Annotated in this window: 105 protein-coding genes, 1 tRNA gene and 2 pseudogenes (2 of these 108 running past the window's edge); 56 read left to right on the forward strand and 52 right to left on the reverse strand. The window is 63.4% G+C overall.

The window, feature by feature from the left end:
* From K410_RS0119095 to K410_RS0119105, 3 genes are all read right to left on the reverse strand, one after another.
* Positions 1 to 146 carry the 5' portion of a hypothetical protein gene (locus tag K410_RS0119095; protein ID WP_028136367.1) on the reverse strand. It extends 211 nt beyond the left edge of the window, so only the first 146 of its 357 coding nucleotides appear in the window; it begins with the start codon at positions 144 to 146; the stop codon falls past the left edge of the window.
* Positions 147 to 323: 177 nt separating this feature from the next.
* A complete protein-coding gene (locus K410_RS0119100; protein ID WP_028136368.1) occupies positions 324 to 1,187 on the reverse strand; it encodes a DUF2147 domain-containing protein in 864 nt (287 codons plus the stop codon).
* A gap of 206 nt (positions 1,188 to 1,393) precedes the next feature.
* A complete protein-coding gene (locus tag K410_RS0119105) occupies positions 1,394 to 2,173 on the reverse strand; it encodes a transporter substrate-binding domain-containing protein (protein ID WP_028136369.1) in 780 nt (259 codons plus the stop codon).
* 127 nt (positions 2,174 to 2,300) lie between these two features.
* Here K410_RS0119105 and K410_RS0119110 point away from each other — a divergent pair, with 127 nt between their 5' ends.
* Complete coding sequence (locus K410_RS0119110; RefSeq protein WP_049820103.1) at positions 2,301 to 2,798, forward strand: DUF1993 domain-containing protein; 498 nt, start codon at positions 2,301 to 2,303, stop codon at positions 2,796 to 2,798.
* 66 nt (positions 2,799 to 2,864) lie between these two features.
* Here the strand turns inward: K410_RS0119110 and K410_RS40410 are convergent, their stop codons facing one another.
* From K410_RS40410 to K410_RS0119140, 6 genes are all read right to left on the reverse strand, one after another.
* The gene (locus K410_RS40410; RefSeq protein ID WP_028136371.1) at positions 2,865 to 3,374 is read right to left on the reverse strand and encodes a hypothetical protein; all 510 of its coding nucleotides are present in this window, start codon (positions 3,372 to 3,374) and stop codon (positions 2,865 to 2,867) included.
* Positions 3,375 to 3,554: 180 nt separating this feature from the next.
* A complete protein-coding gene (locus tag K410_RS0119120; protein WP_028136372.1) occupies positions 3,555 to 4,544 on the reverse strand; it encodes a hydroxyacid dehydrogenase in 990 nt (329 codons plus the stop codon).
* A gap of 34 nt (positions 4,545 to 4,578) precedes the next feature.
* A complete protein-coding gene (locus K410_RS0119125) occupies positions 4,579 to 5,679 on the reverse strand; it encodes an ABC transporter ATP-binding protein (RefSeq protein WP_028136373.1) in 1,101 nt (366 codons plus the stop codon).
* A gap of 6 nt (positions 5,680 to 5,685) precedes the next feature.
* Positions 5,686 to 6,597 (reverse strand): carbohydrate ABC transporter permease, encoded by a 912-nt coding sequence (locus K410_RS0119130; protein WP_025036339.1) that lies wholly within the window; start codon positions 6,595 to 6,597, stop codon positions 5,686 to 5,688.
* Positions 6,597 to 7,535, reverse strand: coding sequence for a carbohydrate ABC transporter permease (locus K410_RS0119135; protein WP_028136374.1), 939 nt, complete (start codon positions 7,533 to 7,535; stop codon positions 6,597 to 6,599). The genes K410_RS0119130 and K410_RS0119135 overlap by 1 nt, the downstream gene beginning before the upstream one ends.
* Positions 7,536 to 7,676: 141 nt before the next feature.
* Positions 7,677 to 9,017 carry an ABC transporter substrate-binding protein gene (locus tag K410_RS0119140; RefSeq protein ID WP_028136375.1) on the reverse strand — a complete coding sequence of 447 codons (1,341 nt, stop codon included), beginning with the start codon at positions 9,015 to 9,017 and terminating at the stop codon, positions 7,677 to 7,679.
* A gap of 469 nt (positions 9,018 to 9,486) precedes the next feature.
* On the opposite strand from K410_RS0119140, the gene K410_RS0119145 reads away from it, so the two are divergent.
* Positions 9,487 to 10,269 (forward strand): Spy/CpxP family protein refolding chaperone, encoded by a 783-nt coding sequence (locus tag K410_RS0119145; RefSeq protein ID WP_028136376.1) that lies wholly within the window; start codon positions 9,487 to 9,489, stop codon positions 10,267 to 10,269.
* Between the two features lie 111 nt (positions 10,270 to 10,380).
* The gene (locus K410_RS0119150) at positions 10,381 to 10,758 is read left to right on the forward strand and encodes a response regulator (RefSeq protein WP_028136377.1); all 378 of its coding nucleotides are present in this window, start codon (positions 10,381 to 10,383) and stop codon (positions 10,756 to 10,758) included.
* Positions 10,759 to 10,800: 42 nt separating this feature from the next.
* Here the strand turns inward: K410_RS0119150 and K410_RS0119155 are convergent, their stop codons facing one another.
* On the reverse strand, positions 10,801 to 11,004 hold the full coding sequence (locus tag K410_RS0119155) for a hypothetical protein (RefSeq protein ID WP_028136378.1): 204 nt from the start codon (positions 11,002 to 11,004) through the stop codon (positions 10,801 to 10,803).
* 145 nt (positions 11,005 to 11,149) lie between these two features.
* A complete protein-coding gene (glk, locus tag K410_RS0119160; RefSeq protein WP_028136379.1) occupies positions 11,150 to 12,136 on the reverse strand; it encodes a glucokinase in 987 nt (328 codons plus the stop codon).
* 257 nt (positions 12,137 to 12,393) lie between these two features.
* Between glk and pncA the strand changes: the two genes are divergently transcribed.
* The 14 genes from pncA (at position 12,394) to K410_RS0119235 (ending at position 27,900) form a co-directional block, all read left to right on the forward strand.
* Positions 12,394 to 13,032, forward strand: coding sequence for a bifunctional nicotinamidase/pyrazinamidase (gene pncA, locus K410_RS0119165; RefSeq protein WP_028136380.1), 639 nt, complete (start codon positions 12,394 to 12,396; stop codon positions 13,030 to 13,032).
* A gap of 10 nt (positions 13,033 to 13,042) precedes the next feature.
* Positions 13,043 to 14,158, forward strand: coding sequence for an alpha/beta fold hydrolase (locus K410_RS0119170; protein ID WP_028136381.1), 1,116 nt, complete (start codon positions 13,043 to 13,045; stop codon positions 14,156 to 14,158).
* Between the two features lie 139 nt (positions 14,159 to 14,297).
* On the forward strand, positions 14,298 to 16,331 hold the full coding sequence (locus K410_RS0119175; RefSeq protein ID WP_028136382.1) for an NAD(+) synthase: 2,034 nt from the start codon (positions 14,298 to 14,300) through the stop codon (positions 16,329 to 16,331).
* 30 nt (positions 16,332 to 16,361) lie between these two features.
* Positions 16,362 to 16,739, forward strand: coding sequence for a GrlR family regulatory protein (locus K410_RS0119180; RefSeq protein ID WP_028136383.1), 378 nt, complete (start codon positions 16,362 to 16,364; stop codon positions 16,737 to 16,739).
* Between the two features lie 94 nt (positions 16,740 to 16,833).
* Positions 16,834 to 18,069, forward strand: coding sequence for a DUF1236 domain-containing protein (locus K410_RS0119185; protein ID WP_028136384.1), 1,236 nt, complete (start codon positions 16,834 to 16,836; stop codon positions 18,067 to 18,069).
* Between the two features lie 468 nt (positions 18,070 to 18,537).
* Positions 18,538 to 19,353 carry a sugar phosphate isomerase/epimerase family protein gene (locus tag K410_RS0119195; protein WP_028136385.1) on the forward strand — a complete coding sequence of 272 codons (816 nt, stop codon included), beginning with the start codon at positions 18,538 to 18,540 and terminating at the stop codon, positions 19,351 to 19,353.
* Positions 19,354 to 19,382: 29 nt separating this feature from the next.
* Positions 19,383 to 21,020: an ABC transporter substrate-binding protein gene (locus tag K410_RS0119200; protein WP_028136386.1), complete on the forward strand. Its 1,638-nt coding sequence runs from the start codon at positions 19,383 to 19,385 to the stop codon at positions 21,018 to 21,020.
* Positions 21,021 to 21,022: 2 nt separating this feature from the next.
* On the forward strand, positions 21,023 to 22,006 hold the full coding sequence (locus K410_RS0119205) for an ABC transporter ATP-binding protein (protein WP_028136387.1): 984 nt from the start codon (positions 21,023 to 21,025) through the stop codon (positions 22,004 to 22,006).
* Positions 22,003 to 22,989: an ABC transporter ATP-binding protein gene (locus tag K410_RS0119210; RefSeq protein WP_028136388.1), complete on the forward strand. Its 987-nt coding sequence runs from the start codon at positions 22,003 to 22,005 to the stop codon at positions 22,987 to 22,989. The genes K410_RS0119205 and K410_RS0119210 overlap by 4 nt, the downstream gene beginning before the upstream one ends.
* Positions 22,989 to 23,918 carry an ABC transporter permease gene (locus tag K410_RS0119215; RefSeq protein ID WP_028136389.1) on the forward strand — a complete coding sequence of 310 codons (930 nt, stop codon included), beginning with the start codon at positions 22,989 to 22,991 and terminating at the stop codon, positions 23,916 to 23,918. The genes K410_RS0119210 and K410_RS0119215 overlap by 1 nt, the downstream gene beginning before the upstream one ends.
* Positions 23,915 to 24,778, forward strand: a complete 864-nt coding sequence (locus K410_RS0119220; RefSeq protein WP_028136390.1) for an ABC transporter permease — start codon at positions 23,915 to 23,917, stop codon at positions 24,776 to 24,778. The genes K410_RS0119215 and K410_RS0119220 overlap by 4 nt, the downstream gene beginning before the upstream one ends.
* Before the next feature lie 274 nt (positions 24,779 to 25,052).
* Positions 25,053 to 26,903 carry a dihydroxy-acid dehydratase gene (gene ilvD, locus K410_RS0119225; protein ID WP_028136391.1) on the forward strand — a complete coding sequence of 617 codons (1,851 nt, stop codon included), beginning with the start codon at positions 25,053 to 25,055 and terminating at the stop codon, positions 26,901 to 26,903.
* 211 nt (positions 26,904 to 27,114) lie between these two features.
* Positions 27,115 to 27,438, forward strand: coding sequence for a hypothetical protein (locus tag K410_RS0119230; protein WP_049820276.1), 324 nt, complete (start codon positions 27,115 to 27,117; stop codon positions 27,436 to 27,438).
* A 117-nt stretch (positions 27,439 to 27,555) separates the two neighbouring features.
* Entirely contained in the window at positions 27,556 to 27,900 is a 345-nt protein-coding gene (locus K410_RS0119235) for a hypothetical protein (RefSeq protein ID WP_028136393.1), read from the forward strand.
* Between the two features lie 199 nt (positions 27,901 to 28,099).
* Here the strand turns inward: K410_RS0119235 and K410_RS0119240 are convergent, their stop codons facing one another.
* A complete protein-coding gene (locus K410_RS0119240; protein WP_028136394.1) occupies positions 28,100 to 28,516 on the reverse strand; it encodes a hypothetical protein in 417 nt (138 codons plus the stop codon).
* 237 nt (positions 28,517 to 28,753) lie between these two features.
* On the opposite strand from K410_RS0119240, the gene K410_RS0119245 reads away from it, so the two are divergent.
* Together K410_RS0119245 and K410_RS0119250 are read left to right on the forward strand one after the other, a co-directional pair.
* A tRNA-Ser gene (locus K410_RS0119245) sits at positions 28,754 to 28,843 on the forward strand.
* A 311-nt stretch (positions 28,844 to 29,154) separates the two neighbouring features.
* Positions 29,155 to 29,901, forward strand: coding sequence for a DUF4145 domain-containing protein (locus tag K410_RS0119250; protein ID WP_155253502.1), 747 nt, complete (start codon positions 29,155 to 29,157; stop codon positions 29,899 to 29,901).
* 116 nt (positions 29,902 to 30,017) lie between these two features.
* Here K410_RS0119250 and K410_RS39660 read toward each other — a convergent pair whose 3' ends face one another.
* Positions 30,018 to 31,055, reverse strand: coding sequence for a hypothetical protein (locus K410_RS39660; protein ID WP_155253503.1), 1,038 nt, complete (start codon positions 31,053 to 31,055; stop codon positions 30,018 to 30,020).
* A 158-nt stretch (positions 31,056 to 31,213) separates the two neighbouring features.
* Between K410_RS39660 and K410_RS0119260 the strand changes: the two genes are divergently transcribed.
* The gene (locus K410_RS0119260) at positions 31,214 to 31,957 is read left to right on the forward strand and encodes a DUF7168 domain-containing protein (RefSeq protein WP_028136397.1); all 744 of its coding nucleotides are present in this window, start codon (positions 31,214 to 31,216) and stop codon (positions 31,955 to 31,957) included.
* A gap of 59 nt (positions 31,958 to 32,016) precedes the next feature.
* Here the strand turns inward: K410_RS0119260 and K410_RS0119265 are convergent, their stop codons facing one another.
* Entirely contained in the window at positions 32,017 to 32,625 is a 609-nt protein-coding gene (locus K410_RS0119265) for a sll1863 family stress response protein (protein ID WP_028136398.1), read from the reverse strand.
* Between the two features lie 245 nt (positions 32,626 to 32,870).
* Here K410_RS0119265 and K410_RS0119275 point away from each other — a divergent pair, with 245 nt between their 5' ends.
* From K410_RS0119275 to K410_RS0119310, 6 genes are all read left to right on the forward strand, one after another.
* Positions 32,871 to 33,167: a hypothetical protein gene (locus tag K410_RS0119275; protein WP_028136399.1), complete on the forward strand. Its 297-nt coding sequence runs from the start codon at positions 32,871 to 32,873 to the stop codon at positions 33,165 to 33,167.
* Between the two features lie 183 nt (positions 33,168 to 33,350).
* Positions 33,351 to 35,384, forward strand: a complete 2,034-nt coding sequence (locus tag K410_RS0119280; protein ID WP_028136400.1) for a VTT domain-containing protein — start codon at positions 33,351 to 33,353, stop codon at positions 35,382 to 35,384.
* Positions 35,384 to 36,049: an endonuclease/exonuclease/phosphatase family protein gene (locus K410_RS0119285; RefSeq protein WP_049820104.1), complete on the forward strand. Its 666-nt coding sequence runs from the start codon at positions 35,384 to 35,386 to the stop codon at positions 36,047 to 36,049. The genes K410_RS0119280 and K410_RS0119285 overlap by 1 nt, the downstream gene beginning before the upstream one ends.
* A 178-nt stretch (positions 36,050 to 36,227) precedes the next feature.
* Positions 36,228 to 36,419 (forward strand): hypothetical protein, encoded by a 192-nt coding sequence (locus K410_RS41005; RefSeq protein ID WP_028136402.1) that lies wholly within the window; start codon positions 36,228 to 36,230, stop codon positions 36,417 to 36,419.
* A 294-nt stretch (positions 36,420 to 36,713) separates the two neighbouring features.
* A complete protein-coding gene (locus K410_RS0119295) occupies positions 36,714 to 37,004 on the forward strand; it encodes a hypothetical protein (protein ID WP_028136403.1) in 291 nt (96 codons plus the stop codon).
* Between the two features lie 669 nt (positions 37,005 to 37,673).
* On the forward strand, positions 37,674 to 38,591 hold the full coding sequence (locus K410_RS0119310; RefSeq protein ID WP_049820105.1) for a septal ring lytic transglycosylase RlpA family protein: 918 nt from the start codon (positions 37,674 to 37,676) through the stop codon (positions 38,589 to 38,591).
* Here the strand turns inward: K410_RS0119310 and K410_RS0119315 are convergent.
* Entirely contained in the window at positions 38,588 to 39,541 is a 954-nt protein-coding gene (locus K410_RS0119315; protein ID WP_028136405.1) for an alpha/beta fold hydrolase, read from the reverse strand. The genes K410_RS0119310 and K410_RS0119315 overlap by 4 nt on opposite strands.
* A gap of 152 nt (positions 39,542 to 39,693) precedes the next feature.
* Here K410_RS0119315 and K410_RS0119320 point away from each other — a divergent pair, with 152 nt between their 5' ends.
* The 10 genes from K410_RS0119320 (at position 39,694) to K410_RS0119365 (ending at position 51,902) form a co-directional block, all read left to right on the forward strand.
* Positions 39,694 to 40,956, forward strand: coding sequence for a D-alanyl-D-alanine carboxypeptidase family protein (locus K410_RS0119320; RefSeq protein ID WP_028136406.1), 1,263 nt, complete (start codon positions 39,694 to 39,696; stop codon positions 40,954 to 40,956).
* Between the two features lie 2 nt (positions 40,957 to 40,958).
* On the forward strand, positions 40,959 to 41,645 hold the full coding sequence (gene tmk, locus K410_RS0119325; RefSeq protein WP_028136407.1) for a dTMP kinase: 687 nt from the start codon (positions 40,959 to 40,961) through the stop codon (positions 41,643 to 41,645).
* Positions 41,642 to 42,688 carry a DNA polymerase III subunit delta' gene (locus tag K410_RS0119330; RefSeq protein ID WP_028136408.1) on the forward strand — a complete coding sequence of 349 codons (1,047 nt, stop codon included), beginning with the start codon at positions 41,642 to 41,644 and terminating at the stop codon, positions 42,686 to 42,688. Before tmk ends, K410_RS0119330 begins: the two co-directional genes overlap by 4 nt.
* Before the next feature lie 47 nt (positions 42,689 to 42,735).
* Positions 42,736 to 44,748 carry a methionine--tRNA ligase gene (metG, locus tag K410_RS0119335; protein ID WP_080672176.1) on the forward strand — a complete coding sequence of 671 codons (2,013 nt, stop codon included), beginning with the start codon at positions 42,736 to 42,738 and terminating at the stop codon, positions 44,746 to 44,748.
* A gap of 368 nt (positions 44,749 to 45,116) precedes the next feature.
* Positions 45,117 to 47,042 (forward strand): hybrid sensor histidine kinase/response regulator, encoded by a 1,926-nt coding sequence (locus tag K410_RS37015; protein WP_049820106.1) that lies wholly within the window; start codon positions 45,117 to 45,119, stop codon positions 47,040 to 47,042.
* 179 nt (positions 47,043 to 47,221) lie between these two features.
* Positions 47,222 to 47,998, forward strand: coding sequence for a TatD family hydrolase (locus K410_RS0119345; RefSeq protein WP_028136410.1), 777 nt, complete (start codon positions 47,222 to 47,224; stop codon positions 47,996 to 47,998).
* 13 nt (positions 47,999 to 48,011) lie between these two features.
* Complete coding sequence (locus K410_RS0119350; protein WP_028136411.1) at positions 48,012 to 48,809, forward strand: MBL fold metallo-hydrolase; 798 nt, start codon at positions 48,012 to 48,014, stop codon at positions 48,807 to 48,809.
* A 177-nt stretch (positions 48,810 to 48,986) separates the two neighbouring features.
* A complete protein-coding gene (locus tag K410_RS0119355; RefSeq protein ID WP_028136412.1) occupies positions 48,987 to 49,568 on the forward strand; it encodes a TRAP transporter small permease in 582 nt (193 codons plus the stop codon).
* A 2-nt stretch (positions 49,569 to 49,570) separates the two neighbouring features.
* Positions 49,571 to 50,884, forward strand: coding sequence for a TRAP transporter large permease (locus K410_RS0119360; RefSeq protein ID WP_028136413.1), 1,314 nt, complete (start codon positions 49,571 to 49,573; stop codon positions 50,882 to 50,884).
* Between the two features lie 40 nt (positions 50,885 to 50,924).
* The gene (locus K410_RS0119365; protein ID WP_028136414.1) at positions 50,925 to 51,902 is read left to right on the forward strand and encodes a TRAP transporter substrate-binding protein; all 978 of its coding nucleotides are present in this window, start codon (positions 50,925 to 50,927) and stop codon (positions 51,900 to 51,902) included.
* 60 nt (positions 51,903 to 51,962) lie between these two features.
* Here the strand turns inward: K410_RS0119365 and K410_RS0119370 are convergent, their stop codons facing one another.
* The 6 genes from K410_RS0119370 to K410_RS37020 form a co-directional block, all read right to left on the reverse strand.
* Positions 51,963 to 53,624, reverse strand: coding sequence for an acyl-CoA synthetase (locus K410_RS0119370; protein WP_028136415.1), 1,662 nt, complete (start codon positions 53,622 to 53,624; stop codon positions 51,963 to 51,965).
* Between the two features lie 23 nt (positions 53,625 to 53,647).
* Entirely contained in the window at positions 53,648 to 55,531 is a 1,884-nt protein-coding gene (locus K410_RS0119375) for a TRAP transporter large permease (protein WP_028136416.1), read from the reverse strand.
* Between the two features lie 15 nt (positions 55,532 to 55,546).
* A complete protein-coding gene (locus K410_RS0119380) occupies positions 55,547 to 56,566 on the reverse strand; it encodes a TRAP transporter substrate-binding protein (RefSeq protein WP_028136417.1) in 1,020 nt (339 codons plus the stop codon).
* Positions 56,567 to 56,627: 61 nt separating this feature from the next.
* Complete coding sequence (locus K410_RS0119385; RefSeq protein ID WP_028136418.1) at positions 56,628 to 56,864, reverse strand: hypothetical protein; 237 nt, start codon at positions 56,862 to 56,864, stop codon at positions 56,628 to 56,630.
* A gap of 392 nt (positions 56,865 to 57,256) precedes the next feature.
* Entirely contained in the window at positions 57,257 to 57,688 is a 432-nt protein-coding gene (locus K410_RS0119390; RefSeq protein ID WP_028136419.1) for a hypothetical protein, read from the reverse strand.
* Positions 57,689 to 57,943: 255 nt separating this feature from the next.
* Positions 57,944 to 58,447, reverse strand: a complete 504-nt coding sequence (locus tag K410_RS37020) for a DUF29 domain-containing protein (RefSeq protein WP_049820108.1) — start codon at positions 58,445 to 58,447, stop codon at positions 57,944 to 57,946.
* Between the two features lie 292 nt (positions 58,448 to 58,739).
* Between K410_RS37020 and K410_RS0119400 the strand changes: the two genes are divergently transcribed.
* The 4 genes from K410_RS0119400 to K410_RS37030 all read left to right on the forward strand — a co-directional run bounded on the left by K410_RS0119400 (position 58,740) and on the right by K410_RS37030 (position 63,110).
* Positions 58,740 to 59,042, forward strand: a complete 303-nt coding sequence (locus K410_RS0119400) for a helix-turn-helix domain-containing protein (protein WP_028136420.1) — start codon at positions 58,740 to 58,742, stop codon at positions 59,040 to 59,042.
* Positions 59,039 to 60,322, forward strand: a complete 1,284-nt coding sequence (locus K410_RS0119405) for a type II toxin-antitoxin system HipA family toxin (protein WP_049820109.1) — start codon at positions 59,039 to 59,041, stop codon at positions 60,320 to 60,322. Before K410_RS0119400 ends, K410_RS0119405 begins: the two co-directional genes overlap by 4 nt.
* A gap of 52 nt (positions 60,323 to 60,374) precedes the next feature.
* Complete coding sequence (locus K410_RS37025) at positions 60,375 to 61,466, forward strand: ComEC/Rec2 family competence protein (RefSeq protein ID WP_151650240.1); 1,092 nt, start codon at positions 60,375 to 60,377, stop codon at positions 61,464 to 61,466.
* A 264-nt stretch (positions 61,467 to 61,730) separates the two neighbouring features.
* Complete coding sequence (locus tag K410_RS37030; RefSeq protein ID WP_151650241.1) at positions 61,731 to 63,110, forward strand: transposase; 1,380 nt, start codon at positions 61,731 to 61,733, stop codon at positions 63,108 to 63,110.
* 65 nt (positions 63,111 to 63,175) lie between these two features.
* Here the strand turns inward: K410_RS37030 and K410_RS38520 are convergent, their stop codons facing one another.
* The 4 genes from K410_RS38520 to mblB all read right to left on the reverse strand — a co-directional run bounded on the left by K410_RS38520 (position 63,176) and on the right by mblB (position 69,311).
* Positions 63,176 to 64,810: a hypothetical protein gene (locus tag K410_RS38520; RefSeq protein ID WP_151650242.1), complete on the reverse strand. Its 1,635-nt coding sequence runs from the start codon at positions 64,808 to 64,810 to the stop codon at positions 63,176 to 63,178.
* Between the two features lie 75 nt (positions 64,811 to 64,885).
* Positions 64,886 to 65,779, reverse strand: a complete 894-nt coding sequence (locus K410_RS0119425) for a hypothetical protein (RefSeq protein ID WP_028136423.1) — start codon at positions 65,777 to 65,779, stop codon at positions 64,886 to 64,888.
* Positions 65,780 to 65,840: 61 nt separating this feature from the next.
* A complete protein-coding gene (gene cap2-3, locus K410_RS0119430) occupies positions 65,841 to 68,153 on the reverse strand; it encodes an anti-phage 6A-MBL system cap2_3 protein (protein WP_049820115.1) in 2,313 nt (770 codons plus the stop codon).
* A gap of 6 nt (positions 68,154 to 68,159) precedes the next feature.
* A complete protein-coding gene (gene mblB, locus K410_RS0119435; protein WP_028136425.1) occupies positions 68,160 to 69,311 on the reverse strand; it encodes an anti-phage 6A-MBL system MBL-fold protein in 1,152 nt (383 codons plus the stop codon).
* A gap of 284 nt (positions 69,312 to 69,595) precedes the next feature.
* Here mblB and K410_RS0119440 point away from each other — a divergent pair, with 284 nt between their 5' ends.
* Entirely contained in the window at positions 69,596 to 71,170 is a 1,575-nt protein-coding gene (locus K410_RS0119440; RefSeq protein WP_028136426.1) for a phospholipase effector Tle1 domain-containing protein, read from the forward strand.
* 18 nt (positions 71,171 to 71,188) lie between these two features.
* The gene (locus tag K410_RS0119445) at positions 71,189 to 71,734 is read left to right on the forward strand and encodes a hypothetical protein (RefSeq protein ID WP_028136427.1); all 546 of its coding nucleotides are present in this window, start codon (positions 71,189 to 71,191) and stop codon (positions 71,732 to 71,734) included.
* 622 nt (positions 71,735 to 72,356) lie between these two features.
* On the opposite strand, the gene K410_RS37040 is transcribed toward K410_RS0119445, so the two are convergent.
* Positions 72,357 to 72,983: a DUF6036 family nucleotidyltransferase gene (locus K410_RS37040; RefSeq protein WP_049820117.1), complete on the reverse strand. Its 627-nt coding sequence runs from the start codon at positions 72,981 to 72,983 to the stop codon at positions 72,357 to 72,359.
* On the reverse strand, positions 72,983 to 73,369 hold the full coding sequence (locus K410_RS0119460; protein ID WP_028136429.1) for a hypothetical protein: 387 nt from the start codon (positions 73,367 to 73,369) through the stop codon (positions 72,983 to 72,985). Before K410_RS0119460 ends, K410_RS37040 begins: the two co-directional genes overlap by 1 nt.
* 395 nt (positions 73,370 to 73,764) lie before the next feature.
* Here K410_RS0119460 and K410_RS0119465 point away from each other — a divergent pair, with 395 nt between their 5' ends.
* The 5 genes from K410_RS0119465 to K410_RS0119485 all read left to right on the forward strand — a co-directional run bounded on the left by K410_RS0119465 (position 73,765) and on the right by K410_RS0119485 (position 81,465).
* Positions 73,765 to 75,645 (forward strand): KAP family P-loop NTPase fold protein, encoded by a 1,881-nt coding sequence (locus K410_RS0119465; protein ID WP_028136430.1) that lies wholly within the window; start codon positions 73,765 to 73,767, stop codon positions 75,643 to 75,645.
* A gap of 217 nt (positions 75,646 to 75,862) precedes the next feature.
* Positions 75,863 to 76,495: a Qat anti-phage system associated protein QatB gene (gene qatB / locus K410_RS0119470; RefSeq protein ID WP_244626175.1), complete on the forward strand. Its 633-nt coding sequence runs from the start codon at positions 75,863 to 75,865 to the stop codon at positions 76,493 to 76,495.
* Positions 76,492 to 77,766, forward strand: coding sequence for a Qat anti-phage system QueC-like protein QatC (gene qatC, locus K410_RS0119475; RefSeq protein WP_028136432.1), 1,275 nt, complete (start codon positions 76,492 to 76,494; stop codon positions 77,764 to 77,766). The genes qatB and qatC overlap by 4 nt, the downstream gene beginning before the upstream one ends.
* Entirely contained in the window at positions 77,763 to 78,551 is a 789-nt protein-coding gene (qatD, locus tag K410_RS37045; protein WP_049820119.1) for a Qat anti-phage system TatD family nuclease QatD, read from the forward strand. The genes qatC and qatD overlap by 4 nt, the downstream gene beginning before the upstream one ends.
* Before the next feature lie 772 nt (positions 78,552 to 79,323).
* Positions 79,324 to 81,465 carry a carbohydrate porin gene (locus K410_RS0119485; RefSeq protein WP_349509801.1) on the forward strand — a complete coding sequence of 714 codons (2,142 nt, stop codon included), beginning with the start codon at positions 79,324 to 79,326 and terminating at the stop codon, positions 81,463 to 81,465.
* A gap of 319 nt (positions 81,466 to 81,784) precedes the next feature.
* Here the strand turns inward: K410_RS0119485 and K410_RS0119490 are convergent, their stop codons facing one another.
* A complete protein-coding gene (locus K410_RS0119490; protein WP_028136434.1) occupies positions 81,785 to 82,015 on the reverse strand; it encodes a hypothetical protein in 231 nt (76 codons plus the stop codon).
* Positions 82,016 to 82,197: 182 nt separating this feature from the next.
* On the opposite strand from K410_RS0119490, the pseudogene K410_RS41540 reads away from it, so the two are divergent.
* Positions 82,198 to 82,435 (forward strand): annotated as a pseudogene (locus K410_RS41540) (DUF2171 domain-containing protein).
* Positions 82,436 to 82,594: 159 nt separating this feature from the next.
* Here K410_RS41540 and flgB read toward each other — a convergent pair.
* Positions 82,595 to 82,995: pseudogene (gene flgB, locus K410_RS37050) on the reverse strand (flagellar basal body rod protein FlgB).
* Between the two features lie 416 nt (positions 82,996 to 83,411).
* On the opposite strand from flgB, the gene flgK reads away from it, so the two are divergent.
* Entirely contained in the window at positions 83,412 to 85,292 is a 1,881-nt protein-coding gene (flgK, locus tag K410_RS0119505; protein ID WP_028136435.1) for a flagellar hook-associated protein FlgK, read from the forward strand.
* A gap of 259 nt (positions 85,293 to 85,551) precedes the next feature.
* Entirely contained in the window at positions 85,552 to 85,794 is a 243-nt protein-coding gene (locus tag K410_RS0119515) for a DUF2171 domain-containing protein (RefSeq protein WP_028136437.1), read from the forward strand.
* 100 nt (positions 85,795 to 85,894) lie between these two features.
* Here K410_RS0119515 and K410_RS0119520 read toward each other — a convergent pair whose 3' ends face one another.
* The 23 genes from K410_RS0119520 to K410_RS41020 form a co-directional block, all read right to left on the reverse strand.
* On the reverse strand, positions 85,895 to 86,119 hold the full coding sequence (locus tag K410_RS0119520; RefSeq protein ID WP_155253506.1) for a hypothetical protein: 225 nt from the start codon (positions 86,117 to 86,119) through the stop codon (positions 85,895 to 85,897).
* Positions 86,120 to 86,177: 58 nt separating this feature from the next.
* Positions 86,178 to 87,416: a tetratricopeptide repeat protein gene (locus tag K410_RS0119525; RefSeq protein WP_162006317.1), complete on the reverse strand. Its 1,239-nt coding sequence runs from the start codon at positions 87,414 to 87,416 to the stop codon at positions 86,178 to 86,180.
* A gap of 312 nt (positions 87,417 to 87,728) precedes the next feature.
* The gene (locus tag K410_RS0119530; protein WP_028136440.1) at positions 87,729 to 88,742 is read right to left on the reverse strand and encodes a cation diffusion facilitator family transporter; all 1,014 of its coding nucleotides are present in this window, start codon (positions 88,740 to 88,742) and stop codon (positions 87,729 to 87,731) included.
* Positions 88,735 to 89,634: a cation diffusion facilitator family transporter gene (locus K410_RS0119535; protein WP_028136441.1), complete on the reverse strand. Its 900-nt coding sequence runs from the start codon at positions 89,632 to 89,634 to the stop codon at positions 88,735 to 88,737. The genes K410_RS0119530 and K410_RS0119535 overlap by 8 nt, the downstream gene beginning before the upstream one ends.
* A 3-nt stretch (positions 89,635 to 89,637) precedes the next feature.
* The gene (locus tag K410_RS0119540; protein ID WP_245269406.1) at positions 89,638 to 90,417 is read right to left on the reverse strand and encodes a hypothetical protein; all 780 of its coding nucleotides are present in this window, start codon (positions 90,415 to 90,417) and stop codon (positions 89,638 to 89,640) included.
* A gap of 77 nt (positions 90,418 to 90,494) precedes the next feature.
* The gene (locus tag K410_RS0119545) at positions 90,495 to 90,989 is read right to left on the reverse strand and encodes a hypothetical protein (RefSeq protein ID WP_028136443.1); all 495 of its coding nucleotides are present in this window, start codon (positions 90,987 to 90,989) and stop codon (positions 90,495 to 90,497) included.
* 25 nt (positions 90,990 to 91,014) lie between these two features.
* Complete coding sequence (locus K410_RS0119550) at positions 91,015 to 91,254, reverse strand: PilZ domain-containing protein (RefSeq protein WP_028136444.1); 240 nt, start codon at positions 91,252 to 91,254, stop codon at positions 91,015 to 91,017.
* Between the two features lie 25 nt (positions 91,255 to 91,279).
* A complete protein-coding gene (locus tag K410_RS0119555; protein ID WP_028136445.1) occupies positions 91,280 to 91,594 on the reverse strand; it encodes a ferritin family protein in 315 nt (104 codons plus the stop codon).
* 1 nt (position 91,595) lies between these two features.
* Positions 91,596 to 92,771, reverse strand: coding sequence for an OpgC domain-containing protein (locus K410_RS37055; RefSeq protein ID WP_049820120.1), 1,176 nt, complete (start codon positions 92,769 to 92,771; stop codon positions 91,596 to 91,598).
* A complete protein-coding gene (locus K410_RS0119565; protein ID WP_028136446.1) occupies positions 92,768 to 94,978 on the reverse strand; it encodes a heavy metal translocating P-type ATPase in 2,211 nt (736 codons plus the stop codon). Before K410_RS0119565 ends, K410_RS37055 begins: the two co-directional genes overlap by 4 nt.
* Positions 94,975 to 98,196: an efflux RND transporter permease subunit gene (locus K410_RS37060; RefSeq protein WP_049820121.1), complete on the reverse strand. Its 3,222-nt coding sequence runs from the start codon at positions 98,194 to 98,196 to the stop codon at positions 94,975 to 94,977. The genes K410_RS0119565 and K410_RS37060 overlap by 4 nt, the downstream gene beginning before the upstream one ends.
* Complete coding sequence (ihpB, locus tag K410_RS0119575) at positions 98,189 to 99,178, reverse strand: divalent metal ion exporter adaptor subunit IhpB (protein ID WP_028136447.1); 990 nt, start codon at positions 99,176 to 99,178, stop codon at positions 98,189 to 98,191. Before ihpB (K410_RS0119575) ends, K410_RS37060 begins: the two co-directional genes overlap by 8 nt.
* Positions 99,175 to 100,446, reverse strand: a complete 1,272-nt coding sequence (gene ihpA / locus K410_RS0119580; protein WP_028136448.1) for a divalent metal ion exporter subunit IhpA — start codon at positions 100,444 to 100,446, stop codon at positions 99,175 to 99,177. Before ihpA ends, ihpB (K410_RS0119575) begins: the two co-directional genes overlap by 4 nt.
* Before the next feature lie 54 nt (positions 100,447 to 100,500).
* On the reverse strand, positions 100,501 to 100,809 hold the full coding sequence (locus tag K410_RS0119585; RefSeq protein WP_151650244.1) for a hypothetical protein: 309 nt from the start codon (positions 100,807 to 100,809) through the stop codon (positions 100,501 to 100,503).
* A gap of 261 nt (positions 100,810 to 101,070) precedes the next feature.
* The gene (locus K410_RS0119590) at positions 101,071 to 101,718 is read right to left on the reverse strand and encodes a class I SAM-dependent methyltransferase (protein WP_028136450.1); all 648 of its coding nucleotides are present in this window, start codon (positions 101,716 to 101,718) and stop codon (positions 101,071 to 101,073) included.
* Entirely contained in the window at positions 101,715 to 102,245 is a 531-nt protein-coding gene (locus K410_RS37065; protein ID WP_151650245.1) for a MarR family winged helix-turn-helix transcriptional regulator, read from the reverse strand. The genes K410_RS0119590 and K410_RS37065 overlap by 4 nt, the downstream gene beginning before the upstream one ends.
* Before the next feature lie 771 nt (positions 102,246 to 103,016).
* Entirely contained in the window at positions 103,017 to 103,751 is a 735-nt protein-coding gene (gene flgF, locus K410_RS0119600; RefSeq protein WP_028136451.1) for a flagellar basal-body rod protein FlgF, read from the reverse strand.
* Between the two features lie 191 nt (positions 103,752 to 103,942).
* A complete protein-coding gene (locus K410_RS0119605) occupies positions 103,943 to 104,317 on the reverse strand; it encodes a hypothetical protein (RefSeq protein WP_028136452.1) in 375 nt (124 codons plus the stop codon).
* Positions 104,314 to 107,562 carry an efflux RND transporter permease subunit gene (locus tag K410_RS0119610; RefSeq protein WP_049820124.1) on the reverse strand — a complete coding sequence of 1,083 codons (3,249 nt, stop codon included), beginning with the start codon at positions 107,560 to 107,562 and terminating at the stop codon, positions 104,314 to 104,316. Before K410_RS0119610 ends, K410_RS0119605 begins: the two co-directional genes overlap by 4 nt.
* Positions 107,552 to 108,505: a divalent metal ion exporter adaptor subunit IhpB gene (gene ihpB, locus K410_RS0119615; protein WP_028136454.1), complete on the reverse strand. Its 954-nt coding sequence runs from the start codon at positions 108,503 to 108,505 to the stop codon at positions 107,552 to 107,554. The genes K410_RS0119610 and ihpB (K410_RS0119615) overlap by 11 nt, the downstream gene beginning before the upstream one ends.
* A gap of 235 nt (positions 108,506 to 108,740) precedes the next feature.
* Complete coding sequence (locus K410_RS0119620; RefSeq protein WP_028136455.1) at positions 108,741 to 109,091, reverse strand: hypothetical protein; 351 nt, start codon at positions 109,089 to 109,091, stop codon at positions 108,741 to 108,743.
* 194 nt (positions 109,092 to 109,285) lie between these two features.
* The gene (locus K410_RS0119625; protein WP_028136456.1) at positions 109,286 to 109,669 is read right to left on the reverse strand and encodes a hypothetical protein; all 384 of its coding nucleotides are present in this window, start codon (positions 109,667 to 109,669) and stop codon (positions 109,286 to 109,288) included.
* A gap of 213 nt (positions 109,670 to 109,882) precedes the next feature.
* Positions 109,883 to 110,212 carry a hypothetical protein gene (locus K410_RS41020; RefSeq protein WP_245269408.1) on the reverse strand — a complete coding sequence of 110 codons (330 nt, stop codon included), beginning with the start codon at positions 110,210 to 110,212 and terminating at the stop codon, positions 109,883 to 109,885.
* Between the two features lie 208 nt (positions 110,213 to 110,420).
* Between K410_RS41020 and K410_RS0119635 the strand changes: the two genes are divergently transcribed.
* The 6 genes from K410_RS0119635 to K410_RS0119660 all read left to right on the forward strand — a co-directional run.
* Positions 110,421 to 111,026 carry a hypothetical protein gene (locus tag K410_RS0119635; RefSeq protein ID WP_028136457.1) on the forward strand — a complete coding sequence of 202 codons (606 nt, stop codon included), beginning with the start codon at positions 110,421 to 110,423 and terminating at the stop codon, positions 111,024 to 111,026.
* 49 nt (positions 111,027 to 111,075) lie between these two features.
* Positions 111,076 to 111,570, forward strand: a complete 495-nt coding sequence (locus K410_RS0119640) for a hypothetical protein (RefSeq protein WP_151650246.1) — start codon at positions 111,076 to 111,078, stop codon at positions 111,568 to 111,570.
* 4 nt (positions 111,571 to 111,574) lie between these two features.
* Entirely contained in the window at positions 111,575 to 112,378 is an 804-nt protein-coding gene (locus tag K410_RS0119645) for a metallophosphoesterase (protein ID WP_028136459.1), read from the forward strand.
* Between the two features lie 83 nt (positions 112,379 to 112,461).
* On the forward strand, positions 112,462 to 113,049 hold the full coding sequence (locus K410_RS0119650; RefSeq protein WP_028136460.1) for a hypothetical protein: 588 nt from the start codon (positions 112,462 to 112,464) through the stop codon (positions 113,047 to 113,049).
* Positions 113,046 to 115,121, forward strand: coding sequence for an AAA family ATPase (locus K410_RS0119655; RefSeq protein ID WP_162006318.1), 2,076 nt, complete (start codon positions 113,046 to 113,048; stop codon positions 115,119 to 115,121). Before K410_RS0119650 ends, K410_RS0119655 begins: the two co-directional genes overlap by 4 nt.
* Positions 115,118 to 115,343 carry the 5' portion of a hypothetical protein gene (locus tag K410_RS0119660; protein WP_028136462.1) on the forward strand. It continues 41 nt past the right edge of the window, so the window shows 226 of its 267 coding nt (coding positions 1-226); its start codon is at positions 115,118 to 115,120; the stop codon falls past the right edge of the window. Before K410_RS0119655 ends, K410_RS0119660 begins: the two co-directional genes overlap by 4 nt.

A 115,343-nucleotide genomic window follows, 5' to 3' on the forward strand; every position in this document is an offset into this window, starting at 1 on the left:
GTGGCGCCGTTGCCGCAGGTCTCGCTGGACGACGAGATGCGGACATTCCATATGCCGTCGAAAGTGCTTGTCGCAGCATCGGCCTGCCCGAGCGGGAAGGCGATGGCGAGGAGGATGGCGAAGAAACCTTTGCGAAAGCCGTTCATGACACGCCCCTGTGGGTGACGATGCGGGGAACGTGGCACGGGCGCGGAACCGGCGATGTGAGGGGGCTCACGCGCAGCGGGCTCTGTGAGGCAGCGCACCTCGCAGCTAAGGGCCCGGCAAAAGCGCAGGGGCCCGGATCGCGGGCCCCTTTTTCAGTCGAAAGTCGATGTCGAAACTCAGTTCACCCGCGTCCAGGTCTGGCCGCCGCAGAACATGCCGCCGAAGGCGCAGCCCTGCACGCGCAGGCGATCGGTGCCCTTCATCGCGATGGTCGAATCGTAGGTCGAGCCGGAATTCGGATCGAGAATGCGGCCGGACCATTTCTGGTCCTTGCCGGGCTTCATGTTGATCAGAACCTGCTCGCCGTTCTGGTTCGATTTGCTGTCGACTGAATAGCCGCAGAGATTGCTGCCGCATTGCTCGATGCGGACCTTGCCTTCCTTCTCCTCGGTGAGCCAGACGCCGAGAGGTGAACTGAGATCGCGGGTGGGCCCCGTCGCCGGGGCGGGCGGAGCGACCGCGGCGGCCTGAACCGGCGCCGGTGCAGGGGGCGGAGCGGGAGGCGGCGGAGCCGCAGCCACGGCTGGGGCGGGCGCGGCGGGAGCGGCCTGCTGCGTGGCCGGCGCGGCAGCCGGAGGGGCTGCAGGCGGCGCGGGCGGCGGCAGCACCGCGGTCTCGGCCGGCGCATTGCTGGGGGGTGCCGCCGGAGGCTGAGCTGGCGGAGGCGCCACGGCCGCAGCGGCCGGCGCAGCCGCTTGGGCAGCCGCAGGCGGCGGGGCGACGGGGGCAGGCGCGGGAACCGGTGCTGCCGGCGTTTGCGGCTCGACAATGGCTTGCTGGGGCGGCTGCTGGCCCGGCGCCGTCTCGTTCTTCTTGGCCTTCTTGGCCTTCTGGCCGGTGTTGTCGTACACGCCGGGGATCTGCACCGTGCCGCGGTCGGGGTCGATGCGGATGGTGCGTCCGCCATATTCGAACGTGTACTGCGCCTGGGCAGCGGTGCTCGCCAAAAGGAATGCGGCCGTGGCCAACAGCTTCCTCATTTCCATCTCCTGAACAGGTGGTCCCCGCACCGACGCTTACGCATCGGTTCGATTGCAGAAAGTGATCTAGATCACTGTCTCGGTATGAGTCGCCGTCCTGCTGTTCAGGGTTCAATAGGCGAGGGACCGGCCCAAAGTTGGGCCGAGGCAAGCGACAGGAGGACGCGGCCTGAGGCGCCATTCCCATGCAGGCTCCCCGAGAATGCCTAATCGAACCAGGCGGCGTAGATCTTCCTGTAGCTGCCGTCTTCCATGGAAATGTGCAGCCATTGGTCGACGAAGGCCTTCAGGGCTACGTCGCGCTGGAGCCAGTAGGCCTTCTCGGAGAAATCGAACGGCTTTTCCGGGTGCACGGCGCAGAGCACGCCGGCGTGCTGCTTCTGCTGGTAGCGCGTCTCCGAGGCATCCGTCATCATCAGATCGGCATTGCCCTTGGCGATCTCGTCGAAGATCACGGTGTTGTCGGGGAAGACCGTGATCTCGGCGTCCTTGATGTTGGCGCGTGCAAAGCGCTCGTTGGTGCCGCCAGGATTGACGATCACGCGGGTGCCCTTCTTGTCGATGTCGGCGATGCTCTGGTACTTGCCGACGTCGGCGCAGCGGACGATCGGCGTCTTGCCCTCGCGCATGATCGGCGTCGAGAAGAAGCCCTTCTTCTGCCGGTCCAGCGTGACCGAGACGCCGCCCATCGCGATGTCGAACTGGTCGGCCTCGAAATCCTTCATCAGCTTCGGCCAGGCCGTCAGGACGAACTCGACCTGGACCCCGAGCGCCTTGCCGAGCGCTTCGGCCATGTCGACATCGAAGCCGCTGAACTTCTGCGTCGCCTTGTCCAGATAGGTGAAGGGCTTGTAGTCGCCGGTCATGCCGACGCGCAAGGTGCCGCGCTTGACGATCTCGTCGAGGCGCGAGGGCGCCTGTTGCGCTTGCGCCGAAAGGTTTGCCAGCAAGGCCACGACCAAAGCTGCCAGGATTCGAACGGCCATTCGAACGATCATCTCTTCTCCACCCTTGCGCGAGCTGTCATTGTGCAGCTCTTTACGGCGCGGATGTAGACCAGATGCGAGCTTCCAGCGAGGCGGAATTGAAGGGAATCTCAACGTGACGATCTCAATGCACGAGGCCTCGGTCGGCCTCTTCGTGCCGTATTTGCGTAACCTGTCGGTCCTGCTCGACAAGGGCGTCGCCTATGCGGAGGCCCGCAAGTTCAACCCGGCGGTGATGCTCAGCATGCGGTTTGCGCCGAACATGTACGACCTCGCCCAGCAGGTCGGCGAAGCCTGCCGCCATGCCGTGGTCGCGCCGGCCTTGCTGGCAGAGTGCGAGCCGTTGGCGCTGCCGGCGCTGGAGCACGACATGGCCGGGCTGCAGGCACGAATTGCAACCTCGATCGAGTTCATCGAAAGCCTGCCGCGCGCGGAGATCGAGGCGGCAGCCGACCGCAACGTCTTCTTCAAGTTGAAGAACGGGACCGAGCTGCCCTTCACGGGGCGGACGCTGCTACTGACGTTCAGCGTCCCCCAGTTCTTCTTCCACGTCACGACCGCCTACGACCTGCTGCGGCACGCCGGCGTCGAGCTCGTGAAAAAGGATTTTCTCGGAAGGAAGTAGTTGCGGAGGCTCGGTCTACACCTCTCCCCGAGAGAAAGAGGTGTAGAAAGGTCTCCAGGTGCAGCGCTAGGCTTCGCCCTTGCGCTCGTAGTCGGCCAGCGAGCTGCGGCCGGCGATCTCGCTGCGCAGCAGCTCGAAGCGCCGATTCGCCTCGTCCTGCTGGGTATCGACGAAATGCACCGCGGCCTCGCTCGTCATGGGGCCGCTGACCACGGGCGCGGATTGTTCGCCGATGGTTTCATGGACGTAATACTGGCCGTCGTCACCGCGATGGACCGTCCATTTGAGACGGATCGCGACCATGGGTCCGGGCCCGACCTTGCTGTAGCCGTCGGCATCGGTGTGCTCCGGCACCAGCGGCGGCTCCTCGACGACAGGATGCTCTTCCAGCGGCGGATGCTCTTCGACCGCCGGATATTCGTCGACGACCCGATGCTCGTCGGAGTCCACATGCTCGCGCTCTCCGGACACCACGATCTCGGTCTCGGTCTTGCGAATGACCAGAACGGGCTCGGGGTTCTCCAGAATGCTGGCGATGGTCGCCAGCGCGTGGTCGGTCGGGTCGATCTCTGACAAGGCTCCATCCTCCAGCTCGACGCGGTCGGCTCGTCTGTCCCACTGCCGCCGCGGCCGGGAACATTAGGCGCGCTTGATTAAGGCTGAGTTGGGGCCCGATCTGCGCCAAAATGGGACGCTTCCGGGCGTTCCGAAGGCAGGCGCTTCCGTCGCCCGCCAGGAGCTCCAGCTCAGCTCAGATTAGCCGAGCACGTCCTGATTGATTACGTTCTGCCGGATCGGATCGCCGTCGAGCACACTCAGGATGTTGCGCGCAGTCTGCTCGCTCATGCGCTGGACCGCCTCGACCGTGACGCCGGCGACGTGCGGGGCGATGATGACGTTGGGCAGGGCGAACAGCGCGTTGCTGACCGGCGGCGGCTCCACCTCGAACACGTCGATGCCGGCGCCGGCGAGCTTGCCCGAGACCAGCGCGTCGTGGAGCGCGGCTTCCTTGACGATGCCGCCGCGTGCGGTGTTGATGAGATAGGATGTCGGCTTCATCCGGCCGATCCTGTCAGCATCGAACAGGCCGATCGTCTCCGGCGTCTTCGGGCAGTGGATGGTGACGAAATCGGCATTGGGCAGCGCGGCGTCGAGGTCGACAACGGGCTCGCAGCCGGCAGCCTTGATCTCGGCGGCAGGCTTGTAAGGATCGTAGACCTGGACGTTCATTTCGAATGCCAGGCAGCGCTTGGCGGTGCGGCTGCCGATGCGGCCGAAGCCGATCACCAGCACGGTCTTGCCGTAGAGATCGAACGGCAGCATGCCGAGCCGATCGGCCCATTTGCCGTCCTTGACGCAGGAATGCAATTCCTGGGCGCGCTTGGCCAGCGTCAGCATCATGAACAGCGCGGCTTCCGCAACCGAAGGCGAGTTGGCGCTGCCGGCGACCATCAGCGGCACCTTGCGGCGGGAGAGGGCGGGCACGTCGACGGCGTCGTAGCCGACGCCGATGCGGGTCACCACCTTCATGTCCTTTGCGGCCTCGAGCTCGGTCTCGCCGAAGGCGGTGGCGCCGAGCGCGACGCCGTGGACCGGCGCATGGCTCTTCAGCAAAGCCTCGAAGTCCCCCGCCGAAATCAGGTTCGGAAACTCGACGAGCTCGATATCGTCCCGCTGGGTGAGGAGGGCGCGTGCCCCTTGTGACAAAGTTTGCGTAACGAAAATCTTCTTCTTGTTGGTCGCCATCGTCCCCTGCCTGCGCGAGTTTCTTGAACCGGCGTCACAACACGGCGCCGGTCGCCTCGTTTAGCAGGTGCATATTGTTGAGGTCCATCGCCAAACGCATGGGTGCCCCGTCCTTGGCGCCGGCATTGGGATTGACGCGGCCGCAGACCGGTGTGCCATCGAGCCCGAAATAGACCAGGGTCTCCATTCCCATCGGCTCGGTGACGTCGAGCACGGTGTCGAAGGTCTCGACGCCGGGCTCAAGATGCGCATGAGATTCGGTGAGATGCTCGGGCCGGAGGCCGAGCAGCAGCTTGTCGGTGCGCGGCAGCGAATTGTAGCGCGCGGCCCGGGCCGGCGGCAGCGGGAAGGCGATGCGGTCGGTGAGGCGGATCTGCAGCGTGCCGCCGACGTCCTCGAGCCGGCACGGGATGAAGTTCATCGCGGGCGAGCCGATGAAGCCGGCGACGAAGCGCGTAGCGGGCTTGTGATAGAGCTCGTTCGGCGTGCCGATCTGCTCGATCCGTCCCTTGTTCATCACCACGACGCGGTCGGCCAGCGTCATCGCCTCGACCTGGTCGTGGGTGACGTAGACGGTGGTGGTGCGCACCTTCTGGTGCACCTTCTTGATCTCGATCCGCATCTGCACGCGCAGCTTCGCGTCGAGATTGGACAGCGGCTCGTCGAACAGGAAGACCTTCGGATTGCGCACGATGGCCCGGCCCATCGCGACGCGCTGGCGCTGGCCGCCGGAGAGCTGCTTCGGCTTGCGGTCGATCAGGTCGGTGATGTCGAGCAGGCGCGCGGCTTCCGTCACCCGCGCCTTGATCTCGGCCTTGGGATAGTGCTTCAGGCGCAGCCCGAACGACATGTTCTCCGCGACCGTCATGTGCGGGTAGAGCGCGTAGTTCTGGAACACCATGGCGATGTCGCGGTCCTTCGGCGGCACGTCGTTGACGATGTCGCCGCCGATCATGATGTCGCCGTCGCTGATGTCCTCGAGGCCTGCGATCATGCGCAGCGTGGTCGACTTGCCGCAGCCGGAGGGGCCGACCAGCACGATGAACTCGTGGTCGGCAATGTCGAGGTCGATGCCGCGCACGGCTTCGACGTCGTCGTAACGCTTGACTACCTTCCGCAAAGCAACGTCAGCCATGAGTTCTCAACCCTTTGTCGCACCGGCGGTCAGGCCGGCAATGTAATAGTCCATCAGGAAGGCGTAGATGATCAGCGGCGGCGCCGCGCCGAGCAGTGCGCCGGTCATGATCTGTCCCCAGTTGAACACGTCGCCCTTGATCAGCGTCGTGATGATGCCGACCGGCAGCACGAGCTGGTCCGTGGACGTGGTGAACACGAGCGGATAGAGGAACTGCGCCCAGGACACCGTGAAGGCGAAGATGGTCGCGGCGATCAGCCCCGGCAGCGCTACCGGAATGAAAATCCGGGTGAGCGTCTGGAACCAGGAGGCGCCATCGATGATCGCGGCCTCGTCGAGCTCCTTCGGGATCGAGGCGAAATAGCCGATCATGATCCAGGTGCAGAACGGCACCGTCAGCGTCGGATAGATGAAGAGCAGCACGTACCAGCGGTTGATGAGCTGGATGCCGGTCCAGTCGCCGAACAGGGCGAACACCTTGAACAGCGGAATGAACAACAGGCTGTCCGGAATGAGGTAAGTCAGGAACACGCCGGTCGCCAGCGTGGCCGAGCCCCAGAACCGCATCCGCGCCAGGGCGAATGCCGCAGGCACGCTGATCAGCATCGTGATGGTGACCACGAAAATCGAGACCAGCGCCGAATTCCAGAAGAAGCGCAGGAACTGGTTCGAGGTCAGGAGGCCGACATAGTTCTCGAGAGTGGGATGGAAGACCCACCATGGATTGGTCGCAGCCGAGATTTCGGCGCTGCTCTTGAGCGAGGTGATCAGCATGTAGATCGGCGGCAGCAGCGAGAAGATCGCAAACAGCGTCAGAAAGAAGTACGACCACCGCAGCGCCCATTTGCGGTCGCGGCTCATGCTTCCATACTTGACCGTACGCGTCGGCGCGGCCTTGTCTATCGTGACTGAGCTCATCAGGCTTCATTCCCGCGCTTGTTGACGTCCCGCAGGATGAATATCGCTGCGACCGCCAGGATTGGCACCATGAACAGGGAGACGCTGGCGCCCAGCGGAATATCGCTTCCTTCGATGCCGATCCTGAAGGCCCAGGTGGCGAAGATGTGGGTGTGGTCGAGCGGGCCGCCGGCGGTCAGGATTCGCACGATGTCGAAATTGGCGAAGGTCACGATCAGCGAGAACAGCGTCGTGATCGCGATGATGTTGCGCATCATCGGCAGCGTGACGTACCAGATCCGCTGCCACCAATTGGCGCCGTCGATGGCCGCGGCTTCATAGAGTTGGTCGGGCACCGATTTCAGGGCCGCCAGATACATGATCATGAAGAACGGCGCGCCGTACCAGACGTTGACCAGGATGACGGAGAAGCGCGCCCAGGCGGCGTCGCCGGTCCATGGGATCGGGCCGATTCCAAAGAACGACAGCGTATAGTTGAACGCGGAATAGGAGGGGTCGAACAGCCACAGCCATGCCAGCGTGCTCATGGCGGGCGGGATGACCCAGGGCACCAGCAGCATGCCGCGCCATTTGCGCTGGCCCTTGGCCGGAATATTGTGGACGAAGTGCGCGACGATGAATCCGATCAGCGCTTTGAACAGAACGGCGGTGATGGCGAAGATGCAGGATTGCTTGACGACCAGCCAGAACGTGTCGCGCTTGAACAGGAACTCGAAATTGCCGAGACCGACAAATCTCTGCATCGACTTGTTGAGCGTCGCCAGGTGAAGCGAATAGAACGCGGGATAAAGCACCAGAAGCGTGATGAGAATGATCAGCGGTAGCGTCATCAGAAACGCCGCAGTCGATTTGCGTTTGAGCGCCTTTTGCAGACTGGAGCGTTTTCGCGCCGGTTGCGCTGCGCCAGCCCTGTCTGGCTGCAATGCGACATCCGCCATGATGCATTTCCTCGCGCGGTTTGGTCGGTAGACCCGACTTTTGGAAGGTTCGAGAGCCGAAGCCGTCGGCTCTCGTCAGGTGAGTGAGACGGAAGACTCGCCGCGAGCGGGCCTGAGACCGTCGCGGCGAGCCGTTCCGGTTCAGCTCCGCATGAAGCCTTCGCATTCGCCTTCGGCCCAGGCGAGCGTCTTCTCCATCGATTCGCCCTGGTGATACCGCAGGCACATCTTGGTGAGCGTCGCCTGCGCATAGATCTGCTGTGCGATCTTCGGAGGCGCAGGCGAAGCTGCAATCGACAGCGTCTGATGCTTGTAGGGATTTGGATAGTGGTAGAGTGTGCCTTTCGGCGGGCCCTCTTCCTGCCAGACCTTCAGCGTCGTCAGCTTCTCATAAGCCGGCAAGTCGTAGCCGCCGCTGGCCGTGACCATCTTTTCGATGGCTGCCGGCTTCGACAACGCCACCAGCAGGCTCTTCGCTGCTTCCTTGTTCTTGGAGAAGTTCCAGATGCTCCAGAAATACGGCAGGTAGGGTGCAAAGCGGCCCTTCGGCCCTGCCGGGAATCCGTGGGTCCAGCATTGCTCCGCAACCTGCGGCGCGTCGCGTTTGGCGACGGCCCAGGCGCTCGGCGGGTTCATGATCATCGCACCCCTGCCGGAGACCAGCCATTTGTTGTTGGATGCGTCGTCCCAGGCTGCGACGTCGGGCGGCAGGAAGCCGATCAGCTTCTTGTAGAAATCGAGCGCCTGACGAACCGCGTCGGTCTTGACGGTGAGATTGCCCTTGGCGTCGACGAGCTGGGCCCCGAACGACAGGAAGATCGCGCCCGCCGTGTCGACGTTGTCGGTGGTCTCGCCGAGGCCGATGCCGAACGGGACGCCCGCCTTGTGACAGGCTTCGGCAGCTTTCAGGAATGTTTCCAGGGTCCAGTTGTCGGCCTTCGGTTGAGAGCCGGCCGGATACATCTCCTGTACGTCGATCCCCGCGTGCTTCTTCATCAGGTCGATGCGAGAGCAGGGGCCCTTGATTTGACTGCCGACGCAGGCGGGAACGCCGAGCCATTTGGTCCCGACCGTGCCGAGATATTTGGCCGTGCCGTTCACCTCGCCGTTCTCGGCGATGATCGGCCCCATGATGTCGGCAACGTTCTCCAACTGGTCGGCATTGGAATGCGCCCACCACGTTGGCATCGCGAAGATATCATGGCCGGATTTCGCCTGCGCTTCGGCGGCGATGGTCAGCAGGTTCTTGTTACCCTGGCTGGGGATGTAGTCGATGGTGACTTCGACCTTCTCCTTCGCGGCCCATTCGTTGACCAGATCCGTCGAGGCCTTGTTGGCGCCCGGAACCCAATGGTCCCAGAAGCCGATCGAGAGCTTGCCGGCGGCGTATGCGCCCCGGACGTAGGGCGCCGAGATCAGCGCCGCGGAGGACATTGCAGTGGCAGCCACAAATTGACGTCGCGTCAGTCTCTTGCGTGACATCTCGTTTCCTCGCTTGGGTGTTGTTGTTGGAGTTTCCTCTAAGACGTCTTTTCCGAGTTTCTTGTTGTTCGATTTTCTTATTGATGCCGTCGGCCCGATGGCAATTCACCGATGCCCTCAGCAAATTGGTAGCGCGATCAGATCATGATTGATCGCGTCTGTCGAGAAACCCGAACGGCTCGTGCATAGAACTAACGTTGTGTCCTGAACGGCGGGACGCGCTGCGGCGGTCGTGAGCGCGACTGCCTGTTTTTGCGACGCACACTTCGCGTGAACCGGCCCGGAACGATCCGTGCGCAATTACGCCGCAGTTTCGAACAAGCCTGCATAACCGCTTCGCTCAAAAGACTTTTCGGGCGTGGACAGCACTTGGCCGCGGCTGGACCGAGAAGCGGTGGAAACGATAGAGTTGCGGCGGGCGGCTTGGCTGCCGCCCAACAGGCGAGCGAGATCGACGATGGAGACGAGAATGATCAACCTGGCGCCGTCAGCGCGGCTTCACATGCGGCGATGCATCGCGCTCGGCGCCGTATGCGCTCTGCTGCTCGGTGCCGCCGCGGCCAATGCGCAAGGTCTGGTCAAAGGCGTTCAGGACGGCGCGGCGGCCGGAAACAAGGCGGCAGGTCCGGTCGGCGGCGTGCTCGGCGGCGCCATCGGCGGCGTCGTCGGCGTTTTCACCGGCGTGCTTGGCGTCGGCAACAACAATGCCGGCAATCCGCCGCCGGCCGCCAAGGAATCCAGCAAGGACGCCAAGCAGCAGGGCGCAGCCAAGGACAAGGACGCCAAGAGTGCCAAAGCGGGCAAGGGCGGCAAGGCGAGCAAGGAGGCGAAGAACGCACCGCAGGGCAAGGACAACAAGGACGTCACCGTCCTCACCCAGCCCGGCGCGCCGCAGCAGACCGCCGAGCAGATCGTGGCCAACAGCGATTCCTACATCGAGCGGATCAAGACCGAGCTGAACCTGACGCCCGAACAGGAGAAGCACTGGTACGGTTTCTCGAGCGCGATGCACTACCTGGGACATAATGGTGCAGAGCGGCTCAACTTGCGGGTTGCGCGCGCCAAGCGGGATCCGCCCGACGACATCATCGAGCAGATGCGCAACGAGGCGCAGTTCCTGATCGACCGTGCCGCCGACCAGCGCAATGTCGCCGACGCCGCCGAGCCGCTCTATTCGAGCCTCGATGACAAGCAGAAGCAGGTCTTCATCCAGGAGATGGTGCGCCTGAGCCACGAGCGCGGATTGGATTGATCAAGTTGAATCGGATCGGGCGCCTCTGAATTAACGGCGCCCGCCACGAATTCGTGTATCCCCTCCGCAATTGATGTATGGTTAGCTTCGCAAGCTGACTGCGGAGTTGAAATGGCGGACGGACTCTCCGTTTTCCTGGTCGAAGACGAGGCGTTGATCCGGATGATGATCGCCGACATGGTGACGGAACTCGGCCACCACGTCGTCGCGGAAGCGGACAATGTGCGGGACGCGAGCGCGTTTGCCATGACCGCTCAATACGATCTGGCCATCCTCGACATCAACCTGATGGGCGTCTACGTCGATCCCGTCGCCGACTTGATCGAACGTCGCGGCAAGCCGTTCCTGTTCGCCACCGGTTACGGGCCCGAACTGCTGCCGTCCTTGCTCCGGCGCCGGCCGATCCTGCGCAAGCCAATCGCGATGGATCAGCTCAAGGCGATGATCGATTCGATGTTTCCCGAAGTCCCGGCCAAGGCGCCGAACTGAGCGACGGCACATATGCCGCGTTGTTGACGACGACGCCGCACCTCAGTTGCGGCCGTTCTTCAGCACCCTGGCAATGGTATGGGCCGTCATGGCCGCCCGGTCCGAGGCGCGCTGTGCGGCCAGCCGGTCTCGCGCCTTTTCCTCGATCAAGAGATCGATCAGGGCCAGCCGCTTGTCTTCGTCATCGGCCTCGCTCAGCAGGCGATGATAGCGGTGATAGTCGAAACCCAGATCCTGCTTACGCATGTCACGCCCCCCCGCAACTACGCCACACACGGCTTGATTGTTTCGCATCGGGAACATGGAGGCAAGCGTGTTCATGCGTGGAACCGCGCGGACGCTGAATCACCTGTGAATATTGGAACCAACGCGTGGAGAGAGTTCCCGTAGCTCAATCCACAGTATGGTCGGCAAACATCTTCAGGCCGACGAAGCTCGCATCTCGCTTGATCACCAGCCTGGTTGGGATGTTGCGCAAATAGTCCTGCAACCGGCCCTTGGCTTCGAAGCGCGGCCGGAACGCGGAGGCCATCAGGAACTCGGGAAAGCGCGGCACGATTCCGCCGGCGACATAAACGCCGCCGCGGGCGCCGAATGTCACCGCGAGATTGCCGGCGACCGAGCCCAGGATGGCGCAGAACATCTCGAGCGTCGCCCGGCTGAGGGGACAGCTGCCCTCCAGGGCCGCCTTGGTGATGCCGGCAGCATCGCGATGCGGCACCTGAGCGCCGTCAACTTCCGCCAAGGCTTCGTAGAGATTTTGCAGCCCGGATCCCGAGAGGGCGCCGCGCTCTATGGAGACGTGGCCGAGGCGTCGGCGCAAGCAGGCGATCACGCGTTCCTCACGCTCATTCTCCGCCGGCAGGGTCGCGTGGCCGGCTTCGGTGACGACAGCGAGGCGCGCGCCATGGCGCTGGACCAGACAGGAGACGCCAAAGCCGGTTCCGGGTCCGACCACCAGCAACGGCTCGCCGGACAGGCCATCGCCTCCGCCGAGCGGGATCAGATCGGCAGGCTGCAAGGCGGGCAGGGACCAGGCGACCACCTCGAAGTCGTTGAGCACGTGGACGCTGTCGAGGCCCAGAGCCGCTTGCAGCTCGTTGCCGTCGATGACCCAGGGGCTGTTGGTCATGACGCAGCGGTTGTTGGTCACGGGTCCCGCCACGGCGAGCACGGCCCTGCGGGGCTGCTCGCCACCGGCCCGGCGCGCCAGGACGTCCGCAATGGCCTCCCGAACCGTCGGGAAATCGGCGACTTTCACATAGTCGATCGGTCCGGATTGACCGCCTTGGCCCAATTCGCTCTGGCTCAGCGCGAAGCGCGCATTGGTGCCGCCGATATCGGCGAGAAGAATCTGTCCTGTCTTGCCGATATTCATGATCTCGTGGTTGCCGCCGCCTTCCGGCCTCGGCAACCCTCTCCTCCGCGCCTTCGACCCCATCCACCCGTCACGACAGTTCGAGAATCCGCCCTCGGGTGCGCCTAGTCAACACGGACGTGGCCAAACCGTTGCATGCTGGTGCTGGTCCGGCGACCAATTCGCGCAGGTTTTGCACGGTGCCGGCGGTTGCGAAGCCGGGCGGGAAGACCGACACTGGGGGGCCTGTCCGGCGGCCGCTGCACCGGGCACATGGAATGGGACTGGCGATGAAGATTTCCGACCACGACGTGCTGCTGGCGATCGACGTGCAGAACGACTTCTGCACGGGCGGAGCGCTCGCCGTTCCCGGCGGTGAGAAGGTCGTCCCCGCCATCAACCGGATCGCCCAAAAATTCGCCAATGTGGTGCTGACCCAGGACTGGCATCCGCGCGACCACGTTTCGTTCGCGACGAATCATGCGGGCAGGCAGCCGTTCCAGACCATCGAGCTCGACTATGGCACCCAGGTGCTCTGGCCGGCGCATTGCGTGCAGGGCACCTCGGGTGCCGAATTCCACCGCGATCTCGACGTGGTGAGGGCAAGCTTGGTGGTGCGCAAGGGGTTTCGCCGCGGCATCGATTCCTATTCGGCATTGTTCGAGAACGACCATAAGACGGCGACCGGCCTGCTCGGCTATTTGCGCGAACGCGAGCTGAAGACTGTCTTTGTCGCCGGTCTGGCGCTGGATTTCTGCGTCCGCTTCTCGGCGGAGGATGCGCGCAAGGCGGGGTTGGAGGTGGCTGTTATCGAGGACGCCTGCCGCGGCATCGATCTCGACGGCTCGGTGGCCGCGGCCCATCGAAGCTTTCGCGACCTCGGCATCTCCGTCGTCAGCCTCGAGGCGTTTCTATAGGGACCTCGTCATGGTGGACAAGATCGGCAAACAGGCGAGCGGACCGGACCATGCATCCAACGAGCCGCTGCTATGGCCGTTCACGGCAGCCCGGCTGGCCATGGACGCGTGCTTCTGGTGGGTCGAGCGCGGCCGGGCCGAGCATGACGAGAGCAAGCTGCCGTGGACGACGCCCAACCGTGTTGCGCTCGAGCTCGCGACGATGCACCTGCGCGATTGCTCGCAGGGCCGGTCCGGCCAGCCGGTGCTGGTGTGCGCGCCCTATGCGCTGCACCGGGCCTTGATCGCCGATTTCGCGCCTGGCCACAGCGTGGTGCAGTCTCTGCAAGCGGGCGGCATCGATCGGATCTACCTCACCGATTGGCGATCGGCCTCGCCGGACATGCGCTATCTCTCTATCGACAGCTATCTCGGCGATCTCAACGTGGCCGTCGACGAGATCGGCGCGCCGGTCGATCTGGTCGGCCTGTGCCAGGGCGGTTGGCTGTCGCTGCTCTATGCGGCGCGCTTTCCGGCCAAGGTGCGGCGGCTGGTGCTGGCAGGCGCGCCCGTCGACCTGTCGATCGAATCCTCGTTGGGCCGGCTCACCCGCAACGCACCCGACATGGTCTATGACCAGCTCGTCGCCCGCGGCGGCGGCAATGTCAGCGGCGGGGAGATGCTCCGCTTGTGGTCCAAGGCGCCGAACCACGATGACATCGTGGCGGCGTTGCAGAGAGAGCTGTCGGACGAGGAAGGCGCGGCGCTGCTCGCGCGCTTCGAGCATTGGAACGCGGAGACGCTCGATCTGCCCGGTGCGTATTATCTGGAGGTCGTCAACCGGATATTCCGGGAGAACCAGATCGCAGCCGGCAGCTTCAAGGCGCTCGGTCGCACGATCGATCCGAAGGACGTCAAGGCGCCGGTTTTCCTGCTCGCCGGGCTCGACGACGACGTCGTGCCGGCTGCGCAGGCGCTCGCCACGGCCGGTCTGCTCGGCACGCCGCCGGCCTTCATTGCCGCGGCTTCCGAGCCGAGCAACCATCTCGGCCTGTTCATGGGCGCGCGCACCCACGCGCATGCCTGGCCGCGGATCGCCGAATGGCTGCGCGACGACCTGTCGGGCGTGCTGGCCCGCAGCGCCTGAGCTCGTCGGGCGCGAACCGGCGGCCCTGCAAATCCGTTATGCATGACGGCGGATGGCCTGCACGGGACCGGGCCGATGGGCTACATATGGTCCGGAGCTGACGGCTTCGGCAGCGAAGAGATCAAGGGTACTGCGCTCGATGACTTTCCACTCGATCTACGCCCATGGATTTGCGCGCGTGGCCGCCTGTGTCACCACGTCCCATGTCGCCGATCCCTCGGCCAATGCAAAGGCGGTGCTGGCGGCAGCCAACGCCTGCCATGAGCAGTCGGTGGCGGTCGCCGTGTTTCCCGAGCTGTGCCTGTCCGGTTACGCGATCGAGGATCTGGTCAAGCAGGACCCGCTGCTCGACGCGGTCGAACGCGGTCTCGCCGGCCTCGTCGAGGCCTCCGCGGGCCTGATGCCGGTCCTGATCGTCGGCGCGCCGCTGCGCTTTGGCCATCGCATCTACAATTGCGCCGTCATCATTCATCGCGGCAACGTTCTCGGCGTGGTGCCGAAGAGCTATTTGCCGACCTACCGCGAATTCTACGAGGGCCGGCATTTCGCCTCCGGTGCCGGCATGGTCGGAGAGACGATCGCGTTCGGCGGGCTGCATGCCCCGTTCGGCGTCGACCTGCTGTTCTCCGCCGAGGACGTTCCGGGCCTCGTTATCGGCGTCGAGATCTGCGAGGACATGTGGATCCCGGTCACGCCGGCCTCGGAGCTTGCGCTCGCCGGCGCGAGCGTGCTGATCAACCTCTCGGGCAGCCCGATCACGATCGGCCGGGCGCGCTCGCGCGCGCTGCTGTGCCAATCGACATCGGCGCGCTGTCTCGCGGCTTACGTCTACGCGGCCGCCGGGGCAGGGGAATCGACCACGGATCTGTCCTGGGACGGCCAGACCTCGATCTACGAGAACGGCGTGCTACTGGCCGAGGGCGAGCGGTTCCGGCAGAGCGGCCAGATCACCAGTGCAGATATCGATCTCGACCTGCTGAGGCAGGAGCGCGCGCTGATGGGCACGTTCGACGACAACCGCCGCCAGCGCGAGGCGTTTTTCCGCAAGGTGACATTCGCGTTGAAGCCACCGGCCGCCGACATCGGCTTCCTGCGCAAGGTCGAGCGCTTCCCGTTCGTGCCGAGCGACGAAAGCCTGCTCGAGCATGATTGCTACGAGGCCTACAACATCCAGGTCGCAGGCCTCGTGCAGCGCATGCGTGCCACCGGCACCAAGCGCGTTGTGATCGGCGTCTCGGGCGGGCTCGATTCCACCCACGCGCTGATCGTCGCCGCCAAGGCGGTCGATCTGCTCGGCCTGCCACGCGAGAATATCCTAGCCTACACCATGCCGGGCTTTGCCACCGGCAGCGAAAGCAAGAGCCACGCGCTGGCGCTGATGCAGGCATTGCACACGAGCTGGCAGGAACTCGACATCCGCACCACGGCGACGCAGATGCTGAAGGACATCGGTCATCCCTTCGGCCGGGGCGAGAAGGTCTACGACGTCACCTTCGAGAACGTTCAGGCCGGCCTGCGTACGGATTATCTGTTCCGGCTCGCCAACCATCACGGCGGCATCGTGATCGGTACCGGCGATCTCTCCGAGCTCGCGCTCGGCTGGTGCACCTATGGCGTCGGCGACCAGATGGCGCATTACAACGTCAATGCCGGGGTGCCGAAGACGCTGATCCAGCACCTGATCCGCTGGGTGGTCTCGTCGAAGCAGTTCAGCGACGACGTCAACCGCACGCTCGGCGCGATCCTGACCGCTGAAATCTCGCCCGAGCTGGTGCCGGTGGAGGCCGGCCAGAAGCCGCAGAGCACGGAAGCGGCGGTCGGACCGTACGAGCTGCAGGATTTCAACCTGTTCTACACGCTGCGGTTCGGCATGCGGCCGTCCAAGATCGCCTTCATGGCGCAGCACGCCTGGAAGGACGTGGCCAAGGGCGAATGGCCGCCGGCCTTCCCGAGCGACCGGCGCAGGGCGTATGATCTGCCGGAGATCCGCCGCTGGCTCGAAGTGTTCCTGCGCCGCTTCTTCGCGTTCAGCCAGTTCAAGCGCTCGGCGATGCCGAACGGTCCGAAGGTCTCGGCGGGCGGCTCATTGTCGCCCCGCGGCGATTGGCGCGCGCCGTCGGATTCGAGCGCGGCGGCCTGGCTCGAGGATCTCGAGCGGAACGTGCCCAGCTGATGGGGCAGCGGATCGGTGGGGGATAATCGGATGTCGACGGTGGATGGAGCACAGGAGGAGGCCAGGGTCGTCAACGGCCTCTACATCTTCGACATCGAGATGCGCGACGGCAAGCGCGGCCAGGCGAGGGGCGTCGTCATGCTCTGCGACGGCCGCATCATGGGCGGCGACAGCTACTTCTATTACACTGGCAGCTACACCTTCCGGAACGGCAAGTGGCGCGGCGACATGATCGTCAACCAGCATACCGAAGCCGTCGGCCGGACGCTCGCCTTCGGCGGCAGGGAGGTCACCTGCGGCTTCTCGGGCGACTATTCCGCCGGCGGCGCCGAGGTCGAAGGCATGGCGCTGGTCGGCAAGACCAGCGTGACATTCACAGCCCGCCTCACGCTCAAGGACCCGATGTGAGCCAGGCGTAACTCGGCCCCTCGTTCCTGCTCAGGAACCTTCGTACCTACAGAACGTTCGCGTGTGTTGTTGCGAATTCTCGAGGAGAGGGACCATGCCTAAGCACTTGATGCTATCGACTGCGGCCATTGGATTGATGCTCGCTTCCGGCTTCGCCTACGCCCAGGGGCCCGGTGAGCGCAGAGACGAGCCGAAACGGACCGAGGAGCCGGCGAAAGGCGCGGCGCCGCAGCGCGGCGGCGTCCAAGAACGCGTTCAAGAACGTGTTCAAGAGCGCGCACAGGGCGCCCAGGAGCGACTGCAAGGCGCGGGCCGCGAAGACAAGGGCGGCGCTGCCAAGCAGGAGGCGAGCGACGACAAGCGCCAGCCGGCCAATTCTGCCGAGCGTAACCAGCCGAAGGGCAGGGACCAGGCACAAGAATCCCGCGAGCCTGCGCGCGATCGCAACCGTGAGGCCGAGAGCACCAAACCGGGCCGCGACAGCAAGAGCAGCGCTGAGACCAAGCAGGATAAGCAGGACAAGTCTGCGCCGCAGAAATCAACGGCCGAGTCGGAGAAATCCAAGACCGGCCCCGCCGGTCAGCGGAACGAGCGGACTGGGGCTGCGACTAACAAGGAGCAGAACCAGGCCCAGCCTGCGCAGCAGACTGACCGGCCAGCCACCGCGACGGACACGAGCCGGACGGCTCCGACCAACAATGCGCAGACCGCGCCTTCCGGGACGCAGACCAATCAAGCCAATCAGACCACCCAGACCAACACGCAGGTCAATCAGCAGACCCAGGTGACCACCGAGAAGCAGGTGCGGATCTCCGAAACGGTGAGCCGTGCCCGCCTGGCCCAGCCGGAGCGCAATCTGAACATCTCGATCCGGATCGGCGAGACGATTCCGCCGCGCGTGCGTCTGCACCGGCTGCCGCCCGAGATCGTGTCGATCGAGCCGGCGTATCGCGACTACGAATATTTCGCGACGGAAGACGAGGTCGTCATCGTTGAGCCGCGCACGCATCGCATCGTCAGCCAGGTGCCGCGCGATCCGTCGCGGGCCCGCGCGCAAATGAGCGGCAGCGCTTCATCGAGCATGGCGGCAGCCGGTGCAAGCAATGTGAACTGCCAGATCATGCGGCGTGACGCTTCGGGTAACGTCGCCCAGGCAGAACCTTCGACCGTCGGATCGACCGCGCGCGGGGATTCCATGAGCGTGATTGTCCAGATGCCCGGCGGCGGCTCCTCCGCGCCGATCGCCCTCGGCGCTCCCGCGGGCAACATCGTGGTCGCGACGCAAGGACAGGGCGACTGCACGGTGACTCTGGAGCCGCAGACGCGCTGAGCGCAACACGACTCTGAAACGACAACGCGCCGCCCGGATGCCCCAGCCGGACGGCGCGTCATTGCGTTCAGTCTCAGATTGCGTTCAATCTCAGAAAGTGTCGAGGTCCGGAGTGCCTAGGAGTCCGGACCTCGTCACCTTGCCCCAGCCTTCAATCCCCCGCCCCATGTGGTCCCCCAACCCCATGTAGCGCGATCAGAGGGTGATGCCCGTGGAAGTGGCCGCCGATCGATGTCCCGCGATGTACGCGAAGCCTGGCTAGGATTCCATTCCGGATCACTACGGACACGAATACCGGTTGCGATGTGTCCGTTCGGCATCGGTGCGCGATCGCGGGTTGCCTGAACCCGAGCGCATCGTCGACAGGATGTCCACATCTCCCGGCGCTGCAGAACCTGCATTTCACCGGCCTGTCATCGAACTGGTCTAGCGCTGCTCCCGTCATCGCTGACGGTCAAGGAGCAAGCCATGTCGAAGCCGGTGCTGGGCGCCGCATTGTCCATCAAATCGATTCCCGCGCATCGCGACTGGCTTCTGGAGCGGCAGCGCGATCTCGAAATCCAGGATTTCTTCCGCGCCGATCTTCTCGACAGCGATTGGCGCAGCACCGCCGGCGAGATCAAGCAGATGCTGTCGGGCCATACCGGCCGGCTCGGCATCCACGGTCCGTTCTGGGGCTTCAAGATCGACAGCCACGATCCCATGATCCGCCAGGCGGTGACCAAGCGCCTGCTTCAGGGCCTCGACGCCGCCGAGTTCCTCGGCGCGACGCAGATGGTGATCCACTCGCCGTTCACGACCTGGGACCACAACAATCTCGATCTCTATCCGGACAATCGCAGCAATATCGTCGAGCGCGTCAAGGCGACGCTTGCCGAAGTGATCGCGCGTGCCGAGACGATCGGATGCGAAATCGTCATCGAGAACATCGAGGACAAGGACCCGCGCGACCGCGTGCGCCTCGCCAGGGCGCTCGAGAGCGGCAAGGTGCGCGTTTCGCTCGACACCGGCCACGCCAATTACGCCCACATCTCCACCGGCGCGCCGCCGGTCGACTATTACGTCGAGACCGCCGGCGACATGCTCACTCATGTGCATCTGCAGGACACTGACGGCTTTGCCGACCGGCACTGGGCCCCGGGCGAGGGCAACATCCCCTGGGTCACCGTGTTCCGCGCGCTGGGCCGGCTGACGTCCAACCCGCGGCTGATCCTCGAACTTCGCAATCACGACGACGTCCGCGCCGGCGCAGCCCATCTCGCCGCGCTCGGTCTCGCCGAATAACCGCATCATCCAGGGCAGGAATTACCGCCATGAGCAAGCTTACCCGTCGCACCATCCTGAAATCCGGCGGCGCGGCCGCAAGCACGTTGCTGCTGCCGCGCTTTGCCATCGCGCAGGGCGACAGCCGTCCGTCGGTGACGATCGCCGTGCAGAAGGTCACCAACGCCAACGTGCTCGACGTGCTGCGCGAGCAGTCCAATGTCGGCGAGCGCGTGTTCTTCTCCTCGATCTGGGAAGGCCTGATCTCGAAGAACTGGCGCGGCAATCTCGAAGCCGTGCCGGGCCTTGCCACCGAATGGCGCCGCATCGATGACCAGACCGTCGAGGTGAAGCTGCGCCAGGGCGTCAAGTTCCACAATGGCGACGAGCTGACGGCCGAGGACGTCGTCTTCACCTTCAGCCGCGAGCGCATGTTCGGCGACACCGAGGCCAAGAACCGCTCCACCATCAAGGCCTTCGAGAAGATCCCGACGCCGCGGCCGGGCAAGGAGCTGCCGCCCGACGTGCCCGCCGTCGCCCGCCGCATCTGGCCGGACCTCGCGCGCGTCGATGCCGTCGACAAGTACACCGTGCGATTCTACAACGCGACGCCCGACGTCACCATCGAGGGGCGGCTGCAGCGCTACGGCTCCGACATCATGAATCGCCGCGCCTGGGAGGAATCCGCGAGCTATCTCGACTGGGCGCGCAAGCCGATCACCACCGGTCCCTACAAGGTGGTCGAGCTCAGGCCCGACGTCTCGTTGACCCTCGAAGCGCACGACGAATATTGGGGCGGCCGTCCGCCGCTCAAGCGCATCCGCTTCCTCGAAGTGCCGGAGGTCGCGAGCCGCATCAACGGCCTGCTGTCGGGCGAATACCAGTTCGCCTGCGACATCCCGCCGGACCAGATCGCCGGCATCGAGAAGAATTCGGCGTTCGAAGTGCAGGGTGGCACCATCCTCAACCACCGCCTGACCGTGTTCGACAAGAACCACGCCGTGCTGGCCAATCCGCTTGTGCGGCGCGCCTTCACCCATGCGATCGACCGCCAGGCGATCGTCGACAGCCTGTGGGCCGGCCGCACCCGCGTGCCGAAGGGGCTGCAATGGGAGTTCTACGGTGACATGTTCAACGCCGATTGGGCCGTGCCCGCGTATGATCCGAAGCTGGCGCAGGATCTGCTCAAGCAGGCCAATTACAAGGGCGACCCGATTCCCTATCGCCTGCTCAACAATTACTACACCAACCAGGTCGCGACCGCGCAGATCCTGGTCGAGATGTGGAAGTCGGTCGGCCTCAACGTGCAGATCGAGACCAAGGAGAACTGGTCGCAGATCATGGAACGCGGGCCGGCCCGCGCCGTGCGCGACTGGTCGAACTCGGCCGCGTTCAACGATCCCGTGTCCTCGCTGGTGGCCCAGCATGGTCCGAACGGTCAGCAGCAGCAGATCGGCGAGTGGACCAACGTCGAGCTGAACAAGCTCTCCGAATTCCTGGAGACCTCGACCGACCGGGCCGCACGCAAGAAGGCGTTCCGCCGCATGTTGGAGATCGCCGAGCGCGAGGACCCCGCCTACACCGTGCTGCATCAGAACGCGACCTTCACCGCCAAGCCGAAATCGATCAAGTGGAAGGCCGCACCCGCCTTCGCGATGGATTTCCGCGCCGGCAATTTCGAGGCGTAGCCGTGGCGCCGCTGGTCAACATTGCAGGTCTCCGCGTCGCCTTCAGCGGCGTGCCGGTCCTGCGCGGCGTCGATCTCAGCTTGCAGAAGGGCGAGGCCCTCGGTCTCGTCGGCGAGTCCGGCTCCGGCAAGTCGGTGACCTGGCTCGCCGCACTCGGCCTGTTGCCGCGGCATGCGCAGGTCTCCGGCAAGGTGCGGCTCGAAGGGCGTGAGATTCTCGGCGCGCCGGCCACCGAGCTCGACCATGTCAGGGGCGGGCGCATCGCCATGATCTTCCAGGATCCGGCGAGCGCGCTCAACCCGGTGCTGACGATCCGCAGGCAGCTCTGCGAAGCGCTGGCGCTGCATCGCGATCTCCAAGGCCAAGCCGCGAAGGCGGAAGCGCGGCGGCTGCTCGATCTCGTCGGCATTCCCGACGCGGGCCGGCGGCTGGACGCCTATCCGCACGAGTTCTCCGGCGGCCAGGTCCAGCGCGTCATGATCGCGATGGCGCTCGCCGGAAATCCGGACCTCCTGATCGCGGACGAGCCGACCACCGCGCTCGATGCCACCATCCAGGCCCAGATCCTGGAGCTGCTCTCGACGGTGCGCCGCGAGCTCGGCATGGCGATGGTGCTGATCAGCCACGACCTCGGCGTCGTCGCCGAGAACTGCGACCGCGTCGCGGTGATGTATGCCGGCCGCATCATTGAGGAAGCTCCCAGCAACCAGCTCTTCGCCGATCCCGCGCACCCCTATGCGCAGGGCCTGATCGGTGCGCTGCCGCCGCTCGACGGGCCCCGGCGCCGTCTCACCGCCATTCCCGGAACGGTGCCCGATCCCGCAAAGATGCCTGGTGGATGCGCCTTCGAGCCGCGTTGCGCGCTGGCGTCCGAGCCGTGCAGCCTTGCCGCGCCGGCGCTGGCGCCGATCGCGGATGACCGCCGCGTCGCCTGCATCCGGGCCGAGGCCTCGCGCCGCGCGCTGCTTGGGATCGCTGCCGAATGAGCCCGCCGCTCGTCGAGGTGTCCGCGATCTCGCGCAGCTATGCGATGCGCTCGGGAATGTTCGGCCGGGCTACGGCCGTGCACGCCGTCGACGGCGTGTCGCTCGCGATTGCCAGGGGGCAGACGCTCGGTCTCGTCGGCGAGTCCGGCTCGGGCAAATCGACGACGGGACGTATCGTGCTCGGCCTTGAGCCGCCCGATCGCGGCGAGGTGCGGTTCGACGGCAAGCCGATGGCCGTGCCCGCAACGGCCGCATGGCGCGCGCAGCGGGCACGCATGCAGATGATCTTCCAGGATCCGCTCGGCGCGCTGGACCGGCGCTTGCCGGTCGCAACGCAAATCCGCGAGCCGCTCGACATCCACGGCATCGGCACGCCCGCCGAGCGCGAGGAGTGCGTCCGCGAATTGCTGCGCGCGGTCGAGCTGACGCCGGCGCACGGCGCGCGCTATCCGGGTGCGCTGTCCGGCGGCCAGCGCCAGCGCATCGTGCTGGCGCGGGCGCTCGCCACCAAGCCCGACTTCCTGGTCTGTGACGAGCCGGTCAGCGCGCTCGACGTCTCGATCCAGGCCCAGGTGGTGAACCTGCTCTGCGATCTCCAGGCGCAATTGTCGCTGACGCTGCTGTTCATCAGCCACGATCTGCGCGTCGTCCGCCAGATCAGCAATGTCGTCGCCGTGATGTATCTCGGCCGCATCGTCGAGATCGGCAGTGCCGACGACCTGTTTGCGCGCCCCGAGCATCCCTATACCCAGGCGCTGGTTTCGGCCTCGCCAGCGCCGGGCCGCCGCAGCGCCGGCCGCATCGTCCTGTCAGGCGATCCGCCGAACCCGGCGGCGCGTCCACAAGGCTGTGCCTTCCATCCGCGCTGCCCGCGCGCCATCGCCCGCTGTGCGAGCGAAGTGCCGGCGCTGGCTGCCGTCGGCGGCGACCGGCAGGTGGCCTGCCACCTCGTCACGGGCGCGCAAACGCGGGATGCAGCCTGATGGGACGCTATTTCGCCATCCGCATCGGACGCGCTGCGCTCACAATTGTCCTCGTCGTCACCTTCGCCTTCGTCGTGTTGCGGCTGTCGGGCGATCCCGCGCTGATGATCCTGGGGCCGGAGGCGCCGCCCGAAGTGCTCGCGGCGTTCCGCAAGGCCTGGGGCCTCGATGATCCCATCTGGTTTCAGTATCTCGATTATTTCGGTGCCATCGCCAAGGGCGAGCTCGGCCGCTCGATGCGCGACGGACGGCCCGCGATCCAGCTGGTGCTGGAGCGCATCCCGGCGACGCTGGCGCTGACCCTGCCGGCCTTCTTCTTCAAGGTCGCGCTCGGCGTTCCCGCCGGCATCTACGCGGCGCTGCACCGGGGTTCCGCCATCGATCGTGCCGTGATGACGACGGCGGTCGCGGGCTTCACCGTGCCGAGCTTCGTGCTCGCGCTGATCCTGGTTCTGGTCTTCGCCGTGCAGCTCGGCTGGCTGCCGTCGGGCGGGCAGGACAGCTGGCGCCATGCCATCTTGCCGATCACGACGCTGAGCTTAGGGGGCGCCGCGGTGCTGGCGCGCTTCACCCGCAGCGCCATGCTGGAGGTGCTGGGCCAGCCCTATATCCGCACCGCATCCGCCAAAGGCCTGCCGTGGCGCAAGGTGGTGACGTCACATGCGCTGCCGAACGCGGCGATCCCGACCGTGACCATTCTCGGCTTCATGGTGGGCACCCTGATCGCAGGCGCGGTGGTGGTCGAGAGCGTGTTTGCCTGGCCGGGAGTAGGGCGCCTGCTCGTCGTCGCCGTCGCCAACCGCGACCTTGCCGTCGTGCAATGCATCCTGCTGCTGGTCGCCATGACCATGGTCACGTCAAACCTGATCGTCGACTTCCTCTACGGCTTTCTCGATCCGCGCCTGCGCGCCAAGGGAGCGCATGCATGACCGACGCGACGCTGAAGGACAGCAAAGCGTTCTCGCGCCGCTTCAGCCTGCCGGCCATTCCGGTTTCGGTCGCGCTGGCGATCGGCTGGATCGTCGCCATGCTCGTCATCGCCGCCTTCGCCGAGAAGATCGCGCCTTACGGCTTCACCCAGCTCGACCTGCGCAACCGGCTGTCGGCGCCGGGCAATGCCGTGCACTGGCTCGGCACCGACGAGCTCGGCCGGGACGTGCTGTCGCGGCTTCTGGTCTCGATCCGGATCTCGCTGCTGATCGCCTTCGGCGCCACGGCGATCTCCGCGATCGTTGGCACCACGCTCGGATTCCTCGCCGCGCATTTCCGCGGGGCCGCCGAGCAGTTCGTGCTGATGCTGACCGACTTCCAGGCCAGCATGCCGTTTCTGATCATGGCGCTGGCCGTGCTCGCCTTCTTCGGCAATTCGCTGCCGCTCCTGATCGGCTTGATGGGCCTGTTCGGCTGGGAACGCTACGCCCGCATCGCGCGCGGCCTTGCCATCTCCGCCAACGCACAAGGCTACGCCGCCGCGGTCCGCCAGCTGGGGGCAACGCCGCAGCGGATCTACCTCGGGCACATCCTGCCCAACATCGCCTCGACCCTGATCGTCTCGACCACGCTGGTCTTCCCCGAGGTGATCCTGATGGAATCGGGCCTGTCCTTCCTCGGCCTCGGCGTGCAGCCGCCGATGACCAGCCTCGGCAACATGGTCGGCTACGGCCGGGAATACCTGACCCGCGCGCCCTGGATCATGCTGGCGCCGGCCACCACCATCGTGATCACCACGCTGGCAGTGTCCGTGATCGGCGACTGGCTGCGCGACCGGCTCGACCCGACGTTGCAGTAGGGGATGATCCCGTGTCCCGGACGCGCGAAGCGCGAGCCGGGACCCAGGAGCCGACGGTACGCGCTGCCACATGGGCCCCGGCTCTGCAGCGCACCGTCGAAGGGACGCTGCGCTGCGTCCGGGGCACGAGAGAACCCCCCGCCGGGAGCAGGGGAGCCCTGTCATGCCCAAGTTCCCGTTGCGCCGGCCCAGTCCGTGCGCTATCCGGCCACAAAGGCCTGAGGCGACGCCAGATTTTCCCGCCCGGCCGGTCAAACCAAGGACGGAAACCGCCATGCCAGCCTATCGCTCCCGCACCACCACCCACGGCCGCAACATGGCGGGCGCCCGCGGCCTCTGGCGCGCGACGGGCATGAAGGACGGCGATTTCGGCAAGCCGATCATCGCGGTCGTCAACTCCTTCACCCAGTTCGTGCCCGGCCACGTGCATCTGAAGGACCTCGGCCAGCTCGTGGCCCGCGAGATCGAGCAGGCCGGCGGCGTTGCCAAGGAGTTCAACACCATCGCGGTCGATGACGGTATCGCCATGGGCCATGACGGCATGCTCTACAGCCTGCCGTCGCGCGAGCTGATCGCCGACAGCGTCGAATACATGGCCAACGCGCATTGCGCCGACGGCCTCGTCTGCATCTCCAATTGCGACAAGATCACGCCCGGCATGCTGATGGCAGCGCTCAGGCTCAACATCCCCGCCGTGTTCGTCTCGGGCGGGCCGATGGAGGCCGGCAAGGTCAAGCTGGCCGGAAAGACCAAGGCCGTCGACCTCATCGACGCCATGGTGGCCGCCGCCGATTCCAAGGTCAGCGACGAGGACGTCAAGGTGATCGAGCGTTCGGCGTGCCCGACCTGCGGCTCCTGCTCGGGCATGTTCACCGCCAATTCCATGAACTGCCTGACCGAGGCGCTCGGCCTCGCGCTGCCCGGCAACGGCTCTGTCGTCGCCACCCATGCCGACCGCAAGCGCCTGTTCGTCGAGGCCGGCCACACCATCGTGGATCTCGTCCGCCGCTACTACGAGCAGGACGATGCCAGCGTGCTGCCGCGCAACATCGCGAACTTCAAGGCGTTCGAGAACGCCATGACGCTCGACATCGCCATGGGCGGCTCCACCAACACCGTGCTGCATCTGCTCGCCGCCGCCCATGAGGGTCAGGTCGCCTTCACCATGAAGGACATCGACCGGCTGTCGCGCCGCGTGCCGGTGCTGTGCAAGGTCGCGCCGTCGGTTGCCGACGTCCATGTCGAGGATGTGCATCGCGCCGGCGGCATCATGGGCATCCTGGGCGAGCTCGATCGTGCCGGCCTGCTCGACACCTCGGTCTCGACCGTGCACGCGCCGACCATGAACGAGGCGCTGGAGCGCTGGGACATCAAGCGCACCAAGAGCGAGGCGGTGCGGACGTTCTACCGCGCCTCGCCCGGCGGCATTCCCACGCAAGTCGCCTTCAGCCAGGAGCGCCGCTACGACGAGCTCGACGCCGATCGCGCGAAGGGCGTGGTGCGCGATCTCGAACATGCCTTCAGCAAGGACGGCGGCCTCGCCGTGCTCTACGGCAACCTCGCGCAGGACGGCTGCATCGTGAAGACCGCCGGCGTCGACGCCTCGATCCTGAAATTCTCCGGCCCGGCGCGCGTGTTCGAAAGCCAGGACGCGGCGGTGGAAGGCATTCTCGGCGGCAAGGTCGTCGCCGGCGAGGTCGTGGTCATCATCTATGAGGGCCCACGCGGCGGTCCCGGCATGCAGGAGATGCTGTATCCGACCAGCTATCTGAAATCGATGGGCCTCGGCAAAGCCTGCGCGCTCGTCACCGACGGCCGCTTCTCCGGCGGCTCGTCCGGCCTGTCGATCGGCCATCTGTCGCCGGAAGCCGCCGAAGGCGGCAATATCGGCCTGGTGCGTACCGGCGACATCATCGCCATCGACATCCCGAACCGCAGCATCACGCTTGAGGTCTCCGACGAGGAGCTTGCCAAGCGCCGCGCCGCGGAAGAGGCGAAGGGCGATCTGGCCTGGCAGGCAGTGGGCCGCAAGCGCAACGTCTCGACCGCGCTCCAAGCTTACGCTGCGCTCACCACCAGCGCCGCGCGCGGCGCCGTGCGCGAGGTGAAGCGGCGCTCGAAGTAGGCGTCGCGCGCGCGGCGCGCACATGGTCAACAAGTCCTGAACGGCCGGCGCAAGCCGGCCGTTCGCATTAAGGATGCCCTGATGAACTTCAGCAGCCCTGAATTTTGCGGCGTATAATGCGCCAACTTCGCAAATCCATTTCGGGCAACTGGGGCACTACATGTCGCGTACTCTTGCTGTTGTTTTCTCGACCGCCGTCGCCGCGATGTCCATGACGGGCGCAGCTTCCGCCGGCTGCTACAATTGCTATACGCCGCCGCCCTGCACGACCTGCTATCAGCAGCAATATGTGCCGCCGCAATACCGCGCCGTCGACGAGACCGTGATGGTGTCGCCCGGCGCCGTCGTCGCGCACCGCACGCCGGCGCAATACCGCACCGTGATGGTGCCGCAGACCGTGATGGTCGCGCCGCCCAGCGTCCAATACGAGCGCATCCCGCCGCAATACGCCACGCGCCAGCGCGTCGAGATGGTCTCGCCGGGCTATTCCTATTATGCCCCGGTGCAGATGAACTGCGCGTCCTGCGGCTACTGAGCCGGACCAGGTTGGGAGATTGGAGCGGCGCTCTTTGCGGGGGGGCGCCGCTTTCCTTTGATCGCGGGAAAGGTGAGGGCTGATTGAACCGTCGGGTCGGATGCGACACGAAACGGCATGAGCCTGCTTCTTGATCCCCTTCAGCGACCGCAATTCGGGCCGGTCGCCGCCCTCGCTGTTTCCCTGATCTGCGTGGTTGCGATCGTCTGGTCGGTCGGCTCGACCGACCGCGTCACCTATCTCGGTCCGGACCACGGCCAGCAGCAGACCATCACGGAGGTCCGGCTCAAGACGCTTCCAGAGGGAAGCTATGTGATCGAGCGAGGCGCGATCTACAAGGCAATGCAGGCAGGGTGCCGCTACGACCTCAATTACAGCCCTGAGTTCGGCCGCCGTGTCAGTGACCGCCAGAGGACGAAATACATTCGGAGCGCCGTCCTCGTTGACTGCCCGTCGAGCTAGGGCAAGGCTGTGAGTAGGGAGGCAGGTCGGCTCCGGCGGCGCTGCGTTACGAGCGCCGCCACAGCGAGACGGTCTCGCCGGGCTATTCCTATTATACCCCGGTGCAGATGAACTGCGCGTCCTGCGGCTACTGAGCCGACATCGTCACGAACGGATTTGGCGCGGCGCTCCCATGGGCACCGCGCTTTCTTTCGCCGGCTCACGGAATCGCCACCTTGTTCGACACGACTATTCGGCGCTGCAACCGGTCGATGAGGGTGATGAAAACCGCCCTCGGCCGATGGCTGATGGGAACCGAGAACCAGAGCTGCGAGAGACTGGAGGGATCGCCGAGATCGCAGAATCCGTAGAGCTTTTGCTTTCTGGCGTTGTAGATATCGACCCAGGTCCGCGACGCCGAAATATTGAGCCCGCACGGCGGCAGCTTGGGCGAATCTGCAAACAGGGCAGGCGAGTAATCGCTCCAGTTGACCACCTTCAACCCGACGATCAGCGTCGGCCCAAAAATCAGTTGCCCGTTGAATTGCAGCACCGGCCGCGGAAACGGCTGCGCCAGTGCCGGTGCCCCAAATCCAACCAGGAGCGCAACGGCTACCAGGAATAGCTTCAGTTTCATCTTGATCCTCCGTCCAGGGCGTCAACCAACGCTAGTGACGGGCGGCGGAAATTCCTTGATCCTGCTCAACGCAGGGATGCGCTCCGCAGCCCGTCGAAAACGAGATGCGGGCAAGGCCCCACGCCGTCCAAAACGAAGATTTGGAGCAGGAGCCCCACCAAGTCCCGCGGCAACACCAGCCCAACTTCGCGTTGCCTTACGCGGTCGACTGCGTTAAGCGACAGCCATTCCGGGCTTGGAAGGGTGGCCGAGTGGTTTAAGGCACCGGTCTTGAAAACCGGCGTGCCCGCAAGGGTACCGTGGGTTCGAATCCCACCCCTTCCGCCAAGCCTTTGAAATAATTTATATTTTAACATATATTACCACCAAGCACAACCCGCTCACAATCCGATGACAACGGTTTGCGTTTTGGGTCAACGATGGCTCCCACCGCAATTCGCCTCAACACGATCCAAGTGTGTTCGCGCTGGTTGTGCGAACTCTAGATGGCCAGTCCAAGAGAAGGGCATCATATCGCAGAACGCGCGCGGGGATTGGCAACAGTGGCTTTCTCGCCTCTGGTGTAGCTGGTCGAGGGGTTAGAATCTGCTACCTGAGATAAGCCGGGACGATGTCGCGTTCTCTTGTTGGTGGGGCTGATGAAGAAGGCACTTTGGAAGAGCAGTTTCTCGGCAAATTTCATACCGAGCTTTCCGTGCCCCAATTGCAGATCGGGTACCTTAAGGAAAGTGGGTAAGGATGACTTGGTCTCGCGACGGCCGCGGAACCCATCGCTGGACGATTATAGCAAGAACCCCACAGACTATCCCTCGCGCTTCGCGTTATTTCTGTCCTGTAAATCGTGTTCGGAAGTTGTTGTTGTGACCGGTTGGTCTGTAGACGTGCCGGAACAGATGAATGATGACAGCGTGGAATGGTTCGAATACCTCGAGCCTGAGAACATGTGGCCGGCCCCGCCTATCATATCCGTAGAACAGCTGCCAAAGGAAGTACGCGCCGAATTGCAGAAGTCGTTCGGCTTCTACTGGAATGATGCGGGAGCGTGCGCTTCTCGGATGCGGACCAGCCTAGAACGACTGATGGATCATTTCAAAGTAAGGACCATCACCGTTGCCACAGATAAGACGGGGAGGAAGTACCGCAAGCGGCTCGACCTTTCGTCTCGTATCGACAAGTTTGCCGCGAAGATCCGGTCGCGCGAGTACTCCGATATGCTGCATGCGCTTCGTGTCGTCGGTAATGTTGGCACGCATGGCACCAAAACGGTAACAAAGGCGAATCTCCTCGACGCGTATCGACTGTACGAGCATGCTCTTGAACGGCTGTTTGAGGACAAGGCCGAGAGCATAAAAGAAATCATCAAGCGGCTCTACAAGCTGAAGTGATTGGTGCGTGAGCAGGCGATCCTCGGAGCAAAGCTAGAACCCACCTCGAAGACGCTCGCTCGTCGTCGCCTGAGACCGCTGCCGCTCCAAAAATTTCCGGTGGCGGCGAGGCTTAATTAAGCTCGAAACCAAATCGCGGAGAAGAGGAGCGGGAAGCTCTCAATTAGCCAGTCGCTCCAATTGTCAGGTTCCGGACTAATTCGCCGGGTGGTTGGCTCAGCGTCCGCTGCAGAGTTTAGGACGCGGAGAGCGACGTCCGACACTTTTTCCATGAGCTCGTCGTTCACATACTCGCCTGTGTCCCACCAACGCCAGCCGCCTGCGTGAGCGGCAAACTCGTTCCGGAGAAAGTATACATGCTCAGCTAGCTGTGAATCGTCTTGGTGAAGGCCCAGCGTTGCAATCAGATCGGAGCGGCTACGTCGTGGATCGCCGGTTGCGCGGGGCCATACAATCGTCTGCAACGCTTGCAATACGCAGTCAAAGGCAACCAAGGCTTCGAGCTCGAATCCGGATGACAAGAGCGAACGGGCGCGAAGGAAATGGAACACTGCCTGATGTATTGCCGGATCAAATGTGTTTCGGCGGGTCCAGCGGGATCGGCTCCGAGGAGCCGCTTCAACTCCGCCCCAGCAGTTCACACTGGCTTCCACCGCGGTTGACAGTGCTGTTCTTGGCAGGGCCGGAGGAGTGATCGCTCCGTAACGTTGGAAGTGCCCTTCCGAACCGAATGGGTGAAGAACTGTGCGGTCTCTCTCCCAAGCGATCATCAATACCTTGGCTACATGCGCACGGTGGACGTACTGGCGCGCGTAGTGCCCCAACCAAGAGAGAACGTTATGAACGTACTCATCGCGGAAGACTGTACGCCAGCCGAAACCCCACCCCGGAACAATTGTGCTCACCGCCAGCCCCTTCTTGCATGGGTCGGCGCGCCAACCTTGGCCTGAGGCCTGGAAGTGGGGGGTCGAGTGATCGCCTAGCAGAACCGTCATGCATTCGGACCAGGAAGCGCGCTTCGCTATCTCGTCAATAAAACGGTCCACGCCCGACGCGAGCTTGCCGCGCATTTCGGGCGGTTGGCTGCTTTCGTCAAACCATTTGAGAATTAATGATTTCGCGCGAGCATTCTGATTTTGCAGAGAGGAATTCATGGCAACCTTTGAATGGCGGCGCCTTGAGATTTAGTGCTTGAGCCACTATAAATCCGGGCTCTTAAGGGCGCAGACATAGCGCCTATCATCGCCGTTCATGATCCGTCAGTCGATTCGATTGGAGCCTGTCGGTCGGACTTTCCCCAGGCAGATGACCAGTGAATCAAACGTCCAATCCGGCCGCGCTCGACAAACTGAAGCTCCGCATTCAGGCGTTGCGCGCCAAGACGATCGCCAATGGTTGCACCGAGGACGAGGCGCTGTCCGCCGCCGCCAAGGTTGCCGAGCTTCTGGATCGGCACGATCTGTCGCTCTCCGACGTCGAGCTGCGCGCCTCGCCATGCCAACGGACGGTCTACCAGACCAATCGCAAGAAGCGGATTCCCCTGGACGATTGCATCGGCGCGATCGCTCACTTCTGCGATTGCCGAGTCTGGCGCGAGAAGAACGCCGACGGCGAGAACATCTATGTGTTCTTCGGTCTCGGCGCGGATGTCGAGGTCGCGCATTATCTGGCGGAATTGATCGACGGCGCCGTGCGCGCCGAGCTCGGTCGCTTCAAGACCTCGATCGACTATGGCAGATTCCGGCACCAGGAGCGGCATCTGGCCAATGCCTCTTTCGCGCTCGGGATGGTGGCGTCCATCGCGCAAAGGCTGGTGGCGATCAAGGACGGCCGCGATCAGGCCAATGCAAGCACCGGCCGCGGGCTGGTGGTCCTCAAGACCTCCGTGGTCGACGCAGAGTTCGACAAGCTCGGCCTCAATCTTCGGAACCAGCGCAGCAGCGGGCGGATGGTGTCGATGACGGCCTATGAAGCCGGCGGCGCTGCGGGAGCGTCGCTGGCAATCAGTCCCGGCCTCGGCGGGCCGCGGTCAGGAACCCCGGCCAAAGGAAGCTGAGCACATCGGTGGCGCTTCGGCCGGAGCCGAAGCATGGTGACGGTCCGCCTCATCCGCTCTCAGCTCTTCACATTGCCGCCCTTCAGGGCCTCCCACGCGGCCTGGTTGGCCTGATCGAACGCCTTGCGGGATTCGGCCAGCGCGGCGCTCAGCACCGACCAGGATTCGCTGCCGGCCTGCTTCAGCTTCTGCAAACGCGCTTCGGCCTCGGACGCATCCGATTTCATTTGCTTGAGCGCGGCATCGACGTCGACGGTGCGGGCTGCGGCGACCTTGCCGGCGGCCTCGCGGAATTTGTCGGCGGCTTCGCGCCAAGCCTTGGCCTGTGCCGCCGCAACGTCCTTGAAGGTGGCCTGTTGCTGCTCGAACTGCTTGCCGGCGCCTTCGAAGTAAGTCTTCACCTGAGCTTCGAATCCCGCCCATTGCTTTTCCAGCTCGGCCTTGGCGTCTGTCCAGGCGGCTTCGCCTGCTGCGGCCTGGGTCTTGAGCATCGCCTGAAATTCGTCGCGGCGCTTGGTCAGGTCGGACAGGAGCTGATCCGTCTTCACCTTGGACTCGGCCTTGGCCTGGCCGGCCTTGACCTCGAACGAGGCCAATGCGGCGTCCATCTCGTCGATCCGCTCCTTGGCCCAATTGAGATAATAGTGCGCGCTGCTCTGCTGTGACATGGCCGTCTCCATCTGCTTGCCGAGGCGAGGTTCCCAGAGCCTGGGCCAACCCGTATTGACCTGTCTCAATGATCTCGTGGTCTCACGACATTGCGATTGCGATGCGGCGCAGGGGAGGGCCTGATCTCCGGCTCGATCACCGTCGCGCTGCTCTTTCTGTTCGGCATCGTCCGGTTTTGACCTTCAGGAACCTCGTCCTTCCTGGCCGGTTGTTCGCACTCCCCGCCCAGTCACGGAGAGCGCTCTTGGAAAGTACCATCATCGGCGAATTCGACACGCGCCGCGGCGCAGAGCTTGCGGTTGAGCATGTCGTGCAGGAATGCGGCGTGCCGCGCAGCGACGTCTTCGTTCAGCCCGCCGGCGCCGCCAACACGGTGGGGACCCGTCCGGCAGGCAGCGACGCCAAGGCGGAGCCAGCCCCGGAGGGGCACCAGAAGCTGGAGGCGCCGATCGAGGTCTCCGTGGATTTTCACGGCGATACGCCTGACAAGATCGCGGCTGTGTTGAAGGGCGCCGGAGCAAAGACTGTCCGGACCAAATAACGGCAAGACGCGATGGCGTGGGGATCATCGCCATCCCTCCGGCCGCGCATCCCTGAGGCTTGGAACCCCTTGAGCGTTCAGCGCGTTTAGACGCGAACGTGATTTTGCGAGGTCCACCTGCTTCAGAGCTCATCGACCCTGATACCCGGCGACACCGTCTGGCGACGGTGCAAGGCGAGGCGCGTGGCGGTTCTGAACGATGCGGCCGCTTACTTCGCGGCGTTGCGCGAAGCGCTGTTCGAGGCTCAAGATCTCGTCTACATCGTCGGGTGGGATATCCATAGCGAGACCAGGCTGGTCGGAGCTTCCGGGCGCGCCGATGACGGCCTGCCTGAACAGCTCGGGCCATTCCTGCGCGCGCTCGTGCAGCGCCGGCCGGGCCTGCGGGTCAACATTCTGGTCTGGGACTTCGTCTCGTTCTACGCCTCGGAAAGGGAATGGAATTCCGCGGCCAAGTTCACCGCCGACACCGACGGACGCGTCCAGTTCGTGCTGGATTCCACGCTTCCGTTCGGCTCGGCCCAGCACCAGAAGATCGTCTGCGTCGACGGATCACTGGCGTTTGTCGGCGGGCTCGACCTGACGATCAGGCGCTGGGACACGAGCGAGCATTGCGCCAACCAGCCGTTGCGCTGCGACCCCCAGGGCAAGCCATACAAGCCGTTCCACGACGTGCAATGCCTGGTCGACGGTGACGCCGCATCCTCGCTGTTCGAACTCGTGGAGCAGCGCTGGCGTGCCGCGGGCCAGCAGACGCCTGACCGGCGCGCACCGAAGAGCGTGCGCTGGCCCTCGCATGTGCCGGTCGAGGCCGAGCAGATGCCGGTGGGCATTGCCAGGACCGAAGTGGTCTGCCCTACGGGCACGACCATCCGGGAGGTCGAACGCTCGCTGATTGCGGCGATCCGGTCCGCGACCAGCTTCATCTACATCGAGAACCAGTTCACCAGCGCCACTGCGATCGCACAAGTGCTGGCGGAGCAGATGAAGCGCGTGCCGTCGCTTCGCGTTCTGGTCGTCGCTCCCAAACTGCATTCCTCGTGGCTGGAGTCCCAGGCCATGCAAAACGGCCGCGGGGCCTTCATCGATTGCTTCAGCGAAGCGGGCCTGGCCGACCGCATCCGCTTTGTCTACCCGGTCTCGTGCGACGGGGATCAGGAAGCGGCCGTGATGGTGCACAGCAAGCTCATGATCGTCGACGATCAGATCCTGCGGATCGGTTCAGCCAATCTCAACAACCGGTCGATGGGAGCCGACAGCGAATGCGACCTGATCTTCGAGGCCGTATCCGACGAGCATCGCACCTTCATCGCGTCGGTCCGCCGGCGCCTGATCGCCCATTTCTGCGGCCTGGATGAACGACGCGTTACGCAGAACGACGATCACCTCCTTGCTCTCTTGGACGAGGTGTCGAAAGCCGGCGGGGCCAAGACGCTGCGGGCCGTGGAGCCCTCGGTCATCACCAGCACGCTCGCGACCCTGGTCCAGCCGGTCGCGGATCCCGAGCATCCCTTGCACTTCGAGCGTGCGGCTTCGCGCATGTGGCGCACCAAGACCATCATCGGGATCGTCGCGATCGCGGTGGCGCTCCTGGGCCTGGCGACGGCCTGGTCATATACCTCCTTGAGCGATTTCACCGACACGGGGCGCCTCTCGACCTTGCTGTCCAGCTATTCGCACTCCGGCTGGGGACCGCCGCTCGCGATCGTGGCTTTTGTCCTCGGCGGGCTGGTGGTGTTTCCGGTGCTGGTGCTCATTGCAGCGACGGCGGCAGCTCTCGGGCCCTGGCTGGGTTTCGTCACGGCGACCGCGGGCGTGCTGCTCAGTGCCTTCATCCTTTTCGTGATCGGACGGGCACTCGGACGACGGCGGCTCCAGCAATTGCTCGGACGGCGAGCGGCGCGGATCCAGGATCGCGTCGTCGGCAAGGGCATCCTGGCCGTCGTCGTGATCCGGATGATTCCCATCGCGCCGTTCTCGATCGTGAATGTCGTGGCCGGCGCGAGCACGCTGCCTCTGCGTGACTTCCTGGTCGGAACCGTGCTGGGCATGACGCCAGGCATCCTTGCCATGGCGGTTCTGGGAGCTCAGATCGCGGACGTCGCCCGCAATGCAACCTGGAGCAGCATGCTGCTGCTCGTGCTGGCGTTCCTGGGCTGGCTCGGCATCTGTGCCGGCGCGCAATTCCTGGCGACCTGGCTCGCCGGGAGGCGCTGATGCGCTTCATGACATGGAACGTGCATGGCACGTTCAACCTCAATCCGGCATTCGATCTGGAGGGTGTCTGCTCCATCCTTCGCAAATGGTCCCCTGACGTCGTCGCGCTTCAGGAGGTGGATTCGCGGTCGCGGTCGGACGATCCGTTCGCGAAACTGGCGAGTGTCGTCGGCGATCACCGCGTTCATGCCAAGTCGATCGTCACCGAGGACGGCGAGTACGGCCAGATGCTGCTGAGCCGCTTTCCGTTTTCCGAGATGCCGGAGATCGTCGACGTGTCGTACCGGGAGCGCGAGCCGCGACGAGCCATTGCGACAAGCCTGCTCACTCCGTCCGGGGACGTGCGCGTGGTTGCCACGCATCTCGGCTTGAGCATTCACGAGCGCTATGCGCAGGCGCAGGCGCTGCTGAGCCTGATCAGGCCGGCGAGGACCGTCGTCCTCGGCGACTTCAACGATTGGTTCTGGGTCAGGTCGGTGCGGCGCGTGCTGGCGCAGGTCTGCCCGAACCGGACGCGGCTGCGAACTTTCCCGTCGCGTCTCCCGCTGATGCGGCTCGACCGGATCTATGCGACGTCCGACAGCCGGATCGGGAAAGTCTGGACCGATGATGAGGCGAGGGCGTTCTCGGACCATCTGCCCGTCATCGCCGACATTGAGATCTAGCGATACGCCGGATGCAGCTGTTTTGCCCGACGACGTCAAATCGGCGTCCGAAAGTCGTTTGAAAAACTCATGATTTTCAATGACATGGCTACTGTGCATGGGGTTGTTTTTCGACATTTGGGTCGGGGCACGGTCGGCCAGGCGAGGAACTCTTTCCTCACAGCCGCGTTATGTTGGCATGACTGAAGATCTTTCATTCCGACGCAAACCCCTGACCCCCGAGCAGCGCCAGGCGCGCGATGCGACACGCCGTATCGAGGCCGAGAAGGCCATGCGCGACCATGAAGCGGCGCAGAAGGCGTTTTACGCCAACAAGGAGCGGCTCCGAGCCGAGCGCCTTGCGCGCGAAGCGGCCGCTACCAAAGGCTGAACGAGCGCCCTGATCCAGCCAGATCGTTGAACTGATTCCGCGCCCACCGGCCTTGCGCCGGTGGGCGTTGTCGCGCTGTGCCATGCGACAGGCGGCTTGACGGCCTTCGCCGTCCGGGAGGAAGCTTGCGCGTGAGCAGGTCGCGCAAAGGCTCCTGGAGTGCCTGCATCAGGCGCTCGCGCAGCTCGAAGCCGGCAAGCAATAGACGGCGGTCGGCTGCTTCGAGCGACTGGCACCTTCCGCGCCTCATTTCGTGCTACCGTTGCCGCGCGGCGGCGGATCGGGAGGCGGGGAGTGACGCGAGGCGGCTTCGGCAGATGGACCGGCGGCATTGCGCTCGCCGGCGCGATCATGATTGGCGCCGGCTCCGCGCAGGTCTCGGCGAGCCCGCTGACGCCATTCCGCTACGAGGCGCAGGCGCAGCGTCATTGCCCACGCGACAAGGTGGTGTGGCTCGATTTCAAGAAGGGCGTCTATTACCGCAAGGGCCAGAAGCGGTACGGCCAAGGCTTCGACGGCAGTTTCGTCTGCCAGAGCGAGGCCCGGAGCGGCCTCTATCGCCGCTCCCTGCTGGGCCTGCGCTGAGCCGCGCGCGGAAAGGAGAGGGTGGCGCTCAGGCGAAGGCCAGCGCCACGAGGCTCGAGCAGAGCAGGACCAAGCCGCCCGCGGTCAATGCCAGGAAGCCGTCAGATACCAGGTCATGGTTACGCATGGGACACCTGCCGCTCTCGTCTTCGGGTCGGATCGATCAAATTGTCCGAACGCGCCGTCTTGAAAGAGGTGATGCTTGCCGTCTGCGCGAGTGCCGTCAGGCCCTCGTGCGGTAGCCTTCAAACGCATGGGCCAGGAAGATCCCCGCGCTTACCAGACCCATCAGTGCCGAAACCGTCTCGATCATCGTTAAATTCCAAATCCCGCCCTTGCATCGGAGAGAACGCGGGCGGCCTTGCACAGTCAAAAGAATTCCAGAGAGCGGCGCGACAATGGGGGTGGAGTGAGGATTCGGCGCAACAGAATGTCCAGCCGTGGCACAGCGCGAGCGGCCTCGTTCCGTAGAACAACGGAAAAATGCGAACGTCCCGTTTACCATCCCGGCGGGATCGCTGCGGGCTCCCCATTTCCGCCGTGTTCGGGTTGCGTTATCGTTACCGCTTCCGAGACGGTGGTGGGCCGCTTCGGATCAGATGACCGGACAGCGATCCCCGTAGCCAAAGCGGGTTGGGTACGCCTCCGGCAAAGTGGTATTTGGGGCGAATGGGGATCCGACGGTCAGATTCGGTTTTGCGGGCCGCGCGTGGTGTCGCGGCGGTCGCAGCCTGCGTTGCGCTGGCCAATTGCGCCTCCTCGAACAAATTCGCCAGCCGCGTCGATCCGAAATACGGCGTGTCGTCCAGCCCCCGGGTCGTGGCTTTCGGGGATCCCGTTCCGAAGGGCGGCGGCACCTACCGCGTCGGCAAGCCCTATGTCGTGGCGGGCCGGACCTACGTGCCGGAGGAGGACGTCAATTACCGCGCCGAGGGCGTGGCGTCCTGGTACGGCGACGACTTCCACGGCCGCCTGACCGCCAATGGCGAAGTGTTCGACATGACCTCGCTGACCGCGGCGCATCCGACCCTGCCGATGCCGTCCTACGCCCGGGTGACCAACATCTCGAACGGCAAGTCGCTGATCGTCCGCGTCAATGACCGCGGCCCCTATCACGGCAACCGCCTCATCGACGTCTCGAACAAGGCCGCCGAACTCCTTGAATTCAAAGGAAATGGTGTCGCCAAGGTCCGCGTCGAATATGTCGGCCGGGCGCCGCTGGAAGGCTCCGACGACCGCCAGCTGCTGGCGACCCTGCGAACCGGCGTTCCGGCGCCGTCGCCCTCGATGGTCCGGGTCGCCTCAGCCAAGCCGTTCGTGCCGGAGCTGCCATCATCGGCCCGCGGTGCCATTCGCGGCGATGTGCCGATGCCGGAGGGCCGGCCCTACAATCTCGGAAGCACCTCCGCCGACATGGCCTCGCTCAACGCGACCTCGGAAATGTCGGCATCGAGCCGCAGCCGGGGCCGGGCGCTCCAGAACGCCCGCGCCGTGTCCTATGACGCTGACGGCCGTTACGCGACCGAGACCACGTCCGACGGCGCCGCCGAGGCGCGCAACATCCTGAGTGGCCGTGGGCTCTACTAGGCCAAGCTGGCCTTCAGGAATTGCACCAGCGCTGCGTTCACCTCGTCGGGCCGTTCCTGCTGCACCCAATGGCCGGCGCCCTCGATGATCAGCTTTTGCCTCAGATTCGGCAGCACGCGCTCGAGCTCGTTGACGCGCTTGGCCCCGATCAGGCCGGTGATGACGGCGTCCTTGGAGCCGGCGATGAACAGCGAAGGCTGACGGATCTGCGCGTCCTGCCAGGGCGCCGTCAGCTCCCAATTGCGGTCGATGTTGCGATACCAGTTCAGCCCGCCGCGGAAGCCGGACTTGCGGAAGCTTTCGGTGAAGTAGGCGAGGTCAGCCTCGCTGAGCCAGCCGGGCAGCGGCTCCTCGGCGGTGGCGTGGCTGAGAAAGCCCTTGCCCTCCTGCACGAACATCGCGGCGGTGGGGTCGGCCAGGCCGCGTCCCCCTAGTACGACGCGCATGGTGCGGGCGACGTCGCGCTCGAGCTCGGCCTCGGCGACACCCGGCGCCTGGAAATACTGCCAATAGAAATTGGTGACGCCGCCCTGGCGCAGCAGGTCGAGCGGCTTACCGCGCCCGCGGAACGGCGGCGGCACGCTCAGGCCCGCGACCGCCGTGAAGATGTCGGGCCGGAACAGCGCCGCATGCCAGGCGACCGGCGCGCCCCAATCGTGGCCGACCACCATCGCCCTGGTCTCGCCGAGCGCCTGCACCAGGCCAACCACGTCGCCGACCGTGTCGAAGATCGAGTAGGCCGCAACCTCGGGCGGCGCGGCGCTCTGGCCGTAGCCGCGCATGTCGGGGGCGACGACGTGAAACCCGGCGGCGGCGAGCGCGGGGATCTGGTGGCGCCAGGAATAGGATAGCTCCGGCCAGCCGTGGCACAGCACGACCAGTGGACCCTGGCCGGCTTCGCGGATGAAGAGATCGATGCCGTTGGCCTTGATCATGCGCGTGGAGGACATCGCTTTTCCGCCTTGTTTCAGGGATTTGGTCGGGAAAGGTGAGGTGCCACGATAGGGGCACGGCGAGAATCGTGCAATCTCTGGGCAGGCGTCCAACGTCGCGTTGTTCGCGCCGATTCCAGCTGTTAGAACGCTGCTCTCAGGGCTTGGCCATGGCATGTCGTCTCCTTTCGCACCGTCGCACCCGGTTCACCGCCGGAGCGCTGGCGCGCGGCCTGATGGCGACGATCCTGGTGGCGAGCGTCGGCTGGAGCGGATCGCTCCTGGCCGCCAACCAGAGCGTCCAGGGCGCCAAGAAGGCCGACGATACCGGCTTCGACGGCGATGCTCCGACCGCGATCCTGATCGAAGCCACAAGCGGCAGCGTGCTGTTCGAGAAGAACGCCGACGAGCTGCGCGCGCCCTCCAGCATGATGAAGCTGATGACGGCGGAGGTCGTCTTCAATGCGGTCAAGAAGGGCGACATCAAGCTGACCGACGAGTACCGGATCAGCGAGAACGCCTGGCGGCGGGGCGGTGCGCCGTCGGGCGGCTCGACCATGTTCGCCGCCATCAACAGCAAGGTCTCCGTCAACGATCTCCTGCACGGCGCCATCATCCAGAGCGGCAACGACGCCTGCATCGCGCTCGCCGAAGCCATGGCCGGCAACGAGAAGATCTTCGCGGCCGACTTCATGACCAAGCGCGCCCGCGAGCTCGGCATGACCAGGTCGACCTTCGGCAATTCCAGCGGGCTGCCCGACCCCGCCAACAAGATGACGGTGCGCGAGCTCAGCATGCTCGCCCGCCACATCATCCTGGACTTTCCGGAGTTCTACAAACTGTTCGGCGAGAAGGAGTTCACCTGGAACAAGATCCGCCAGCCCAACCGCAATCCGTTGCTCAATTCGCTCGAAGGCGCCGACGGTCTCAAGACCGGCTACACCAAGGAAGGCGGCTACGGCATGGTCGGCTCGGCCGTTCAGAACGGCACGCGGCTGATCGTCGTCGTCAACGGACTGGACGACCCCGACGATCGCGCCAGCGAAGCCAAGAAGATGCTGGAATGGGGTTTTCGCAATTTCGAGACCCGCACGCTGATCGCGGCCGATCAGCCCGTCGGCTATGCCAAGGTGTTCGGCGGCGAGAGCCGCTCGGTCAAACTCGTCGCCAAGACGCCGGTGAAGGTGATGGTACACAAGAACGGCAGCGACAAGCTGATTGCGCGCGTCGTCTATAGCGGCCCGGTACGGGCGCCGATCGAGGCCGGCCAGAAGGTCGGCGTGGTCAGGGTCTGGCGCAGCGGCAACATCGCGGTGGAGACGCCGGTCTATGCGGCCGAAGCGATCGGCACCGGTTCGACCGTGCGGCGCGCGATCGATGGCGCCAGCGAGCTCGTGATCGGCATGTTCCGCGCAGGCGCCGAGAAGCTCTGATCATGAGTGAGAGCGCAGGACAGCGGCCGTCCGGACGCGGACGCTTCATTACCTTTGAAGGCGGCGAGGGCACCGGCAAGTCGACCCAGATCAAGAAGCTGGCCGATCGCCTCAAGGCGGCCAAGCTCCGCATCCGCGTCACCCGTGAGCCGGGCGGCTCGCCAGGCGCCGAGATCATGCGTCATCTGGTGCTGTCGGGGATGGGCAGGCTGCTCGGTCCGGAGGCGGAGACGCTGCTGTTTGCCGCCGCGCGCGACGATCATGTCCGCACCGTGATCCTGCCTGCGCTCAACCAGGGCGTCTGGGTGCTGTGCGACCGCTTCGCCGATTCGACGCGGGCCTATCAAGGCAGCCTCGGCCGCGTGCCTGAAGGCCTGATCAACGCGATGCAGCGGGTCACGATCGGTGATCTCAAGCCGGATCTCACCATCGTCCTCGACCTCCCGGTCGAGATCGGCCTGCAGCGCGCCGCCGCGCGTCGCGGCAACGGCATGCCCGACAGGTTCGAAAGCGAGAAGCTCAGCTTTCACCAGGGCCTGCGCGAGGCCTATCGCAAGATCGCTGCGGACGATCCGGCGCGCTGCGTGCTGATCGACGCCAATTCCGACCCTGACACGGTCGCGGCCCGAATCTGGGCTGCGCTGCGCGATCGTCTCCTTCCCACGCCGGCTTCGGTGATTTCAGCATGAGCCCGCGCCAGTCCGAGCGTGAAACCGCCATTCCGCATCCGCGCGAGACCAGCCGTCTGTTCGGCCATCGCGAGGCCGAGGCGGCGCTGCTATCAGCCTATCGCAGCGGGCGGATTCCGCATGCCTGGCTGATCGGCGGGCCGCAGGGCATCGGCAAGGCGACGCTGGCGTATCGCATGGCGCGCTTCGTGCTCGCCCATGGCCAGCCGCTGGCGCCCGCCGTGCAGCACGCTGAGGGCCTTGCGGTCGACCCCGATGACGCCGTGGCGCGGCAGGTGGCGGCCGGCTCGCATGGCGGCCTCCTGACGCTGGAGCGCACCGCCAACGATCGCGGCGTGATGCGCACCGTGATCACCGTGGATGAGACACGCGAGACGATCGGATTCTTCGGCTCGACCGCGGCGGCCGAAGGCTGGCGCGTCTGCATCGTCGACACCGTCGACGAGCTCAATCCGAACGCGGCCAACGCGCTGCTGAAGATTCTCGAAGAGCCGCCGCAGCAATCGCTGTTCCTTCTGGTGAGCCACGCGCCGGCGCGCGTGCTCGCCACCATCCAGTCGCGCTGTCGCAAGCTCCGCCTGCGGCCGCTCGCAACGGACGACGTGGTCGGGGCTGCGGCTGCGGCGGCCGAGCTCGATCCGAATGATCCCGAGTTGCGTGAGGCGGCGGAGGCCTCTGAAGGCAGCGTTGCACGGGCCCTGACGCTGCTCGGCGGCGACGCGCTGAAGCTTCAGCAGCGCACCGCCGCGCTGCTGGCGCGCCTGCCGCAGGTCGACCCGCGCGAATTGCACACGCTCGGCGATTCCCTCGGCACCAGCGACCGCGTCGCACTCGCCGCCTTCATCGACGGCATCGATCGCTGGATCGCCGAACGCCTGCATGCGGACGAGGCCAATGCCAACCAGAATTTGCCGCGCCTTGCGCGCTTAAGCGAGGTATGGGAAAAGATCGTCCGCGCCGCGCGCGACACCGAAACCTACAATCTGGAGCGCAAGCCCTTGGTTTTCTCGGTGTTCGGCTGGCTGGCGGACGCAACGCGCTAGGCGCAGATTCGATTCAAAAAATTCGAGAAGCCGTAAAGGAATTCGTCGTGGCAACGCGAGCTAAGAAAACCGCCAAGGGCAAGAAGGCTGCGAAGAAGGCAGCCAAGCGGACTGCCAAGAAAGCCACGAAGAAGGCTGTGAAGGCGCTTACGCGCAAGGCTTCCAAGAAGGTCAAGGCGTCCAAGAAAGCCACCACCACGAGGGGTGGAAGAAAAGGCACAGCGAAGCCGGCAAAGAAGGCTGCGAAGAAGCGAGTCATCGCTAAGAAAACTTCGAAGAAAGCTGCCGCCAAAAAGCTCGCCAAGACCCCTGCGAAGAAATCAGCCAAGAAGGCTGCCGCGCCGGCCGTCGTTGCACCGGCCCCCGTCGTCGCTCCGCCGAAGGCTGTCAAGCCCAAGGTCTCCAAGCCTAAGGTTCCTAAACCCAAGGCCCCGCCTGCGCCGAAGCCCGCCGCAGCTCCGCAAGCCGCGACGCCGGCAGCTGCCCCAAAGGCCGCCGCGCCCGCTGCCGTCGCCGCGCGCGACAACGTCTTCTACATCACGACCGCGATCGCCTACCCCAATGGCAGCCCGCATATCGGCCACGCCTATGAGGCGATCGCGACCGACGTGCTGGCACGCTTTGCGCGGCTCGACGGCAAGGACGTGTTCTTCCTGACCGGCACCGACGAGCACGGCCAGAAAATGGTCCAGACCGCGGCCGGCGAGGGCATGTCCGCAGCAGCCCTCGCAACCCGCAATGCGGGCCGCTTCAAGGAAATGGACGAGCGTCTGAATGTGTCGTTTGACCGCTTCATCCGCACCACCGAGGAGCAGCATCATCGCTCCAGCCAGGAGATCTGGCGGCGCATGGAGGCGAACGGCGACATCTATGCCGACACCTATGCCGGCTGGTATTCGGTGCGCGACGAGGCCTATTACGCCGAGGACGAGACGCGCCTGAACGACGACGGCGTGCGGCTCGGTCCGCAGGGTACGCCCGTCGAATGGGTCGAGGAGAAGAGCTACTTCTTCCGCCTGTCGGCGTACCAGGACAAACTGCTCAAGCTGTATGCGGATCATCCCGATTTCATCGGGCCGGATTCCCGCAAGAACGAGGTGGTCAGCTTCGTCAAGGGCGGCCTGCGCGATCTCTCGATCTCGCGCACGACGTTCGATTGGGGCGTCAAAGTGCCTGGCGACGAAGAGCACGTGATGTATGTCTGGGTCGACGCGCTGACCAACTACATCACCGGCGTCGGCTTCCCCGACGAGAGCGACAAGAACTGGCGCTACTGGCCGGCCGATGTGCACATCATCGGCAAGGACATCATCCGCTTCCACGCGGTGTACTGGCCGGCGTTCCTGATGTCGGCCGGAATCCCGCTGCCGAAGCGGGTCTATGCCCACGGCTTCCTGTTCAACAGGGGCGAGAAGATGTCGAAGTCGGTCGGCAATGTCGTCGATCCCTTCAACCTCGCCGACCAGTACGGCGTCGACCAGATGCGCTATTTCTTCCTGCGCGAGGTGCCGTTCGGCCAGGACGGCAACTACAACCACGAGGCCATCGTGGCGCGCATCAATGCGGACCTCGCCAACGATCTCGGCAACCTCGCGCAGCGCTCGCTGTCGATGATCGCCAAGCAACTGGGCGGCGTGCTGCCGGAGCCCGGCGAGTTCAGCGATAACGACAGGGCGATCCTGGCGATGGCCGACGGCATGGTGGCCGCCTCGCGCGAGGCCATGGCGACGCAGCAGATCCATCAATGGCTCAACGCCGTCTGGGCCGTGGTCGCGGAGGCCAACCGCTATTTCGCGGGCGAGGCGCCGTGGGCACTCGCCAAGACCGATCCGGCCAGGCAGAAGACGGTGCTCTACGTCACCGCCGAAGTCGTGCGCCAGATCGCGATCCTGGCTCAGCCCGCGATGCCGACGGCATCAAGCCTGTTGCTCGACAGCCTCGGTATCCCGCAAGACGAGCGCAGCTTCGCCGTGCTGGGCGGGGACAAGCGGATCGCGCCCGGCTCGACGCTGCCGGCGCCGAGGCCGGCATTCCCGCGTTACATCGAGCCGGCGGCTTAAGCACTCATCTGCGACCCGGTCCCCCGACCCCCGGCCTCGCGCCTGCCTCGGAGGCTTGCCTCGGAGGCTTACGCGGGGTGCTGGAACCGACGCGGGCCACTACTTTAGGTAGCCCAATGAGCGGCTAGTCGCGCGGCCGACGGCGCACATGCGATTCGGTCAATGTCATTGATCCGGATCAATGCAAACCAAGCGCCGGACTCTGCCCTTTGCTCGGGGCAGGAAGGTGAGCATTGAGTCCACCGGACATCAAGGACGACGGTAAGCCAAAGCGGCTTGGAAAGTTGCGCAGATTCGGATTTCGGCAGCGCCTGCGCAACCTGAGATTGGGGCAGGGGCCCGCAGATCGAGACCGCACAGCGGCTGAATTGCGCGCAAGCGAAGCGAAGTTCAGAGGCGTCCTGGCGGCCAGTCCGGACGCCGTCATCATGGTCAGCGCCGCTGGGGTGATCAAGTTTGCCAGTGACCGTGTCACGGACATTTTCGGATACGCGCCCGAGGAGCTTGTCGGCAACTCGATCGAGATGCTGATCCCCGAACGATTTCGCAGCGAACACTCCAGTCAGCTCAAAGCCTATTTCCGAAAGCCGACCTCCCGCATGATGGGTGGTGGAATGCTGTTGTCGGGACGTTGCAAGAACGCGATGGAATTTCCGGCCGAGATCAGCATCAGCCCGATCATCGTGGCCGGTCGGCACGCTGCCATCGCAGCAGTGAGGGACGTTTCCGGCCGCAGGACTCTCGAAGCGCTCCAGCAAGAGGGAGCGGAGGCCTTGCGCGATAGCGAGGAGCGCCTGAGATACTTCATTAAATACTCGCCTGCCGCGATTGCGATGCTCGACAACGAGCTACGCTATATTGTCTACAGCGATCGCTGGCTCGCCGACTATGGCCTGGTTGGGCGCGATCTGCGCGGGCTCTCACACTACGAGGTCTTTCCGGAAGTTCCGGAGCGCTGGCGCGCGATTCATCGCCGCGCCCTCGGGGGCGAGACGCTTCATGCCGACGAAGATTCGTTCACGAGAGCCGACGGACGGCTGCAATGGTTGCGCTGGGAGGTCCGCCCCTGGTTCGATGCGTTCGGCAACATCGGCGGCGTCGCTTTCCTGACCGAAGACATCACGGAGCGCAAGCGGATCGAGGCGCAACTTGCACAGGCGCAGAAGATGGAAGCGATCGGCCAGTTGACCGGCGGCATCGCCCATGACTTCAACAATCTCCTGACCGTCATCCTCGGCAACGCGGAAGTGCTCTTGGATGAGATCAAAAGCGACAATCAGCATCGCAAGCTCGTCGAGCCGATCATCGCGGCCGCCGAGCGCGGCGCGAGCCTGACGCAGCTGATGCTCGCCTATGCTCGCCGCCAGGCTCTCGAGCCGAGCACGTTCGAGCTGAATGAGGTCGTGACGCGCATGAACGCGCTGCTGCGGCGTACCATCGGCGAGAACGTCGAAGTCGATCTTCGACTTGCGGAGCCGTTGTGGAGCGTGACTGCCGATATCCGCCAAACGGAGACTGCCATTCTCAATATCGTCCTCAACGCGCGCGATGCGATGCCGCAGGGAGGCAAGCTGACGATCGAGACGGCCAATGTCGATCTCTCGGCGGATTATGCCGCGCACAATGTGGAGGTCAATCCAGGCCAGTACGTCATGATGGCCTTGTCTGACACGGGCAGCGGCATCGCCCCGGAGATGCGTGACCGCATCTTCGAACCATTTTTCACGACCAAGCCGGTCGGCAAGGGGACCGGTCTCGGACTCAGCATGGTGTACGGTTTCGTCAAGCAGACGGGTGGGCACATCCAGGTCTACAGCGAAGTCGGGCACGGCACATGCATCAAGATCTATCTGCCGCGCGCCGAAACCGACACGACGACCGCCGGGCCGTCGTCAGAGGCTCCGGAACCTGCCGCGACCGGCACCGAATCCATCCTCGTCGTCGAGGACGACCCTCACGTGCGGATGTTTGCCGTCCAACAATTGCGGCGCCTGGGCTACCGGGTCACGGAAGCTTGCGACGGACCGTCCGCGCTCCTGGAGGTGTCGCGTTCGGGCGTGCCCGATTTGTTGTTTACGGACGTCGTGATGCCCGGTGGCATGACTGGGCGTGAACTCGCGGAGCGGATCGGGCAGAGCGCCCCCGGCAGTCGGGTTCTGTTCACCTCGGGCTACACCGAGAACTCGATCGTCCATCATGGTCGGCTCGATCCCGGGGTCCACCTGCTGCAGAAGCCCTACAGGAGCGACAAGCTGGCGCGGAAGGTGCGGGAAGTGCTGGACCTCAAACCCTGACCGCCCACGGCATTTGGCGGCGCAGGAACCGGCTGGGGCGCGAGATCGCCGGTCCGGTTGACGTCGCCTCACGCTGGCCCTACCTGTGAGAAAGGGACCCCGTCCACAGCGATCCTGCACCGTCGAAGGTCGCGACCCGGACGACCAACCTCAGGGTTTTTGGAAAGCGACGCTCGAGAATGCTTGTCGACAGCCACTGCCATCTGGATTTTCCGGATTTTGCGGACGATCTCGACGGCATCGTGTCGCGCGCACGCGCGGCCGGAATCGGGCGCATGGTCACGATCTCGACGCGGGTGCGAAAGCTGAACCAGCTTCTCGCCATCGCCGAACGCTACGACGACGTCTATTGCTCGGTCGGCACCCATCCGCACAACGCGGATGAGGAGGACGGCATTGCATCGGACGAGCTGGTTGCGTTGACGGAGCATCCCAAGGTCGTCGCGCTCGGCGAGGCCGGGCTCGACTATTTCTACGACAACGGCTCGCCGGAAGCGCAGGCGCGGGGCTTTCGCGCCCACATCGCCGCCGCCCGCGCCACCGGCTTGCCGCTGGTGATACACACCCGTGAAGCCGACGAGGACTGCGCCCGCATCCTGGAAGACGAGGCGGCCAAGGGATCGTTTCGCGCCGTGCTGCATTGCTACACGGGCGGGCGCGAACTGGCGCTGAAGGCGGTGTCGCTCGGGCTCTATATCGGCTTCACGGGCATTCTGACTTTCAAGAAGTCGGAAGCCCTGCGCGCGCTTGCGGCCGAACTGCCCTCCGATCGTATCCTGGTCGAAACCGACTCGCCCTATCTTGCGCCAGGCAAGTTCCGCGGCAAACGCAACGAACCGGCCTATGTGGTCGAGGTCGCAAGAGTGCTGGCCGAGACGCGCGGGGTGCCGTTCGACGAGATCGCGCGCCAGACCAGCGAAAACTTCTTCCGCCTGTTCTCGAAGGTGAAGGCTTGAAACCGGGAGCCGCATGACGCTGACATTGACGATCCTGGGCTGCGGCTCCTCCGCCGGCGTGCCGCGCCCGGCGCTCGGCTGGGGCGCTTGCGATCCCAACAATCCCAAGAACCGCCGCCGCCGCTGCTCGCTGCTGGTCGAACGGAGATCCGAGCACGGCACCACGCGCATCCTGATCGACACGTCGCCGGATTTGCGCGAGCAATTGCTCTCGACCAATGTCGATCACATCGATGCGGTGTTCCTGACGCATGAGCACGCCGACCAGACCCACGGCATGGACGATCTGCGATCGGTCGTGATGCACATGCGCCGCCGCATCCCGACCTATTTCAACCAGTCGACCGCCAAGGACATCCTGTCGCGCTTCTCCTATTGCTTCATCTCGCCGGAGGGCAGCGACTATCCGCCGATCCTGACCCGGCATTCGATCGAGGCCGGCGAAAGCCAGACCATCCTGGGGAAGGGGGGCGCCGTGACGATGACGGCCTTTCTGGTCCAGCATGGCAACATTCCCGCGCTGGGCTATCGCATCGGGAATGCAGCCTACACACCCGACCTCAACGACATCCCGCGCGAAAGCTGGGATGCGCTGGAAGATCTCGACCTCTGGATCGTCGACGGCCTGCGCTACACCAACCATGTCAGTCATTTCAGCATCAATGACGCGCTGTCCTGGATCGAGCGGTTCAAGCCAAAGCGCGCCGTCATCACCAACATGACCGCCGACGTCGACTACGAGGTGATCCGGCAATCGCTGCCCGCGGGCGTCGTGCCCGCCTTTGACGGGCTGCGGCTGGAGACGCATTGAACCTGCGGTAGAAATTCGCCCGCCGGCAGGCATAGTCCTTGCTTGCGTCGGCTCCATCATGTTGATCTAACGTCTGAAAGACAGGGCGTTGGCCAAGGGCGATATTGAGGCAGGATCGGCGGCGCGCGATATGCGATCGTCGGACCCGCCGAACGCCTCGTGCGAGGATGAGACTGCGTGGCTGGGGACGACGAAACGGCTGGTGGACCGGTGCGCCGCGCACTGGATCTTCTTTATCTCGGGGCAGGCTACGCCGCCGGCGTCTTCCTGGTTGCAATCTTTGCCATCATGATGCTCATGTCGGTCGGTCGCCAGTTTGCGATCAACATTCCCGCCGGCGATGACTTCGCATCGTGGTGCATGGCCGCGATGGCTTTCCTCGGCCTTGCGCACACCTTCAAGCGGGGAGAGATGATCCGCGTCGGCCTGCTGCTGGAGCGCCTGCACGGGCGGACCAAGCAGGTCGCGGAGATCGTGGCGCTGGGTATCGCCACCGTCTTCATTCTCTATTTCACCCGCTATGCCGTCCAGATGACCTACGATTCCTGGCGCTTCAACGACGTGGCGCAGGGCGTGGTCGCGCTTCCGCTCTGGATCCCCCAGCTCGGCTTTGCCGGCGGTCTTGCGATCCTGTCGATCGCGCTGATCGATGAGATGGTCAATGTCGTCGGCGGCAACCGGCCGAGCTACGAGAAGGGCTCGCCGGACGAGACGCCGGAGGAATTCGTCGAACGCATCTCGCAGGGCGGCGGAGGTTGACCATGGCCAATCTGGGCATGATCGAGCTCTCTTTCATCCTGCTCGGCGTCATGATCCTGCTGCTGGGAAGCGGCGTCTGGATCGCGGTCTCGCTCGGGCTCGTCGGCTTCGTGGCGATGTCGTTGACCACGAGCCTGCCGCTCGGCGCGGTGCTTGCGACCACCACTTGGAGCGCCAGCTCATCCTGGACCTTGGCCGCGCTGCCGCTGTTCATCTGGATGGGAGAGATTCTCTTCCGCACCAAATTGTCGGAAGAGATGTTCCGGGGATTGTCGCCCTGGGTTCAGTGGCTGCCGGGACGTCTGACTCATGTCAACGTGATCGGCTGCGGCATCTTCGCGGCGGTCTCGGGTTCTTCGGCCGCGACCTGCGCGACGATCGGCAAGATCGCGCTGCCCGAGCTCGACAAGCGCGGCTACGACAAAGGCTTGAGCCTCGGCTCGCTGGCAGGCGCGGGCACGCTTGGCCTGCTGATCCCGCCCTCGATCCCGATGGTGGTCTACGCGGTCACGGCGAATGTCTCCGTGCTGCAGGTATTCCTCGGCGGATTCCTGCCGGGTGTGCTGGTGATGGTGCTTTATTCGGGCTACATCATCATCTGGTCGCTGCTCAACCCCAAGAAGGTTCCGCCGCGCGATCCGCCGATGCCGTTCCGGCAGAAGCTACGGGAGTCGGCGAAGCTCGCGCCCTGCATGCTCCTGATCCTGGCAGTGTTCTTTTCGCTGGTGCTCGGCTTTGCGACTGCCACCGAATGCGCGGCATGGGGCGTCACGGGCGCGCTGCTGCTGGCGTGGTGGAGCGGCACGCTGACGCGCAAGAATTTTCTCGAGAGCATCATGAGTGCGACGCGCCTGACCTGCATGATCATGCTGATCCTGGCAGGCGCGGCCTACACCACGGCCGCGATGGCCTATACGGGGATTCCAGCCGCGCTCGCCACCTGGGTGCAGGGGCAGCAGCTCACCCCCAGCATGCTCGCGCTGTATCTGAGCATCATGTACATCATCCTGGGTTGCCTGATCGACGGCATCTCGATGATCGTTCTGACCGCCGTCATCGTGCTGCCGATGGTCCGGCAGGCTGGGCTCGATCTCGTCTGGTTCGGCGTCTATCTCATCATCCATGTCGAGATGGCGCAGATCACCCCGCCGGTCGGCTTCAATCTGTTCGTGCTCCAGAACATGAGCGGGCGCGACACTTTCACCGTTGCGCGCGCGACGTTTCCGTTCTTCGTCCTGCTGCTGGCTGCTGTCTTCATCATTACGGAGTATCCGCAGATCGTGATGTTCCTGCCCAAGCTCGCTTTCCCAGATTGATCGCACCCGGTTCTCGAATTTACCTGTGAGGAGAAGTCCGATGATGTCTCGTCTATTTCGCGCATTCCTGACCGCCGGCGTGGTGGCAGCTGCGACACCCGCTTTGGCTCAGACCAAATGGAATCTGCCGGCCGCATATCCCGCGGACAATCCGCACTCCGAAAACCTGGTCGCCTTCGCCAAGGACGTCGAAGCCGCCACGTCCGGAAAGCTTCAGATCACGGTCCATCCCGGCGCCTCGCTGTTCAAGGCGCCCGACATCAAGCGCGCGGTGGTGACCGGTCAGGCGCAGATGGGCGAGGTGCTGCTCTCGATCCACGAGAACGAGGATCCCGTGTTCGGCGTCGACGTCGTACCGTTCCTCGCGACCAGCTTCCCGGACGCGATGAAGCTGTATCAGGCCTCCAAGGCTGCGATCGTCAAGAAGCTCGATGCGCAGGGCCTCAAGCTGCTGTTTGTCGTGCCGTGGGCGCCGCAAGGCGTCTATGTCAACAAGCCGCTCGCGACCATCGAGGACATGAAAGGCCTGAAATGGCGCGCCTATAACGTCGGGACCGCGCGCATCGGCGAGCTGGTCGGCGCGCAGTCCGTCACGATCCAGGCCGCTGAACTGCCGCAGGCGCTGGCGACCGGGGTGGTCAATTCCTTCATGTCGTCGGGCGGCACGGGCTACGACGCGAAGGCGTGGGAGTCGCTCAAATATTTCTACGACGTTCAAGCCTGGATTCCGAAGGACTACACCTTCGTCAACAAGGCCGCGTTCGACGCACTCGACAAGCCGACCCAGGAGGCCATCCTCAAAGCGGCGGCAACGGCGGAAACCCGCGGCTGGAAGGCCTGGCAGGACAAGAGCACCTGGTATCTCGACCAGCTCAAGGCAAAAGGCATGAATGTCGAGCCGCCGAGCCCGGCGCTCAAGGCCGGCTTCCAGAAGATCGGCGAGCAGCTGACGGCCGACTGGCTCAAGAAGGCCGGCGCCGATGGTCAGGCGATCGTCGACGCCTACAAGAAGATGTGAGGATGAGGCCTTCCGCCCGCCGCCTTCCGGCGTGCGGGCGGAAGCTCTTCTGCCGTCAGCTCAGGCCGAGATCGCCTTCGCCGATCCGACCTCGTTGCGCAGCAGGAATTTCTGGATCTTGCCGGTGGACGTCTTCGGGATCGGCCCGAACACGACGGCCTTCGGCGTCTTGAAGCCGCTCATGTGCGAGCGGCAGAAGGCGATGATGTCGGCTTCGCTGGCGTTGGCGCCGTCCTTCAGCTCGACGAAGGCGCAGGGCACTTCGCCCCATTTCGGATCGGGCTTTGCGACCACGGCGGCGAACAGCACCGCCGGGTGCTTGTAGAGGATGTCCTCGACCTCGACGGAGGAGATGTTCTCGCCGCCGGAGATGATGATGTCCTTGGAGCGATCCTTGATGATGACGTAGCCGTGCTCGTCGAGCACACCGAGATCGCCGGTGTGAAACCAGCCGCCCTCGAACGCCTCCCTGGTCGCCTTCTCGTTCCTGAGATAGCCCTTCATCACGATGTTGCCGCGGAACATGACCTCGCCGATGGTCTCGCCGTCACGCGGCACTTCCTGCATGGTCTGCGGATCGATGACGGTGACGCGTTCCTCGAGCGGGTAGGGCACGCCCTGCCGGCGCTTCATGCGCGCGCGCTCGGGCGCGGGAAGCTCGTCCCAGCCGGGCTGCTCAGCGCAGACGGAGGCGGGGCCGTAGACCTCGGTCAGGCCGTACACATGCGTCAGCTTGATGCCGATGCTTTCGGCGCCTTCGAGCACCGCGACCGGCGGCGCGGCGCCGGCGATCAGGCCGACGACGCGGCGGGCTGCACTGCCGGTTGACGTTTCCTTGGGCGCGTCGGGGGCGTTGATCAGCGTGTTGTAGACGATCGGCGCGCCGCACATATGGGTGACGCCGTGCGCCTTGATCAGCTCGAAGATTTTGGTTGGCTCGACCTTGCGCAGGCAGACATTGATGCCGGCGGCCGCCGCGATGGTCCACGGGAAGCACCAGCCATTGCAGTGGAACATCGGCAGCGTCCAGAGATAGACCGGATGCTGGCCGAGATTGCCGGCGAGGATGTTGCTGACCGCGTTGAGATAGGCGCCGCGATGATGGGTGACGACGCCCTTGGGATTGCCCGTCGTGCCCGAGGTGTAGCTCAGCGCGATCGCGTCCCATTCGTCGTTTGGCGTGATCGCCGCGAAGTTCGGATCGCCCTCGGCGACGGCCGCCTCATACTCGATCTCGCCGATGCGGCTGCCGCCTTTGAACGATGCGTCGTCGACGTCGACCACGAACGGCCTCGGGCCCGTCATCTGCGCCAGCGCGTCGGTGATGACGCCCGAGAATTCGGGGTCGACCAGGATGATCTTCGCGCCGCCATGGTCGAGCTGAAACGCGATCGATGGCGCGTCGAGACGGATGTTCAGCGCGTTGAGCACGGCGCCAGTCATGGGCACGGCGAAATGAGCCTCGTTCATGGCCGGGATGTTCGGCAGCATCGCAGCGACGGTGTCGCCGACGCCGATCCCCTTGCGCGCGAGCCAGGACGCAAAGCGCCGGCAGCGCTCATGGGTCTCGGCCCACGTGAAGCTGCGGCCCTCATAGACCGTGCTGACATGATCGGGATAGACGGCGGCACTGCGCGCGAGAAAGCTCAGCGGGCTCAGCGGCACGTAATTGGCGGGCGTCTTGTCGAGACCGACATTGTACTGGTTCTGCCGCTCGCTCATCGACACCCTCCTTAAACTGCGCCTCAAAGGAATCCGATCGAGATCCAGGGGAAGATCGCGACGATGATCAATCCCGCCAGCAACGCCAGCAGATAGCCCCAGATCGGCCGGATACCTTCGGCCGGATCGACGCGTCCGATGGCGCAGGCGGCATAATAGCCGACGCCGAAGGGCGGGGCGAATAGTCCGATGCCCATGGCGAGAATGATGACCATGGCGTAGTGCACCTCGTGCACCCCGACGGCCCGGGCGATCGGAAACAGCAGCGGCCCGAACAGCACGATCGCCGGAATGCCTTCCAGCACGCTGCCCAGGATGACGAAGGCCAGGATCGAAACGGCGATGAAGGTCGCAGCGCCCCCGGGCAATCCGGTCATGGCGGCCGCCAGCGAGCGCGAGAAGCCGGATTGCGTCAGGCCCCAGGCCATGCCGGTCGCCGTGCCGATGATCAGCAGGATCGCGCCCGACAGCGCCGCGGTCTCGACCAGCATCGGGAACAGCCGCCGCCAGTCGAAGCGGCGGTAGACGAGCAGGCCGACCAGCGCGCCATAGACGATGCCGATGGTCGAAACCTCGGTCGCGGTCGCGATGCCCTCGACCACGGCGTAGCGGATCACGAAGGGCAATGCGAGCGCGGGCAGGGCGACGACGAAGGTCCTGCCGATCTCGGATGCCGTGGCGCGGCGGACGTGGCTCATGTCCTCGTGACGGTAGCGCCACCACACCAGCATGCAGAGCGTGATCGCGAGCACGACGCCGGGCAGCAGGCCGCCGGTGAACAGCGCTGCGATCGACACGCCGGTGACCGAGCCGATCGTGATCAGCACGAGGCTCGGCGGGATGGTCTCGGTCTGGGCACCGGTCGCCGCCAGCAGCGCGACGAGATCGCCGGGCTTGGCGCCGCGTTCTTTCATCTCGGGAAACAGCACGGGCGCGACGGCCGCCATGTCGGCAGCCTTGGCGCCTGATATGCCCGAGACCAGATACATGGCGCCGACCAGCACATAGTGCAGGCCGCCCCTGATATGGCCGAGCAGGCTCGCCAGGAACGCCACCATGGCCCGCGCCATGCCGGTCATCTCGATCAGGACGCCCAGGAACACGAACAGCGGCACCGAGAGCAGGATGAGGTGGCTCATGCCCTCGTCCATCCGTCCGACCAGGACCATCACCGGGGTCCGCGTCGCCAGCGCCAGATAACCGAAGATCGCCAGGCCAAAGCCGAACGCAATGGGAACGCCGGCAAAGACGCAGAAGCCGGCGACGCCGACGAAGAAAATGACGAGGTTGAGATTGCCGAGCGAGCGCAGCAGCGGTTCCGCCAGCCAGAACAGCCCGACCAGGGCAGCAACCGACAGCATCGCGGCCGCGACCATCCGGTAGTCGGCCGCGCGCAGCAGCCGCAGCAAGGCAAAGGCCGCCATCAGGCCGATGCCGGCCGGCAGCGCGGCGGCGCGCCACATATTGGAGATCTGCAGCGCCGGCGTCGTGATGTAGCTTTCTTCATAGGCGTAGTCGCAGGCGGGCCAGACGATCAGGATCAGGAACGCCAGGGCCGCTGAGGTCGCGACCAGATCGAGATACGCCCGCATGGCCGGCCGCGCGCTGGCGACGACCGCAGTCATGCGCATGTGCTCGGAGCGGCGGAACGCAACCGCAGCCCCCAGCATGGCGAGCCACAGGAACAGGATCGAGGCGAGCTCGTCCGACCAGATCAGCGGCCGGTGCAGGCCGTAGCGCGCGACCACGCCGGCAAACAGGATCACGATCTCGGCGACGACCAGGATCGCCGCCGGGATTTCGACGGCGAGACCGAGCAGGCGCTCGAGCGAAGCCAGCAACGATGGTCGGCGAGGGGGCTGAAACGCCGCCTCGCCCACCACTGCGATCATCTCGACATGAGCCATGACGGCCCCAACGCGTTACGACAGCTTGCCGACGGCCTTTTCCAGCAGATCCCAGGCCTGATCGCCATACTTGCCCTTCCACTCGGCATAGAAGCCGGCGGTGCGCAGCTTGTCGCGGAACGGCGCCACCGCAGGCTGATTGAAGGTCAGGCCCTTGGCCGCGAGCTCCTGTTGCAGGTTGGCATTGAGCTTGGCGGTATCGGCACGCTCGTTGACCGCGGCGGCGTTGATGTGCTTGGCGACGATGGTGCGGACGTCCTGTGGCAGCTTTTCCCAGGCCCTGCGGTTGGCCAGGAACCAGAAGCCGTCCCACATGTGGTTGGTCAGCGAGCAGTACTTCTGCACCTCGTAGAGCTTGGCGGTCGAGATGATCGCCAGCGGGTTCTCCTGGCCTTCGACGATCTTGGTCTGCAGCGCCGAATAGACCTCGCTGAAATTGATCGAGGCGGGCGCCGCGTCGAACGCCTTGAACATCGAGGTCCACAGCGGCGAGACCGGCACGCGGATCTTGAAGCCCTTGAGGTCGTCAGGACCGGTGATCGGCTTGCTCGACGACGTGGTCTGGCGGAAGCCGTTGTCCCAGATCTTGTCCATGACCTCGAGGCCGGCCTTCTTGATCTCGCCGCGGACGAAGCCGCCGAGGTCGCCATCCATGGCCTTCCAGACCGTGTCGTAGTCCGGGAACGCGAAGCCGATGCCGTTGATGGACGCGGCCGGCACCAGGGTCGACAGAATCAGGCCCGACAGCGTGAAGAACTCGACGCCGCCGGAGCGGATCTGGCTCAGCATGTCGGTATCCGAGCCAAGCTGGTTGTTCGGGAAGATCTGGAGGTCGAACTTGCCGTTCGTCTCGCTCTTGATCGCCGCGGCCATCTCCTTGGCGCGGACGTTCAGCGGATGGGTGTCGGGCAGGTTATTGGCGTATTTGTAGGTGAACTCGGCGCTCTGGGCGCGGGCCACATGGGGCGCACCGATGCCGCCCAGGACCGCGGTCGCGGCGGAGGCCTTGAGAAGCGTGCGTCGGGAAAAGCTCATGAGTTTGCTTCCTCGGAAGGTTTGTTGTTGTTCTGAGACGCAAACCTATACGGACGGAAGGTCAGAAGGTCATCTGCGATCTCGCGAGGTCTTGCTTATTGCAGCCGGCCAAGGTCACGGCAATATCGGCTTTCGCAGAGATCGAGCCGATGCAAATCTGCAAAACAACTCCATGCACAGCAGCGGCCGAGAACCGGGACCGGGCTTCGAGGCCGAACCGAAAACCAGCTGAAGCGAAGGCGCCACGGCAGGAATTGCGTCTAAATGACTGATCGAATTGCAGATAAAGATATTCCATAATATACCTTATGCGAATTACGGATTGGGCTCTGACCACACGCTGCAGTGTGTCGTTCGCGTTTGAATTTGTCACTGGGGCCTCTGGTTGATTTTGTCACTCGCCTACTGATGCCATTGGTCTTTCTGGCCGGCGGCGTCTTCACGCTTGTCGCGGCTCGATCAGCCCCTGGTTCTGGAAGACTCAATTCTGTCACTGGCGGTGTTGGCGCTTCGAGATTCAATTTTGGCACTGAGCGATAGCTCGGCCTATCGCAGGGTAACTTACACTGCGATAGGCCGAGCCACGCTGCGCTTGTTGACGTGATCTACCGGCCGGTCATCGGGGCCGGGTGTGGGCTGTTGCTGGCGCACCCTGAGCCTGTACGGGCTGCGGCGCTTGATAGGATCGGCCTAGGGGCAAGCGCTCGGACGAGCGGTCATCCTCATCGGATGCTTGTCGTATCCGAGCCAGAGTGTCTTGGCTGGCGGACCGAAGCGCACGTCTCGTCGAAGTACCCTAACGCTTGCGACGGGCTCGGCGGGCGTGTTCGTCGCGTCGCTCCCGACAATCACGCAGCGGCCACCAAACACGCAACCGTCCTTTTTCCAGCGCCAGCCGTCCTCTTGGGCCTTCCCGTAGACGATGTCGCCGCCGGGAGCATTCAGCAACGGCACTGGTGCTCCTCCCAGAACGTGATCAATCCCGGCGGCAGTCCGTCCCATCTCGGCGCGATCAATCAATCCAATTTCGGGATCCACAACGATCACCGAGACGGTCTCTCCCGATTGCGCAGGTTCCGGAACCGAGATTGGGCTGACCCAGCGGATCAGGCCTTCAAGCATTTCGAGACTCGACCGCGCTGCCGTACGGTCTCCGAAGGAATTCCGTCGTCCAAGGACGATCGCAGAGCTGCGAATAGCCTTCGACCCTCCTAACGAAAACCCGGCATCGGCGCCCTCTCCTTCCGCGGCCAGGATTACATCCCCATTGGGAAGGGTCGCGAGAACGTGCCTGGGAGACCCGCACAATCGCCTGAGCTCAGCGGGTGTGGGGTCTACCTCCTCGACGACAATCCGTCGCTCGAACGGGTCTGATGCTCAGATGCCGTGCTTGGCCACTGATTGGATGGCGGCAGATAGCACTTGTGTCGCTGCGCCGGGGTCGAACTCGGGGTCAAGAAGATCATGGAGCGAGAGCGGACAGGTCGACGGCAATTGAGGTCCGACTACCCCACGATTTTCCAAGGTGCGGGTAGCTGCGTTGCAGGCGACACGCCAGATTTTCTCAAGATCGAGTCGCCGCTTCAGTCCTGGCGAAAAGGCCAGGACGGCATCGCCTTGGAATGTGACGATTTCCTCAAACCAACGCGTTAGAGTCTGACTTTCAGGTTCGAGGGCTGATTTCAGCAAGTGAATTAGGGTTTGTCGAAGTAGACTAGATATCGCCAGGACTTCGGCACGTCCCATGCCTTCGATCTCTTCAGCCAGATTGTCGATGTCAAGGCGCGTGTCTGCAGGCGAAGTTGCCCCAAGGATGCCGGCTTGCTCCTGGGTCCACCCGTAGAAATCTGTGTCGTGTTTACTGGCTTGTTTCGTCAGCATGAAACCTCCGAGCACCTAGAGATAAAGGCGGGCCGGAGCATAATCAAAGGGAGAAGCCGGCGACCAAGCCACCCCTCCGTTCACTGTTCGGCCGGGTTAAGCCTCTCGGAGGCGCAAAAGCCGCTCGGGACGCATTAGCGCTTTTGTTACGGCCTCTCATGCGCTGCTGGGTAAAGGCCGACGCGGACGGTTCTGCGGTTTAGCCGAGGGCCAAAGGCACGGCGCAATCCTGATCTTGACTTATACGAGATATTATAATATCTATTATTGCCAGATAATGGGAACAGAGGCTATGGATATATCCCTTAATTTAAGCTCACCCCAAGACATTGCTTCCGATATAGCGAACCGCGCAAAGCAGCGGCGATTAGAGGCCAACTTAACCCAGTCGGGGCTTGCCGCCCGCGCTCAGGTCAGCTTGGGCACGCTGAAGCAATTTGAGCGCACAGGCAAATCTTCCTTAGAGTTCCTCATAGCCATCGCGTTCGCTCTCGGCGCCGAAAAGGAATTCGAGGGGCTGTTTCCTCCGAAGCCGCACAGGTCGATCGAGGACGTGATTTCCAAGCCTGTCAGAATTCGGGGACGCAGAAAGTGAAGAAGCCGAAGGTCCCAGACGGAAAACCGCCCCAAGGCATCCAAAAGCTGGGGGTGTCGCTCGATTTCTACGGCGAAAAGATCGAGGTAGGAACATTGGCATGGAGCAAAGAGGAACGCCGGGCGTATTTCGAGTACCACCCCGATTTCGCCGCGAGGCGCCTCAACGTATCTCCGTTCAAGCTTCCTGTCGGCGAGGGAGCAAAGCCGGCGCCGAATTCGCCGTTCGCCGGGCTGCACGGCATGTTCAACGATAGCCTCCCCGACGGTTGGGGCCGCATGCTTCTTGATCGTCATCTGCAGAACCTCGGATACGACTTCAGGCTCCTCACGCCTCTTGACCGCCTGGCATACGTCGGCCAGACCGGCATGGGAGCGTTGCGCTACATTCCCGATAATTCCCTTAGCAAAGCCGCCGGCGACGCCGTCGACCTCGATTGGCTTGCTGCGCAAGCTGAGGCGGTCCAAGGCGAGGTCGACGAAGCCGACGTGGATCGTCTGCTCGAAATCCAAGGTGGCTCCGCCGGCGTCCGCCCCAAGATTATGATCGGCTTGAATGGCAAGACCGGTAAGATCGTAGCCGATACCGGCACCGATCTTCCGGAAGGCTTCGAAGCTTGGCTGGTAAAGTTCAAATCGAACGTCGATCACTCCGAAATAGGAAAAGAAGAGTACGCCTACTCTCTTATGGCGAAGGCAGCAGGCGTCGATATGCCCGCCACTAAGCTCATCAAAACCAAGAAGGGCAGCTATTTCGCCGTCCAAAGGTTCGACAGAACCGAGGGTGGGAGCGCGCATGTACAGACGGTGAGCGGGCTGTTGGAGGCCGATCATCGGGCTCCGTCCATCGACTACGATACGCTGTTGAAAGTCACGCGACTTCTGACGCGCGACGAGCGTCACGTACGCCAGATGTTCGTCCGGATGATCTTCAACGTCCTCGCACACAACCGGGACGATCACGCTAAAAATCACGCTTTCCTGCTCGCAAAGGATGGAGTTTGGCATCCGACGCCGGCGTACGACCTCACGCTCTCGGAGGGCCCCGGGGGCGAGCACAATCTAGCTGTGGACGGTGAAGGGAAGAACCCGACCAAAAAGCACATTCTAAAGGTTGCGCAAAATGCGTCGATTCCGCAGGAGGAAGCCGAGCAGTTCTTCGAACAAGTTCAGAGTGCCATAGATCGCTGGCCTGAATATGCAAAAGAAGCCGGATTGACGGAGAAACGTCTCCAGGAAATCGACCGGCTGCTGAACAAGCGTGGATCCGGTGCCGCTTAGGGCGGCGACATTTCTCCCTACATAGCCAACATTGATTCTGGACACCACCCAAATGGCCTATGAAATAGAGTTTCATCCTGTCGGGTCGGGAGCCAACAGCGGCGACGCGATAACAATGCGCTACTGGACGGGCGCGGAGTGGCGCGTGATCGTCATCGACGCTGGATTCCAGGAAACCGGCGAAGCAATCGTCGAGCACGTGCGGTCGGTGTACGGCACGAACACGGTTGAGCACGTCGTCAGCACGCATCCGGACAACGATCACATCAGCGGTCTTCGCGCAGTCATCTCGCAACTTAATGTGCAGAACCTCTGGATGCACGTTCCCGAATACCACGCGAAAAACATGATGGATTACTTCCACGATCCTCGATGGACGCTGGAGGGCCTCACCGCGGACTTGCGGCGCGCCTACCCGATCGTCAGCGAAATCCGAGACTTGGCCCTGAAGCGGGGCACTTCGCTTCACCCTCCGTTTCTAGGCGCAAAGATCGGGCCCTTCACGGTGCTTTCGCCGACGCAGGCCATGTACGAGGGCCTCCTCCCCCAATTCCGCGACACCCCAAAGCCCGCGCAACAACTCCTCGTCCTCTTGGGGCATTGGCTCACAGGGATCGGGCGACGCGTGGCGACGGAGATCCGGCGCATCATCGCGGAGGACCTGTTCACCGAGACGCTCCGTGAAGGCGGCATCACGGCGGCGGAAAACGAATCCAGCGTGGTCTTGTACGGTCAGATCGACGGTCGAAACATCTTCCTGACGGCGGACGCCGGCTTGAGAGCTCTTGGCGCTGCCGTGTCGTACGGTATTGCCATCGGTCTTCAGTTCGGCACCGCTTTGAACATATTCCAGGTCCCGCATCACGGCAGCCGCAACAACATCTCCCCTGCACTGCTCAATCGGATCGTCGGAAATGTCTCGGGGTTCGGATCCAGAAGATCGATTGGTTGCGTCATCTCCGCCGGGCCCGAGGATGAAACTCATCCGCGCCAAGTCGTGGTGAACGCGCTCTTGCGTCGTGGCGTTGAACCCCAGGACACGAAGAAGGGCATGCTTTTGTTCAATCACGGCGTTCCGGATCGGGCGGGCTTCAGTCCCGCACCCACCCTGGAGTTTGCCACGAGGGTGGAAGCCTATGACTGAGACGGTGTCGACGTATTCCCCGGCCAAGATCCGACAGGTGACTTGCGGGGGTCGTTTCATTCCCCGACGGTTACATTGCGACTAAGTGCTGCTCGAGTTGCTTGGCGATGGGAACTCGCAACTTCTTTGAACCTGCGTTGCCTCGTTGGCATCGGAGGCATACTTGGGTGTAATCGGCCTGCCCGCTCTCTTTCGGCGTGAAAAGAGCGCGGCGCGCCCTTGGTTATCGATCAGAAACCCGAGCAACTGCGCGTTCTTTAACTCATGAAAAGCAAGCGTCGAGACGCCTTCGCCCCAAAGGAATTTCCGGCAACACTCTTTCGACCTCCAGACAAACGGGGCGATGACTGGCCGGATGAGCCGGATGTCCGGCGGGCTGTGACCTACTTTCGCGACTTTATTGGCCAGGACGAGTGGAAGAAGCGGCGCAATGCTGCGGCCAATCGCCTGTACGCGGCGTCGCTGGGTCGTGTCGACGAGACCGACCGCGGCAGATATTTCGACGAGTCCGACGTATTCGGCTGGTATCTCTTCCTGGCCGAGGCTTTTATCGATCATGTCTGGAATTTCGAGCCGACGTTCGGATCGCGGGTAGTGCCGGTGTTCAAGGCGATCGGGCGCGGTCTCGATCTGCTTCTTTCGGTCGACGGCGTCGAAGAACGGGCACGTCGCCTGGTCAGCAGTGAACGGCGTCAACCAAATGGCGGGCTCTTCGAGCTGCTCGTCGCATCCGCCTATCGCTCGTCGGGCGCGCGGGTAAAGTTCGTACCCGAGCGACGCGGGCTGAGCCGGACATACGATATGGATGTTGAAATCGGCTCGCGCTCCTTCGCAGTCGAGTGCAAGCGCTTGGAAACGAGCCAATACGGTGAACGGGAACGAGCAGCGATGCGCGAGCTATGGCGCCCCAGCGCGACAGGGTTTTCCCAGAATGAGCAGAGCGCATTTTGCGATGTCCATTTCCGCATCCCCATTGATCGGGTGCCACCCGCCTATCTGACCGAGAAGTCGCTCGAGTGGCTCCGGTCCGACATGCCTTCGCTGCTTTGGAGCGACGATATGTCGTATGGCGCGATGGGCGAGCTCGATCTCGATCCGTTGCGCGAGGTTCTCGACGATCACCATGTGCTCGCGTCGAGTTCGCGTATGCTGGAGCTGCTCTCGGGCCGCTACGTGAGGCACGCCAATTACATTCAGTTGAGCCGCTTAAAGCTCGCGGAAAACCCGAGATATGTGCACGAGTGCGATCTTGCCGTGCTGCTCCGTTGGGAATCGGCCTCTCCCGAAGCCATCGATGCGAAGGCCCGCGACATTACGACGAAGCTATCGGAAGCCAGCGACCAACTTCCTGCGGGTCGCCCCGGTATCGTTCACATCGGCTTCGAGGCCGTTGAAGGAGACGATGTAGAGCGCGCCCGACATCGGAAGATCATCGAGCGAGCGCAGGCTTTCGATCCACGGGGAAAACCTCTGGAGTACGTGTATTGCCATTACTTCGTACCCGAAAGCCCGCCTGACCAGGCGTGGGCGTTCGACGAGACGCTCCAGTGGGTGGGCATCGCGCCGACCGGTCCTCATCCCCTCGGAGAAACAATGCTGATCCTTCCGGCCGAGGGCGTTCGCGAAGGACCTCACTGGCGTTGAAAATCAAGGACCAGGGTGGTGCAGGCAGCGTGCCTCCAGCCAGTATCTTAGCATCAGGACAATCATTACCTGCGCAGCCGGGCCGCGAAGCGCTGAAGCGCAACCCGATCGCCATCGGTCATCAGAAAGCCGCGTGATGGATAGTCTTCCGTGCCTCCATGAAGGACCCGTCTATCGTCGATCTGCGACACCAGGTGGGCGAAAGGTGGATTGAAGCGTCGAAGCGGCCAGCCGGAGGCCGCATGCAATTCTTCCGCATCGACGGTCCCGGTCCCAGATTTGCCGAGAGCAAGATCGACGAGCGCAACCACGTCCGTTTCGGGGGTGCTTTGCCCGGTATGGGGATCGAACGTGATAAAAAGCTCTGCGGTGGTGAACATCCGCGGAAGCCGCGTGGAAATCATCGAGTTCGTTCTCAGATAGCCATCGCTTTCGAGCTCGGCCACGGCAAACGCCAAATCGTCGATGTTGGATTCCGGAAACGCCTCGATGAGGTCTTGCTCGGGAATGAAGCAGTCGAAGCCCTTTTGGGATTGTTCCGATACCCACAATCCTATCCGGATCGCCAATGGCCCGAGTTCGCCGATCTTCAACTCGGACTTCTTCTTTGCTGGCGGCGCGATCAGCGGAATGCTCAGCCTGTCTTTAGCCGGCGGCGGAGCTCCGCCTGCAGCGAGCCATCCGTCGAGACCGTCGATCACCAACTGACCAATCGCGGCGAACTGCAGGATGTCGTCGCCGACCAGGGGCACCGTTTCGCCCAGTCGGGCCTCTGCGGCATGTTCGGCGAACTTCGCGTCGGCCACGCCGAGATTGTGTCCGATGACATGCCGCTTCTGGATGTTCAGCGTCAGGACGGCAAGAGCGTCGGCCGTCAGAGTTCCGAACGGATCGATGTCGAACTCGGCGAAGCGCTTGCGGCCGCGCTCGATGTTCTGAAAGTCGTTGGCGATCGGCTTCGTCGCCGCGACGTCGGGTGGTCGAGTGGTCGCCTTGTATAGGTATACCGTCTTTAAGGTCGCTTCGAAGGCCGTCAGTACGTCTTCATGCGCATTGCCCATCATCCTGTATGCGAGTTCATGCCTTCCCGAGCCGAGTTGGCCCGCGAGCTCCACCTGCTCCCGGACGAGCGCGATTTCCCGCGCAAAGTGCAAGTGAATGTTCGGCGCTCCGCAATCCGGACAGAACAAGGAAATGGCGTAAACGCCGTAGTCCCGGCCGCACTCGTCGCATACCAACTCGCGGAGAAGATCGTTTCGAGCGAACCGCGGTGCGGGTTTGGGCGACGGCCGTGTACCAGTCGTCACCTTGAAAAATTTGTTGCCAGCGTTCTTCCGGGCGAGGTCATCGAACATGCCATGGATTGCCGCCGCGGCGTCGGCGTGAAAGGCATGAGCGACGATTTCCTTGGCAGCCGCGAGGTCGTCCGGATGCGTAAAGTTCTCGTCGTCGTCCAGAACGCCGCTATACGGACAGACTGTGCCTGGCGTACCGGGCGCGTGCGTCATGCGAGACGTCAAGGCCTCGGGTAGAGTGAAATCCGATACTCGGTCGCCCAGAAGAAAGAGGCGCGGATGTGCGTCTTCGTTGGGTGAATACCGGTACACCCGGCCATCCGGCGTCTTCGGTAGCGGAATGCCAAGCGTCAAGTTGTTGCCAGAACCACCCGTCTTGTACTTCTCCAAATTCCGCAAGCGCATGAGTCCACCTCGGATAGTTGATCGTTGAGCCGATGGATCGACGCGAGGAGATGCATCTCCTCCTCGCGTCGGAGATCATGATTCCTCACCTTCCGAGCGAGCCCGCCGGGACCTGGTTTCGCCGGTCGCGGTCGATGCCCGCCGCGTACGTTTTGCGGATGAGGCCGCCGCGGGCTGGGCGGCAGCCGGCACCTCAAGCGTGTCGCAGCACGCCAGCAGGGCCCGCGCGAACTGATCGCCGGCGTCCCGAACCCAATCGTCGCGTACGACGGTAAACCAGGCCGTCAATGCGACCAGATCGACGCAGATCGCTCCGATCGCTGCGGGCTTAATGGCCGCCAACGCCGTGGGAAGTGACGACATCGAGAAACTGGACACGGCTGGGATGATGTTGTCGTAGCGCCAGACGACGGTGAGAACTGAAATCAGAAGAGCCGCCAAGCAGGCAGCGACCCCGATCGGTTTCAATCCGCGCAGGTTCCGGCGAAAGCCATATTCGGCATTCTCCTTCTCGACGAGCGGATAGGCTTTCCCACGGCAACGTTCCTGAAGCCACTTCACCCCCGATGCGTACATGGCGTCCGCGGCCTTCGGATCCGCCCTCTCCTGCTCCGGGCTTGGCGTAACGAACAACGGCACGTTCTTCGCGAAGAACGCGTGGTATCGGGCCAACACCGGCGGCGGAAGATGTTCTTCCCTATGGCGCAGCCAGATCGTCGATGGCCAACCTCCCCATTCAGCCAGGAGACGCTTCTCCACCTTCTTGCCGCGCGATCTGCTCAGGACGCTCAAGCCATACAGGAGCCCGCAGGACGTCGCGATGGTCACCAGCGTGGCGCCCCAGCTCGAGGTGACCAGCCGGGGAAACCACGCGATCGCAGTGAGGATGATCGGAAACAGCGTGAGTAAGCCCGGAAACAGGCGAGCCTGTCGTGAATAGGGATCGAAGAGCTTCGAAATATCGATCATCGGATCGCCTCTGTGCAGTCATGGGCGCTGGCCGGCGACGGGTCTGGAGATCTCGGATTCTTCATCTTGCCACCTTGACCACGGCGCTGTGTGAGCTGCCGGCTCCGGATAAGGCTTCAGCGGTGAAATGGACATATCCAGCCGGCGTGTGGATCAGCATCAGCAACGGAAAATACTGGCGTATCGAAAGCAGAGCGGCGGTCTTCACGTCCTTCCTGGACGGGCCACTGGGGACGAGATGATTGTGCCAGGTCCCGAGCGCGTAGAGCGCGCCGCCAGATCCTTCGATCAGATCTTCCAGCATGGGCCTCAGTCCCTCGGTACCGAGCACGAACTCGTCGCGCGAGAATTTGCTGTCGGGCGGCGCGGGCATCGTGCCGACGACGTGGAAGACGTTGGCGACGTCCGAATATCGGCCGACGATGATGCCGCCCGTCTCCGAGCCACGGCGCGCAGCGACCTCTCGCCGGATCGTGTCGTCGACCTCGGGACTAAGGCGCACGACGCTGTCCGTGCCGTCGCCTACGACGATGCGCGGCCGGATATCCTTGCGATGCCATATCTGGTTCAGCCCATCGGCCGCCAAACTGCCGACCAGCACCTCGCCGGTCTCGGGAAGACCGTCGCGTTGGAGCCGGCGAATATGCTCGGACATCGGCGCCGCGAACGAGGACAAGCGACCGTCCGACAGCGGCATCGTGATGGCCGCGCAGCCCTGACCGATCGCGATCGCTTCGGCCTTCGTGTTGAAGACCTCGTTCCTGAGGGTGGGATCCGAATGGATCAGGCGATAGGCCTCGCAGATCAGATCGGTCGCCGACGGGTTGGCCGCCGGTCCCTCCACCGACATCAGGCCGACGCTTCCGATGCCCAGCATGCATGCCTCGACCACCCGGGGCCGGTCGATCGTGACTCCAGGCAAGACCAGCGCCTCGCGCACGCTTGCGGAGCCGGTCGTATTGACGACGGCAAAGCTGTCTCGGGCGACCAAAGGGGCGATCGATTGATCATCGAATGCGCGCGCGACGACGTCCACTACGTGCGGCACCGTCGGCTGCTTGAGGGTCGCGAGTGCCTCGGCCAGGTAGTGCGCCTTTGGAATGGACCAGAAGCTTTCGACTTTCGTGTCGGAGGGAAGCGTGGCGTAGCGCGCGAAATTGTGAGGTTGCAGGATGCCGTCGTCGATGAGGGCCGCGGGTCCCCGTCCGGACCTGGCGAGATGAACTGCGAGTTTGGATCCGATGCTTCCGCAGCCGAGGAGCGTCCACGGACGCAGCGCCTGCCCGTCGTCGCCCGCAGCGCGTCGCAGCAATTCGGGTGATATCTCATCTCGGTGCGTGGCGGTCCTGACCAGCTTGCCGCTGCCTGACGAGAGCGCCTCGCCGCCGCGCAATTCCACGACGTAGGGGCATATCTCGATCGGCGAAGTCGTGCCGATCACCTCGAACGGGCGTCGCGCCAACAGAATGACGGCTATCGGCTGCTTCTCCTTCAATTTCGATTGCGAAACCCGCTCCTGCAGGATTCCGAGCTTCGGCTCCAGGAATTCGCGGCAGCCTAGTTCGGCCGCCCGCTTCAAGAGCTCGTCAATCGTCGTGACCGTTTCCGGAAGATAGCGATCCGCCACGAACGGCCGACCGGTCGGGAGTTTACCGGACCACGCGATCAGTGCGTGAGCGTTGCCGGTTTGCCCGTCATCGCCGACAGGCGCATATCGCCATTCGCCGGCGAACCGCGGCCCCAGCGGTACCGGAGCGGCGCGCGGGATGCCGATCCGGTAGGTAGACAAAGTTGCTTCGCGGTAAGCGTAGTACCACGCCGGGAAGACCGAGCAGCCGCCCTCTCTGGTGGGCAGACCCGTCAACCAGGTCGGATCCGCGACGATCACGTCGTCGATCCCGTCACGCCGCACCGGCTCCCAGCCGTGCTCCGGATCGATCAGCTGCGCCATCGCAGCCTTGTCCAGCCAGTCGACCAGTTGCTCGAAAAGGCCACCTATTCCGCGAACGCGCAGAACCTCACGCGGCGAACCGGCGACGAGACACGGTTCAGGTGGACCGCCATTCCTCGAGGGCTGAATGTGCGGATGACTGCGATTGAAGTCCGTGCGGAGGCGGATAAGCGGCGCCCTCAAGGGATATCCTGCCGTGAAGATGAACGTCACGGGCTCGACCGCGCGGACGCCCGACGGGCTCTCGCCCGCAGCCCTCCATGCGTTCGGGAGTTCGGTCCGGATCTCCACGATGGCCCGGATGGCGTCGTTTCCTTCGATCCGTTCGGCGGTCACCCGTTCGACGGACGGGTGAGCCTCGATCAGGCGCAGCGCCCGTCGGACGGGTATGGGAATGTCGTCTGCCGCGGAGATCGCCGCCATATCGGCTCATCCGTGGGCGAGCGGCTGGCTTCCGATACCGGTGCCGGCGGCGACGCTGACGGCGACCGCAGCGCGCTTGACGCGCGGTCCGGCCGAAGTGACCTCGATCGCCAGCGGATCGTCGCCCGGACTGTCGGCGACGCACTTGAATTCGCCCTTCACGGGATCGAGGATATCGATGTATTCGCGCTTCGCACGGATGCACGGCGGATCGTTCTTGTCGTCCTTGATGGTCTTGCTGCTGGCCACGATCAGCGCGCCATCCAGCGGTTGCCCGAGGGCGCTCCGGGCGGGCTCGGACACCTTGGCTTTCTCGCCCTTTTCGGACCAGCTATCGTAGGAAAGGCTGTGCCACGAACAGTGGTGCGGAGCGATCAGAACGTCGTACTGCAGACGCTCGGGCCACTTCTTGTTGCGCTCCCAGATGCGGTCCCAGATCGCGACCTCGGCGTCGCCGCCGAGAAGGAAGCGCCCGCGGGTGACCTTGGACACCTTCAGGTCCAGACGCATGATGACGCTGGAGTTGTTCTTCGTCAGAACCTCCTCCTCCGCTTCGTCGTCGGCAGGCATCGGCGCCAGCAGCCGCGCCTCGAAGGAAGTGTCCTGAACGCCGCAGATCTTCGAGAACACCTCGTCGACCTTCACCAGGATTTCCGTCAGGTCATCGGTCTTGCCGTCGACGTCCTCGCCCAGGATCAGGATGCGGTTGCCGTCCTCGGCGGTCCGTTCCTTTTTGAACCTGTTGGCGCGGCGGCGGGCCTCGTCGCGCCAAGCCTCGGCGTCGGCGCAAAGGACGTGATCCTCATCCTTCGCCTTCGCCCGGCGGAACACGATCGGCGAGGACCACATTTCACGGATGATGATCTTGTCGTCGGCCTTCACCCAGGTCGACGGGTCGCCGAGATGGAAGTGCTTGACCAGGCCCCGGATGTGATCGGCGTCCGGATGGGTGTTCAGGAAGCCATCGACGAACAGCCTCCCCTTATCGTCCCGATCGAGCTTGTTCCGGATCTGTTTCCCGACGTTGGGGGTGTCGTCGTCCTCGTCGTCGGCCGCCTCCCGGATGTTGATGTCGGTCAGGATCCGACGACCGGACTCGGTCTCGAACAACACCATGTCGCCGTTGTCGACTTTGAAAAGTGATGCTTTAACTACCATTCCCATCCCCCTGATTCAACGATCGAAAGATCGGTCGCGGCTCCTTGACCGATTGCAGATCGGACGGGCGCACTTAAGAAGATATGATGGCAATTTGGCCACGCAAGATGTGCTACCAGATTAATTTTATCACGCTATATATATGATATTGTTCAAGTTTTAATCATCTGGAACCAGCTTTGTTCACTCGGTGTTCTTGGTTTTTCAGCCGACAAGCGGCATGATCGGGGAACTAGGATTGCTCCGGGTGGAGATCGTCCTCGCAGCGGATGGACAGGTTCAGGATGAGCAAGAATATCGTCGTCTACTCCGACGGAACCGGCCAAGACGGCGGGGCGCGTCCGGAGCAGCGCATCAGCAATATCTTCAAAATGTACCGTGTGAGCCGCGACCATGCGGACACGGCCATTGATCCGTCCAAGCAAGTGGTCTTCTACGACGCCGGCCTTGGGACGGATATCGGCGCGACCGCCCTCACCGCTCCGGTACGCTTTGTCCAGAAGATGCTCGGGTCCATCGCGGGCGACGGCATCAAGCGCAACATCGCCGACTGCTACGAATTCGTCGTCAACCACTACGAAGACGGTGACCGGATATTCCTCTTCGGGTTCAGCCGGGGCGCCTACACCGTCCGAAGCCTGGCGAACCTGCTGATGCTTTGCGGCGTCCCCACAAAGACGCCGGCCGGCCCATTGATGCGCTACCGCAAGGCCGTGAAGGACATCGCTTGGGAGGCCGTGGATACCGTGCTGGAACACGGCGCTGGCCACCCGCGGGAGCAGTTCGAGGCGGAGAGGCTCGAACTGGCGCGGCGATTTCAGACCAAGTACGGCTCCGGCGACGGCTCGGATGCCAACGCCGCGGCATATTTCGTCGGCGTGTTCGATACGGTCGCAGCCCTCGGCGCCAGCGGTCCGCGACGCCGGATGATCCAGGCCGGCCTAACTCTCGGCGTCGCTGCCCTCGCCTTCTTCGCTTCGCTCGTTCCGGCCGCGATCCTCGGTGCGCTGACGGCCATCGTCTCGGAGGCCGGCCTGCTATGGGGCTTCATCGTGCCGGCGTGGCTGGTCACGCATCTGGCGATGCTGATTGCCGTCATCTGGTTCTGGAAACGGCAGCGGACGGTCAATCTCAAGACCATCTACGACTTCCCGAACAAGGGCGATCCGCCGCGCTCTCATACCGCCGAGTGGACAGGCAAGAACTTCGATCGCCTTCTCAGCAAACATGTACGTTTTGCGCGCTCGGCGAACGCAATCGACGAGACGCGCAAGGATTTCGCCCGGGTCGGCTGGGGCGGCACCGAGCCGTCTGTGCACCCCGCGACTCCGGGTGTTCCGCGTCTCATCCAGCTCTGGTTCGCAGGCAACCACTCGGATATCGGCGGATCCTATCCCGAACCGGAATCGCGTTTGTCGGATATCGCCCTCGCCTGGATGTGCGAGCAGGCTACGTCCATCCCGGACGGCTTGATGACCGGGCCGATCTACGTGGACGGGATCAGGATGCCGAAGACTGGTGACAACGGACCGGCACTGAACGTCTTCCCCGGCGCGAACGGCGTTCAGCATTGCGAGATCGCGGGCATGCGCGACACGCTCGACGCCTACGCCGCCAGTCTGCCGAAATGGCGATGGCTGCAAAACCTCGTCGGCACCAGGAACTGGGAAGTCGAAGTCCGCGAGATCAACCACCAGGCGCCGGTACATCCGACCGTACGGACGCGCTTCGACCTGCCGGAAGTCAGGCAATGTGCTGGCGTCGGCGCATATCGCCCAAGCGCACTGGCGAGCCATGACGACTTCAAACGCTACTATCCGCAGGTGGAGTCGACAGCACAATCGACCGGGCCCGCCTGAACGCTTGAGGAGACGCTCTTGGTCGCGCTTGCCGACATCAAAGCTGACCTGCCGGATTGGCCGGACGACGTGGTGGATCAATGGCTATTGAACTTAGCGACCCAGGAGGGCATGGGCTGGCCCCCACCGGTCCCCTTCAACGGCCATCGGTGGCAGTACATCATCGTGAAGCCGGTATCGTGGTGGAAGAAGGTCACGTGGACGAAGGTGTCGCACGACTGTAGCTTCGACGAGCTGTCGCTTAATTCCCGCAAGATCATGAATTCCATGTTCGAGGCGTTGGTCCTTGGAATCGAGAATGGATATGGCGGCGACAACAGCAAGAAGCGCTTTGAATCTTGCGTGAGCTACCTGGCGGTGAAAGGACAGTTCCCCCGCGTGCCTGTCACCATGCCGATAGAAACGGGCCTAAGTATCCTGGACGGGAATCATCGAGTCTACTCGCTCACTTTCCTGCAAAGCGTTCCTGAGCCGGAATTGAAGAAGCAAGGCATCAATCGCCCTTCCGTCATCCAAGATGTTTGGGTAGCGAAGCACGCGGATGGGGAGGTTTTGGATAGCTGACGTCGATCGAGCGAGTGGTCGCGCGCAGTACACCCGACAGCGCCGCAATGGCGGGGCCCTGCCGAGAAATTGTTTCGGGCCGCTAGTTCGACAACCGAGAGACCTCGGCGAACCTTAGAGGCTCGCAGGAAACCTGAAACTCGCCATCACCGTCGAAGCTCTTTCCCATTAAGTGAAGAAGCGCGCGCCCATGCACAACAGGCACAGGGTGCGCTGTCATTATTTCGGGATCTTCCGGAAAGCACGGCCCGACGATGTCGCGAACGTTCGGGACGCTCAAGGACGTGCTCGCACCCTCAAAGAGAAGCTCGTCGGTCTCCGGATGCCAGACGCAAACTACGATCGCGAGCATGAAGATGTTCCTTGGGGCCACCGGTCCGGCCGCTCCGACAAAACGCCGGTGTCGGCTGCCTCGACTGCTTCCGTTTCGCCCAGTTAGATCATCTCGATTGCGATGGGGAGCGGCGCAAAAGATCGTTGGAGGTATCGAAAGATACATTGACGGCCCCTGCCATCGAGCCAGGCACTCCGTTGCTATTGCCATCGGCTGCCGCCGTGACGCTAAAGATCGGGAAGATGTAGGGCACTTGATCCCTTCGCCCTCCCCTTGAACCGCGATGACCTATGGCAACTTTGCTGCTTCCGGCTTTTTCTCGGGCCTCAAACTTCTGATATAGGCAATCGCTCGTTGCTGGAGTGCCGGATCCAGATTTGTCTCATGGATCCGCCGTTCGACGAGGTCAAGGTCAAGCGGGCGTTGCGCATGAATCGCCTCGACGAATTGCTTGTCCCTGTCATCCAGTCGCGCAAGTTTGGAGGCGATCAAATCCTCCGGAGCCGGCGCTATGCCGTACACGCTTCGTCCTGCGACTTCGGTCCTTACTTTGATCGCGCGAACCTGCCAGCCCGCCGGCAGTTTGGCCGTCGTCTCGTCGACGCCGTCGATGTAGAAGCCGTGAGTACGGTGGAATTGGCTGCTCACACCGAACAAGCCGTCGATGTGCTCCGACGCAACGTTCGGATCACCGCCCGGCGACTTGGCATTCTCTTCCAGCTCCCAGATCTTAGCGTTCTCCGGGAAAGCGTCGATCTCCGGCGATGCCCTTGCCGGCTCAGGCGCATCGGGCATCGATGCCAGAATGGCTTGGCTGCCGACGACGAAGACGTTGTCCGTGTTGAATTCGAAGGCCAAGGCTCGGACGACCCGGAGAAGGTCATCCAAAGTCCGTATGCCGCGATCTTCGGCCATCAAGGACCTCCCGGAACAAGGAAGTCAGGCTGCGCAGACAGGCTGCGTTTGACGATCCGTCTCGCCGCCTTCCTCAAGCGGACACGGGCATGGTAGTCGCCAAAATCGACTCCCTCGGCGAGCCAGAACGGCGAGGTATTACGCAGCCGCACCATCTCGCGGTCGCGGCTGATGAGTTTAGAGGCTAGTTCCTTGGGCGGTAGCGCAAGCAGTTCCTGCCACTCGCGCACGAAGGGCCAGCCGGCGAACTGACTGGCTTGGCGCTCATGAGCCAACTTCGCCTTCTCGACCAATGACGGGTCGCGGCGAAGCATCCGCACGATCAGCCGATGCATCATCAGCTTCGCGGTGTCGCCAACTATGCCTTCATTTAGCCCATCGCCCATCGCGTGGAGCGCCTCTCCGCCCGCTTTTCCGACCGTCGTGTGGACCTCAGAATATAAACAAGCAGTGGGCAACAAAAAAGGGCGCAAACCGAAGCGGATCGGAGATGGTTACCACTTCGGCGGCGATTGCCTAGGAGTTTCGTCGCAGTGGTCCCGGCGGGGCCGTCGGCCGCATCCCCGCCTCTTTGCAGCGTCCTGCAGGTCACTTTCGCGATAATGGCCGAAGCGATGGAGACTTGAAGCGCGTGTGCAGAGCAGCAACCATAGGACGTAAGAAGAAGGTCTGGGTTGCACTTTCGGAGAACGGAACGTAACAACGCAGCGCTCGGTGCCTTTCCTCTGCTCGCGCAACAGATATTTCGATTCCAAAAGCTTTTTCAGGCGAGAGATTGCCGATGTGGCCCGATAACGAGACCGAGCGGGACTTCCTGAACTTCTCCGGCGTCGCCGAAACCGTGGCCGAGATCATTGTGCAGGCCAAGGGACGCCCGATCTCGATCGGCGTGTCTGGCGCCTGGGGCATCGGCAAATCCTCGATGATCAAGCTCACCCGCTCGGCGATCGCCGCCAGGAAGGACGAGAGCGGGAAGAAGGCCGCCGACAAGTACGTCTTCGTCGAGTTCAATGCCTGGCTCTACCAGGGCTATGACGACGCGCGTGCTGCGTTGATGGATGTGATCGCTGACAAGCTCGCGAAGGAAGCGGAGAGCCGACAGACGGCACTCGATAAGGTCGCGTCCCTTGCCAAGCGCGTGAAATGGCTCCGGGCCGCGAAACTCGCAGCGACCTCGGCCGCCTCGATCTATTTCGGGGTGCCCCCGGTCGGCGCGGTCGGCGAGATCTTCGAGCTCGCCAAGAAGGTCTGGTCCGAAGGGGTCGGGAAGGAAACCGGCGAAGCCGCCAAGAAAGCTGCGGCGGACGCGGCGCAGGAAGGTGGCGAACTGCTGAACCCGAAGGAGGAAACGTCACCGCCGAAGGAGATTCAGGCGCTGCGCGACGCGTTCGAACAAGCGCTCGAGGAGCTCGGGATAACTTTGGTCGTCCTGATCGACGATCTCGACCGATGCTTGCCGGAGACCACGATCTCGACCCTGGAGGCGATCCGCCTCTTTCTGTTCCTCAAGAACACCGCCTTCGTGATCGCGGCCGACAACGACATGATCAAGCACGCCGTCCGGAAGCACTTCGTCGGGGTCAGCGACGACCTGCTGGTCACCAACTACTTCGACAAGCTCATCCAAGTTCCCATTCGGGTGCCGCAGCTCGGGACCCAGGAGGTCCGCGCCTACATGATGCTCCTGTTCGTGGACAACAGCGAGTTGTCCGACGACGACAAGGAGAAGATCCGCGCTGGCATGATTGGCCAGCTCAAGCGGACGTGGCAGGGAAAGAAGGTCGACCGGGCCTTCGTCCAATCGCTTGGCGTGAAGTTGCCCGAGCATCTTGTCGGTCAATTCGACACGGCCGAGAGGCTCGCCTCGCTCATGACGACGGCGTCGGGGATTCTGGGAAATCCGCGGCTGATCAAGCGCTTCCTGAACGCGCTCTCGATCCGGATGACGATCTCGAAAGCGCAGGGCGTTGGCGTCGACGAAGCGGTGCTCGCTAAGCTGTTGCTTTTCGAGCGCATCGGCGACACCGCAGCGTATGCCGAACTGGTCAAGAACGTCAGCGCCTCGGGTGAGGGAAAGCCTACGTTCCTCCAAGAATGGGAAGACGCGGCGACAGCGGGGCGCGATCTCGATCTGAAGGCGCCGTGGAACGCTCCCTTCGTGAAGGAATGGTTGGCGCTCTCGCCGCCCCTTCACGACCACGACCTGCGCGGCGCGCTCTACGTCGGCCGCGAGCAGGCGCCGCTTATCACGCCCGAAGACCGCCTGTCGTCGGAGGCGGCCGAGTTGCTCACGGCCCTGCTCGAGCACCCCGACATGGCCCACCAGCTCAAGGACAGGCTGACCCGGGTCTCGCGTATCGAAGTCACGGTGATGATGGATCGCCTGCTCGAGCGCGCCAGAAAGGAGCAGGACTGGGGTGTCCCGCCTATCCTCAACGCCTGCATCGCTCTCGCAGATGCCGACCCACCACAAGGAGCCCGTCTCGCTGCATTCCTCGCGGACCGCCCTTCGCAACAGATCCAACCGAACATCGTGCCGAAGGTCGGCGACCGTCCATGGTCGAGAAGTGTCCTCGATGCATGGAATTCGTCTCCTGACGTTTCGCGCCCGGTGAAGACGGCGATCAGAAAGACGAGAGAGCATGGGAACGTCGCAATCTAGTGACGGTCCCGGCCCAGGCGTGCCGTTGGTCCCTCCCTGGACGCCGGCCGCCCCACAGGATCCCGTCCCACCCGTACCCCAGCCCGGATCTCCGGACGTTCCGCCGGACGCTCCTCCGGCCGATGGCGCCCTGCCCCCGCCTCCCGCTGCGCCACCGCCAAGCCTGCAGCCGGCGCCGTTGGCACCCGAACGACGGTTCGGCGGCGTTCGCTCGAGCTTGGGCAATTTCGCGCGATCCGGGGACGGCCGCGACCTTAGACGCGGGCTCGGACACTACGTCCGCAATGGCTACGGGGGATCGAATTTCGCGACGCAGCGGTTCGGCGGCACCGCTCAAACGGCGGGATCGCTCGGCCATGCCCTCTATTCCACGGCGCAGGGGGATGCAAACGCTCCCGTCGATGCGGCCGCGCTCGCTGGCCGGTCGACCGAAGAGATCGCGAGCGCGATCATCGAGGCCGTCAGACCGATCGACGGGACTCAGGATGCGGAAGCCGAACGTGCGTCCATCCACGACGCGATGTCCGAATTGCTGACGGAATACCCGGACGCCGATCTCCTCGATCTGTCCGATCCTGAACGCGAGTTCGTCATCGAGAAATTCACGGCCATCGACGTGGCACGACGCTTCGAGCTGGATGTCGGCAAGACGTTGCTGGAGAGAGCGCCCACCGCGACCGTCGCGCTGGCTCGACTGAAACAGATGCGGTCGTATATCGCCGAGACTGTGGCCGCCTCCTTCCGCAAACTCAAGGAACAGGGACGCAGGCTCACCGCCGGACGCGTCGCGCGCGTCGTCCAGGCTGCGTTGCGCGAGACGTTCGAGGTCTTCGAGGGGTACGAAGAGTGAAGTTGCTTTGCGCGCCGGCCGAGGTGCGTCGGCTAAAGGAGAAAGGCACGCTCAGGGTCGTCCTCTACGGCCAGCCTGGGGCTGATGATCGCGGCAGCGCCGGTGCGGCCGTGCGCAACGAAATTCGCAGAGCGCGTCTGGCTCCGAACCGCAGGGCGTGGGATCTGCTGTCCATCGCGATGTCCGTCATGGCGGCTGATGCAGCGGGACGACGTAGCCTAAGTCCGGACGGCTGGACACGCGAGTTCGAGATGGAAGTCGCGGTCGCCGAACCGGCATTCTGGAACAAGTCCGCGGACCTCCTCGCCGACGCGTTGACGTTTCTCACGACCGACCGATGGCAATTCCGTTTCATCGCCGGCGGTGCAGCGCCGCAGCCGCCGGCGGAAGTTTTCCGACCGCCCGAAGGCAGCGTCGTGCTCCTGTCGGGTGGGCTAGACAGCTTGAGCGGCGCCATCGACCTTGCGGCGTCCGGACAGCGACCCGTCGCCATCAGCAAGACAGTCCGGGGCGATGGAGAAAAACAGATCAGGTTCGCGTCGTTGATCGGCGGCGGTCTGCGCCACTTCCAGTTGAACGACAACGCGGCCGTTCCGGGCACCGAAGATACCTCCCAGCGGGCGCGCTCGATCATCTTCCTTGCCTTCGGGGTTCTCGTCGCCACGGCGCTCAAGCCATATCGTCCCGGCGGCTGCTTGCCGCTCTACGTCTGCGAAAACGGCTTCATCGCCATCAACCCGCCGCTGACGGGAAGCCGCATCGGAAGTTTGAGCACCCGTACGGCCCACCCTTACTTCCTCTCAAGGTTCCAGGACGTTCTCGACGCCGCGAACCTGGGCGTGAGTATCCACACTCCTTATGGATACACGACCAAGGGCGAGATGCTGAAGACGTGCGCGGACCAGGACTTGCTGCGCACGCTGGCGGCGAACTCGACGAGTTGCGGCCGCTTTCAGCGCTACAACTACCGCCATTGCGGGCGGTGCGTGCCGTGTCAGGTCCGCAGAGCGGCCTTCCTCGCTTGGGGCGAAGACGATCCGACCGACTACGTCTACGAACATCTCGGTCGGGACGATCCGGATCACGCCGGCTTCGACGACGTCCGCTCGGTCGGCATGGCGCTGGCGGCCTCAAAGGGCGCGGGGTTCGACGATTGGCTTGGCGGAGCCCTTTCGTGGCAGGGGATCGAGGAGCGCGACGCGCTGAAGGATATGCTACGACGGGGACTTGCCGAACTCGGCGCCTTGCACGTGAAATACGGTGTCAAGTGATCGACCTTCATGCCCATCTAGATCTTTATCCGGATCCGGTCGCGACAACGAAGGAGTGCATCGAGCGCGACCTTTTCGTCCTGTCGGTGACGACGACGCCCTCGGCCTGGTCGGGAACAGCCGCCTTGGCGAAGGATGCGGCGCGCATCCGTACCGCGATCGGATTGCATCCTCAGATCGCGCAGGAACGCCGGGGCGAACTCGGGCTCTTCGAGGAGTTGCTCCCGCGATCACGGTATGTCGGCGAGATCGGTCTGGATGGCGGCCCAGAACTGAAGGCGACCTGGGAAACGCAGCGCCACGTCTTTGACGAAATCCTTCGGATGTGCGGGGCGGTCGGAGGCCGCATCATGACGATACACAGCAGGCGGGCCGCCGGGCCCGTTCTCGATGCGCTCGCGTCGCGGTCCGATGCAGGCGTCGCCGTTCTGCATTGGTTTTCCGGGACGCGCCGCGAGCTCAAACGCGCGGTCGATCAGGGTTGCTGGTTCAGCGTCGGCCCGGCGATGCTCGCCGGCGAGAGAGGACGCGGCCTGGTTGCCGAAATGCCCCGCGACAGGATACTGACCGAGACGGACGGTCCCTTCGCACAGGTCGAGGGGCGCTCCCTGTTTCCTTGGGACGTCGCCAAGGCCGAGCCGATTCTCGCCGATCTATGGGCCGTGGACGAAGGCGAGGTCCGGGGCCAATTGCTTGCGAACCTCAAGCGACTCACGACGCGGATCGCTCCGGAGCGCGGCAGCGCCCCCGGGCGGGGCTCTTCGGGCGTTGGCTGCGCCAGCTAATTCAGCACTCGCATCGAGTCGGGCGTGAGATCGTTCTCCGCTTTTCGACACGGCGGCCAAGCGACCCAGCCGACAGAAAGTCAAGGACCGCCATCCCCGTCGCCGCTCAGCGGTCGTGATGGCGCTTGTGCCAGACAATTCCCCCTAACGGTCTCGTCGACCGCCCCGGCGGGATTCGGGCCCGTTTGGTGGTGTCCGGAGGTATGTGAAGCTAAGGCGTCTTGCTTTCCAATTCGGCCACCGAGAACGGGTCACCATGTCCGGCCGCGGGGCGGTCTGGAATACTCGATGGTGAAGCCACCACCCATCTCCTTGTCGACCCCTGCTGAGACCCCCGTTTCTGCCGACGAGAGAGGCATCGGACGGCGCGCGAGGCAACTCCCCCGCGCCACGCCCCGGACCTCCGCCGGAGAAGACCGGTGACCCGGCAGAGCGATTCGATCTCCAGAAGAACTTAGAGGCCCACGCAGGCGCCGAAACACGATCCGGAGGTCGGCACCGATATCCACCTCGATCGCGCTCACCGCGGGCACTGGGCGCAGCGCCTCCAACAACTGTTGCAATTCCATCACGTCGACAGTGTTAAACGATTACCTGTCCAATAGCACTTCTTGCAACTAAGAACTATTCGCAATAAGGCTGGATGGGTTCACTGGGTCATCTCCAGATGCGTGTCGTCCACCATCGCGCTCCATCACCTGCCCTCGCGGCGTCGAGCGTTCGAGGTCGCTTGCGACTGGGCGGGGTCCTAAACGGGTATGCACAACCGCGGGTGCTGCAGGGTCGCTGTGAAACATTTCGCGGCGAATGCACGCCTGGTCAATTCAGCGACAGGATTGGCGGCGTGCAGGCTAGATTCAAATTGTTGCCAAGCGGCCGCCGCCGTATCGAAAGCGGTATGAAGAGGCGGACGCTCGACGCGATGAAGAAGGTCATCATCGGCATGATCCTGGCGGCCGTTCCGGCCGCCAAGGGACTTTCAGCCGATCTCGGCGAAGTCCGGCCCGGCCAGGCCGTCGACTGGAGCGGCCCCTTCGTCGGCGGCCATTTCGCCTATGGCGTCGGGTCCTCGCAGTACGCTTTCGGCGCCCCGGGACTGGCTCCGTCGTCCGGATCGATCGACCTGACGAACTCCCTCAACGCGTTCAAAGGAACCGGCTCCTACGCTCTCGGACTGGGCGCCGGCTATAACTACGTGCTGCCGTCCCACGTGCTCCTCGGCATCGAAGGCGACCTCACCTTTCCCAATACGATCTCCGGGACAACTTCGGTCGTCGGCGCTCAAGGGCCGGCGGCCCTGAAGGAAACTGTCCTGACATCGGGAACGCTGAGGGCCCGCCTGGGATACGCGTCGAGGTCCTGGTTGTTCTACGCCACGGGCGGCTTCGCATGGAGCTACGACCAGGCGACGCTCGACCCGCTCGACGGCACCCCGGGAGACAAGATCGGGTTCACTCGGCTCGGCTCCGCTTGGGGCGCCGGCGCCGAAGTCGCCCTGTCGGCAAACTGGTCGGCGCGGTTCGAATATCTCTACACGGACTTCGGGACGAAAGAGAAAGCGTTCGGCGGCACGCAGCATCTGTCCTCGGATCTCGCGGTGCAGACCGCCCGCCTCGGCCTCAACTACCGCTTCGGTCAAAATGGGCAGAAGGTTCTCGAGGACGGCTTGACGCCCTTCGAAACCGACCAGTTCAGCATCCATGGGCAGACGACCTATCTGCAGCAGTACGCGCCACCGTTCCGCTCTCCCTACACCGGCACGAACAGCCTCATTCCGAACCAGACCCGACAGACCTGGGACGTGACGCTCTACGCCGGCTTCAGGCCTTGGGCCGGCGGAGAATTCTGGGTCAACCCGGAGATCGATCAGGGGTTCGGCCTGAGCTCGACCTTGGGTGTGGCCGGATTTCCGAGCGGCGAGGCCTACAAGGTCGGATCCGCTGCGCCCTACGCCCGCATTCCCCGCGCCTTCTTCCGTCAGACGTTCGACCTCGGCGGTGATACCAAGAAGGTCGATGCCGACATCAACCAGTTCGCCGGCACGCAGAGCGCCGACCGCTTGGTCCTGACGGTGGGAAAATTCGCTGTCACCGACGTCTTCGACACCAACAAATATGCCCACGACCCGCGCAAGGATTTCATGAACTGGTCGATCGTGGACACCGGCACGTTCGACTACGCCGCCGATGCTTGGGGCTTCACCTACGGCGCCGCCGTCGAGTGGTACAAGGGCGACTGGACATTCCGCGGCGGCTTGTTCGATCTGTCGACCGTTCCCAACAGCACCGAGCTGGATCCGACGTTCTCCCAATTCCAGTGGGTCGGCGAGATCGAACATCGCCATGAGATCTGGGGCAAGCCGGGCAAGGTCGCGGTTACGGGATTCCTGACACGCGGGCGCATGGGGCGCTTCGACGAGGCCGTGGCGCTCGCGCAGGCGACGGGCACAGCCGCGGACACCGCCCTGGTCCGGCGCTACCAAAGCCGGGCCGGCATCAGCGTCAACCTGGAGCAAGAGGTCACGAAGGAGCTCGGCGTCTTCGCTAGGGCCGGCGTCGCCGACGGATCCAAGGAGTCCTATGAATTCACCGACATCGATACGACGGTTGCCGCCGGCCTGTCGCTGGCGGGATCTTCCTGGAACAGACCTAACGACACGTTCGGATTCGCCGGCGTGTTGAACGGCATCTCGCAAGCGCGCCGCACTTACCTCGATGCGGGCGGTCTCGGCATTCTCGTCGGAGACGGACGCCTGCCGAACGCCGGCCCCGAGAAGATCATCGAAACCTACTACAGCTTCCCACTGTGGTCGTGGCGCGCAACGCTGGACTACCAGCTCGTCGTCAACCCGGCCTACAACCGCGACCGCGGTCCGGCGTCGATTTTCGGCGTGCGCGTCCGCTCGCAATTCTGACGGCCCATCACGGACAACGCGAACCGTCTATTGCCAACGCTGGATCGTGTCGGCGTAAACGGGGCTTGCAAGCGCGGTTTCAGCCAACACAGTCCTGGCGCTGGAAATGACATCGGAAGCGCCCTAACGACTGTTCTCTCCGACGAGGCGTGTTTTGGATTCCGAGCGCAGATCCCGACGCCAACGAAGGCCTTTCGACAGTATAAACCAAAAGGCCGCCCCAGGAGGCGGCCTTCGTATTCGCGTCGCTGCATTCGAGCGACCATCAGCCGGATTGTTGGAGGAGGACATCCCCAGCCGTACGTTCCGCGGAGCTTCCTCAATAGCGGTGGTGGCCTCGCTTGATCACCACCGTCCTGTTGCCGTGCATTCTCATCCCCCGATGCATATCGCCACCATAACGCATGCCGGCCCCATGGGGACCGCGCATCTCGGCCCGCGCGCCGTATCCACCATGATGTCCCCCCTTCTTGACGATCACCGTCTCCGCCGAGGCAGGCAATGCGAACGAAACGGCCAAGCCGAATACCAAAAGACCAAGCTTCTTCATGTTCCAAGTCCCTCTGTCATCAGTCGTTACCCAAGTCACACGTCATCGTGACGTTCCCTCCTACGGAGGCGCCCGGTTGCGACCAAATTACGCACGACTAAACGATGGACTGGTGACCCTGGACGGCGAGCAACCTTGCTTCGGTTCGCGCGTTTCGCGTTTTCAACTAAGGGGGACGCGCGATGCTGGACGCCACGCAGATCAAGGCACGCATGGACGTCATTCCATCGACAAAGAAGCCGTCGGAAAAGTCGATCACCCGGAAGGGCCCGACAAAGATCAACTTGACGAAGCACAGTTCGCCTGACGGCGACCACCATGATTCCGGTGTCCTGGGTCGATCATGTCGACCAGCACGTGCACCTCTCCAAGACCGGCGACGAAGTCGGTAGCCACCGGCAGCACGAAGGAGGCGAATGAGGGCACCCTTCCTCGCAAGCGGACCGAGGCCGAGACTGGGCCCCCCAGTCTCGTATCGCGCCACATTGCTGCGTTCAGCAAACGCGGGTTTTTCGTGTCTCAATGTGCGGTTGGAGCGAGAGATTGAGAAAATCGGAGCGCATATAAGATGATGTCTTGTCAGCGCTTGCCCAGCGCGGTCTTGAGAAGACCCAGACTCCGGCTGTACAGGGCCGTTGCGGCCGCGTAGTCCATTTGGTTAGCGGCCGACTTCTGCATCTCTTCCTCAAGGCTCACAGCGTTTCCCGCGGGACGTGTCTGGTAGCCACCCGGTTTGTTTCAGAAGAACTCCCACCACCCGAAGGAAGTTGGTGGGACGAGTTGGTACGCATCAGAGCCAGCGCAAACGTCTGACCCGTGGCCTGACCCTTGGCGCCAATTTTCGGTTCGACCAGATCAGTCGGCTTGAAGTTGGGAGTGTCGGAGTTTGACACATTCTGCGCCAGCACCCGCTGGCGCTGCTGGTGCCAATCCATTTTTGTACGAAGCGCAGCGAGAGTGGAAATATCATTGATCGCCACCGACGTTCCTTCCCGCTTGAATGCTTCCACTTTTCTGACTAGGCAGATTTTGCCCACCTTGGTTAACGCTTGGTAAACATGCGGAATGCAGCGACAAGTTGACGCGATCAGCGCTCGTTGCTCATGTAGATTTCTGTCAAATCGAACTTTTGATCATCGCTTCGACATCCGGACACAGCGGAGCATCACCGATGCATCGACGAAATCCGACGCGCGCGCGCGAAAGCGCGATTCACTCCTGTATTATTTGCATGAGACTCTCAGGCAATTGTTACCCCGCTCCGCGAGCGAGCTTGCAGTTATTGCAGAAAACTACTGACTTTGCTGCGTTTCGGAGGTTCTGATCGTTGGCATAGTTCTTGCGAACTTCGCAACACGCCTCGCGCCCGTTGCTTCGATCAAGAACGAGCTTCACCATGAGCCTAAATTCTGCCCTTGCCAGTGCGATGAGCGGTCTGCGTGCCAATCAGGCCGCGCTCTCGATCGTCTCATCGAACGTCGCGAACTCGCAGACGCCAGGCTACGTCGCCCAGACGCCGAACCAGATCGAGGTCACCACCGGCGACTTCGGCTCGACCGCGATGACGACCGGCGTCAGCCGGGAACTCGACACCTATGTGCTGAACCAGCTCCGCACCGAGACCGGCGGAAGCGGCTACGCCGACCAGATGGCGAGCATCCTAAAGCAGCTTCAGAATGTGTATGGCACGCCCGGCAACAGCGGCACGCTCGAAACCGCGCTGAACAACTTCACCACGTCGCTGCAGGCGCTGTCGACCAGCGCCGGCTCGTCGTCGGCGCAGAACGTCGTGCTCGGCGCGGCGCAGGCGCTGGCGCGGCAGCTCAACGTCACCACCAAGGGTATCCAGTCGCTGCGCTCCAATGTCGAGCAGGATCTCGGCAATTCGGCGCAGGCGGCGAACGTGGCGATGAAGCAGATCGCCGACATCAACACCAAGCTGCAGGGCCTGTCGGCTAACGATCCGTCCGCCGCGACACTTATGGATCAGCGCGATCAGGCCATCAACACGCTGTCGAAATATGTCGACCTCCGCGTCACCACCGACGGCTCGAACCAGGCCAACATCTACACAACGACGGGTATCCAACTGGTCGGTGCGGGTCTCGCCTCGCAATTCACGTTTGCATCTGCCGGTGCCCTCTCGGCGACCTCGCTCTACAACATCGATCCGACCAAGTCCGGCGTCGGCGCACTCAACGTCAAACTGCCGAACGGCTCGATGATCGACGTGGTCGCCAACAACGTGGTATCCTCAGGTCAGATGGCGGCCGATCTCAAGCTGCGCGACGAGACGTTGGTGCAGGCGCAGACCCAGATCGACCAGCTCGCCGCGACGATGTCGAGCGCGCTGTCCGACAAGACGACGGCCGGCAGCACCGTCCCCGGCCCGCCCACCGGGTTCGACCTCGACCTCTCCGGCGCGCAACCGGGCAACACGGTCAACATCACCTACACGGACACGGTCACCAACACCCAGCGCCAGGTCACCCTCGTCAACGTGACCGATCCTGCGGCGCTGCCGCTGCCGAACGCCACCAATGCCAACCCGTTCCAGATCGGCGTGAACTTCTCCAGCGGCATAAGTGTGATCGCGGCGGCGCTCAACACCGCACTGCCAAACACGCGTCTGACATTCGCCGCGGCCCCCTCGCCGGCGCCGGCGATGACGCTCCGGGTCACCGACGAAAACACCGGCCTTGCCAAAGTCAACTCGGCCTCGATCACCAAAACGATCACATCGCTGAGCTCGGGCAATCCGCAACTGCCGCTGTTCACCGACGGCGGGCAGGCTCTCTATACAGGTGCGATGATGGCCTCGGGCTCGCAGATGACCGGCCTTGCCGGCCGCATCGCCGTCAACACGCAACTGGTCACCGATCCGAGCAAGTTGTCGGTCTACAACACCTCGCCGGTGACGCCCGCAGGCGACACCACTCGCTCGGACTATCTCTACTCGCAGCTCACGACGGCGGTGTACTCCTACTCGTCGCAGACCGGTCTGGGCTCGTCGAGCCAGCCATTTACCGGCAGCATCTCGAGCTACCTCCAGCAGTTCCTGAGCGTCCAGGGCAACGCCGCGACGCAGGCGACCCAGCTTCAGCAGGGCCAGAACGTCGTCGTCTCGACGCTCCAGGCCAAGTTCAATTCGACCTCCAGCGTCAACCTGGACTCGGAGATGTCGAACCTGATCCAGCTTCAGAATGCCTATGCGGCAAATGCCCGAATCATGTCGGTCATTCAGGAAATGATGGACGTGCTCATTAGAGCTCAATGAGCGACTTGAGAAAGCCGTCACTGCCTTGCATAGCGCTGTCGATATTCGACATGGTCGCTCGTCCGCGGGCGATGGGAGGCATCTTCAACCTGTCGTTCGGCTCTCCATACCGGCGGAGCCCCGGCGGCGTGAATTCGTCGTCGCAACAATCAGCCGTCACGCCGGTAATCATATTTCCTATGGGCCATCCTTCAGCCGCGCGAGAGCAACCTTCCCGGTACGGGGGCGTTGCATCCTTCCACTCACTGGAGGATACCCCATGCGGGACACATCGCAGATCAAAGAGCACATGGACGTGATTTCGTCGGACAAGAAGACCGTAGGCAAGGTCGACCATCTGGAGGGTAGCGATAAGATAAAGCTCACCAAACAGAGCTCGCCCGACGGCGATCATCATCACTTCATCCCAGTCGCCTGGGTCGATCATGTCGACCAGCACGTGCACCTCTCCAAGACCGGCGAAGAAGTCACCGGCCACTGGCAGCACGAAGGTCGCAAGTAATCACGGCTTCTCGACTGGGAACCTCGCGCCTATTCGGCAGCCGACGCGACAACAGCCGCGTCGGCTCCTCTCCTCAAGGACCCGGGAGTTTGCGCCGAACTCAGCCGACGAACAGTTTTCGTAGAGCGATCACGGCGACCGCTGCGCCCAGAGGACCGACTAGCGTGACCCAGTAGCTGTCGGGAAACGCGCGATGCAGCAGGATGCCGGCCGAACTGGCCGACAACGCTATGAGCACCAATAGTCCAACAACGAAGAAGACGCGCTGAACCTTGGACATGCTGCGGGAATTCGCGTCCTCCTTTTCACTATCGTGGCGAACCACCGACCGTCCTCTCGTGTCGAAATTAAAGGAACCCCGCGGACGACGACATGCGCGTCCTCTACCTCGCCTCTTTGTCGTCGCGTAGCTCGGCTTGAGCAGCGGCGAAGATGATGTCCACGGGACGGCACCGATCCACAACCTTCCGAAGCATCCGGCGGCCGTCCGCCTTCTGTTGGCCGTGACTCAGGAACTCACCGACGAAGAAATCCGCCTCGCAGAGCCGCCTTTCGCCTTCGGCGCCCACACCGCCGCCGGCGTCTTGGCGCACCCGGTCCATGTCCAGTTTGCCCAAGTAAAAGTCCAGGACCTGAGCCGGCCACTGGGTGCGATCCACCCTCGCCGCGTTGCGCTCAAGTTCCTCGCGGTCCGGATTGCCCTGGTGGATGCGGGCGATGTGCATCCAGATCGCGGGAAAGGCGTTCGTCGGCCTCAGTCTCGCAGCGACACGCAAGTCTTCGATCGCCCCCGCGATCTCGTCCGAATAGAGCCGCGCTCGTCCCCGTCCGAGATAGGTCGCGGCGTTGCCGGGATCGATCGTTTGGGCGCGGTCGAAATCGGCCAACGCGTCCTTGTAGCGTCCCATCGTCATGTAGGCGCTCGCCCTGTTCGACCAGAAGATCGGATCGGTGCCCTTGAGACGGATCGCCTCGTCGAAATCTCCGATCGCCTTGTCGGTGTCGCCCAGCAGGAGATACATGCCGCCCCGGTTGCTGTAGGCGTCCGCGAAGTCACGCTGCAGGTCGACCGCCCGGTCGTAGTCCGATATCGCGGCCCGATAATCCTGCTTCGCGATGAAGGCATGGGCGCGGTTGTAGAAGGCTTGCGCCGCCGTTGGATCCAGCCGAATGGCTTCCCCATAGCTTTCGATGGCCCGGTCCACCTCTCCCTTGCGTTCGTAGACCGATCCGAGATTGTTGTGAATGAGCGCGCTGGTCGGGTTCAGCCGGAGAGCTTGTAGTAGATCGTCGCGTGCCTTGTCGAATTCCCGTCGATCGGTCCACGCCAGCGCGCGGTAGACGTAGGAGTTCGGAAAGTCGGGCAACAGCGCTATCGCGGCGTCGAAATCGCCCAAGGCGAGACCGCGCAGTCCGAGCGCGTCATACGATACCCCTCGCCCGTACAGGATGAAGCCGCGTTGCTCGGGAGTGAATTGCCCTTGCTTGATGGCTTCGCTGAACAATTGGATGGCCAGCGGAAACTGCTTCCTGTCCTTTGCCGCGAACCCTTCCCGCGCGAACTCACGGGCGCTCTGGGCGAACGACGGTGAACCCAGCAAGCACAGCAGGCTGCAGGCCACGAAAAGTAACCTCAGCCCCTTCCCGAATATTTGGCTGTCGAACCCTTCCGCCCATCCCCTGCCCTTCGGAGCCTCCTTTGTCACGACCGCCCTCAATTCGCGACGCGTCTGGCAGGAAATCTGCCGTCTACGCGCACACCGCATTCCTCGCAGGAAAACACCCAGCCGCCGACCTCCGTTCGCCAGTCGCCATCGTGCGGACAGTTCGGGCATGCTACCCTCCCTCTTTCGTTTCCCACGTCGATCTCGATATCGAGCGCCGACTTCAGACGGTGAAGGCGCTCGAGCTTGTCGTCCTCTCCCTCATCCACGCTAGACCACGTCGTCGGGCGCCAGCGCGCACGCGTTGTTCTCGTCGGTCTCGATCTGCAGGGTCGCGTGTCCGATCTTGTGCTCTGTCCTGAGCAGCCGGGCCGATTCCATCAGGAAATCGTCGCCGGGATGTCCGGTAGGCATGACCAAATGACACGTGATCGCCGTTTCCGTCGTGGAGATCGGCCAGATATGCAGGTCGTGGATCTTGGCTACGCCCGGCCGCTGCAGCAGAAATGACCGGACGGCTTCCATGTCGGTTCCGGACGGTGCCGCGCTCAATGACATCGCGACCGAGCCGCGCAGAAGGCTCCATGTGCTCCACAGGATGACGGCGCAGATGACCAGGCTCATTCCAGGATCCAGCCAAAGCCAACCGGTCCAGAGGATGAGCGCTGCTGACGCCACGACGCCGGCCGAAACGGCGGCGTCGCCTGCCATGTGCAGAAACGCCCCCTGAATGTTGATGTCGCCCTTGCGGCCGCTCGCGAACAGCATGGCCGTGGCGCCGTTGACGACGATGCCGATGGCGGCGACCACCATCACGGTCAGGCCGGCGACAGGCTCCGGTTCGTACAGCCGCAATATGGATTCCCATCCGATGGCGCCGGTCGCGACGAGAAGAAACACGGCGTTCGCCAGCGCAGCCAGGATCGACGCCCCCTTCAGACCGTAGGTGAAACGACCACTGGGCGCCCGCTTCGAGGCGACTGACGCGGCCCAGGCCACGACCAGGCCGAGTACGTCACTCAGATTGTGCCCGGCGTCCGCCATCAGTGCCGTCGAGTTTCCGAGGTAGCCATAGACGGCTTCGGCCGCGACCAGGGCGGTGTTCAGCCCGATGCCGATGGCGAAGGCCTTGCCGAAGCTCGCCGGAGCGTGGACGTGACCGAGCCCGCCATGATCATGGTCATGTCCGTGCCGGTCGGCGCCATGATCGTGACGGTCATGATGCCGATGATCATGGTCGGTGCTGCCGACGGGACCAGCGTTACGGTGACCCGTTTCAGACATGGAGTACGGTTTCCTCGCCTCTCATGGCCTCGTCCTCGATCTGGATCGTCGTGTGCTCGATTCCGTATTCCGCCTTCATCAGGTTCCGGGCCTCCCGCAGCGCCTCCCGCCCGGCCGACATGTCGGCCACGACGAGGTGGCAGCTCATGGCGTCGAAGCCGGACGTGACGGTCCAGACGTGCAGATCGTGGACGGCCACGGTTCCCGGGATGGCAAGAAGCTTCTTCTCGATCGCAGCGGTATCGACGTTGGGCGGGGTCCCCTCCATCAGGATGTGCGTGACCTGACTAAGGAGCGACCACGTCCGGGGCACGATGAACAGTCCGATGCCGGCGCCGATGATCGGGTCCGCGAGAACCCAGCCCTTCCACATCATGAGCAGCGCGGCGACGATCACGCCGATAGATCCGAGCATGTCGCTCAGCACCTCGAAGTACGCGCCCTTGACGTTCAGGCTTTCGGACGACCCGCTCGAAAGCAGCCACATGCTGACCAGATTTACGGCCAGGCCGATGGCGGCGACGATGAGCATCGGTCCGCTGAGGACCTCCGGCGGCGACTGGAAGCGCTGGTAGGCTTCGTACAGGATGTAGACCGTCAGCAGCAGCAGCACGACCGCATTAGCCAGCGCCGACAGGACCTCCATGCGCAGATAGCCGAAGGTCCGCTGCGGGGTCGCTTCGCGGGCGGCGAAGCGGATCGCGAGCAGCGCCAGCGCGAGTCCGCCGACGTCGGTCAGCATATGGGCGGCGTCCGCGAGCAGCGCCAAGCTGCCGGTCACAAGTCCTCCGATGACCTCCGCGATCATGTAGGTCGCGGTCATCGCGAGGGCCCAGGCGAGCCTCTTCGCGTGTTTAGCGCCGGCCGTTCCGACGGATCCTCCTCCGTGCATGTGTCAATCTCCCGTCGTGGTCGTATTTTGGGCGCCGCCGTCCGGATATTCGAGCGCTCGGCGGAGGTTTCGCTCGAGCTCGTCGAGCAGGAAAAAGCTTACGTCGTCCACCGAGCCGTGCCCCTTGGCGAACGGCTGCTCGAGGAGCCGGACGAGGTAGAGGACGTAGACGAACATAAAGGTGATGAAGCCGAACAGCAGCGCTGACGCCGGGTCGCCTTCCGTCTTCAGCAGCAGGAGCAGCAGTACGATCGAGAACACCAGCGTCTGCACCAGCACGTGCACGGACGGCACGAACTCGACGCGCTGAATGGTGTAGATCCGGAGCAATGCCCTCCGGATCACGTCCTGGTTCGTCCGGAGGCGGACGACGAAGTTCGCGGCCATACCCATGCCCTCGAGCCGGCCCAGGATCGGCGTCAGTTTGGCCAGCTCATCGAGGGCGGGAGGAACGTTCTTGTGGCCGTTTTTGTGCCCGAGGCCCTCGCGGAGCCTGTCGATCAAGGCAAGCAACAACAGCCGCGCCTTCCGCAGGTCGAAGGCATCGTTGGTCTGCGCGAAGCAAGCCAGGTCACCCTCAATCGCCTCGATGGAATTCCTGAGATCGGCCGGGATCTTCTCCGCCTCCTTGTAGTCCTGGAGGATGCTCGACAACAGAAAGCCGACGATGAACACGGCGCCGCCTATGCCGCTGGTCAACAGGCCGTTGAGATCCAGGAACTCGAATCCGAAGTAGTGGACCGCGACTTTCGCCGCGCTCAGAAGCAGCACGACGACGCCCACAGTGAAGAACAGCCGGAACTTCTTCCAGAGGGAGATATCGGCGCCACCGAAATGAAGATGCGAGATTATCGATGACGTCACCGCTCTTGGCCCTTTCCGAATGAATGGACAGGCGCGAATGTGCGCCCGTTCCAACGTAATATCGCCCGCCGGCCTCCCTCGAGCTCCAATCCGACGGTCCCGCCGGCGTTGATCAGCTTCATGTCGTCGACATAGGCGTTGAAGACACGGCGCGAACGGCCACCCCGCTCTAGGTAGACTTCATGAAGGCATCGCTCCGCCCGGCAGATCGCTTCTCGCCGTTCGCAGGCGAAGTTTTCGAAATGCAACGACCTGAAGTGCAGGCCGCCGACGTCGATGGTCGTAGAGAAGTAGTGCGTCGCTGCAGCTTTCCCGCCGCATGGACGCTCCAGACGGGCCAGACCGTGACGGATGTCGACCGGAAGCAGATCGATGTGCTCCGCGGCATACGGTCGTTCGCTCGCGATACTGCCGCGACCCTCGGCGGCGCCTATGGCCGCGATCAGACTCAAGATGCTTCCCAGCGCCAAAAAGAGTCCATACTTCCTCATTTGCGCCTCCGCTGCTGAGCCGAACTCACTCTTCGAACTCCACGCCCAACCGCTTCTCCTTGACCCACGCGACACGACAGGTGCGCCGCGTTCCGTCCGCCGGCACCACAAGCGTGAATTCGCGAGGGATGCCGAGCGGACTTTCAACCTCCAACATCGCGCCGCGATCGCTGAGATTCCGGATGGAGCAATCGATCGCGGAGCTTCCGAACTCGATCGATCCCTTCTTGAGAACCCTCCGGCGCTGGTCTCCACGTCGTTCCATTCCGGCTGCTCCGGCAGTCATGCGATCAGTCGACCGCTTTCTCGGCCTTCTCGCCGAGCTTGACGATGTCGCCTTGCGTGAAGAGGATTCCCTTGAGCTCCTCGCGCCACTCCTTCTTCCGTCGCAGCAGGAATTCGAGGTTCATCCCGAAATGCTTGAATTCCTCCTTCTGGGCGTTCGCCATGATGGCTTTAGCCTTCTTATCCTTCTCGACCGACATCCGTTGTTCGTACCAATTGATCGCTTCGGCTTCCTCGATCAGCGAAGCCATCATCCGCGCGAAGGTGCGGACCTCCTGCGAAAGCTCCTGCGGCGGTTCGTGGTATTGGTCGAAACCCATCTCATCGCTCCCTTTGCGCTAGTCGTGGCTGTCGAATCCCTTCGGGCTCGACGGCCCTTCGGCCGGTTGTGGCGCGAAACTCCCTGGTCCATGTCTTGAAATAGGCGAAGGCGATCATGATGCCGATGCCGGCGACACTGACGACGATCTGGAAGGCGAGCGAATCGGAGACGAGGTCGATGGCGAAGTAGGCGACGAAGGCGAGGAATACGCCCACGCAGAAGACTTCGAGCGATCGCTCTCCGCACAGCCGCAGCGGCCGAAGCCAAGGAGCCGACAAGAACGGCGCCTCTTTCGGAATCAGTCGCGAGACGACGATCGCGAGCGCCAGGAAATGGACGACGCGGTACGGCGCCAGATGCGTCTTGTTGTTCGGAATGAACAGCGACCGGACGGGCTCGACGATCATTTCCGCGTGGCCGGTCCGCGCTGCGAGTGTGACGATCGCGGCGAACAGGAGAAAGAGACAGGCGGCGGCAAGTGTCGTCCTCGCATAGATGAGCCCCCTCGCCGTAGTCGCGCCCCCGACCGCAACCCACGCGCCGATGACGAACAGGAACTGCCATGCGAACGGATTGAAGTACCAGTGGCCGGCAGGATACGCCCGTAGATTCCATCCCCATGCCTGTGCTGCGACGTAGATACCCGCCGAGATCGCCAACGCGACGTTGGGCCACCTCATGAGGACCCACAGCAGCGGCGGAAACGCGAACATCAACGCGATGTAGAGCGGCAGGACGTCGAGGTTTAGCGGCTTATATTCGAGCAAGAGCCCGTGCTTGAGGAACTCGACCGGGTCTCGAATGAGAAGTCGGATGTTGAATTCGTCGAGCAGGTGGGCGTGGCCGTACCGTTGTGCGACGTATCCGATGGTGACGACGTAGAAGACGAACAGCAGGATGTAGGCGACGTAGAGCTGCCATGCTCTGCCGAGAATGCCCAAGGCGGCGGCAAGGAGGCCCTTCGCCCTTGCTGTTCGCGCATAAACGAACGCCACGGTATATCCGGACACGAACACGAACAGTTCGGCAGCATCGCTGAAACCGTAGTTTCGGGCCGTGATCCAAGCGACCGCATTGTTCGGAACGTGGTCGACGAAGATCGCCCAGTTGGCCAGTCCCCGAAACAGGTCGAGGCGCAGGTCGCGGTCGCTGGTTTGGACCCCGTTGGCGGTCATGTAGACGCCCCCTCGCCCGCCCCACGGCTGCCCGGTATCGAAAGCAGCCGCAGCGCGTTCATGGTGACCAATACGGTCGCGCCGGTGTCGGCAAGGATTGCGGGCCAAAGTCCGGTGATCCCCGCGACCGTGGTGACCAGAAAGACCACCTTCAGTCCCAGTGCGATCGAGATGTTCTGCCGTATGACTCCCATCGTCCGCTTGGACAGTTCGATCATGGCTGGCACGTCGGCGACGCGTCCGTGAAGGACTGCGGCGTCCGCGGTCTCGAGCGCCACGTCGGTGCCGCCACCCATCGCCACGCCGACATCCGCGGCGGCGAGAGCCGGCGCATCGTTGATGCCGTCGCCGACCTTCAGGACGACTTCGCCCTGGTTCTTGTAGGCCTCGACGGTGCGCTGTTTGTCCTCCGGCATCATTTGCGCGCGATGGTCGATGCCAAGATCGCGCGCAAGGGCGGCGGCGGTACGGGGATTGTCGCCCGTTAGCATCACCGAACGGACCCCGGCGTCGGCCAGGCGACGCAGAGCCGCGACCGCATCGCTGCGCAACTCGTCCCGCATGGCGATGCAGCCGGCGGCCTCTTGATCGATGACGAGGACGGATACGGTTTTTCCTCGTTCGTTGAACGCCTCGACGAGATCTCTCTGCTCCTCAGAGAGCGCGACGATCCGTTCGGCCGCAGCGGGTGAGCCAAGGAAAACCGTTCGTCCCCCCAGCACTGCCCGAACGCCTTCTCCCGCCAGGTTTACGAAGTTCTCAACCGGCTGCGGCCGAGCATCCTTGGCGGAGGCCGCCTTCAAAATGGCAAGCGCGAGAGGATGGCTGGAGCCGCGCTCGAGCGACGCGGCAATGGACAAGACCTCGACCTCTTCGTGACTAAATCCGACGACGTCCGTGACCTTTGGCTTGCCCGCGGTGAGCGTTCCCGTCTTGTCGAAGCAGGCGACGGTGACGTCGCGCAAGCGCTCGAGGACGGCTCCGCCCTTCAGGAGCAGACCGCGGCGCGCTCCGGATGCGAGGCTCGCGGCGATCGCCGCCGGCGTCGAGATCACCAGCGCACACGGACAACCGATCAGGAGGATGGCCAATCCCTTGTAGATCCATTCGCGCCAGGTTGCGCCTGCCCAAACGAGTGGCGGCAGGACCGCTACGATCGTGGCGACCACCACCACGCCAGGCGTGTAGTAGCGCGAGAAACGGTCGATAAAGCGCTCCGTGGGCGCCTTCGATTCTTGGGCCTCCTCGACCAACTTGACGACACGGGCGATGGTGTTGTCCTGGGCGGCGGCGGTGACCTTGATCCGGAGTAGAGCCTCTCCGTTCACGGTGCCGGCAAATACTGCCTCCCCCGTCTTCTTGCGGACCGGCGTGCTCTCGCCGGTGACGGGTGCCTCGTCGACGGCGCTGTCTCCGGAGACGATGACGCCGTCGGCAGGAATGCGATCGCCGGGGCGAACTTGGATCAGAGCGTCGACGGACAGCGTCTCGGCTTCCACCTCGCTGACTTGGCCATCGGATTGTTCGAGACGGGCGATCTTCGGGACGAGCTTGGTCAAATCCCGGATGCTCGCCCTCGCGCGCCCCGCAGCGAAACCTTCAAGAAGTTCACCGATCAGAAACAGGAAAACGACAGTCGCTGCTTCTTCCGTCGCGCCGATGAAGACCGCGCCAACGGCCGCGATGGTCATCAGCATCTCGATCGAGAACGGCGTTCCGGCGAAGGCCGCCGAAAATGCTCGCTTGGCGATGGGGACCAGCCCGACCAGCATCGCAAGCAGGAAGGCCCAACTCTCGATGCTGGGGATGCCCTTTCCCAAGGCGAAGGCGACCACCAGCGCCGTTCCGCTTGCGATCGTCGCGTCAACTTTGCTCGACCGCCACCATGGTTCCCGGCCGTCGGCGGCTTGTTGAAGACCGTGGCCATGACCATCATGGTCATCGCCATGATCATAATGGTGCGCCGGCTCCCCTTTCCCCTTGGGGCGATCGTCCTCGACGACGTATCCCAAGGCCGCGATCTGGCGGCTGACCGCCTCCCGCTGGATAGCCCCCTCATGTTCGACCGAAACGCTTCCGCCAGTCACCGAGACTTCGACGCCCCGCACCCCGGGCATCCGCGAAACGGCATTCTCGATCTTCGTGGCGCAGGCCGCGCAGTCCATCCCGCCGACCCGAAGTCTCATCTTCTGAGCAGCCTCGGTCATGCGTGGCTTCCCTGCGCAGCGTCATCCAAGGTGTTTTCCGGTCGAGGTGCCGGCGCGGAGTCCTTCCGGAACAGCACGTAAAGGGCCGGCAGCACCAGCAGCGTCAGGATAGTCGAGGAGATGATGCCGCCGATGACGACGGTGGCCAGCGGCCGCTGCACCTCCGCGCCGGCGCCCGTCGCGATCGCCATGGGAACGAAGCCCAGCGAGGCGACCAGCGCCGTCATCAGCACGGGGCGCAAGCGGGTCACCGCGCCTTCATGAACGGCCTCGAGTACGGACCTTCCTTCGTGTCTCAACTTTTCGATGAAAGCGATGATGACCAAGCCATTGAGCACCGCGACGCCGGAGAGTGCGATGAAGCCTACGCCCGCACTGATCGACAGCGGGATACCTCGCAGCAGCAGCGCCAGCACGCCGCCGGTCAGCGCCAGCGGCACACCGCTGAACACCAGAAGCGCATCGGCAATCGATCCGAAGCTCATGAAGAGCAGCAGCAGTACCAGCAGCAGCGCCACCGGAACTACGATGGTCAGCCGCTTGGTCGCCGAGACCAGTTGCTCGAACTGCCCTCCCCAGCCGATCCAGTAGCCCGCCGGGAGCTTGACCTTCTGCGCGACCGCGCCCTGCGCTTCGGACACGAAAGAACCGAGATCCCTCTCGCGTACGTTGGCCGTCACCACGATGCGCCGCTTGCCGTTCTCGCGGCTGATCTGGTTCGGACCTGGCGCGGAATCGACCGTCGCTACCGACGATAGCGGCACGTAACGGGGCTGTACTCCGAGCGCTGCCGACAAAGCGGTCTTGGTGATCGGAGCCGATCCAGGCTCCTCGGCAGGCAACGGAATCGGGATCGCACGGATCGCTTCGATGTTGCCGCGCAACCGCTCCGGAAGGCGTACGACGATGTCGAAGCGACGATCTCCCTCGAACAGCTTGCCGACGCTCTTTCCGCCGACGGCGATCTCCACGATGTTCTGGACATCGCCGACACTGAGGCCGTAGCGGGACAGGGCCCGCCGGTCGAGCTTGACGGTGAGGATCGGCAGGCCCGCGACCTGCTCGGTCTTCACGTCGGTAGCCCCTCGGATGCCCTGAATTACGGACTGCACCTGACTGGCCGCTCCTTGCAGCACGTCGAGGTCGTCGCCGAAGATCTTGATGCCGACGTCGCTGCGGACGCCTGAAATCAGCTCGTTCACGCGCAACTGGATCGGCTGCGATACCTCATAGTTGCTGCCGGGAATGTCGTTGGCGGCCTTCTCGATCTCTTCGACCAATTCCGCCTTCGGCTTCTCCGGGTCCGGCCACTCGCTGCGCGGCTTGAGCATGACGTACCCGTCCGACATCGACGGCGCCATCGGATCGGTAGCGACCTCAGCCGTGCCTGTCCGGGTGAAGAACTCCTTCACCTCGGGGAGTTGCTGGATCCTCTTTTCCAGCGCCATCTGCAGATCTAGCGACTGCGTCAGGCTCGTTCCGGGAATCCGGATCGCGGCCAAAGCGACGTCGCCCTCATCGAGGCTCGGGATGAACTCGCCACCCATGCGGCTCGCGGCGAACAAGCTCGCGCCGACGATCACAACCGCCAAGACCGCCACGACGCCCCGGAAGGCGATCGCACGGTCTAGAAGCGGCAGATAGACGCGCTTGGCGCCGCGCATGAAGAAGTTCTCCTTCTCAGACACCTTGCCGGTGACCACGATCGCGACGGCTGCGGGCACGAAGGTGACGGAGAACAGCGCCGCTGCGGCAAGCGCCATCAGCACGGTCAGCGCCATCGGCGTGAACATCTTGCCTTCGACCCCTGTCAGGGTCAGCACCGGCAGGTAGACGACCGCGATGATCAGCGTTCCGAATAGGCTCGGTTTGATGACCTCTGCCGAGCCGTTGCGGATCGTCTCCAGCCGCTCTTCCAGGCTCAGCAGCCGGCCCTTCTCATGCTGCGCCTCCGCGAGCAATCGGAGACAGTTCTCGACGATGATGACTGCACCGTCGACGATGATGCCGAAGTCGATGGCCCCGAGGCTCATCAGGTTGGCGCTGACCTTCGTTTCGACCATGCCGGTGACCGTCATCGCCATCGACAACGGGATGACGCAGGCCGTGACCAGGGCTGCCCGGAAGTTGCCGAGGATGAGGAACAGCACGACGATGACGAGGATCGCGCCCTCGACAAGATTCTTCTCGACCGTCTTGACCGTCGCGTCGACGAGGTGGGTCCGGTCATAGACCGCGCGGGCGACGACGCCGTCCGGAAGCGATTTGGCGATGTCGTTCAGCTTGGCTTGAACCCGCTGGGCCACCGCACGGCTGTTCTCGCCGATCAGCAGCATGGCGGTACCGAGAACCGTCTCCTTTCCGTTGAGGGTCGCTGCGCCCGTGCGGAGGTCCTTGCCTTCGGCGACCTGGGCCACGTCCCTCACCCGGACCGGGACGCCGCCTCGCGAGCCAATGACGATATCCTCGATCTCGGCGATGTTGGCGACCTGGCCCGGGGTCCGGACCAGATACTGTTCGCCGTTCCTCTCGATGTAGCCGGCGCCGACGTTGGCGTTGTTGGCGGCGAGCGCCGTCATCACGTCGCGGAAACCGAGCTTGTAGGCCATGAGCTTGCCCGGATCGGGCAGCACGTGGAATTGGCGCTCGAACCCACCGATCGTGTTGACTTCGATGACGCCCGGCACGTTGCGGAGCTGCGGTTTGATGATCCAGTCCTGGATCGTCCGCAGATCGCTCGGCGTGAACTCCTTGCCGCCCGGCGCCTTCGCACCCGGCTTGGCTTCGACCGAGTAGTGGAAGATTTCCCCGAGGCCCGTCGCGACGGGGCCCATGGCAACTTCGACGCCGGCGGGGAGCTGATCCTTGACCTGCTGGATCCGCTCGTTGACGAGCTGGCGGGCGAAGTAGATGTCGGTGCCGTCCTGGAAGACCGCCGTCACCTGGCTGAGGCCATATCGCGACAAGGAGCGGGTGTATTCGAGCTTGGGCAGCCCGCCCATTGCCGTTTCCACCGGAAACGTGATGCGCTGTTCGGTCTCCAGCGGCGAATAGCCTGGTGCCTGTGTGTTGATCTGCACCTGCACGTTGGTGATGTCCGGCACCGCGTCGATCGGCAGACGGGTGAAATTCCAGCCGCCGAAGGCCAACAGTCCCAACACGAACAGGATCACCAGCCAACGCTGGCGGATGGAGAATTCGATGAGGCGCTCAATCATGCTCGGCCTCTCCTTTGCCCATCTCCGCCTTCACGACGAATGAGTTTTGGGCCACGTACTTCTCGCCCGCCTTTACTCCCGCCCGAACCTCCACGAACTTCTGATCGGCGTCCCCGAGTTCCACAGGCCGCGCTTCGAGCTTGTCGTCGCCTTCGCGAACGAATACGACGGTCTTGTTTTCGAAGGTCTGGATCGCGCCGGCATTGACGGCGACCGGCACCTTCCGCTCGGCCAGCACCAGACGAGCGGTCACGAACAGTCCCGGCCGCAGCCTCCCCTCCGGGTTCGGCAGGATCACTCGGGCAATCGCCGTCTGGGTCTCGCTTGCGCCGACAGGCGCCAAGTAGGAGATCTTGCCCTTGATGTCGCCGACGCCGTCATCCGGATCGATCAGGACCTCGTCCCCGATCCGGACGCGCCTAAGATCCTGGCGGTAGATCGACAGGTCGACCCAGATCGTCGACAGGTCCGCCACGACAAATGATGGCTTCTGCTCGGAGACGTATTCGCCGAGCGATATCTGACGGTCGATCACCGTGCCGGCGATCGGCGCCTTGAGATCATAGACCGTCAAGCTCTGGTTGCTCTCGATGGATGCCAGCAGATCGTCCTTGCCGATCACGTCGCCGATCCGGCGCTTGATCGCACGCGCGATGCCGGGAAAGCGCGGCGTGACCTGGACCACCGTCTCCTGATTGGCGCGCAGGACGCCATTGAACGACAAGGTTTCGGTCAGGGTCGCCGGGCCCGCTTCGGCGAAGGTGGCGCCTGCTGCCGCCAACTTGACATCGCTGATCACGATGCGGTCGGCGCCATGTTCGTCCTTCTCGGCGTGCTCGTTGCCGGCCTTCTCCTCCTTGGCATCCTGCTTGGCGACCTGCTGCGTCGCAGCGGGTGCGTCCTTGGGTGTCAGCATGCGATAGCCGAAGGCGCCGGCGGCAGCCGCGACCAAGGCGAGGACGATTGCACTCGAAGTCTTCATCGTGCGCTCTCCCGCGCCAGAGCGAAGGGATTGCCGACGAGTCCTTCGATCGTGGCAACGGCGACGTGGTAGTTCTGCAGCGCCTCCTGCTCCCGCAGACGAGCCTGGGTGACGTTGGCCAGCGCGTCCAACACTTCGAGCAGCGAGAAGCGCCCGGCGCCGTAGCCCTGTTCGATCTCGTTGGAGGCGGCCTGGGCCTTCGGGATGCCGGAGTCGCGAAGTATCGCGAGTTCCCGCAGCGAGCCCTGTACGTTGTCGTAGGCCCGTCCAGCGACGACGATCAGCGTGTTGCGGTTCGCCTCGCGTTCCGCCCGCGTCTTGGCGAGGTTCTGCTGTGCCGAGAGGATGTTGCCCTGGTTCTGATCGAAGATTGGGATCGGAACCGTGAGGCTGAGCCGCACCGCGTCGTCGTTGGTCTCGTTGTAATGTCGCCATCCGGCTGAAAGGCGAACGTCAGGATAAGGCCTGAGCCGCGCCAGCAGCAGTTCGGCGTTGCGTTGCGCATAAACCGCATTCCAGCGCACCAGTTGCGGGTTGGCGTCGATGGCGGCGATCACCGTCTGAAACGGCGGCGCGCGGGTGGTGGCGTCGAGGCGTCCGGAGACGTTGCCGAACTTCGGGGAAGTGTCGCCCATGAGCACCGCCAGTTCGCGGCGCGCGCTGGCCAGGTTCGCCTTGGTGCGCTCGCGATCGGCCTTCACCAGCGCCGCTGCGACTTCGGCGCGACCGGTCTCGGCAGGCGACGAAGCACCGGCATCGACCCGGCGCTGAAGCAACGGCGTCAGCCGCTCAAGGGCGGCGACCTGCTCGTCGAGGATCTGGATCCGCCGCTGCAGCCCGAGCACGTTCAGAAACGCGATGGCCGTTTCCGACAGAATCTGCAGACGTACCGCCTGGCGCTCGATCGTCGCCCCGTTGACGCCGGCCTGGCCGGCCGCGATGCGGGCCTCGCGCTTGCCGAACAGCTCGAAAAGCTGGCTGATCTGCAGCGTCGTCTCGGCCGACTTCGTCCCGCGATAGATGCCCGAACCGAATGAGTTATCCTGTTCGTAGCTCAGTTCCGGATTGAGGAGCGCCCCCGCCTGAATGCGCTGGCCCGTCGCGATCCCGATATCGCGTTCGGCGGCGGTCAAGCGGGGGCTGGTCGCGAGCGCGCGCTGCAGCGCCGCCCCGAGATTGAGGGTCTGCGAATGCGACGCCGCCGTCAGCCAAGGACTGACCAGCAACGCCGTCGCGCACGCGAAACGCGTGACGCACTTTGAAAACATGATGAAAACCTGACGAAAGACGGAATCAGAGCGCGATGCGCCCAGCGGTCATTTTCAGGTCAGGAACTTCGGTGGGGGCGGATCGAGACCGCGCACGGTGTCGGTCAGAGGGGCCGTCGCCCGGATGAGGACCGCCAGCTTGGGTTCCATCACAGTCATGACTTGCTGCGGAGGCGCTGCAACGGAAACCGCGAAGCAGCCATGGCAGTGATGGTCGACGATGGCACCGGTCTCAGGGCCGCTATCGGACTTGGTATCGACCATCCAAGCCACCGGGGAACCGGTTGGATTTGTCACGTCAAGGTCGAGACACCGATGCAGCGCACCCGACATCAGATAGGTCACGATCAGAAATACGGACACGATCCCGCGCAAAGCAGGAACATGCCTCAATCCAGATCTGATCCGACCAATCGTCAATGACCACACTCTACGTTCGCGAGTTGGTAGGTAGCATGGGCGCAAGGCTCACGTCGACCCGCAATATTATAACAATCCCAAACATTTGTTGCGTGTCAATCGCAACTTCTAGGAATCGAGCATGCGGGTAACCCTGTCCCAGTTCTGGGACGTAGCTGCAGGCTTTTCTTCGGAGGCAGCGTACCCGTCTTATGCGACGTTCTTTCACGGCTTCCTAAACGATAGCATTGCAACCCGTCCGATCCGCACCGAATGCGAGGACTGCAGTTTGGCCCCGGCAAAGCCCGCCTTTTTGAAGAGTTTGCCCCAAGTTCCATCGACGTGGGATTGAACCGCAATCCTGCTTGAAATCTGCGCTGCAAGGTTGAGGACGATGCGCTCTTCGCGGCCGGTCGGTCGGTCATAGTCCGCAACATAAAATACACCTCCACGGCGCAGGATTCGGAAAGTTTCCTTCGCCAAGGCGATCTTTTCATCGGGAGTTCTCAAATGAAAGGCGAGTACGCACATCGCGCGGTCGAAGCTGCCAGTGTGAACCGGAAGGGCCACAACGGAAGGTGCGTCGATGAACGTAATATTCTCGATGTGCTGTTCGTCGATCGCTCGCTTTGACTTTCGGACGATCGATGGATCGGGATCCGCTACAACGATACTGAGCTCGGTGAACCGCTCCGCAAGCGAGATCGCCGTCGCTGCGCTTCCCCGTCCGAACGCCAAGAGGCGCTCTCCGCGCTTTGGAGACATCAACTCGAACAAGGGCTCCTGCCACGACGTGTCGCGCAGCATTGCAGCGGCGAAGCGATAGTAAAGCGGTTTGAGCGCCGCCACGACCAAAATCGATAGAAACTTCATGCGGTGTCGCGACCGCGAGGCCAATGGCGGAGAGCGTCCGAAGCCGTCAGAAGCTTCGCGCGCTTGAGGACGCTCTTCAGCTCCTCGAGTTCTGCGAGAAGTCGGTGCGCCTTGCCGCTCGCGTTATTGGCAACATACGCGTTCGCTGCGTTCATGGAACTAGATAGGTTTTCTATCTGCCACCGAGCGTTGCTCGAAAGTGCGAGGAGGACGACACGGCGATCGGTCGCGCACGGCTTGCGGCGGATCAGTCCTTTGGACTCGAGCAATTGCGACTGCGCCGTGACGAACGATGCGTCCACGGCCAGTTTCTCCGACACCACGCTGACCCGCACCCCCTCTTCGTCCGCAAGATGCGATATCGCCATCAGAATGTTCCATTGAGCCACCGTGACACCCAGACCGGCCGCCCAACACTTCTGCACTTCGCTCAAACAGCCGTGAATTTGCTTCACCTCCCAGGATAATCGCTGCAAGAGGTCGTCCGGCGTCGAAGCCTGCGAGTCTTCAACTTGCTTGGTTTCCATAACGTAATCCTTCAATTCCAATGTGACCGCCGACGGCGCCTGCAAAACGGAATGGCCCCGAAAGAGCGGTCTCTGAAAAATGCGTTGTCGATCCAGATCGCCTGCACGCTTGCTGCCCCAGCAACTTGACTGAGCTCGCAAAGGCTTTGAGAGCGACGCCGTCGCCTTCCCAAAGACAGGGACGACAGCATCGCGCTGCGTAATGGCGGCGCGAGGGAGTTTGACGGGAAACGGAGACAGGACGCGCGATGCGTCCCGCGTCGTTCGCTTTAGGTCAGAGATTTCGGCGGGGGCGGATCAAGACCGCGAACATTGCCGTACAAGGGAGCCGCCGATTTCGGCAACTCGGCGGGCTTCAAGCCCAGGGCGAGTTCAGCCTGTTGCGCAGGCGCCGGGACCGATACTGAGAAGCAACCGTGACAGTGGTGATCGGCTACCAAACCCCGTTCGGGCGATTGGGAGGTTTTGCCGTCCGCGGCCGCGATCGCCAAGGATGATCCGGAGCGAATGGCGGCGTCGACATCAACGAGTCCATGAAGAACGCCAGACAGGACGTACACCAGGGTCAGGAGAACGGACACGATCCTGCGCAACGCAGTAACGCGCTGAGTTCCCGATATGACCTGACTACCGGACAATGATCACGCTCTCAGTGAAGACGACGAGGCTACCTATCATGATGGCTACCTTCCGTCGATCCGCAAATATTGCGAGCGCGTGCGTCGCTTGTCGCAGGGTTCCACTTGGGGCCGCCGCCGAGCGCTTCGTGGCCTACAAATCCTCACCAGCCAGTTTTCTGAGTTCGTTCTTGTCGTCTTCGCGCAGGATCGTGTTGGCAACCTGATCGTAGGCTCGGGTCGCAGCGACGAGACTGCTCATCTCATGTACCGCGTTTACGTTCGCCCCCTCCAAGGCTCCCGTAGCGAGCCGAATCTGCGCCGGAGGCACCTCGTTCGCAGGAGACTCCGATGAAAACAGCGTGCTTCCCTCGGCGCGCAACTTGGCATTATCTACAAACTTCACCAGGCGAAGACGTCCTATCGGTCCCCTCGCCGTCGAGATGGTCCCATCGGCTCCGATGCTCAGCGGGCCATCGCGTGGCGGAACCTGCAGGGGGCCGGTCGCAGTCAACACGATATCGCCGGACAACGTGACTACGCGGCCTTCCTTGTCGAGCGTGAACGCTCCGTTCCGCGTGTAGCGATCTCCTGCAGCCGTCTGGATCACAAAGAAGCCGTCCCCGACGATAGCGACGTCGGTCCCATTCCCGGTGGGCTTGAGGGGACCGCCGGAAAAGTCGGTGTAGCCGGTGACGGCCACAAGCGATCGCATCGGAGCCGAGGGCATGTCGTCGGCTTCCTTCGCCTTCGTGAGATATTCGCGGAACTGAAGCCCCTCGCGTTTGAATCCGGTCGTCGTCTGGTTGGCAACGTTTCGAGCAACCTTGTCCAATTGCTGTTGCAGCGTGATCAATCGCGATAGCCCGATGACGGTCTTGTCGGACATTGGAAGACTGCCTTTCAAACTGCCGAATGAGGCCGGTGGTCGCCCTTGCGCTGCGCTTGCTTGGTTTGAGGATGGCAGGGGGACGGGATCCACAAGGCATGTGAACCGCCGCGCGCTCGGTTCTCGGCTTGGAGCCGACAAAATTGCGCGCGGCTTTGTCTCGCCGTCGACAATGTCGTCGGATGGAGCCTTCAGCCCTTGTACTTGGCTTGGCCCGACTTGCCCGTGTCCGTCTTGATCATGAGTGTGATCGCGGTGGATGCCGTAATCGGCTTCTTCGTTTCACCCTTCAGGACGTTCTCTCCCGACGGAGAAAGGACAATCGTCTCTCGATCGTCGCCGTTTACGATTAGAGCAGAGGCCGTATAGCCCTTCGTCGACACGGGCTTGTTGTCCTCGTTAAGGACGTTGAACGTCACGGCATTTCCCGACGGCAGGAACTCGATATGCACGCCGGCCGCATCCGCAAGAACGCCGCCATTGGGTCCCTTCGAACCGTGTGAGTGTTGAGCGTGAGCCGGGACGACCGAGAGCAATACGGCCAGTATGAACGCGGCGGGTTTCATGCAGTTTCTCCTTGTGCGGTTGCGGAAGTCGACTTCGTCGTGACCGCTTCACGACGGAAGAGCGTGTAGAGCGCCGGCAAGACCAGCAGCGTCAAAATGGTCGATGATACGATCCCGCCGATGACCACGGTGGCGAGTGGCCGCTGCACCTCGGCGCCGGCGCCGGTCGCGATCGCCATGGGCACGAATCCCAGGCTCGCCACCAGGGCGGTCATCAGAACCGGCCTCAACCGGGTCAGCGCCCCCTCGCGAACGGCTTCGACGACAGGGCGGCCCTCCGATCGCAGCTTCTGGATGAACGCGATGATGACCAAGCCATTCAGGACGGCGACGCCCGATAGCGCGATGAACCCGATACCGGCGCTGATCGAAAGGGGGATGTCGCGCAGAAGCAGGGCGGCAATGCCGCCCGTGAGCGCGAGCGGCACCCCGCTGAAGACCAATGCGGCATCGGCGAACGTTCCCAGGCTCATGAAGAGCAACACGAAGATCAGGAGCAGCGCGATCGGAACGACGATGGTCAGCCGCTTGGTTGCGGAAACCAACTGCTCGAACTGTCCTCCATAGGTGATCCAGTAACCCGCCGGCACCTTGACGCCGTCGGTGATCCGCCGCTGGGCGTCGGCGACGAACGAGCCGAGGTCTCGGCCGCGCACGTTCGCGGTGACCACGATGCGCCGCTTGCCGTTTTCCCGGCTTATCTGATTGGGACCCGGAGCCGCGTCGATCTCGGCGACCGAGGAAAGCGGGACATAACGGACCTGCCCCAACGGTGAATTTCCCCAAGCCGCCTTGATGGCCCCAGCCTGACCTTCGCGCACGGGAAGAGGGATCGGAAGATTGCGGATCGCTTCCATATCCGAACGAAGGTGTTCAGGCAGCCGAACGATGATTTCGAAACGACGATCGCCTTCGAACACCAGGCCGGCGCTCTTGCCCCCGACCGCGATCTCAACGACACCCTGCACATCGGAGATGCTCAGGCCTTGTCGTGCCAAGGCCTGCCGGTTCAATTTGACCGTAAGCACGGGCAATCCGGAGACCTGCTCGGTCTTCACGTCTGCAGCCCCCTGCACGCCCTGGAGCACGTTTTGCACCTGCCCGGCGACCTGCAACAGCGTGTTCAGGTCGTCGCCGAAGATCTTGACCCCGACATCGCTGCGGACGCCCGATATCAGCTCGTTGAAGCGCATCTGAATTGGCTGGGTGAACTCATAGTTGTTGCCCGGCACTTCCGCGACGACCTTCTCGATCTTGGAGACGAGTTGCGCCTTGGTCATCGAAGGATCGGGCCACTGCGCATGGGGTTTGAGCATGATGTAGGTGTCGGCGACGTTCGGCGGCATTGGATCGGTCGCCACCTCTGCCGTGCCGATCTTGGAAAAGACCTCGCGGACCTCGGGCACCTTCCGGATGGCCTCCTCCAGCTTGATCTGCATATCCACGGCCTGTGTCAGGCTCGTCCCCGGAATGCGCATCGCGTGGGTGGCGACATCCCCTTCATCGAGCGAGGGTATGAACTCGCCGCCCATGCGAGACGCGGCAATTCCGCTGACGATCACCAACGCGCCGGCCGCCAGTGCGACCATGTGTCGATTGCGTATCGAGGCATCGAGAAGCGGCACATAGGCGAAGCGAGCCCCGCGCATGAACCAGTTCTCCTTCTCGGTCACTTTGCCGGTCACCAGAATGGCAACAGCGGCCGGAACAAAGGTCATCGACAGGATCGCGGCGCCGCCCAACGCCATGAGAACTGTCAGGGCCATGGGCGTGAACATCTTCCCTTCGACGCCCGTCAACGTGAGAACCGGGAGGTAGACGACCGCGATGATGAGGGTGCCGAATAGGCTGGGCTGGACGACCTCCCCTGCTCCCGCCAAAATCGTATCGAAACGCTCCTCGCGGCTCAGTATGCGCCCTCTGCGGTGCTGCTCCTCCGCAAGCAGCCGCAGGCAGTTCTCGACGATGATGACCGCACCGTCGATGATGATGCCGAAGTCGATGGCGCCGAGCGACATGAGGTTCGCGCTGACCTTATTCTCGACCATTCCCGTCACGGTAATGAGCATCGACAAGGGAATGACGAGCGCGGTGGCGACGGCCGCTTTGAAGTTGCCGAGGATCAGCAGCAGGATCACGATGACGAGGATCGCGCCCTCAAGCAGATTCTTCTCTACGGTCGCGATCGTGGCCTCGACGAGGCGTGTACGGTCGTAAAGCGCCCTCGCCACCACACCTTCGGGCAGGGATTTCGCGATCTCGTCCAGCTTCGCCGATACACGCTGGGCCACCGTGCGGCTGTTTTCGCCGATGAGCAGCATCGCCGTGCCGACAACGGTCTCGCGCCCATTCAGAGTTGCCGAACCGGTACGGAGCTCTCGCCCTTCGATCACTTCTGCGATGTCGCCGATCCGAACCGGGATCCCTTCGCGCGCCCCGATCACGATATTTCGAATGTCGCTCGCGTCGCCCACCTGCCCCGGCGTGCGAACTAGGTATTGCTCACCATTTCGTTCGATGTAGCCCGCGCCGACGTTGGCATTGTTCGACGCAAGCGCGGTCATCACATCGCGAAAATTCAGCCGATACGCCATCAGCTTGGTAGGATCGGGCAGGACGTGGAACTGCCGCTCGAACCCACCGATGGTATTGACCTCGACTACGCCGGGCACCGTCCGCAACTGCGGCTTGATGATCCAATCCTGGATCGTGCGGAGGTCTATCGGGCTGATCTCGCTCCCGTCCGGGTTTTTGGCTGCCTTCTTCGCCTCGACGGCGAACATGAATATCTCGCCGAGGCCTGTCGAAATCGGTCCCATCGCCATTTCGATGCCGTTCGGCAGGAGGTCTTTCACCTGCTGCAAACGCTCGTTGACCAACTGGCGCGCGAAATAGATGTTCGTGCCGTCGGCGAAGACGACGGTGACCTGGCTTAGCCCGTATCTGGACAGCGACCGTGTGTACTGGAGGTTCGGTAACCCGCCCATGCCAGTTTCGACTGGAAACGTGATGCGCTGTTCGACCTCTAGGGGCGAATAGCCCGCCGCGCTCACGTTGATCTGCACCTGGACGTTGGTGATATCCGGTACCGCGTCGATCGGAAGGCGCGTGAAGTTCCACGCACCTACCGCCCCGACTGCGAGCACAGCAAAGAGGACAAGCCATCGCTGGCGTATCGAGAATGCGATTATCGCGGTGATGACCCCGTGCTTCCGGTCGCCGACCGGGCCCTGCTCAGTGCTCATGGGCGGCCGTTCCCTTGGCTATTTCAGCCTTCACGATGAAGCTGTTTCGTCCCACGTACAGGTCGCCCTCCTCCAGGCCGAACTGCACCTCGACGTGCTCGCGATCGCGAGCACCCAGCTCGACCTCTCGCACCTCGAATTTCAGGCCATTGCGGACGAAGACGACGTTGCGGTTTTCGAAACTTTGGACGGCGGTCGATTTGACGACGATCGGCGCGGACTTGTCCGAGAGCATCAGGCGCGCCGTGACGAACATGCCTGGCCTCAGTCTTGTCCCCTCGTTCGGCACGCTGGTGCGCGCAAGAGCGCTCTGCGTATCCGCGCTGCCGACGGGCGAAATGTAGGTCAGCCTGGCGTCGATCGGCTTCCCGCCATCGCCGACATCGATGACGACCTTGTCGCCTTCGCGCACCCGCTTCAGGTCCCGCCGGTAAACGGATAGGTCGACCCATACGGTGGAAATATCGGCGATCGTGAAGGCTGCCTTCTGCTCTGACGCGTATTCGCCGAGAGAAATTTGGCGGTCGATGACCGTGCCGGCCAACGGCGCCCGGATCTCATAAGTCGTGAGACTCTGGTTGCTCTCGATCTTGGCCAGGAGGTCGTTCTTTTCGACGCGATGACCGACGCTCGCCTTGATCTCGCGGACGACTCCTGGAAATCGAGGAGTCACCTGAACGAGAGCCTCCTGATTTGGCTGCAAAATGCCGTTGAGGAGCAGACTGTCATGAAGGACGCCGGGCGCCGCGACGAGGAGCTCGATATCGGAAGACCTGAGCTTGTCGTCGCTCATTTCGACGCCGTCGGCGTGACCTCCCTCTTCGTGGCCATGCCCCGCCTCCGATTGCTTGCCGGAGCTCTGCTGAGGCAAGTTCAATAGGAAGAAGCCGATTGCAGCCAGCGCGATAGTTGCCAGGACCGAGTTCGCGAAAAGCCGCTTCATGGCGCGATTCTCGCTGCGCGGGAGGCGCGATCGCGCAGCGCCAGGCAAACGAGGGTTTCCAAGCCGCATCGACCGGCCGACGACGAACGCCGCTCCCACGTCTCGAAACCCATGGGCAAAGCGACGAATACATGCGCTCGCGCTTCTCGCGCGGCAGCGATCTCAGAAGACATGGAAATAGACCTGCAAACGAAGGCAAGAAGGCGCACGGATGCGCCGAGCGGGTTCGTTCAGATCAGGCCTTTGGAGGGGGAGTATCCAATGCGGAGGAGGTGCCGGTCAGCCGCTTCGTCGGCATAGCGACCGGCTTCGTCACGGCCGCAGCGAGCGACCAGGCTGCCGTGGCCCGAACGGGCGAGACGGAGAAGCACCCGTGACAATGCCGTTCGGTCAGAACGCTGTCGCCACCGGTCGTGCTTCCCAGGCCTGCAGTCGAAAAGACGGTCTCGGTCGAGCCGGAGGTTGCCACATGGTCGATGTGGGCACTATGGAGGACGGCGGCGCTCAAATGGCCGAACGCAAGCAACAGAACCAGCAGATCGCGCAGCCGGCGAAGGAGAGCATTGCTGGTGGCGGCGATCGGCATAACGCGAGGCAAATCCGCAGAGGCAGAAGTGGCGCTGTCGCTATGGGCGACTCGGCATACTCGGCACTCCTACACGTCGCTCGGTCGGTTGTCCTCAGCAAAAGCGCGGGGTGCGACAATGTTGCCGCGCTGTCATAAGAGGTTGTTTCCGTCGCTTTGCCTTCCCAGTTCCGTTGCAGGGCCAAGCTCCTGCACTACCCGACGCCCCGGGTCTTCTCGGAAGGTTGCGAGAGGGCGGTGTCGGCTGCCTCGGACTTCGCGTCGGCTATCCGCTCCACCGATCCGGCGATGCCCCGCAGCGGCGTGCCGAAATCGGGAATATCGATCAAGGCTAAAAGCAGGCCGGCGATCCAGAACGCGTGTATCCCCGTGAACAGCGAGATCAGGCCGAGCACCGCGACGAACTCGAACTGCAGCTTCTGCGACTTGTGCGCCATCCGCTCGGGCAGGCTGTGTAACTTCCAGTACAGCACGCCGACCGAAAAGATGACCGCCACCAGGAAGAACCCCATTACCACCAGCAGGACGTCGGAGCCGTCGGCCCCCGGCAGGAAGAACGGAAGCTTATGGGGAGCCATAGGATGAATTTCGTCCGCCAAACCTACTCTCCCAATAACGGATTGGACTTCGTCTTCCGAATATGGGGGCTTACATCGCGGGCCTTGATCTAGATCAAAGGATGACGGCGAGTTCTCTTCTCGAAGCGCAATGCCCCCGATGAACGCGCAAAGGTCCGGATGAACCGCGGGACGCCGCTAGGAGGTCCCTTTCCTCCGACGAGAGAGGCGCCTTCACCTCGCCGCGCGGGCCTTTACTTTGCGACCTTTGAGGTAAGCCCGGAGCGCCTTCTCGGCGAGAATGTAGGCGGGCTGACCGTCCTCGATCGCCGCCATTTTGAGAGATTTGATGAGATCCTCGGGGAGATAAAGCAAGATCTGCCGCCTGCCCCCTTCCCCTTCTCGGGCCACCGATACGTCAACCTTGGGCCGCTTCATCCATCGATCTCCGCAAACAGCCAGGCGTGGATAGCTGACTATCAAAATACGCATACCATCGAGACGCGCTCCCGAGTAGCCGAAACAGACGATTTTAGCGCCCTTGTTCACAGCTTCGTAACACATTACCAGCTCGCGCGCTGGACAATTCCAGCCTCGGCGTTGCACTTTTCTGTACCGCTAGATAGCTCGCTATCTATTGACTCGACGATGGCGCACGGCTATTTGGCGATTATCGATGTGAAAATGCGGCGATCAACATGAGCAACGACGAAGAGAACGACAGGACGGCGACGCAGATCGCGCAATTCATCGTCCAAGGAGTTCCTCAGCCATGTGCGTCGACATTCCCGGCTATCCGTCCGACCTCCGCCCCTTCCTGACTGCCAAGAGCCCGACCCCGATTCCAGTCGGCGACGCGGTCCGGCAAGATCTCTTGATTCAGTTGGCCCTAGATCCCGAGATCGCGGCCATCGAGCACATCGCTTCGGTCGCTCTTTGCGGCGTCGTCTACCCTGTCGACCTTCTGCTCGCGACGCGCGGTGAAGCACGATTGATCCTCGACGTCGGACCTCCGCTTCGCGATCTCGACGATGAAGGAACGCTCCTGCTCGCGGCCGACGAGCTTCGGGCGATGATCGTGCCTCTCTCGCTGGACGACGTGTACGCGCGACCGCGGTCGTCGAACGCCAGGCTGGTCTGGGCGTCTCGCAATCGACCAGTTCCGGCGGATGGCCGAGAGCGGATCTTCGCGGCCATCGAGGACGACGGCGACTGCACTGTTGCCAGTCTGGGCTTTGGTCTCCGCGACTGGGTCTTCGCGCTCGCCTGCGAGGGCGCCGTCGCGATCGATATCGACCGCGACCCGATCGTCGACGCCCGCGTGCGTCTTGGCCGGTTTGCTCGGGTCCCGCCACTCCGCTCCCTCGCACCGCGCTGAGGTTCCGATGTGCGAATGGCGTCAACGGCTCACCGATAGGTTTCCCGAATTGTTCGACAGCGCCAGGGTCGGCGGGCATGTCCCCGGCCTGTCGCTGGTGGATGATGGTTGGCGGCACATCGTGTGCCGAGCCATCGCCCGGATCGCGACGGCGGTCGGCACCTCGCCACTGAAGATCACAGCGATCTCCAGGCGATCTGGAGTGCTGAGGCTGGATTACGACCGTTCCTCGTCGATCGCGCGTCTGCCGGATATCGAGGCCGCGATCCAGTACGCCATCGCGCTGGCGGAGGCCGGTTCGGCGTGCACGTGCGAGCGGTGCGGCCGCGAGGGATGTCTTCACCAAGTCGGCTCGGAACTTGTCACCGCGTGTGTGGCGCATGCGAACGGGGTGAAGGTGCGCGAGGTGCGTGGCTTCGAAAACCTGCATGTCGTGCGGTCGTTCGACGGCAAACGTCCGGGGCCGATCATTCTTGGTCGTTATGACCGGATTACCGACGTCTTCGTCGCGGTCGATCCGCGCTCGCTCCCGGCAAAGGAGTGAGCGCGTGCGCATCTGGACCATGAGCGATCTCCATATCGAAACCGCGAGGGGCTGGGACCTGCCCTCTCCTTCGAAGCGGCCCACCTATGACGTGTTCGTTTGCGCCGGCGATCTCATGCCGGGCTTCGCGCGGGGCGTGAAGTGGTTGGCCGAGCGCATCGACGACCATCCGGTCGTGGTGGTAGCCGGCAATCACGAATTCTTTGGGCGAGACATCGACCGCGAGATCGAGAAGGCCCGCGAGGCCGCCTTCGGCACCAACGTCGTCGTACTTGATGACGAAGCCAAGTTGATCGGCGGCAAAGGCGGCGTCCTCATCGCCGGCGCCGTCGGGTGGACCGACTTCGACCTGTACGGCACGCCGGAGAAGTCCATGCTCGCGGCCGCCGCCAGCATGAACGACTACCGTCGGATCCGGACGGATCGCTATGCCCGGCGTCTCCGTCCTCGAGACACGCTCGCCCGCCATCGCAAGACCCGCGAGTTCATCTCGTCCACGTTCGGCGGGCCGAAGACATCGAAGCGGCTCCTCGTTACCCATCATCCCTTCCACGCTTTCGGCGGTCGGAACCGTCCGGCGTCGACCACGGACGAGCAGGATCTCTTGGGCCCGGCCTACGCTTCGCGCTGCCCCGAGATGTTCGCTGTCGGTCTGGACGCGGCCATCAGCGGGCACACGCACGTCAGTTTCGAGCTGGCGGTCGAGGGCGTGAAGCTCATCGCGAACTGCAAGGGATACGGTCCCTGGGACGCTGTCTCGCGCTGGGAAAACGATGACTTCGATCCCTGCTTCACGTTCGACATCTAGGAGGACGCGATGGACGACGAGATCACCCCCGCGCCGCACGACAACGGCTTCTACTCAATCCAACCTTCGACCGGACATGAGCCATGCGCTTCGACCACAGGATCCGCCCCCGATCTGCCGATTTCGTTTCGCCAAAGGCTTCACGACCGATTCCGCACGCTGGCGGGATCGTCAGGGACGCCTTGCTACAGGCAACGTTGGACCCCGAGATTCTTGAAATCGGCTTCCTCGGGACGGCGGGGACCGAAGCGCGGCCGGTAGATCTTCAAGTCGTCACCTTCCGGACAAATGCCGGCTGGCGGTATCTGGACATCGAGGTCTGCCGGCCGCTGCGGTCGCTCGGGGAAGCCGATGCCTTCGATCGGGAACTTCGGGCACGCGGCCTGGCGCCCTACACATTGACCGGAGCGGATATTCTCAAGGAGCCCCGCTTCTCCACGGCTCGCGCGATCTGGACGTACCGACGCTTTTCGGTCCCGCCGGACATGCGTCACCGGCTGCTCGCGGCCTTGGCGGAGGACGGGCCGATGTCGCTCCATCATCTCTGCACTTTGGTACCCGGACCTCTCGATCCGTTTGCGTCGGTGCTATCGCTCGCATGCCGCAACGAGGTCGAGATCGACATTTCGACGCCGCTGAGCCGGTCGACGACCGTGAGGTCTCGCTCATGACCGGAGGGTTCTCCAAACTGCGGCACGGTATGTTGCCCGCTCCGGAAGACGATCCGGAGATCACCGACCTAGAGGCAGCGATCGAAGGTCCACCGGATGAAGTTCCCGTTCGCCGCTCCGATCGACCTGACGCGCGGCTGAATGCGAAAAAGGTTCGCGGCGCGATCGTAGCCGAGGCTTTTCGGCGGGCCGCCCCTCCGTCGTTGAGGCGAGCCATTGCGGCGGGACGCCCGGTTGTGAGCGTGGTTCAGGCCCCCTCCTCGGCATGGATGGAGGCGGTCGACGAATATCTGAGCGAGGCTCGCGTCATGACTATCGCACGCGCCGGCTCGAACAAGTCGATCGACGTCAATCAGGTCGGAAACGAAGAGGTAGCGAAGTGCCTGGTTGCCGGACGCAGCTTCGTCGGGATATCGACGGATCCGCAGCGTTTCTTGCCCACCACTCTCCTGCTGTCGGCCGACGTTACCGTGAAACTGGTTCCGCCCGACGCCAAGTCGGTGCGCGTCCTTCTCAGAACGTTGCTGCCACCGATGGGACGCATACCGAGCAGCCGCATCGCCGACACATCGGGTCTCGACCTGAACGATCTGGTTTCCATCTTCAGGAGCGGCTCGACGGCTTCCGACGCGTTGGAACGGCTTGCGACCCTCGCGATGCGCCGGCGGCAGAGCTCGCCCCATGTCGAAGGTGCGCCGATCCTCTCTAACGCGATCGAGTTCGGCGGTGCCGCCCAAATTTTCGGCCTGAACTTCGTGAAGGATGTCCAAGATTGGAGGCAAGGATCCATTCAGTGGGCGGAAGCGGACCACGGCGCGATTCTGCATTCAGAGCCGGGCCACGGTAAAAATTTTTTCGTAAATTCTCTCGCCTTGGCGGCAGGCACCGGCCTCGTCGTCGCGAAGATCTCGGATTTTTTCGCCGAACGCGAAGGACACTTGGGGGATGTCGTCAAGTCGCTCAGGGCCGTGTTCAGCAGGGCTCGAGCGGAAGCGGCCCGCTTTGGGCCGTCGGGGCAGCGCGGGTGTCTTTTGGCATTCGACGAACTGGATGAACTGCCTTCTAGAAACCGGATGTCGCGGCACAACGCCGACTTTTTTTCGGTCGTCGTAGGCGAGATGTTGACGAGTTTGGATTCCGTCATGTCCGACAATGAGAGCAACGTCGGACTGTGCGTGTTGGGAATGACCAACCGGCTCGACGCCATCGATCCCGCGCTCCTGCGCCCCGGGCGCTTCGAACGCACGATCGAGATTCCTCGCCCCGACGCGGCAGGCCTGGCCAACGTCCTGCGATATCATCTTCGCGGTACGCCTCTCGAAGGAGCGGATCTGTCATCCGCGGCGCTTCTGCTCGAAGGTATTTCCCCGGCCGAAGCGATGGAGGTCGCAAGATTGGCGCGGCGCGCCGCAAGGCGTGCCGGCCGGCCTTTGAACGTCGACGACCTCGTCAGGGAAGGTAGCGGGCCGGCACTGCCCCAGACGGTCTTGCGTCGCATCGCCGTACATGAGGCGGGCCACATGGTCGCCTGCTTCGCGACCGGGGGCAAACCTCTCAGCGCCAGGATTCTCAACCGGGGACATATCGGTGGCGACGCCCGCCTGAATTTCGAGGAGAACCAAGTGTGGACGCTCGATCGTCTGGAGAACCATATCGTCTTTCTGCTCGGGGGTCTCTGTGCAGAGAAGGTGATCCTTGGTTCGGTTTCCACGGGGGCCGGTGGCACTCAGAGGAGCGACCTGGCGATCTGCACGTCGCTGCTCGCGGCCGCCTTTACGTCCACGCCCCTGCTCGGCAGGCTCGTCTACCGCTGCGCCGATGGCGAAGCGCTGGCCATGGTCAGTAGAGATGCGGCGCTCGCCAAGCAGGTCGACGACCGACTGAAAATGCTCGAGCGGCGAGCGACCGGGATAGTCATGCGGCACGCGGCCGCCGTCGTCCGGATCGCGGACGCTTTGGTAGCCAGACGTTACGTAAGCGGCGACGAAGCGAAGGATCTCTTCCTGGGCCGAGCGTCGGTCCGCCAACCAGTCGCAGCCGTCGCGAACAATACGCCGAGGAATACCCCATGATCCGCATCCATATCGAACTTCTGCCGGGAGGCTCGACGCATCTTCGGCGCTCCATCGCGAGCGTCCGGATATCCAATCTGAGCGATCTGGCGGACCGATCCGACTACGGCATCGACGTGCTGGAGGCCGCCGACCCGCTCACGGGCACCCCGCCGCGGCTCGCCAGCACCAAGGTGTTCGACCACTACCGACGGCAGTCGATCTGGGCGTTGCTGGCCAAGG

The organism is Bradyrhizobium sp. 22, from assembly GCF_000482425.1.
Classification (GTDB): Bacteria; Pseudomonadota; Alphaproteobacteria; order Rhizobiales; family Xanthobacteraceae; genus Bradyrhizobium; species Bradyrhizobium japonicum_B.

Coding starts and splice junctions, on each gene's coding strand:
- K410_RS0119310 (WP_049820105.1), top strand. CDS start 37,674: ATGGGGATCCGACGGTCAGATTCGGTTTTGCGGGCCGCGCGTGGTGTC.
- K410_RS0119140 (WP_028136375.1), bottom strand. CDS start 9,017: ATGTCACGCAAGAGACTGACGCGACGTCAATTTGTGGCTGCCACTGCA.
- K410_RS0119125 (WP_028136373.1), bottom strand. CDS start 5,679: ATGGCTGACGTTGCTTTGCGGAAGGTAGTCAAGCGTTACGACGACGTC.
- K410_RS0119530 (WP_028136440.1), bottom strand. CDS start 88,742: ATGTCTGAAACGGGTCACCGTAACGCTGGTCCCGTCGGCAGCACCGAC.
- K410_RS0119210 (WP_028136388.1), top strand. CDS start 22,003: ATGAGCCCGCCGCTCGTCGAGGTGTCCGCGATCTCGCGCAGCTATGCG.
- K410_RS41005 (WP_028136402.1), top strand. CDS start 36,228: ATGACTGAAGATCTTTCATTCCGACGCAAACCCCTGACCCCCGAGCAG.
- K410_RS0119350 (WP_028136411.1), top strand. CDS start 48,012: ATGACGCTGACATTGACGATCCTGGGCTGCGGCTCCTCCGCCGGCGTG.
- K410_RS0119235 (WP_028136393.1), top strand. CDS start 27,556: ATGAGCCTGCTTCTTGATCCCCTTCAGCGACCGCAATTCGGGCCGGTC.
- K410_RS0119650 (WP_028136460.1), top strand. CDS start 112,462: ATGCGCTTCGACCACAGGATCCGCCCCCGATCTGCCGATTTCGTTTCG.
- K410_RS0119240 (WP_028136394.1), bottom strand. CDS start 28,516: ATGAAACTGAAGCTATTCCTGGTAGCCGTTGCGCTCCTGGTTGGATTT.
- mblB (WP_028136425.1), bottom strand. CDS start 69,311: ATGGTAGTTAAAGCATCACTTTTCAAAGTCGACAACGGCGACATGGTG.
- K410_RS37025 (WP_151650240.1), top strand. CDS start 60,375: ATGGCCTATGAAATAGAGTTTCATCCTGTCGGGTCGGGAGCCAACAGC.
- ihpB (WP_028136454.1), bottom strand. CDS start 108,505: ATGAAGCGGCTTTTCGCGAACTCGGTCCTGGCAACTATCGCGCTGGCT.
- K410_RS0119320 (WP_028136406.1), top strand. CDS start 39,694: ATGGCATGTCGTCTCCTTTCGCACCGTCGCACCCGGTTCACCGCCGGA.
- K410_RS0119625 (WP_028136456.1), bottom strand. CDS start 109,669: ATGGCTCCCCATAAGCTTCCGTTCTTCCTGCCGGGGGCCGACGGCTCC.
- K410_RS0119155 (WP_028136378.1), bottom strand. CDS start 11,004: ATGCGTAAGCAGGATCTGGGTTTCGACTATCACCGCTATCATCGCCTG.
- K410_RS0119180 (WP_028136383.1), top strand. CDS start 16,362: ATGTCGACGGTGGATGGAGCACAGGAGGAGGCCAGGGTCGTCAACGGC.
- K410_RS41020 (WP_245269408.1), bottom strand. CDS start 110,212: ATGTGTTACGAAGCTGTGAACAAGGGCGCTAAAATCGTCTGTTTCGGC.
- K410_RS0119265 (WP_028136398.1), bottom strand. CDS start 32,625: ATGTCACAGCAGAGCAGCGCGCACTATTATCTCAATTGGGCCAAGGAG.
- tmk (WP_028136407.1), top strand. CDS start 40,959: ATGAGTGAGAGCGCAGGACAGCGGCCGTCCGGACGCGGACGCTTCATT.
- K410_RS0119460 (WP_028136429.1), bottom strand. CDS start 73,369: ATGGGCGATGGGCTAAATGAAGGCATAGTTGGCGACACCGCGAAGCTG.
- K410_RS0119170 (WP_028136381.1), top strand. CDS start 13,043: ATGGTGGACAAGATCGGCAAACAGGCGAGCGGACCGGACCATGCATCC.
- K410_RS0119110 (WP_049820103.1), top strand. CDS start 2,301: ATGCACGAGGCCTCGGTCGGCCTCTTCGTGCCGTATTTGCGTAACCTG.
- K410_RS0119120 (WP_028136372.1), bottom strand. CDS start 4,544: ATGGCGACCAACAAGAAGAAGATTTTCGTTACGCAAACTTTGTCACAA.
- K410_RS0119250 (WP_155253502.1), top strand. CDS start 29,155: ATGAAGAAGGCACTTTGGAAGAGCAGTTTCTCGGCAAATTTCATACCG.
- cap2-3 (WP_049820115.1), bottom strand. CDS start 68,153: ATGGCGGCGATCTCCGCGGCAGACGACATTCCCATACCCGTCCGACGG.
- K410_RS0119360 (WP_028136413.1), top strand. CDS start 49,571: ATGGCCAATCTGGGCATGATCGAGCTCTCTTTCATCCTGCTCGGCGTC.
- K410_RS0119315 (WP_028136405.1), bottom strand. CDS start 39,541: ATGTCCTCCACGCGCATGATCAAGGCCAACGGCATCGATCTCTTCATC.
- K410_RS0119610 (WP_049820124.1), bottom strand. CDS start 107,562: ATGAGCACTGAGCAGGGCCCGGTCGGCGACCGGAAGCACGGGGTCATC.
- flgK (WP_028136435.1), top strand. CDS start 83,412: ATGAGCCTAAATTCTGCCCTTGCCAGTGCGATGAGCGGTCTGCGTGCC.
- K410_RS0119440 (WP_028136426.1), top strand. CDS start 69,596: ATGAGCAAGAATATCGTCGTCTACTCCGACGGAACCGGCCAAGACGGC.
- K410_RS0119195 (WP_028136385.1), top strand. CDS start 18,538: ATGTCGAAGCCGGTGCTGGGCGCCGCATTGTCCATCAAATCGATTCCC.
- K410_RS0119425 (WP_028136423.1), bottom strand. CDS start 65,779: ATGATCGATATTTCGAAGCTCTTCGATCCCTATTCACGACAGGCTCGC.
- K410_RS0119590 (WP_028136450.1), bottom strand. CDS start 101,718: ATGAAGTTTCTATCGATTTTGGTCGTGGCGGCGCTCAAACCGCTTTAC.
- K410_RS0119375 (WP_028136416.1), bottom strand. CDS start 55,531: ATGGCTCATGTCGAGATGATCGCAGTGGTGGGCGAGGCGGCGTTTCAG.
- K410_RS0119285 (WP_049820104.1), top strand. CDS start 35,384: ATGCGCTTCATGACATGGAACGTGCATGGCACGTTCAACCTCAATCCG.
- K410_RS0119400 (WP_028136420.1), top strand. CDS start 58,740: ATGGATATATCCCTTAATTTAAGCTCACCCCAAGACATTGCTTCCGAT.
- K410_RS0119330 (WP_028136408.1), top strand. CDS start 41,642: ATGAGCCCGCGCCAGTCCGAGCGTGAAACCGCCATTCCGCATCCGCGC.
- ilvD (WP_028136391.1), top strand. CDS start 25,053: ATGCCAGCCTATCGCTCCCGCACCACCACCCACGGCCGCAACATGGCG.
- K410_RS0119200 (WP_028136386.1), top strand. CDS start 19,383: ATGAGCAAGCTTACCCGTCGCACCATCCTGAAATCCGGCGGCGCGGCC.
- glk (WP_028136379.1), bottom strand. CDS start 12,136: ATGAATATCGGCAAGACAGGACAGATTCTTCTCGCCGATATCGGCGGC.
- K410_RS0119385 (WP_028136418.1), bottom strand. CDS start 56,864: ATGGAATATCTTTATCTGCAATTCGATCAGTCATTTAGACGCAATTCC.
- K410_RS0119135 (WP_028136374.1), bottom strand. CDS start 7,535: ATGGCGGATGTCGCATTGCAGCCAGACAGGGCTGGCGCAGCGCAACCG.
- K410_RS0119565 (WP_028136446.1), bottom strand. CDS start 94,978: ATGACCGAGGCTGCTCAGAAGATGAGACTTCGGGTCGGCGGGATGGAC.
- ihpA (WP_028136448.1), bottom strand. CDS start 100,446: ATGTTTTCAAAGTGCGTCACGCGTTTCGCGTGCGCGACGGCGTTGCTG.
- K410_RS0119185 (WP_028136384.1), top strand. CDS start 16,834: ATGCCTAAGCACTTGATGCTATCGACTGCGGCCATTGGATTGATGCTC.
- flgF (WP_028136451.1), bottom strand. CDS start 103,751: ATGTCCGACAAGACCGTCATCGGGCTATCGCGATTGATCACGCTGCAA.
- K410_RS0119605 (WP_028136452.1), bottom strand. CDS start 104,317: ATGAAACCCGCCGCGTTCATACTGGCCGTATTGCTCTCGGTCGTCCCG.
- K410_RS0119105 (WP_028136369.1), bottom strand. CDS start 2,173: ATGGCCGTTCGAATCCTGGCAGCTTTGGTCGTGGCCTTGCTGGCAAAC.
- K410_RS0119620 (WP_028136455.1), bottom strand. CDS start 109,091: ATGCCGATCGCCGCCACCAGCAATGCTCTCCTTCGCCGGCTGCGCGAT.
- K410_RS0119365 (WP_028136414.1), top strand. CDS start 50,925: ATGATGTCTCGTCTATTTCGCGCATTCCTGACCGCCGGCGTGGTGGCA.
- K410_RS37060 (WP_049820121.1), bottom strand. CDS start 98,196: ATGATTGAGCGCCTCATCGAATTCTCCATCCGCCAGCGTTGGCTGGTG.
- K410_RS0119490 (WP_028136434.1), bottom strand. CDS start 82,015: ATGAAGAAGCTTGGTCTTTTGGTATTCGGCTTGGCCGTTTCGTTCGCA.
- K410_RS0119635 (WP_028136457.1), top strand. CDS start 110,421: ATGTGCGTCGACATTCCCGGCTATCCGTCCGACCTCCGCCCCTTCCTG.
- K410_RS0119555 (WP_028136445.1), bottom strand. CDS start 91,594: ATGGGTTTCGACCAATACCACGAACCGCCGCAGGAGCTTTCGCAGGAG.
- K410_RS39660 (WP_155253503.1), bottom strand. CDS start 31,055: ATGAATTCCTCTCTGCAAAATCAGAATGCTCGCGCGAAATCATTAATT.
- K410_RS0119370 (WP_028136415.1), bottom strand. CDS start 53,624: ATGAGCGAGCGGCAGAACCAGTACAATGTCGGTCTCGACAAGACGCCC.
- ihpB (WP_028136447.1), bottom strand. CDS start 99,178: ATGAAGACTTCGAGTGCAATCGTCCTCGCCTTGGTCGCGGCTGCCGCC.
- K410_RS0119230 (WP_049820276.1), top strand. CDS start 27,115: ATGACGGGCGCAGCTTCCGCCGGCTGCTACAATTGCTATACGCCGCCG.
- K410_RS0119175 (WP_028136382.1), top strand. CDS start 14,298: ATGACTTTCCACTCGATCTACGCCCATGGATTTGCGCGCGTGGCCGCC.
- K410_RS37030 (WP_151650241.1), top strand. CDS start 61,731: ATGAAAAGCAAGCGTCGAGACGCCTTCGCCCCAAAGGAATTTCCGGCA.
- K410_RS0119655 (WP_162006318.1), top strand. CDS start 113,046: ATGACCGGAGGGTTCTCCAAACTGCGGCACGGTATGTTGCCCGCTCCG.
- K410_RS37020 (WP_049820108.1), bottom strand. CDS start 58,447: ATGCTGACGAAACAAGCCAGTAAACACGACACAGATTTCTACGGGTGG.
- K410_RS0119535 (WP_028136441.1), bottom strand. CDS start 89,634: ATGCACGGAGGAGGATCCGTCGGAACGGCCGGCGCTAAACACGCGAAG.
- K410_RS0119380 (WP_028136417.1), bottom strand. CDS start 56,566: ATGAGCTTTTCCCGACGCACGCTTCTCAAGGCCTCCGCCGCGACCGCG.
- K410_RS37055 (WP_049820120.1), bottom strand. CDS start 92,771: ATGACCGCCAACGGGGTCCAAACCAGCGACCGCGACCTGCGCCTCGAC.
- K410_RS0119515 (WP_028136437.1), top strand. CDS start 85,552: ATGCGGGACACATCGCAGATCAAAGAGCACATGGACGTGATTTCGTCG.
- K410_RS0119465 (WP_028136430.1), top strand. CDS start 73,765: ATGTGGCCCGATAACGAGACCGAGCGGGACTTCCTGAACTTCTCCGGC.
- K410_RS37040 (WP_049820117.1), bottom strand. CDS start 72,983: ATGGCCGAAGATCGCGGCATACGGACTTTGGATGACCTTCTCCGGGTC.
- K410_RS0119550 (WP_028136444.1), bottom strand. CDS start 91,254: ATGGAACGACGTGGAGACCAGCGCCGGAGGGTTCTCAAGAAGGGATCG.
- pncA (WP_028136380.1), top strand. CDS start 12,394: ATGGGACTGGCGATGAAGATTTCCGACCACGACGTGCTGCTGGCGATC.
- K410_RS0119215 (WP_028136389.1), top strand. CDS start 22,989: ATGGGACGCTATTTCGCCATCCGCATCGGACGCGCTGCGCTCACAATT.
- K410_RS0119345 (WP_028136410.1), top strand. CDS start 47,222: ATGCTTGTCGACAGCCACTGCCATCTGGATTTTCCGGATTTTGCGGAC.
- K410_RS0119100 (WP_028136368.1), bottom strand. CDS start 1,187: ATGAGGAAGCTGTTGGCCACGGCCGCATTCCTTTTGGCGAGCACCGCT.
- K410_RS0119545 (WP_028136443.1), bottom strand. CDS start 90,989: ATGAGGAAGTATGGACTCTTTTTGGCGCTGGGAAGCATCTTGAGTCTG.
- K410_RS0119390 (WP_028136419.1), bottom strand. CDS start 57,688: ATGCTTGAAGGCCTGATCCGCTGGGTCAGCCCAATCTCGGTTCCGGAA.
- K410_RS0119150 (WP_028136377.1), top strand. CDS start 10,381: ATGGCGGACGGACTCTCCGTTTTCCTGGTCGAAGACGAGGCGTTGATC.
- K410_RS37065 (WP_151650245.1), bottom strand. CDS start 102,245: ATGGAAACCAAGCAAGTTGAAGACTCGCAGGCTTCGACGCCGGACGAC.
- K410_RS0119145 (WP_028136376.1), top strand. CDS start 9,487: ATGATCAACCTGGCGCCGTCAGCGCGGCTTCACATGCGGCGATGCATC.
- K410_RS0119130 (WP_025036339.1), bottom strand. CDS start 6,597: ATGAGCTCAGTCACGATAGACAAGGCCGCGCCGACGCGTACGGTCAAG.
- K410_RS0119220 (WP_028136390.1), top strand. CDS start 23,915: ATGACCGACGCGACGCTGAAGGACAGCAAAGCGTTCTCGCGCCGCTTC.
- K410_RS38520 (WP_151650242.1), bottom strand. CDS start 64,810: ATGCGCTTGCGGAATTTGGAGAAGTACAAGACGGGTGGTTCTGGCAAC.